Genomic DNA, 113,893 nt, shown 5'->3' on the forward strand with positions numbered 1-113,893 from the left:
GCGTCTGGTGCACGGCCGAGTTGGTCTCGAGGGCCGAGCTCATGAGCTCGGCCTTGTACTGCGGCCCGTCGCCCAGCTGCTCGAGGATCGGCCCGGCGCTGGGGGCCAGCTCGCCGCTGCGGGCCTCGACGACGTGGAACTCCTCCTCGACGCCGATCCGCAGGCGCGGGACCCCGGCGCGGGCGGCCGCGCTCACGCCGCGCCCCCGACCGCCGCCGCGCCGACGGCAGCGGGGCCGTCCCCCGGGCGCAGCGTCCGCACGAAGAAGGACGTGAGCCGCTCGGCGACCGTCCGCACGGCCGGGGCGCCGACGATCGCGTGCGCCTCGCCCGGCAGGAGCACGAGCTCGGCGGGCGTCCCCTGGGCCCGGAGCGCGGCGTGCGCCTGCACGGACTCCTGGAGCGGCACGTTGGTGTCGAGCTCCCCGTGGGTCAGCAGGACCGGGACGCGCACCCGCCCGATGCCCGTCATGGGCGAGAGGCGGCGCAGGAGCGCCGCGTCGCGCACCGGGTCGCCGTACTCCGGCGTCGAGGCCGCGGCCATCCAGGTCTCCGTCCCCGCGTAGAAGGTGGTGAGGTCGCTCATGCCGGACAGCGAGCTCCCGGCGGCGAAGAGGTCCGGCCAGCGCACGAGGGCCGCGAGCGCGAGGTAGCCCCCGTAGGACCAGCCGTGGACCCCGAGGCGCCCCGGCGCGGCCAGTCCGCTGCGCAGCGCGTGGTCGACGGTGGCGGTGACGTCCTCCATCGAGGCCCAGCGCGCCGCGCCGTCGTCGAGCTGCCGGAAGCGGGCGCCGTAGCCGTCGGACCCGCGGACGTTGGGCGCGACGACGGCGACGCCGGCCGCGGCGAGCGCCTGGGCCGACCGCTGCAGCAGCGGCCGCTCCTGCCCCTCGGGCCCGCCGTGGAGGAAGACGACGGTGGGCACGGGCCCGGTGGTGCCCGGCGGGCGGTAGACCCACGCCTCGAGCGGCAGGCCGTCGGCCGCGGAGAAGCGCTCCAGCGCCGGGACGACGAGGGAGCCGGGCAGGTCGGCCGGCGGCGTGCAGCCGAGCAGGCGGGCGCAGGAGGCCGGGCGCGGGCCGCCCGTCGTCGGCGTGGCGCCGGGGGGCCCCGCGGACGGCGCGGCCGCGGCCGGGGCGTGGGGCAGCCGCACCCACCACAGCGAGCGCGGCAGCCGCGGGCCGCCCGCCTCGACGACGGCGCCCCGCCCGTCGGGCGCCACGGACCACGAGAGCACGACCTCGGCGCCCGGCGGCAGGGCGACGTGCTCCCCCGCGACGGGCACCGGGGCCCCCGGCCCGCCGAGCCGGCCGGCCGGCCCGAGGCCCGGGGCGCGCGCGAGGACGTCGCGCCGCACCTCGGTCTCGGTGCGGCCGCGGACGTTCCACCGGCACAGCAGGGCCCCGCCGGGCAGCGGCGCGGCGGCCTCGAGGTCGGCGTCGGGCCGGGCGAGCAGCACCCGGGGCTCCCCGGGGACGCCGTCGACGAGCGGGACCCGGACGAGCGCGACCCGTCCCGCCGTGCCGGGCAGCGCGTCCGTGCGGGCGAGGACGGCGACGCCGCCGCGCCCGTCGTGCTCGACCCGGCCGTCCTCCCCGCGGTCCTCCTCCGGAGGGACGACGGCCGCGAGCAGGCGACGGCCCTCCCCGCCCCGGTCCGCCGGCACCAGCCAGAGGCTGCGGTGCCCGCGCGGGCCCCGGCGGACGACGGCGAGGCCGGTGACGGCGTCGACGGAGGTGACGACCTGGTGGCCGGCGGGGGCGAGCCGGCGGGCGCCCGCGGGCTCCTCCCCGTCCCCCGGTGCGGCGGCGTGCGGCGCGAGCGCGTGGAGCGTGGCGTCCGGGCCCACGCCGTCGGCGACGGCGAGCAGGTGGCCGCCGGCCGGCGTCCACGCGCCGAGCACGGCCGTCTCCGTGGCGCCGCCCCCGGCGACGCGGCGCCGCCCGCTCCCGTCGGGGCGCACCGCGTGCACCTCGGTCCGGACGAGGCCGCCCGGCGCGACGACGTAGAGCAGCGACGCCCCGTCCGGCGCCCACGACGCCGTGACGACCTCCTGGTCCGGCCCGGAGACCTGCCGCGGCTCGCCGCAGGAGACGACGTCCCCGGCGGCGTCGCCGCTGCCGCGCCCCAGGGCCACGACCTCGAGGCGGGGCAGCCCGCTGCGGTCGGTGACGTAGGCGAGCCGGTCCCCGCCCGGAGCCAGGGACGGCGCCCAGCAGGAGCGGACCGAGGCCACGCGGCGCACGGCGGCCAGCAGGGTGTCGTCCAGCCCCGGGACGTGCGCGGGGGGCTCGGGCGAGGCGACGACCACGTCGCCCCCGTCTGCGGGGCTCGTCACGGGCGGGGCCCCCTCCTGGCGGCGCCGGGGCGCGACGGGCCCGCGGCGACGCAGGTCGCGGCGGTGCCGGGCGGCGCCCGGCCGGCGGAGCGTGGCACAGGGCGCGGCGCTGCGGGGGGCCGTCGGCCGAGGTCGGGCACCGCCGTCGCGGGCCCCTGCGCGGGCGTCGTCGCCGGGCGGGCCGGGGCGGGTCGACCTAGCGTCGCCGGGTGACCCCCAGCGGCAGCCCCCCGACCTCCGACCCCTCGTCCGACGCCGTCGACGGCACCGGCTGGGACGACGGCACGGTCGTCGTCGTGGGCGCCGGCATCGCCGGGCTCGCCTGCGCCGCCGCGCTGCGGACGGGGGGCGCCGACGTCGTGGTCCTCGACCGCGGCCGGCAGCCGGGCGGCCGGCTGGGCCTGCGCCGCACGGGCGGCGGCCAGGGCGACGACGGACGGCGGGTCGTCGACGTGGGCGCCGCCTACGCCGTCCCCCGCGACACCGCCTTCGCCGCGCTCGCGGCCTCCTGGGAGGACCGGGGCCTCGCCCACCCGTGGACGGACACCCTCGACGCCCTCGAGCGGGGCGACGACGGCCGGGTCACCCGGACCTCCAAGACCGGGCCCGTGCGCTGGGCGGCCCCCGGCGGGCTGCGGTCGCTCACGGACGACCTGGCCGCGGCCCTGGCCGACGACGGCGTCCCGGTCCGCCGCCACGACGTGCGGACGGTGGACCGGGTCGGCCCCGCGGGCGACGGCGGCGGTCCCGGCCGTCTCGTCGTCGACGGCGTCCCGTGCCGCGCCGTCGTCCTCGCCATGCCGGACCCCCAGGCCGTCCGGCTCTGCGGCCCGGGGGTCGCGGCCGAGGTGGCGCCCCTGCGAGCGCGCTCGTGGAGCCCCGTCGTCACGGTTTGGGCTCGCTGGGACGAGGCGTGGTGGCCGCCGATGGACGCCGCCTTCGTCAACGGCTCCGACACGGTCGAGCTCGTCGCCGACGACGGCCGCCGCCGGGGCGACGGCGCCGCCGTCCTCGTCGCCCACTCGACCGCCGACCTCGCCCGGGCCCACCTCGGCGAGCCGGAGGGGGCGGTGGCCCCCGTCCTCGCCGAGCTCGGCGCGCTGCTCGGCGACCCCGCCGCCGGGGCCCCGCCCGCCCCGGTGGAGCAGGGCGCGCAGCGCTGGACCTTCGCCCGCCCCGACGAGGGCCGCGAGGAGACGTCGTGGCTGTCCGGGGGGCTGGGCGTCTGCGGCGACGCCTGGGGCCCGCGCCCCGGCGTCGAGCAGGCGTGGCTGTCCGGCACGGCCCTGGGCGCCCGCCTCGCCGCCGCGGTCGCGGCCGGGACGGACCGCTCCTAGCCTCCCGGGCAGGCGCCCGCGCCCCCGTCGCCGCAGCACCGGCCGGCCCGCCCGGCCGTCGACCCCACCGTCCCGGACGCAGGAGGACCCCATGGCCGACCTCAAGAAGGGTGACGACGTCACCTGGAGCTCGCACGGCAACGAGGTGCACGGCACCGTCGAGAAGAAGATCACCGAGGACACGAAGGAGGCGGGCCGCACGGTCCGCGCCAGCAAGGACGAGCCGCAGTACCTCGTGGAGAGCGACAAGACCGGCAAGGAGGCCGTCCACAAGGGCGACGCGCTCGACAAGGAGTGACGTCGGCGGCCGACGGCCGCGACGTGACGAGGGCCGGTCCCCGGGCGGGGGCCGGCCCTCGTCGTCGGTCGGGGGCGCCGGCGGGTCAGCGGCCGGCGGTCACCGGGGTCGTGCGCGAGGAGGACGCCCGCTGCTGCGGGAGCTCGCCCGTGGCGGGCGTCCCGGGGCGACGGCGGCGCTCGACCCGGAGCGCGACGGAGAGCACCGCGAGGCCCGTCAGCGAGGCGCCGACGCCCACCCACAGCGGGGCGGTGACCCCGAGCCCGGCCTGCAGCACGAGGGCCCCGAGCACCGCGCCGATGGCGTTGGCGAGGTTGAAGGCACCGTGGGTGGCCGCGCTGACGAGGCTGCCGCCGCGGCCGGCGAGCCGGATGACGCGGTCCTGGAAGGCGGGGCCGGCGCCGAAGGTGACGACCCCGAGCGCGAAGAGGGTGGCGAGCGCCGTCGGCGCCCACGTCGAGGCGAGGACGAGCACCGCGAGCAGGACCGCCGTCGACGTGAGCGAGCCGACCATGACGAGCGTCGAGCGCCGGTCCGCGAGCCGGCCGCCGAGGACCGTCCCGACGACCGTGCCGACGCCGAAGACGACGAGGGCCCACGCCAGCCCGCCACCGGTGAGGCCCGTGCGCTCCTCGAGGAGCGGCGCCACGAAGGAGTGGACGGCGAAGAGGGCGCTGAAGCCGGTCATGACGACCGCGAGGAAGAGCCAGACCGACGGCTGCCGGAAGACGGCCAGCTCGGCCCGCAGGCCGACGCGCGCGGCCGTGGAGCGGGGCACGAGCACGGTGATGCCCAGCGCCGTCAGCGCGCCCAGGCCGGCGACGACGAGGAAGGGCACGCGCCAGCCGACGGCCTGGCCGAGGGCGGTCGCCGCCGGCACGCCGACGACGTTGGCGATCGCGAGGCCGGCCATGAGCGTGCCGACCGCCGACGCCGCCCGGCCCGGCAGGGCGACGGAGCGGGCGACGACGGTGGCGACGCCGAAGTAGGCGCCGTGGACGAGCGCCGTGACGAAGCGGGCCGCGACGAGCGCCGTGGCGTCAGGGGCGACGGCGCACAGCACGTTGCCGACGAGGAAGAGGGCCGTCATCCCGAGGAGGACCGGCCGGGGCGACCAGCGGGTGGCCAGCGCCGTGAGCGTCGGGGCCCCGACGACGACGCCGACCGCGTACGCGGTGATGGCCGAGCTGGCGACGGGCACGCTGACCCCGAGGTCGGCGGCCACGAGCGGCAGCAGGCCCATCATCATGAACTCGGCCGTGCCGATGGCGAACCCGCCGACGGCGAGCGCGGTGACGGTGAGGGCCGCGGCACGGCGGCCGACGCCGAGGTCGGGCGCGGGGGGCGTGGGCGTGCGGACGTGACCGGTCACGGGCTGGTCTCCGGGGGGACGACGGGGTCGGTGCAGGGCAGGTCGACGCCGTCGTCGCACCGGCACGCTCGCCGGTGGCACCAGTCCACCACGCCGGCGGGGCCCGCGTCACGTCCGCCGGGCGGGGCGCGCCGGGCCCCGGGGGGCACGACCCCGGGCCGCGGGCGAGGATCGGCGCGTGGTGCAGTCGGTGGAGGCCCTCCTGGACGCGGCGACCGAGGAGCACGTGCTCGCGCAGTGGCGGGCGCTGGCGGACGCCGACCTCCCGAGCCAGGCGCACCACACCGGCGCGACGAACCGCCCGCACGTCACCCTCGCCGCCGTCGGCACGCTGGACGAGCCGGCCGAGCGCCGTCTGGCCGCCGCGGTCCGGCAGGCCCGGGCCGCCGGCGGCGGGCTGCCCCTGCCGGTGCGCCTCGGCCCGCCCGTCGTCCTCGGCGGCCGTCGTCACGTGCTCGCGCGGCTCGTCGTCGCGACGCCCGGCCTGCTCGCGCTGCACGCCGCCGTCCGGGGGGCCCTCCACGACGGGACGGCCGAGGAGGACGACGAGGGCGACCTCCTCGCCCCGGGCGCGTGGACGCCGCACGTGACGCTGGCCCGCGGGCTCGGCGGCGAGCAGCTCGCGCACGCCCTGGGGGTGCTGCGCGCGGCCGCGCGCGACGCCGAGGACCCGGGCACCGACGTCGTCCCGGGCGTGCCGCGGCCCGGCGCCGCCGTCGCCGTCCGCCGCTTCGACGGGACGGAGAAGGTCACCTGGCTCGTCGACGGCGAGGACCCGCTGGGCCGCACGCCGGCGGCGCGCCCCGGGACGGCGGGACCGGAGGACGAGGGGCCGGGCGCGGCGACGCCGGCCGGCTGAGCCGGGGCGCGGTCAGCCGAGGAGGCGGACCGCGCCCACGAGGACGGGCGTCAGCGGCGCGTCGAGGCGGAGGTCGGCGGTCGCGTCGGCCCGCGTCTCCCCCTGCACGAGGACGACCACGGGCGTGCCCGCCCGCCGGGCGTGGAGCACGAAGCGGTAGCCGGACATGACCGTCAGCGACGACCCGAGCACGAGGAGCGTGCGCGCGGCGTCCACCCGCGCGAAGCAGTCGTCGACGCGGGGGCGCGGCACGGACTCGCCGAAGAAGACGACGTCCGGCTTGAGCGGGCCGCTCCCGCAGCTCTCGCACGGCACGACGACGAAGCGCGTGACGACCTCCTCCGGCAGGTCGACGTCGCCGTCCGGGTTGACCTCGCCCGGGGGCGGCTCGGGCAGGGAGCCCCGCCACCCCTCGTTGGCGAGCCGCAGGCGGTCGTCGAGGCGGCCCCGGTCGCTCGTGGCCCGGCAGGAGAGGCAGACGACGCGGTCGAGGCTGCCGTGCAGCTCGACGACGTCCCGGGAGCCGCCGGCCTGGTGCAGCCCGTCGACGTTCTGCGTGATGGTGCCCGTGACGCGGCCGCGGGCCTCCATCGCGGCGACCGCCCGGTGCCCGTCGTTGGGCCGCGAGCGGGCGACCACGCGCCAGCCGACGTGGCTGCGGGCCCAGTAGCGGCGCCTCGCCGCCTCGCCCTCCGCGCCGGCCGCTGTGAACTCCTGGTACGTCATCGGCGTGTGCCGCCGCAGCGACCCGCGGGGCCCGCGGTAGTCGGGGATGCCCGAGTCGGTCGACAGGCCGGCGCCGGAGAGGACGACGGCGCCCCCGCGTCCCACCACCTCGGCCAGGCGCCGGGCCGCCTCGGCCGGGTCGGTGACGCCCGGGCGCGGCGCCGGGTCCCCGGGACGGCGCACGGGGCGGCCCAGCAGGTGCGCCGTCGTCAGCGGGGTCGCCACGCGGGAACGGTACGTCGCGCCGTCCCGCGGGACCTGCCCGGGCGCCCGGGAGGCCGGGCGCCCGGGTCCCGCTCAGCCGCGGGGGTCGTCGGGGTCGGCGTCGCCCGCGAGCCAGTCGTACCGGGCGGCGACGGCGACGTCCGGGTGGTCGGAGAAGACCGCGTCGACGCCCGCCTCGTAGAAGGCGCGGTGCTCGAGGGCGGAGTCACCGGTGGCGCGGGCGTACTCGGGGCTCGCCGGGTCGCCGCCGCGGAGGTCCGTCGGCAGGAAGGTGTTCTCGCGCCGCAGCGTGTAGACGGCCACCTCGTACCCGAGGCGGTGGGCGCGGGCGACGAGGTCGGTGGGCTCGCCGAGCGAGCCGTCGGCGCGGCGCGGGATCACGTACCCCTTCTCGGGCCCGAGGACGTCGACGAAGCGGCTCAGCCGGCGCAGCTGGGCGGACGAGGTGAGGTCGCCGTACGTCGTCGTCCGCCCCTGCGCGGCGTAGTCCGGCGGCACGGTCCCCGCCGAGCCGAGGTTGAGCGACGTGCGCAGGTCGCCCGCCGCCTTGACCTCGGAGAGCGGGGTGACGTCGAAGGACTGGACGACGACGGGGTCGTCCTCGTCCGTGTACCCGTACCCGGCGAGCTCCTCGACGAGCTGCTCGGGCATCGGCATCCCGATGCTGGCGAAGTAGGTCGGGTGCTTCATCTCCGGGATGATCCCGACGCCGGCCTCCTGCGCCAGCCCGACGACCTCCTCGAGGGTCGGCACGGGCTCGAGGCCGTCGTAGGCGGTGTTCCCCGGCCGGAGGTCGGGCAGCCGCTCCACCGCCCGCAGCGTGCGCAGCTCGGCGAGCGTCATGTCCTCGGTGAACCAGCCGGTCACGGCCACGCCGTCGATCGTCTTCGTCGTCCGGCGGTCGGCGAACTCCGGCCGGTCCGCGACGTCGGTCGTGCCGGAGATCTCGTTCTCGTGGCGGGCCACGAAGACGCCGTCCTTCGTCAGCACCAGGTCGGGCTCGACGTAGTCGGCCCCCATGGTGACCGCCATCGCGTAGGCGGTGAGGGTGTGCTCGGGCGCGTAGCCGCTGGCCCCGCGGTGGGCCAGGACGAGGGGGACGTCGCGGTCGTCGCCCCGGGGGTCGTCGGCGACGGCGGCGGGAGCGGCCGACCGGGCCGCCGGGAGCGGGGCCGACGGCGCGTGGAGGAGGGGGGCGGCGGTGGCGGCGGCGAGGACGACGGCGGCGGCGCCGGTCGTGAGCGGGCGGGGCATGGGTCCTCCGAGGGGACGGCCGTGGTCGGACCGCCGCGGGCCGGACGACCCGGGCAGCCGTCGCATCCTGCGCGTCCCGGGCACCGTGCGCCGGTCCGGCGCGGGACACGTGGGCGACGTCACGTCGACGGGCGGGTGAACCGGCCGCCGGTCGGGGACACGGGCGCCGTCGCCCCGGCCCGTGGACCGGCGTCCCGGGCGGGTCGCGGCGGCACCTACGCTGCGCCCGTGAGCGAGCTCCGCAGCGTGCAGGCCGGGCCCGCGGCCGGCACCGGCGCCGTGCCCGACGGCGGCACGGCCGAGGAGGTCGTGCTCGAGACGCACCCGCGCGGCGCCGCCACGGCCCGCGCCCTCGTGCAGCGCCTCGTGGCCCCGCACGCCCCGCACGGCACGGTCGAGACGGCCGTCCTGCTGACGAGCGAGCTCGCCACCAACGCCGTCCTCCACGCGCAGGGCGAGGTGGTGGTCCGCGTCCAGGTCGGGCCCGACCTGCTCACCGTCACCGTCACCGACACGTCTCCGCGGACGCCGGCCCTGCGCACGCCCCGCCTCGACGCGACGGGCGGCCGCGGGCTCGTCCTCGTGGAGGCCCTCAGCAGCCGCTGGGGCAGCCGGCTCGTCCGGGGCGGGAAGGCCGTCTGGTTCGAGCTGGCGCTGCCGGCGCGCTGACCGCGCCCCGCGCCTGGCGAGGCACGTCCCGCACGACGGAGCCCCCGACCACCGCGGTGGTCGGGGGCTCCGTCGTGGACGGCCGGGCGTCGCCGGGGGGCCGTCAGGCCGTCGTGTACGTGAGGCAGTTGGCCTGAACGTCGTGGCCCGGGCCGACGCGGACCGAGCCCGCGGTGCAGGTGAGGTCCTTGTTGAAGGAGCAGTCGGTGCGCTCGCACGCGCCGACCTGGCCGACGACGCGGTCGAGGCCGCCCTTCGTGGAGATGTCGAAGAAGGTGCCGCACCCGGCCGTGCCCTGCTGGGAGCGGACGGTGATGGCCGGCGCGTGGCAGCCGTCGTGGTTGAAGGCGCAGCCGTCGACCGCGCACTCGGTGACCTGGGGCATCTCGATGAGGGACATGGCTCTCCTTGCCGGGTCGGACCGTCGGGGCGACGGCTGTCGTCAACGAGCGCGACGGTAGACCCGTGTTCCCTTCTGCGCACCGAAGGGAAGCCTTTCCAGAACTCAGGCCGGCCCATTCTCGGGAAAGCGCAGGAAAGGCTGCCCTCACCCTTTCCCGGAGAGGTGAGGCACACCTACGCGCCCGGTGCTGCGCTCCCGGACCGGCCCTCGGTGCCCGACCAGGCGTGCCACAGGGCGGCGTACCGGCCGCCCGCGGCGACGAGGTCGGCGTGCCGCCCCTCCTCGACCACCTGCCCGTCGGCCATGACGACGACGCGGTCGGCCGACAGGGCCTGCGTGAGGCGGTGCGCGACGACGAGCGTGGTCCGCCCCGCCGTCGCGGCGTCGGCCGCCCGCTCGAGCCCGCGGGCGCCCGCGCTGCCGGCCTCGGCGGTCGCCTCGTCGAGCACCGCCACCGCGGGGTCGGCGAGGACGAGCCGGGCGAGCGCGAGGGCCTGGGCCTGGTCGGGCGTCAGGGCGTGGCCGCCCTCCCCCACCGGGGTGGCGACGCCCTCCGGCAGGGCGTCCACCCAGGGCAGCGCGCCCACGACGTCCAGCGCCCGCCGGACGGCCGCGTCGAGCTCCGCGCCGACGAGGTGCGGCGGGGCGGCCAGGGCGACGTCGTCGCCGAGGGGCCCCGAGAAGACGTGCACGTCCTGGCTCACGAGGACGACGGCGTCACGGCGCCGCGCGTCGTCGAGCTCGCGCACGTCGGCGCCCCCGAGGAGGACGCGTCCGCCGGCGGGCTCGAGCTCCCCCGCGACGAGCGAGGCCAGCGTCGTCTTGCCCGCGCCGCTGGCCCCGACGACGGCCACGCGCTCGCCCGGGGCGAGCACGAGGTCCACGCCGCGCAGGACCGGCGGCCCGCCGTCGTAGTGGTGGACGACGCCCTCCACGCGCACGCCCGCGTCCGCCGGCGGGGCGGGGGCCTGCGCCGCGGGCGGCAGGGGCATGAGCGCGACGCCCGCCAGCCGGGCGAGGCTCGCGCCCGCGGCCTGCACCTCCCCGAAGGACGTGAGCAGCATGCCCAGCGGGCCGAAGAGCTGGAGGAAGAGGAGGACGGCCGTCGTCACCTCCCCGACGGTGAGCACGTCGCCGCGCACGAGGGCGAAGCCCGTGACGAGCAGGGCGACGACGCCGACGGCCTCCGCGACGTTGACCGCCGACGAGAACTGGGTGAACTGGCGGAAGACGGCCACGGCGAGGTCCCGGGCGCGGCCGGAGCGCGCCTCGACCTCGGCGACGTGCGCGCGCTCGACCCGGAGCGCCCGGACCGTCCCGGCGCCGCGCAGCGAGCCGAGCAGCGCCTGCGAGCGGGCGCCCTGGGCCGTGCGCTGCCGGGCGTGGAGCGGCCCCGACCGCGGCAGGTACCAGCGCAGCGCCGCCGCGTGCACGGGGAGGCAGACGACGCCGGCCAGCCCCATCCGCCAGTCCACGGCCGTGAGCGCGGCGACCGTGAGGACGACCGTCAGCGCCGAGGCGACGACCTGCGGGACGACCGCGGTCACCGAGCGGGTGACGACGCCGACGTCGTCGCCCACGCGCGCCAGGACGTCGCCCGCGCCGACCCGGTCGACGACGGCCGGGGGCAGCCGCAGCACCCGGTCGACGACGCGCTCGCGCAGCCCCGCGAGCACGCGGGCGCCGAGCCGGCTGACGGCGGCGGCGGACAGGCCGGTGGCCACCCCCGCGCCGAGGGCCCCCAGGACGAGGACGACGAGGACGGGCACGACGTCGCCCGCGCGGCCGACGTCCGCGCCCGCGGGGGCCTGCTCCGCCGCGACCACGTCGACGAGGCGGCCGAGGGCCCACGGCGCCACGAGCGACAGCGCGGAGGCGAGGACGCCGAGCGCGAGGGTGCCGACGGCGCACCCGGGCGCCCGGCCGAGCTCGGTGCGCACCGCCGCCCAGGAGCCGGCGGCCGTGGCGACGGGCAGGAGGGGGCGGTCCGCCTCGTCGTGCGCGGCGCGCGCCGAGCCGCCGCGGGGGGCGTCGGGGCCCTGGGGGCCGGTCGCGTCGCTCACGAGAGCACCGCCTCGCGGTAGGCGGGGTGGCGGGCGAGGTCGGCGTGAGAGCCCACCAGCGCGCTGCGCCCCCCGGCGACGAGGACGACCCGGTCGGCGACGGCGAGCAGCGCGGGGCTCGCCGTGAGGACGAGCGTGCTGCGCGCCGGGCGGTCGCCCCCGTCGTCCGGCCCCGCGGCGGGCCCGTGGCGGAGGTCCCGCAGCCCGCGGGCGACCGCCTGCTCGGTCACGGCGTCGACCGCGGTCGTCGGGTCGTGCAGCACGAGCAGCGGCGGGTCGGCGCGCAGCGCGCGGGCGAGGCCCACCCGCTGCCGCTGCCCGCCGGACAGGCCCGTGCCGCCGTCGTGGAGGGGGCGCCCGAGGCCCCGCGGGTCGAGGCCGACGACCTCGTCGGCCGCGGCCGCGGCGAGCGCGCCCTGCACGGTGGGCCGCCGGGCGCCCGTCCCGTCGACGGCGGTGCCGGCGCTCGCGGCCCCCGCGACGTCGCGGACGAGCGCGTCCTCGAGCGTGCCCTCGAAGAGCGCCGTCGCGTGCGGCTCGACGTGGACGACGGCGCGGACGAGGTCGGCGTCGAGCTCGGACAGCGGCGCCCCGCCGAGGCGGACCGCGTCGCCCACCGCGGGGGGCGGCACCCGCCCGGCGAGGACGTCGAGGAGGGTGGCGGCGCCGGCCGGGTCGGGCGTGACGACGGCGACGAGCTCGCCGGGCGCGACGTCGAGGTCGAGGCCGTCGAGGCCCTGCCCCCGCAGCCCGCGGACGACGAGGTGCGGCGATCCCGACGGCGCCCGGCCGCCCGGCTCGCTCACCGGGGGCTCGGCGAGGTAGTCGGCCACCCGGGCGGCGCTCGCGCGCGCGCCGGCGAGCCGCTGCACCGCGAGGCCGACGAGCCGGACCGGCTGCGAGAGGTGCTGCGCGAGGCCGACGACCACGACGAGCTGGCCCACGGTCATCTGGCCGTCGACGGCGAGGAGCCCGGCCGCCGTCGCCACGCCGGCGAGGAAGAGCCCGCTGACGAGCGTCGTGACCCCCAGCTGGGCGCCGTCCGCGTCCGCCGAGCGCAGCGAGGCCGCGAGCGCGTCGCCGCTGGAGCGGCGGTACCGCTCGGCGGCGGCGCCCTGCGCGCCGAGCCCCCGCACGACGCGGAGCCCGCGGACGAGGTCGGTGGCGAGGCCGGACGTCACGGCGACCGCCTCCTGCTGCGCGGCGGCCCGTCGCGTCACGAGCGGTGCGAGCAGCTGCAGCGCCAGCGACACGAGCGGGGCGAGCACGAGGACGGCCAGCGCGAGCGGGACGTGGATGCCGAGGAGGACGACGGCGACGGCCACGAGCGAGACGACCGCGGACGAGACGAGCAGGGCCACGTCGAGCGCCTCGGCGGTGCGCTGGGTGTCGGAGGAGGCCACCGAGAGCACCGCGCCGTCGGGCCGGCGGCCGCGCGCCCCGTGGGGGTCGAGCGCCCGCCGGGCCACGGCGACGCGGAGGGCGTGGCCCTCGTGCTCCTGCGCCGCGAGCAGCGGCCGGATGCCCGTGCGGTAGCTGAGCATGAGGACGGTGAAGAGGACGGCCACGACGACGACGGCGCGGACGAGCGCCCCGACGTCGCCGGTGAGGACGGCCGTGTCGATCGCCCAGCCGGCGACCACGGGGACGAGGACCTCGCAGAGGGCCCACACGCCGAGCAGGACGCTGCCGACGAGCACGCGGCGGCGCTGACGGCGGACGACGAGCCGGAGCAGCCCGTCCGCCGTCGTGCCGGGCGGCACCTCCGTGGCGCCCGGGGCCGGTCGCGCCGCCCGTGCCCGTCCGGGTCCCCCGGCGGCGGGGCGGCGGGGTCGTCGCTGCGCGCGCAGGAGGGCTCCTCGGGTCGGGGCGGGCGGGGCGGGACCGCCTGGGGGGCGGGGCCGCGAGGGGCGGGGGCGCAGGGTCGACCTCCGGCCCGCCGGACCACCGTAGGCCAGCCTCACCTCGCGGCCGGCCATGGCGGGAGGCGGTCAGGGACGGCGCAGCGGCACGTCCGCGAGCGACGTCAGCGGCGACCAGCGCGCCCGGGGGCCCGCGCCCGCCCCGGCCGGGACGGCGAGGAGGTCGGCGCCCACGAGCGGGCCGAGGTCGAGCCCGGTGAGCGACGCGACGTCGGCCACGGGGACGGCGAAGGTGCGGAACGGCCCGAGCGGCGGCGGGGCGTCGACCCGCTGGGCACGGGCCTCGGCCTCCCGCAGGTCGACGTCCGCCAGCTGGGGCGTCTGGTCGAGGACGTGCGCGACGGCGGCGGGCCGGACGCCGTCGCCCCCGTCGTCGGGCACCGCCCAGGCGACGACCTTCCAGAAGAGCCGCGGCACCTGCACGCCCCGGTAGGTGGGGTCGTCGTCGGCGAGCACCGGGCCGGTGAGGACGACGAGCCGGACGTCGACCGCCCCGGCGTGCTCGAGCACGTGGTCCTCGAGCCCGAGCCACAGCTCGCGCGACTGGTTGAACCCGGACGCCTGCGGCGCCGCGTTGGGGTAGGTGAAGGTGTCGCGCTCGGCCGCCCGCGCCTCCGCGGGCTCGCCCCACACCGGGTCGAGGCGCCGGACGAGGTGCCCGCGGTCGAGGTCGTTGCGCGCGTACAGCTCCTCCCCGGCCTGCTGGTCCGCCGGGACGCGCGGGTCGAGGCGCCACCCCTCCGAGCGCGGCAGGTCGAGCAGCCGGGCCCCGTCGACGGTGCACGCCGCCGCCGCCGCGAGCCGGCGTGCGGGGTCGAGCAGCACGGTGAAGTGCGTGCTCGGCAGCTCGACGAGGGGTCGTGCCGCCGTGCCGGCCGGGCGCGGCAGCGGCACGGGGACGCCGAGGAAGTCGGGGTCGTAGCCGTCGGGCCCCGCGGGGCCGGGGGTGCCGGGGACGTCGGGGGTGTCGGTGGTCACGGGCGGCAGCGAAGCACCGACCGGTGACAGCGGGGCGACGACCGGTCGACGGGCAGCCCGTCCCGTCGTCCGCCCCCCGTCCGTCGGTGGTCGGCCCCACACTCGGCCACGGCCCGTGAGGGTCGACGACGCCGCGTCGTCGGGCGGGCCCGCAGGAGGAGGAGCGGCATGGACATCGAGGCAGCACGCGCGGTCAAGCAGGAGCTGGTGCGCTCGGCGGTGACGGCCCTCGGGGCGGAGCCCGCCGACGGCGGCGGCGCCCTCGTCGTCGGGGTGCGCACCTACGGCGGGGGTCGCTACGGCGTCGCGGTGCGCCACGACGGCGGCGAGGGGGCGGCGGTCGCCGCCCGCGCCCTCGAGATGGCCGGCGAGGACGCCGACGTCCGCGACGTCGGTCGCGTCGTCGCCCTCACGCTGCCCGTCGGGCCGGAGGCGCCCGCGGGGCCCGTGGCCTCGCCGGCCGACCCGGGGCGCTGGGCGGCCGACGTCCTGCAGCAGCGCGAGCGGCCGCTGCGCCCCGGGCTGTCCGTGGCGCAGGCCGCCGTGACCGCCGGGACGATCGGCGGCTTCGTGCTCCTCGAGGGCGACGACCGCGTCCACGTCCTGTCGAACAACCACGTCCTCGGCGACTCCGACCGGGCGGCCGTCGGGTCGGACGTGCTCCAGCCCGGCTCGGCCGACGGCGGCACGGCCCCGGACGACGTCGTGGGCACGCTCGCCGTGGCGGTCCCGCTGGACCCGGCGGGCGGCAACCGCGTGGACGCCGCGCTCGCCCGGCTCGCCGACGGCGTCGAGGTAGACGCCACCTACCCCGTCGGGGCCGTCACCACCGTCGCGGCGGCGGACGACGGCCTCGTCGTCGAGAAGGTCGGCCGGACGACGGGTCTCACGCGCGGCGTCGTGACGGCCATCGAGCTGGACGGCGTCGCGGTGGGCTTCCCCGGCGGCGTCGTCACCTTCGACGACCAGATCGAGGTGACGGGCGACGGCGGCGCCTTCTCCGCGGGCGGCGACAGCGGCTCGCTCGTCTACGACCCCGCGACGGGCGCCGCCGTCGGCCTCCTCTTCGCGGGCAGCGAGCGCGGGGGGCCCGAGGGCACCGGCCTCACCTTCTGCAACCCGGTCGGGGCGGTCCTCGAGACCCTCGGGGCCCGGCTGCTCGGCTGAGCCGCCGGCCGCCCGTCACCACGGGGTGGTGACGGGCGGCCCGGGGGTCCCCGTCGGGTGAGGTCCTCACGACCCGGATGGCAGGGGCGCCCCGCGGGTGCACACTGCGGGGATGACGCTGCCGACCTCCCCCTCGCCCGAGGGACCGTCGCGCGACGCGGCGCGCGCGGCCAAGTCCTCCCTCGCCGCCCGGCTCGCGGGCGACGCCCGCGTCAACGGCGTCGGCGTCGTCCGCTGGCACAGCGCCTACGCGGTCCGCGTCAACGTCGTCACGCAGGCCGACGCCCCCGAGCTGCCCGAGCAGGTCGACGGCGTGCCCGTCCGCGTCGTCGAGATCGGGCACGTCACCGCCTCCTGAGCGCCCGCGCCGTCCCCGTCGGGACGCCGGGCCGACGGCCTGCCACGCTCGGGCGGTGGTCCAGCCCCCGCCCCGTCGCCCGCCCGCCCGACCCGACGGGGCCGCGGCGCACCCGCCGGCCCGCCGCGCCGCCCTGGCCGTGGGGGCGGTCGCGCTCCCCTGGGCCGTCGCGGGCCTCGCCCGCCGGGCGCGCCTCGTCGCCGCCCTCCCGCCCGACCTCCGCCGGGCCTCCCTCCTGGTCCCCCTCGGGCTGCCGCCGACCCCGTTCCTCCCGCTCGCCCGTCGTCTGCCCGTGCCCGACGCCGACGTCCCGCCCGGGGTGACGGTGCTGCGCCGCACGGTGCCCGGCGACGCCGGCGGACCGCCCGTCGACGTCCTCGTCGTCGAGCCCACCGTCCGCCGACCGCCCGCCCCGGCCCTGCTGTGGATCCACGGCGGGGGGCACGTCCTCGGCGAGGCCTACGCCGACCTCGCCTGGTGCGCCCGGCTCGCCGACGAGCTGGGCGTCGTCGTCGTGGCGCCGGACCACCGGCTCGCGCCCGAGCACCCCTACCCCGCCGGGCACGACGACTGCCGTCGCGTGCTGCGGTGGCTGCGCGCGGAGGCCGACGACCTCGGCGTCGACCCGGACCGGCTCGCCGTGGGCGGCGCCAGCGCCGGCGGCGGCGTGGCGGCCTCGCTGGCCGCGACGGCCTCCGACGACGGCGTCCCCCTCCGCCTCCAGCTGCTCGTGTACCCGATGCTCGACGACCGCACCGGCCTCCGGCTCGCCGGCCCGCGGCGGCTCGGGTGGTCGCACCGCTCCAACCGGCGCGGCTGGGCGGCGCTGCTCGGCCGCTCCCCGCACGACCGGCGTCCCGCGCCCGCCCCGCCGCGCGCGGCCCCGGCGCGGCAGGAGGACCTCACGGGCCTCCCGCCCGCCTGGCTCGGGGTCGGGACGCTCGACGTGCTCCACGACGAGACCGTCGAGCACGCCCGCCGGCTGCGCTCCGCCGGCGTCGCGGCGCGGCTCGTCGTCGTCCCCGGCGTCTACCACGGGACCTGGGGGGCCGCGGCGGGCGTGCCCCGCGTCGCGGCGCTGCAGGCGGACGCGGTCGCCCGCCTCGCCGCGGCCCTGGAGCTCGGTCCCGCGGAGGGAGCCCCGGCGCGCTAGAGCGGGGCGGCCGCCGCGGGGACGGGCTCGCCGGCCGCGGCGGCGTCGCGCTCGGCGCGGAGCTGGGTGATGGCGGCCTGGAAGTCCTCGAGCGAGTCGAACGCCTGGTAGACCGAGGCGAAGCGCAGGTAGGCCACCTCGTCGAGCTCCCGCAGCGGCGCGAGGACGGCGACGCCCACGTCGTGCGCCTCCACCTCGGCGGTCCCGGCGGTGCGGATCGCCTCCTCCACCTGCTGCGCGAGGACGGCCAGCTGGTCCTCGGTGACGGGTCGGCCCTGGCAGGCCTTGCGGACGCCGCTCAGCACCTTCTCCCGGCTGAAGGGCTCCGTCGTGCCCGAGCGCTTGACGACGGTGAGGCTCGCCGCCTCCATCGTCGTGAAGCGCCGCTGGCACTGGGGGCACTGCCGCCGGCGCCGGATCGCCGTCCCGTCGTCCGTCGCGCGCGAGTCGACGACGCGGCTGTCCGGGTGGCGGCAGAACGGGCAGTGCACGGCCGACCTCCTCGGTGCCGGCACGGCGCCGACGACCCGTCGACGCTAGGTCGCCGCGCGCCCCCGTCGCAAGCGAGCCCGGCCGGGGACGCCCGCCCGGGCGCCCCGGCCGACGGTCAGGCCAGCAGGTCCTGGATCGGGCCGATGGTGAAGTAGACGGCGAAGACGGCGGCCACCACCCACATGAGCGGGTGGACGTCGCGAACCCGGCCGCGGACCGCCGCGAGCAGGACGTAGGCGAGGAAGCCGGCCCCGATGCCCACGGTGATCGAGTAGGCGAACGGCATGAGGACGACGGCGAGGAAGGCGGGCAGCCCGACGCCGATGTCGTCCCAGTCGATGCCCTTGACCTGGCGCATCATGAGGAAGCCGACGACGACGAGCGCCGGGCTGGCCGCCTCGTAGGGCACGAGGGTCACGAGCGGCGCCGCCACGACGGCGACGAGGAAGGCCGCGCCGGTGACGACGCTGGCGAGGCCCGTGCGGGCGCCGTCGCCGACGCCGGCCGCGGACTCCACGAAGCTCGTGGCGCTGGAGGCGCTGGCGGCACCGCCCGCCACCGCGGCCAGGGAGTCGACGAGGAGGATGCGCTGGCTGCCGACGGGGTTGCCCTCGTCGTCGAGGAGGTCGGCCTCGTGGCCGACGGCGACCATCGTCCCCATCGTGTCGAAGAAGTCGGCGACGACGAGGGAGAAGACGACGAGCACGGCCGTGACCGCGCCGGCGGCGGCGACGCCGCCGACGAGGCTGAACTGCCCGAGCAGCGAGAGGTCCGGCAGGGCGAGCCACTGCTCGGGCACCTGGGGCACGGACAGGCCGAAGCCGGTGGGTCGCAGGACGTCGCCGTCGACGCGCGGACCGACGTCGAACAGCGCCTGGACGACCACGGCCAGGGCGGTGGCGACGAGGATGCCGACGAGGAGCGCCCCGCGGACGGCACGCGCCATGAGCACGACCGTGACGACGAGCCCGACGACGAAGACGACTGTGGGCCAGCCGCGCAGCGAGCCGCCGATGCCCAGCTCGAGCGGCACGGCGGCCCCGGCCGGCGTGCGCACGATGCCCGCGTTGACGAGGCCCACGAGCGTGAGGAACAGGCCGATGCCGACGCTGATGGCGGTCTTGAGCGGTCCTGGCACGGCGCGCAGCACGGCCTTGCGGAAGCCGGTGAGGACGAGCACGAGGATGACGAGGCCCTCGAGGACGACGAGCCCCATGGCCGCGGGCCACGTCATGCCCGGCAGCCCGACGATGCCGTAGGCCACGAAGGCGTTGAGCCCGAGACCGGCAGCCAGGCCGAGCGGGAAGCGGCCGACGACACCCATGGTGATCGTCAGGACGCCCGCGACGAGGGCCGTCACCGCGGCCACCGCGGGCAGGTTCGGCGCGTCGCCGCCGCCGAGGTAGGCGCCGGTCGAGTCGGGCACCGTCCCGATGATGAGCGGGTTGAGGACGACGATGTAGGCCATCGCCACGAAGGTGACGAGCCCGCCGCGCACCTCCCGGGCGGTGGTGGAGCCACGGGCCGTGATGGAGAAGTACCGGTCGAGCGCGCCCACGGGGGCCTCGCCGTCGCGGCGGACGTCGTCCGCGGGCTTCCGGGTGCTGCTCATGCGTCCTCCGCGGGACGGGCCGCGGCCGCGGCGTCGCCGCGGCCGGCGACGGTGCTGGCGCTGGGCGCGGACACCTTGCCAGAGGCACCGGCCGCCCGGGTGCACCCGCCCGCGGTCCGGGACGCGGCGCCTCAGACGGCGGGGACGACGAGCGTCTGCCCGACCTGGAGCGCGGACGTGCTGAGGCCGTTGAGCTGCTCGAGGTGGAGGACGACGTCGCGGACGTCCTCGCCCGGCGCGGCCACGCCCTCGGCCACCGACCAGAGGGTTTCCCCCGGCAGCACGACGTGCTCGGCGGCCGGCGTGGCCGGCACGGCCGCTGCGACGGCGGGTGCGGCCGGGGCCGCGGGCGTCGACGGGCTCCCGGCGGCGAGCACGGCGGTCGGCGCGCCGAGGAGCGCGACGGCCACCGCCGTCGTGACGGCGAGCCGGCCGCGCCGCGTCACGTGCACGGGGCCGACCGCCGGGGCGGCGGCCCGACGACGGGCGGGGGTGCGCCGCGGGGGCGCGGCGACGGGCGGCGGCACGAGGGCCAGGTGCCGGCGCCGCGCCGGGCGGGCGGCGGGGACGAAGGACGGCTGCAGGGCCAGTGCGGACATGAGGACCTCCGGGTGGACCGCGCGGCCTCGCGGCCGGCGGACGTGCGGGTCGAGGGGGTCGCGCCCCGGCGCCTGCCCGGCGTCGAACGCGTATTCGATCGAACGTCTGTGCGATGTGTACCAGCGGGCGGGGCGGGCGTCCAGCGGCGCCCGCACCGACGCCCCGTCCGGACCGGGCGGGGCCGGGCCGACCGGGCCCCCGGTGCACGTCCCGTAGTCGACCAGCGACCACCGACAACGGGTCCCGCCGCAGGTCAGCGGTCCACCGGCGGCGCCGGACACCCCCCGCGGCGCCCCTGACGACACGCCGCGACACGCTCGAACAGGTGTTTGATCTCGACCTCCCGCGTCCCTACGCTCGCGGCACGGCCGGCGTCGGGGACGCCGGCGCACGACGACCGCAGGAGGCTCCGTGGCACGGCGCAGGGACGACGAGGGCACGTCGGCGGGCACGGACGGCACGTCCGAGGGCACCGTGGTGGAGATGCCGGACACGCCGGCGGCGGCCGGCACCGGGCTCACCGAGCGGCAGCGCCGGGTGCTCGAGTGCATCAGCGAGGCGGTCGAGCGGCGCGGCTACCCGCCGAGCATGCGCGAGATCGGCGAGGCCGTCGGGCTCACGAGCCCGTCGAGCGTGGCGCACCAGCTGAGCACGCTGGAGCGCAAGGGCTTCCTGCGCCGCGACCCGCGGCGCCCCCGCGCCATCGAGGTCGTCGTCCCGGACGAGCAGCCCGCGGGCGGCGCGTCGGTGCACCGGCTGCGGCCCGCGCGCCCCGAGGCCCCGGCCGACGTCCCGGCCGACGACACCGGCGCCGGCGACGAGCGCCCCGCCGCCGCCTACGTGCCCGTGGTCGGGCGCATCGCGGCCGGCGGCCCGATCCTCGCCGAGCAGGCCGTCGAGGACGTCTTCCCGCTCCCCCGCCAGCTCGTCGGCGGCGGGCAGCTCTTCCTGCTCAAGGTGGTCGGCGACTCCATGGTCGAGGCGGCCATCTGCGACGGGGACTGGGTCGTCGTCCGGCAGCAGCCCGTCGCCGAGAACGGCGAGGTGGTGGCCGCCATGATCGACGGCGAGGCCACGGTCAAGGTCTTCCAGCGCCGTGACGGCCACGTCCGGCTGCTCCCGCGCAACGCCGCCTACAGCCCCATCGACGGCGACGAGGCCACCGTGCTGGGACGCGTCGTCGCCGTCCTGCGGAGCGTCTGAGCCGTGCCGCGGCGCCGGTGCCCCTCCCTCAGCGGGGCCCGAGCGCCGCGGCCGCCACGCGCAGGTCGGCCACGAGCCCGTCCCGTGCCGCGTCCCGCTGCTCCGGCGGCGTCCGCAGCACGGCCGAGGGGTGCAGCGTCGCCACGAAGCGCTTGGTGCCCCTGGAGGTCTCCCGCTCGATGACGTGGCCGCGCTCCTTGGTCACCCGGAACGACGGGCCGAGGAGCGCCCGGCCGGCGGTCGCGCCGAGGACGACGACGACCTCCGGGTCCACCGCCGCCAGCTCCGCGGCCAGCCAGGGGCGGCACGCCGTGACGTGCGCCGCCTCCGGCGTCGCGTGGATGCGCCGGTTGCCGGGCGCCTGCTGCGTGAAGCGGAAGTGCTTGACGGCGTTCGTCACGTAGACGTCCTCCCGGGCGATGCCCGCCTCCTCGACGGCGGCCTGCAGGAGGCGGCCCGCCGGGCCGACGAAGGGCACGCCGCGGCGGTCCTCCTGGTCCCCCGGCTGCTCGCCGACGAGCGCCAGCCGCCCGCCCGTCGCCCCGGCCGAGAAGACGACCTGCGTCGCCGGCTCCCAGAGCTCGCAGCCGCGGCACCCGGTCGCGGCCTCGCGGAGCGTCGCGACGTCGCGGTGCCCCGGCTCCGGCAGCCACTGCTCCGCGCCCGGCCGCTCCGGCTTCTCCGCTCCACCCGCCATGCCCGGCACGCTAGGTCGCCCCCCGGCGCACCGCGCGTCGTCGCGCGCGAGGACGCCGCCGCACCGCGAACGGGCGCCTGTTCGCGTCCGGGGACGCCGCCTCAGCACGAACAGGCGCCTCTTCGCGCCCCGGGACGCCACCTCACCACGAACAGGCGCCCGTTCGCGTCCGGGGACGCCGCTCCACCACGAGCAGGCGGAAGCGGTCAGCGCAGGGCGCCCAGCACCCGCTCGACGTCGGAGTCGTCGTTCCACAGGTGGAAGGCGAGGCGGACGGCGCCCGCCCGGGCCACGGCCGTGACCCCCGCGGCGGCGAGGCGCTCGAGGGCGTGGCCGTCGGCGTCCGGGACGGCGACGACGGCGCGCCCCGCGGGCGGCAGGTCGAGCCCGGCGAGGACGGCGTCGGCCAGGCGGGCGTCGTGGTCGCGGACCTCGGCGACGTCGAGCCCGTCGTACAGCTCGAGCGCCGGGACGGCCCCCGCCCACGGCAGCCACGCGGGCGAGACGTCGAAGCGCCGCGCGTCCTGCGCGAGCGCCATGCCGGGCCCGTACACCGAGCCCCAGACGTCCTCGCCGGCGTACCAGCCGGCCGCCACCGGCAGCAGACGCTCCTGCCACGACGGCGCGACGGTCGTGAAGCAGACGCCGCGCGGCGCGCCGAGCCACTTGTAGGCGGCGGTCACGGTGAGGTCGTGGAGCCCGGCGTCGACGGGCCACCAGCCCGCGGCCTGCGTGAGGTCGCACAGCGTCGCCGCGCCGACCCTGGCCGCCGCGGCGCGGACCGCGTCGTCGTCGGCCACGGCGCCGTCGGAGGACTGCACGAGGCTGTAGGCGACGAGGTCGCAGCCCTCGGCGACGGCGTCGGCCAGGCCCGCCAGCGGCACCTGCCGCACGACGAGCCCGCGCCGCTCGGCGTGGACGAGGAAGGGGAAGACGACGGAGGTGAAGTCGCCCTCGGGGACGACGACCCGGGCGCCGTCGGGCAGCGAGGCCGCGACGGCGCCCACGGCCACCGACGCCTGCGAGCCCACGGCCACGCGGTCCGCGGGGACGCCGACGAGCCGGGCGAAGAGCTCCCGTGCCCGGCCGACGACGGCGTCGTAGCCCGGCGCCGTGGCCCGGCCGGCCGCCCACTCGTCGAGGGCCGCCACCATCGCCGTGCGGACGGCTCGGCTCGGCAGGCCCAGCGTCGCCGCGTTGCAGTAGCCGGGGACGTGCTCGAAGGCGGCGCGGGCGCGGGCGAGGTCCATGCCCCGATGCTCCCCCACGTCGCGGTCTCCCCCGTCCACGCCGGGAGGGGCGACCGCCGCCGGGCCGCGGGAGGCCTCGCCGCCTACGCCGTCTCGTCCTCCGCCGTACGCGCGGCGGCGTCCAGCCGGCGGAGCGCGGCGAGGACGACGTCCTTGTCGCTCGTCGCCCACAGCGGCGGGAGGCTCGCGCGCAGGAAGCCGCCGTACCGCGCGGTCGCCAGCCGCGGGTCGAGGACGGCGACGACGCCGCGGTCCCCCGTCGACCGGACGAGCCGCCCCGCGCCCTGGGCGAGCCGCAGCGCCGCGTGCTGCGCCGACACGGCGAGGAAGCCGTTGCCGCCGCCGCGGGAGACCGCCTCGGCGCGGGCCGACAGCAGGGGGTCGTCGGGACGGGGGAAGGGGATGCGGTCGATCGTCACGAGCTGGCAGGACGGCCCCGGCACGTCCACCCCCTGCCACAGCGACAGCGTGCCGACGAGGACGCTCGACGGGTCCGCGGCGAACTCGCGCACGAGCGTGGGGGTCACGTCGTCGCCCTGGCAGAGGACGGGGACGTCGAGCCGCTCGCGCAGCACCTCGGCCGCCGCCTCCGCGGCCCGGCGCGACGAGAAGAGCCCCAGCGTGCGGCCGCCCGCGGCCCGCACCAGCTCGGTCACCTCGTCGAGGACCGGTGACCCGGCGCCCTCGCGCCCCGGGGCGGGCAGGTGGCGCGCGAGGTAGAGGATCCCCTGGCGGGGGTAGTCGAAGGGGCTGCCGACGTCGAGCTGCTCCCACGCCGGGCCGCCCGCGGAGGGCGGGGACTGCAGCCCCACCGACTGCGCCGCCCCCGTGAACGAGCCGCCCGTCGTCAACGTCGCGGACGTGAGGACGACCGTCCGCTCGGCGAAGAGGGCCTCGCGCAGGAGCCCCGACACCGACAGCGGCGCGACGTGGAGGACCCGCCGTGCCGCGGACGGCACGGAGGACAGGTCGGACACGGACAGCCACAGCACGTCGCGCTCCGAGCCGCCGGCCATCCGCTCCGCGACCTCGTGGACCTCGCCGACGGCGGCGCGGGCCATCGTGAGGGCCCCCTGCTGCGCGTCGGTCGGCCGCTCCCCCGGCTGCGGCTTGATCTGCCCGGTGAGCTCGCGGGCGGCGTCGCGGACCGACAGCACCGCGAGGTGGACCAGCTCGGGCAGCCCGCGCGGGAAGCGCCCCTCGGCCGCGTCGACGAGCGCGACGCCGAGGTCGTCCGCCGCGGCCTCGAGGCGACCGGTGTCGCTGCCCGCCTGCCGCGCCCGGCTCGCCGCGGCGGACACGGAGGCGGGGCTCAGCTGGGCCGAGACGGCGGAGGTGACGCGGTCGGCCAGCTCGTGCGCCTCGTCGACGACGAGCGCGTCGTGCTCGGGGAGGATCTGGCGGCCCTCGACGGAGTCGACGGCGAGCAGGGCGTGGTTGGTGACGACGACGTCCACCTCGCGCGCCCGCTCGCGCGCGCCCTCGCTGAAGCAGTCCTCCGCCTGCGGGCAGCGGGTGGCGCCGAGGCACTCGCGGGCGCCGACGGACACCTGGCGCCACGCGGCCTCGCTGACGCCGGGGACGAGGTCGTCCCGGTCCCCCGTGGCCGTGGTCCCGGCCCACTCGCGCAGGCGGACGACCTCCTTGCCGAGCCGGGACCCGGCGCCGCCGCCCCCGCCGACGGTCCGGCCGGGCAGCGGCGCGGGCGCGTCGAAGAGGGCGGGCTCCTCCGGGAAGCCGCCCTCGAGCTTGTGCAGGCAGAGGTGGTTGGCGCGCCCCTTGACCACCTGCCACGTGAGCTTGCGGCCGAGGAGCGGCTCCAGGGCGTCGGCGAGCCGGGGGAGGTCCCGGGCGGCCACCTGGTTCTGCAGCGCGAGGGTGGCCGTCGAGACGACGACCGGCCCCTTCCCCGCCACGGCACGGCGCGCGAGCGGTACGAGGTAGGCCAGCGACTTGCCGGTGCCCGTGCCCGCCTGGACGAGGAGGTGCTCGCGGGTCGCGAGGGCGGCGTCGACGGCCCGGGCCATGACGTGCTGGCCGTCGCGCCGGGACCCGCCCAGCGTGGCGACCGCCGCGGACAGCAGCGCGTCGACGTCGGGGGCCTCGGCGCCGCCGGACGCCCCCCTCGGGCCGGCGGTGCTGCGGGGCGTGCTCGTCACCCCCCGAGGGTAGGCGCCCCGTCGGGGCGCCCCGGGCCGCGTCCACAGGCCCCGACGACGGCAACGGCCCCGCACCCGGGGGTGCGGGGCCGCGGCCGGGGCGGACGGCTCAGACGGCCGTGCGCGCGCCCTCGAGCTGGGCCGCGAGGTGCTCGCCGACACGGGCGCGCAGCCGCGTGCCCTCGGCGGTGTGCTCCTCCTCGAGGACCTCCCCGTCCACGTGGACCCGGGAGACGAGGTCGCCCCGCGTGTAGGGGACGACGACGTCGACGTCGACCTGCGGGCGCGGCAGCCGCTCGGCGACGATCTCCCGCAGCTCCTCGAGCCCCTCGCCCGTGCGCGCCGAGACGACGACGGCCCCGGGCAGCCGCGAGCGCAGCCGCGCCACGGTCTCCGGCGTCGCGAGGTCGGCCTTGTTGAGGACGACGAGCTCCGGCACGTCGAGGGCGCCGACGTCGGCGAGGACCTCGCGGACCGCGGCGACCTGGCCCTCGGGGTCGACGTCCGAGGCGTCGACGACGTGGAGCACGAGGTCGGCGCCCTGCACCTCCTCCAGCGTCGAGCGGAACGCCTCGACGAGCTGGGTGGGCAGGTGCCGGACGAAGCCGACCGTGTCCGCGAGGACCATCTCCCGGCCGTCCGGCGTGCGCGAGCGCCGCACCGTCGGGTCGAGCGTGGCGAAGAGCGCGTCCTCGACGAGCACGCCCGCCCCGGTGAGGCGGTTGAGCAGGCTCGACTTGCCGGCGTTCGTGTAGCCGGCGATGGCCACCGACGGCACGCCGCCGGCGGTCCGCCGCGAGCGCTTGGTCTCCCGGGCGGGCGCCATCTCCTTGATCTGGCGGCGCAGCCGCGCCATCCGGGTGCGGATGCGGCGCCGGTCGAGCTCGATCTTCGTCTCGCCGGGGCCTCGGGAGCCGATGCCGGCACCGGCGGCCACGCGGCCACCGGCCTGGCGGGACATCGACTCGCCCCAGCCGCGCAGGCGCGGCAGCAGGTACTCGAGCTGGGCCAGCTCGACCTGCGCCTTGCCCTCCTTGGACTTCGCGTGCTGGGCGAAGATGTCGAGGATCAGGGCGGTCCGGTCGATGACCTTGACGCCGACGATGTCCTCGAGGCCGCGGCGCTGGGACGGCGACAGCTCGCCGTCGCAGACGACCGTGTCGGCGCCCGTGGTGGCCACGACCTCCTTGAGGTCTGCCGCCTTGCCGGAGCCGAGGAAGGTCGCCGGGTCCGGCGTCGGACGGCGCTGGAGGACGCCGTCGAGCACCGCGGAGCCCGCCGTCTCGGCGAGGGCGGCCAGCTCGCGCAGGGAGGCCTCGGCCTCCTCGACGCTCGCCGAGGTCCACAGGCCGGCGAGGACGACGCGCTCCAGGCGCAGCTGCCGGTACTCGACCTCGGTGACGTCGCGCAGCTCGGAGGAGTGGCTCCCGAGGCCGCCGACGCGGCGCAGCGCCTGCCGCTCGGCGAGGTCGAGCTGGTCGCCGTCCCAGTCGAGGTCGGCGGGCCCGGCGTCGCCGTGGCGGGCGAGGATGCGGGTGACGGCGTCGGCACGGTCGGCACGGGGCGCGGCGGGAGCAGCGGTGCTCCCGCGGCCGACGACGTCGTCGGGGGTCGCGGGCGCGGCGACGTCGGTGGTGGTCACGACGGTCTGGGTGGCGGGCGTCATGGTCTCCTGCGGTGTCGGTGCGGGCGGTGCGCGCCGGGCGGGGTGGCCCGGTCGGTGCCCACTGTCCCTGCCAACGGCCGCGGGCGCGAGGATGTTTCCCCGGCCCGGCCCGCCGGGGCGCCGTCCGCCGCGGCCGAGGGAGCACCGGGCGCGCCGCCGGCTCCCGGTAGCGTCCCCGCCGTGGACGAGAGCGCCGGCGAGCACTACTTCAGCGGACGCCTGGCGGACCGGCCCGCGTCGGACGCCGAGCGGGAGCTCGTCGAGGTCCGCCTGCGCGGCCGCGAGGTCGAGGTCGAGACGGCCCCCGGCGTCTTCAGCGGCGGGCGGATCGACCTCGGCACGCGGGTCCTCCTGCGGGAGGCGCCCGTGCCGCCCGCCTCGGGCGACCTCCTCGACCTCGGGTGCGGCTGGGGGGCCCTCGCGCTGGCGATGGCCGCCGACGCCCCCGGCGCGACGGTCTGGGCCGTCGACGTCAGCGCCCGCGCGCGCGACCTCACGCGGCGCAACGCCGAGCGCCTGGGCCTCCCGGGCGTGCGGGCCGTCGCCCCCGAGGAGGTGCCGGACGACGTCGTCCTCGCGGGCCTGTGGTCGAACCCGCCCATCCGGGTCGGCAAGGAGGCGCTCCACGGCCTGCTGCGGACGTGGCTGCCGCGGCTCGCCCCGGGCGCGGACGCGCACCTCGTCGTCCAGCGCAACCTCGGCGCGGACTCGCTGCAGGCGTGGGTGCAGACCTCGCTGGGCGAGGTCGTGCGGGTCGAGCGGGCCGGCAGCGCCAAGGGGTACCGGGTGCTGCGGGCCACGCGGCTCGGCTGAGGCCGGCCGCCCGGGGGTCGGCGCCGGTCAGCGCCGGCCGGAGTCCCGGCGACGGCGCGACATCTCCAGCACGTGCAGGAGGGCCTCCCGGCGGGCCGCGCGGTCGCCGCCCGGGGCGTCCACGTCCTCCCGGGGCGCGGGCACCTCCGCGGTGACGGTGCGCATGAGACGGCGGCGGGCGGCGACGGTGCTCGGGGGTGCGGTGGCCGCGGGCCGGTGCCCGAGCTCGGCCGCCAGCCGTCCCACCTCGACCGCGTGGCGTCGCCGCGTCACGGCCCCCCGGCCGTCGACCTCCTGCGTGCCGTCCCCCATGACCGCCCCCTGCGTGTCCGTGCCCGGCGCCGGGGTCCTCGCCCGGCGTCGCGAGCGCCCAGTGCAGCACCTCGGGGTCACGATCCGTGGCACTGAGTCATCACGATCCGGTCACCGGCGCGTCGTCCCATCCCTCGGACATCGCCGCGGGGCCCGCCCCGGCGACGCCGTGGCCTACGCGAGGACGACGTCCGCGACGACGACGGCCGGCCCGGCCAGCTCGACCCGGCCCCCGGGCAGCGCCGTCACGCGCAGCGCCCCGCCCGGCACGGCGACCCGCCAGACGTCGGGCGAGTCGGCGCCCGCCCACAGCCGGACGGCGAGCGCGGCCGCGCAGGCGCCCGTGCCGCACGAGCGCGTCTCCCCCACCCCACGCTCGCTGACGCGCATGAGCAGGGCGCCGACGCCCGGCGCGGGCGCGTCGAGGGGGACGACGAGCTCGACGTTCGTGCCGCCGGCCGGGGCGGGTGCCACCTCCGGCGCGAGCAGCAGGTCCGCGCCCTCGAGCTCCTCGCGGCTCGTCAGGGCGACGACGACGTGCGGGTTGCCGAGGTCGAACGACAGGCCGGGCCGGGGGACGCCGTCGAGGCCGCGCACGGCCACGGTGGCGTCGAAGCCGTCGGCGACGGCCGCGTCCCCGCCGGGCACCGACCACGGACCCATGTCGACGGCGAACCAGCCCGGGCGTCCGTCGTCGTCGGGCGCGGCGGCGACGCGCTTGACGCCGGACCGGGTGCCCACGGCGAGGGTGCGGCCGTCCGCCAGCTCCTCCGGCGCGACGAGGCCCTCGCGCAGGAGGTGGGCGACGAGGACGCGGACGCCGTTGCCGCACATCTCCGCGGCCGAGCCGTCGGCGTTGCGGTAGTCCATGAACCAGGTCGCCGACGGGTCCTCCGCGAGCGCCGCGGCGCCCTCGGCCAGGGCGTCGCTGCGGACGGCCCGGATGAGCCCGTCGCCGCCCACGCCCGCGCGGCGGTCGCACAGCGCCGCCACGGCGGCGGCGTCGAGGTCGAGGCGGCCGTGCTCGTCCGTGACGAGGACGAAGTCGTTCTCGGTGCCGTGCCCCTTGGCCACCCGCAGGCCCCGCAGGGGCGCCCCGGGCGCCGTCGGGCCGGGCTGCTCCGCCACCGCGCTCGTCATGGCGGGGAGGCTACGCACCCGCGAGCGAGGTCGCGACGACGTCGAGGGCCGCCGCCGCGAGGTCCGGCAGCCCGTCGTCCGCCGACGCGTCGAGCCACGTGATGCGCGGGTCGCGGTGGAACCAGGACTCCTGGCGCCGGACGTAGCGGCGCGTGGCCGCCGTCGTCGCCGCGAGCGCCTCGTCGAGGGTGCAGCGCCCGTCGAGGTGGTCGAGCACCTGCGCGTAGCCGAGGGCGCGGGACGCCGTCCGCCCCTCGCGCAGGCCCGCGCCGGCGAGGCGCCGGACCTCGTCGACGAGGCCCTCGTCGGCCATCCGCCGCACGCGCGCCTCGACCCGCGCGTCGAGGACGGGCCGCGGCACCCGCAGCCCCACCTGCACGACGGGCGCCAGCGCGCCGCGGTCGGTGTAGGTCGGCAGCGTGGCGCTGAAGGGGCGGCCGTCCACCTCGGTCGCCTCGAGCGCGCGGACGACGCGGCGCACGTTGGCGGCGGGGATGCGGCCCGCCGAGGCGGGGTCGACCCGGGCCAGGACGGCGTGGAGCGCAGCCGGCCCCTCGGCCTCGGCGTACGCCTCCCACCGCGCCCGGACGACAGGGTCGGTGCCCGGGAACTCGAGCGCGTCGACGACGGCGCGGACGTACAGCCCGCTGCCGCCCACGAGCACCGGCACCCGGCCCCGGGCGCGGACGGCGGCGACGTCGGCCCGGGCGGCCTCCTGGTAGGCGGCGACGCTCGCGTCCGCGCGCACGTCGAGCACGTCGACCTGGTGGTGCGGCACGCCGCGGCGCTCCGCCACCGGCAGCTTCGCGGTGCCCACGTCCATGCCGCGGTAGAGCTGGGAGGCGTCGGCCCCCACGACCTCGCCGTCGAGCGCGAGCGCGAGCGCGACGCCGAGGTCGGACTTCCCCGACGCCGTCGGGCCCACGACGACGACGAGCGGCGGCCGCCCCCCGCGGCCCGGCGGCACGGGCGGGGAGGGGGGGCTGCTCACGGCGCCGAGGGTCCCACGCCGCGCACCGGGTCCCGCGCGCGTCGGACCGCCGCCGGCGCGGTGGTTGGATCGCCGTGATGAGCGCGCTCGAGGTCGGCCTCCTGCTGCTCGCCGGCGTCGGCGCTGGGCTCGTGGGCTCCGTCGTCGGGCTCGCCTCGCTCGTCTCCTACCCGGCGCTGCTGGCGGCGGGCCTGCCGCCCGTCGTCGCCAACGCCACGAACACCGTGGCGCTCGTCGCGTCCGGGATCGGCTCGGCGGCCAGCAGCCGGCCCGAGCTGGCCGGGCAGCGGGCGCGGCTGGTCCGCCTGACGCCGCTGTTCCTCGTCGGCGGGCTCACGGGCGCCGTGCTCCTCGTGACGACGCCGGCCGAGGCGTTCGAGCGGGTCGTGCCCTTCCTCGTCGGCGGGGCGTCGGTGCTCATGGTCGCCCAGCCGTGGCTCAAGCGGCTGGCGCGCCGGCCGGCGGCCCCCGACGACACGAAGGAGTCCTGGCTCGCGCTCCTGGGGCTCTTCCTCGTGGCCGTCTACGGCGGCTACTTCGGCGCCGCCGCCGGGGTGCTCATCACCGTGCTGCTCGGCTTCGTCCTCGACGCGAGCGTCCAGCGCCTCGTCGCGCTGAAGAACATCCTGCTCATGGTGAGCAACATCGCGGCCGCGGCACTCTTCGTCGTCCTCGGGCTCGCCGACCTGCTCGTGGCCCTGCCGCTCGCGGCCGGGGTGCTCCTCGGGGGCTGGCTCGGCCCGATCGTCGCGCGGCGGCTGCCGCAGACGGTCCTGCGGCTCGTCATCGGCGTGGCCGGCGTGGGCCTCGCCGTCGAGCTGTGGCGGCAGGCGACCGGCTGAGCGCGCGCAGGCCCCTCAACGACGGCGGGTCGGGAGACCCAGCGCGACCGGCACGGGGCCGCGCGCGGCCGCGCCCGCCGGGGCCGGGACGCCGCACGACGCCGCCTCGCGGCGGTCCCACGCGTCGCCCGCCGTCGTCCGGCGGAGCCGGTGGACCCAGCCGCCCTCGGCGACCACCTGCGGGCCCGTGCCCACCGACGGGTCGGCGACGAGGTGGTGCGGCGCGGCGTAGGTGACCCGTGTCGTCACCATGTCGCCCGGCCGCGGCGTCTCGGCGTCCTCGGGCAGCGAGAAGTGGACGAGGCGGTTGTCGGGGGCGCGCCCGGACAGGCGGGCGGTGGCGCCGTCCTTGCGACCCTCCCCCACGGAGACCATGACCTCGACCTCGCGGCCGACGACCCGCTGGTTCTCCTCCCAGCTGATGCGCTCCTGCAGCGCGACGAGCCGCTCGAAGCGCTCCTGGACGACGGCCTTGGGCACCTGGTCGTCCATCGTCGCGGCCGGCGTCCCGGGGCGGGGCGAGTACTGGAACGTGAAGGCCTGCGCGAAGCGCGACGCCTCGACGACCTCGAGCGTCCGCGCGAAGTCCTCCTCGGTCTCGCCGGGGAAGCCCACGATGAGGTCGGTGGAGATGGCCGCCTCGGGCATGGCCGCGCGGACGCGGTCGAGGATGCCGAGGAAGCGGGCGCTGCGGTACGAGCGGCGCATGGCCCGCAGGACGCGGTCCGACCCCGCCTGCAGCGGCATGTGCAGCTGCGGCATGACGTTCGGCGTCTCGGCCATGGCGGCGATGACGTCGTCGGTGAAGGACGCCGGGTGCGGGCTCGTGAACCGGACCCGCTCGAGCCCGTCGATCCCGCCGCAGGCCCGCAGCAGCTTGGCGAAGGCGCCGCGGTCGCCCAGCTCGATGCCGTAGGTGTTGACGTTCTGGCCCAGCAGCGTGACCTCGACGGCGCCGTCGGCCACGAGCGCCCGCACCTCGGCGAGGACGTCGCCCGGCCGGCGGTCCTTCTCGGTCCCGCGCAGCGCCGGGACGATGCAGAAGGTGCACGTGTTGGTGCAGCCGACGCTGATGGAGACCCAGCCGGAGGCCGCCGAGTCGCGCTTCGTCGGCAGCGTGGAGGGGAAGACGTCGAGCGACTCGAGGATCTCCACCTCGGCGCGCCGGTTGTGCCGCGAGCGGTCGAGCAGGGCCGGCAGGGAGCCGATGTTGTGGGTGCCGAAGACGACGTCGACCCACGGCGCCCTGTCGACGATCGTCGAGCGGTCCTTCTGCGCGAGGCAGCCGCCGACGGCGATCTGCATCCCGGGGCGGGAGGCCTTGACCGGCGCGAGCCGGCCGAGGTTGCCGTAGAGCTTGTTGTCCGCGTTCTCGCGGACGGCGCACGTGTTGAAGACGACGACGTCGGCCGTCTCGGGGTCCGCGCCCGCCGCCAGCGGCGCGTAGCCCGCCGCCTCGAGCGAGCCCTGCAGCCGCTCCGAGTCGTGGACGTTCATCTGGCAGCCGAAGGTGCGGACGGCGTAGGTCCGCCCCTCGCCGCCACCCGGCAGCGGGCTGTCGGCGGGAGCGGCCTGGAGGGTGGCCTCGGGGGCGTCGGCGGTCGTCGTCATGGCCGCACCAGGGTACGGCGGCGCGGCGGCGGGCCCGGCGCGCCAGGGCCCGCCGGTGGACGACGGCCCCCGCGGCGACGGGACACCGAGCGGCGCAGCGCTGATCACGATGGCGTCACGACGCCACGACGTGTCCCACGACTCCCCCGTCCGCCCGCCCCGCCCCGTTATGTTGCGCCGCGTGAGCAGCGACGAGGGCGGCGCAGCAGGCCGGCAGCACGGCACGGACGCGGGGCGGGAGCCCCTCGTCGTCATGTCCGGCGTCGACAAGCACTACGGCGCGCTCCACGTGCTGAAGGGCATCGAGCTCACCGTGGGCCGCGGCGAGGTCCTCGTCGTCATCGGCCCGTCCGGCTCCGGCAAGTCGACGCTGTGCCGGACCATCAACCGCCTCGAGGGCGTCGACGGCGGCCGCATCACCATCGACGGCAAGGAGCTCCCCGCCGAGGGCAAGGCCCTCGCCGGGCTCCGCGCCGACGTCGGGATGGTCTTCCAGTCCTTCAACCTCTTCGCGCACAAGACCGTGCTGGAGAACGTCACCCTCGGGCCGACGCAGGTGCGCAAGGTCAAGAAGGCCGACGCGGACCGTCGGGCGATGGAGCTCCTCGAGCGCGTCGGCGTCGGGCACCAGGCGCAGAAGTACCCGGCACAGCTCTCCGGCGGCCAGCAGCAGCGCGTCGCCATCGCCCGTGCCCTCGCCATGGACCCCAAGATCATGCTGTTCGACGAGCCGACGTCGGCCCTGGACCCGGAGATGATCAACGAGGTCCTCGACGTCATGACCGACCTGGCGAGGAGCGGGATGACGATGGTCGTCGTCACCCACGAGATGGGCTTCGCCCGCCGCGCCGCGGACCGGGTCGTCTTCATGGCCGACGGCGAGATCGTCGAGCAGGCCGACCCGGAGACCTTCTTCACGAAGCCGTCCTCCGCCCGGGCGCAGGACTTCCTCTCGAAGCTCCTCACCCACTGACGTCTGCGCCCCACGGCGCAGCAGCACCGCACCGACCGGCCGGGACCCGACCGGGCCGGTGGCCACGAGCACCCCCACCGACGAAGGGCTCACCTGATGAGGCTCCACCGCACCCTCGCCGCCGCCGCGGCCGCCACCCTCATGATCACGCTCAGCGCGTGCGGGCAGGAGGGCTCCCCGACGTCCCCCGCCGCCCCCGGCGAGAGCGGCGGCACGACGGCGGAGGCCCCGGAGTACGAGGTCGCGAGCGACGTCGACCTGGCCGACAGCCTCACCTACGAGCGCATGGTCGCCAACGGCGGCCCGACGATCGGCGTGAAGTTCGACCAGCCGGGCCTCGGCCTGCAGTCCCCCGGCGCCGACGCGCCCGAGGGCTTCGACGTCGAGATCGCCAAGCTGATCGCGGCCGACCTCGGCTTCGCGCCGGAGGACATCACCTTCACGGAGACGGTCTCCGCCAACCGCGAGCCGTTCCTCCAGAACGGCACGGTGGACCTCGTCGTCGCCACCTACACGATCAACGACGAGCGCAAGCAGGTCGTCGACTTCGCCGGGCCCTACTACGTGGCCGGCCAGGACCTCCTCGTCCGCGCGGACGACGACTCGATCAACGGGCCGGACGACCTCTCCGGCAAGACGGTGTGCTCGGTCGACGGCTCCACGCCGGCGCAGCGCATCACCGAGGAGTACCCCGACGCCGAGCTCGTCACCTTCGACGCCTACACGAACTGCGTCGAGCAGCTCACCGGCGGTCAGGTCGACGCCGTGACGACGGACGACGCCATCCTCCGCGGGTACGCCGCGCAGCAGCCCGAGCTCCTGCGCGTCGTGGGCGAGCCCTTCTCGGAGGAGCCCTACGGCATCGGCATGCCCCTCGGCGACACGGCCCTGCGCGACTTCGTCAACGACTCCCTCGAGGAGGCCGAGGACGACGGCCAGTGGCAGGCGGCCTTCGAGTACACCCTCGGCGACAGCGACGGCGTCGAGCCGCCCGAGGTCGACCGCTACTGATCGACGGACGGGTGGGGCGGCCGGCGTGACCGGCCGCCCCACCCGCCTGCCCGGCCCCACCTGACCCAGCCGACACCCCCGACCACGCAGAGGAGGCGCCGTGGACGCGGTCCTCGACAACCTCGGGCTCTTCGCCAGCGGACTGGCCGGCACCGTGACCCTCTTCGTGTGGTCGGCCGTGGCGTCCCTCGTCCTCGGCGTGGTGCTCGCCGTCATGCGGGTCGCACCGAGCCCCGCCGTCCGCGCCTTCGGCACGGCTTACGTGCTGACCGTCCGGAACACGCCCCTGACCGTCGTCTTCGCCCTCATCGTCTTCGGCGGCCCCATCCTCGGCCTGTCCGTCGGCGGCAGCGTGGACCTGCAGTACCGGGTCCTCGCCGTGCTGGCGCTCTCGCTCTACACGGCGTCCTTCGTCTGCGAGGCCCTGCGCGGCGGTATCGCCACCATCCCCGTCGGGCAGGCGGAGGCGGCACGCTCGCTCGGGCTGACCTTCCCGCAGACCCTGCGGCACGTCGTGCTGCCGCAGGCCGGGCGGACCGTCGTCCCGCCGCTGGGCAGCGTCCTCATCGCCATGGCGAAGAACACGAGCATCGCCTCGGCGTTCAACAACACCGAGCTCATCTCGGCGATGAGGACGGGCATCGAGAACCGCGGCGACGCGGTCATCGCGATCCTCGTGGCCACGGCGGTCGCCTACCTGCTCGTCACGCTGACCCTCAGCCTCGTCTTCGCCCTCGTCGAGAAGAAGGTGGCGATCGTCCGATGAGCGCACCCACGAGCGTCCTCTACGACCTGCCGGGGCCGAAGGCCGTCCGCCGCAACCGGGTCATCGGCGTGGTCGGCGTCCTCCTCGTCATCGGGCTCGTCGCCTTCTTCGTCTACCGGATGGGCGAGGCCGGCCAGCTGACGGCCGCCCGCTGGACGCCCTTCCTCTACAGCGACATCCAGAACGCCCTCCTCGACGGCCTCCTCGCCACGCTGCAGGTGGCGGCCATCGCGGGTGCCCTGGCGCTCGCCTTCGGCGTCGTCTTCGCCGCCGGCCAGCTGAGCGACCACCGGGTGCTCCGGTGGCCCAGCGTGGCCGTCGTCCAGCTCTTCCGCGGGCTGCCGCTGCTGCTGCTCATCTTCGCGCTCTTCTTCGCGAGCGGCGGGGCCATCACGGTCTTCTGGTCCCTGGTCCTCGGGCTCGTGCTCTACAACGGGTCCGTCCTCGCCGAGGTCTTCCGTGCCGGCGTCCTCGCCGTCCCGCGCGGCCAGTGGGAGGCGGCGTCGGCGCTCGGCCTGCGCAAGACGGCGACCATGCGCCTCGTCCTCGTGCCGCAGGCCGTCCGGTCGATGCTGCCGGTGATCGTGGCCCAGCTCGTCGTCCTCCTCAAGGACTCCGCGCTCGGCTTCATCGTGGGCTACACCGAGCTCCTCCGGCAGGGCCGCCTCATCGGGACGAACTTCTTCAACGTCATCCCGTCCCTGCTCGTGGTGGCCGTGATCTACATCGTCATCAACTTCCTCCTCGGGCTGCTGGCGACGTACCTCGAGCGGCGCCTCAGCCGCTCCAAGCGGTCGTCGGCCGACACTCACGCCCCCGAGGTCGAGCTCGAGCAGCGCTGACCCGGCGCCTCGGCGAAGGACGGACGGAGGGGCACGACGGCGACGCCGTCGTGCCCCTCCGTCGTCCCGCGCCTGCCGGGCGTCCGGTTCAGCCGTCGCGCTCGGCGTCCAGCGCCTCCCGGACCACGGCGTACGCGACGCCGGGCGGGTAGCCCTTGCGGGCGAGGACGCCGGCCAGCCGGCGCAGGCGCACCTGCTCGTCGAGGCCGCGGGTGGCGCGCATCTTCCGCTCGACGACGCGCTCGGCCCCGGCCCGCTCGTCCTCGTCGCTGACGTCCGCGACGGCGCCGCGGGCGACGTCGTCCTCGACACCCTTCGTCCGCAGCTCGTGGAGCAGCGCGCGACGGGCGAGCCCGCGCGTCTCCTGGCGGGAGCGGACGAGCATGTCCGCGTAGGCGACGTCGTCGACGAGACCGACCTCCGTGAGCCGGTCGAGCACCTGCTCGACGACGGGCTCCTCGACCCCCTTGCGCGCCATCGCCGCGGCCAGCTCCCCGCGGCTACGGGGGGCCATCGCCAGCTGGCGCAGCGCGATGCCCCTCGCGACGGCGACAGGGTCGGCCGGCGGCTCGGCCGCACGGGGACCCTCGTCGCCCGCGGCGCCCTCCCCCGCGCCCGGCGGCCCGGGTGCGTCGCGAGGTCCGGAGGGGGGCGACGACGCGCCCGTCCGGCGGCGGGCGCCGGGCCGGCGACGGCCCGGCCGGCCGCCGCGCCCCTCGCCGCCCTCAGCGCTCACGAGAGCCCTCGCCCGCCGCGGCCGCTCAGAAGGCGACCTCGGCCTCCGCGGGCTCGGCCGGCTTGTCGACCTGCGGGCCGACGCCGAGCTTCTCCTTGATCTTCTTCTCGAGCTCGTCCGCGAGGTCGGGGTTGTCGCGCATGAAGGCGCGCGCGTTCTCCTTGCCCTGGCCGAGCTGGTCGCCGTCGTACGTGTACCAGGCGCCGGACTTGCGGACGAAGCCCTGCTCGACGCCCATGTCGATGAGGCCGCCCTCCCGGGAGATGCCGTGCCCGTAGAGGATGTCGAACTCGGCCTGCTTGAACGGCGGGCTGACCTTGTTCTTGACGACCTTGACCCGGGTGCGGTTGCCGACGGGCTCGGTGCCGTCCTTGAGCGTCTCGATGCGGCGCACGTCGAGGCGGACGGAGGCGTAGAACTTCAGGGCCTTGCCGCCCGTCGTCGTCTCGGGCGAGCCGAACATCACGCCGATCTTCTCGCGCAGCTGGTTGATGAAGATCGCCGTGGTGCCGGAGCTGTTGAGCGCACCGGTGATCTTGCGCAGGGCCTGCGACATGAGGCGGGCCTGGAGGCCGACGTGGCTGTCGCCCATCTCGCCCTCGATCTCGGCGCGGGGCACGAGCGCGGCCACCGAGTCGATGACGATGACGTCGAGCGCGCCGGAGCGGATGAGCATGTCGGCGATCTCGAGGGCCTGCTCACCCGTGTCGGGCTGGCTGACGAGCAGCGCGTCGGTGTCGACGCCGAGCTTCTTGGCGTAGTCCGGGTCGAGCGCGTGCTCGGCGTCGATGAAGGCGGCGATGCCGCCGGCGCGCTGGGCGTTGGCCACGGCGTGCAGCGCCACGGTCGTCTTTCCCGACGACTCCGGGCCGTAGATCTCGACGACGCGGCCGCGGGGCAGGCCGCCGATGCCGAGCGCGACGTCCAGCGAGATGGCGCCGGTGGGGATGACCTCGATGGGTGCTCGGACCTCGTCGCCGAGACGCATCACCGAGCCCTTGCCGAACTGGCGGTCGATCTGGCCGAGGGCCGTCTCGAGGGCCTTGCCGCGGTCTGCCGTCACGGGCATGTCATCACCTCAGGGTCTGGGCCGGCCGCTGGCCGGTGTGGCTTCGGTCCGTCGGGAGGACGCTAGGAGCGCCCACCGACAGCGGGTCCGGGCCTGGCCCGGGCTGGGGACGGACGACGCCGGACGTCGACCTGTGCGCGCCCGACGGTACTCGGACACGCGTTCGAGCGGCGCGCACGACACGCCGGTCCGCGCCGGACGTCGCGCCGTCAGCCCCGGGGCCGGCGGCGCGCCGGGTCCGCGCCCAGCCGGCGCTCCGGCGGCACGTCCATGGCGTCGCACAGGGCCTCCCACACCTCGCGGGGAGGGACGCCGTCGGCGAGCGCCTCGTCCGGCGTCCGGTGCCCGAGCCGCCCGACCACCTGGGTGGCGGTGACCGACCGGGCGTACGTCGGGCCGAGCTCGCCCTCCGCCAGCCGCCAGAACTCGCTGAGCCTCACGCGGGCCAGCGTGCCACCACCGGCGGGGCGGCTGTCGGTGCCCCGGGGCAGGATCACCGCATGGCCCGGGGCAGCACGACGACCGCAGCGCCCGCCCCCGTGCCCGCCCCCGACCCGGCCGCCGTGCTCGGCCGCTTCTCCGAGGCGACCCGCCGGTGGTTCACGGGCGCCTTCGCCGCCCCCACCCCCGCGCAGGCGGGCGCCTGGCACGCCATCAGCAGCGACGAGCACACGCTCGTCGTCGCGCCCACGGGCTCCGGCAAGACGCTGTCGGCCTTCCTGTGGTCGGTGGACCGCCTCGTCACGGACCCGGTGCCCGAGGCCGCGCTGCGCTGCCGCGTCCTCTACGTCTCCCCGCTGAAGGCGCTGGCCAGCGACGTCGAGCGCAACCTCCGGGCCCCGCTCACGGGCATCGGCCACGAGCGGGTCCGGCTCGGGCTGGAGCCGCCGGACGTGCGCGTCGGCATCCGCTCCGGCGACACCTCCCAGGCCGAGCGCCGGCTGCAGGCGCGGACGCCGCCCGACGTGCTCATCACGACGCCGGAGTCGCTCTTCCTCGTCCTCACGTCGCGGGCCCGGGAGTCGCTGGCCGGCGTCACCACCGTCGTCCTCGACGAGGTCCACGCCGTGGCCGGCACCAAGCGCGGGGCCCACCTGGCGCTGTCGCTCGAGCGGCTGGACGCGATGCTCGAGCGCCCCGCCCAGCGCATCGGCCTGTCCGCCACCGTCCGCCCGCCGGAGACGGTCGCCCGCTTCCTCGCCGGCGCGCGCACCCCGCAGGACGGCGGCCGGGCGGTCCGGGTCGTCCAGCCGCCGTCGACGAAGGTCTTCGACCTCTCCGTCGTCGTGCCCGTCGAGGACATGTCCCGCCTCGGCGAGCCCACCGACGACCTCAGCGGCGCGGCCGCGGGCGCCCAGCGCACGACGTCGATCTGGCCCTCGGTCGAGGAGCGCGTCGTCGACCTCGTCGCCCCCACCGAGGACGAGCACCGCTCCACCATCGTCTTCGCCAACTCCCGGCGGCTGGCCGAGCGCCTCACCTCGCGCCTCAACGAGGAGTGGGCCGAGCGGCTCGAGGCGGCCGCCGAGGGCGTCGTCGACCTCGAGGCCGACCCCGGCACGACGGACGGGGCGGGGGCCCGCCGCCCGCCCGCCGAGGTGATGGCGCAGGCCGGCACGTCCGCGGGCGTCCCGGCCGTCCTCGCGCGGGCCCACCACGGGTCGGTGAGCAAGGAGCAGCGCTCGCTCATCGAGGAGGACCTCAAGAGCGGGCGCCTGCCGGCCGTCGTCGCGACGTCGAGCCTCGAGCTCGGCATCGACATGGGGGCCGTCGACCTCGTCGTCCAGGTGGAGTCCCCGCCCAGCGTGGCCAGCGGCCTGCAGCGGGTCGGCCGTGCGGGCCACCAGGTGGGCGCCGTCAGCCGCGGCGTCCTCTTCCCCAAGTTCCGCTCCGACCTCGTGCAGACGGCCGTCGTCACCGAGCGCATGCGCGAGGGGCTCATCGAGGAGCTGACGGTCCCCGCCAACCCGCTCGACGTCCTCGCCCAGCAGGTCGTGGCCATGACGGCGCTCGACGAGTGGTCCGTCGACGACCTCGAGGCGCTCGTCCGCCGGGCCTCGCCCTTCGAGGGCCTCACCCGCCCGGTGCTCGAGGCCGTGCTCGACATGCTGTCCGGCCGCTACCCCAGCGAGGAGTTCGCCGAGCTGCGGCCGCGCGTCGTGTGGGACCGCGTCGCCGGCACCCTCACCGGCCGCCCGGGCGCCCAGCGGCTCGCGGTGACGAGCGGCGGCACCATCCCCGACCGCGGCCTCTACGGCGTCTTCCTCGCCGGCGGCGACGGGCCCGGCCGCCGCGTCGGCGAGCTCGACGAGGAGATGGTCTACGAGTCGCGGGTCGGCGACGTCTTCACGCTGGGCGCCTCGACGTGGCGCATCGAGGAGATCACGCGCGACCAGGTGCTCGTCACCCCCGCGCCGGGCCAGCCGGGCAAGCTGCCGTTCTGGCACGGCGACGCCCCGGGGCGGCCCGCCGAGCTGGGGCGCGCCCTCGGCGCCTTCGTCCGCGAGCTCGCCGCCGCGCCGGGAGGGTGGGACGGCGAGGTCGCCCGCGGCCGGGCCGAGGCCGCCGGCCTCGACACGTGGGCGGTCGACAACCTCCTCGCCTACCTGCGCGAGCAGCAGGAGGCCGTGGGCCACCTGCCCGACGACCGCACCGTCGTCGTCGAGCGCTCCCGGGACGAGCTGGGCGACTGGCGCGTCGTCGTGCACTCCCCCTACGGCAAGCCGGTCCACGCCCCGTGGGCCCTGGCGGTCTCGGCGCGGCTGCGCGAGCGCTTCGGCGTCGACGTCCAGGCCATGCCGTCCGACGACGGCCTCGTCCTGCGGCTGCCCGACGTCGGCCTCGGCGACGACGGCGGCGGCACCGGCGGCGAGGGCGACCTGCCCGACCTCGCCGAGGTGCTCCTGCTCGACCCGGACGACGTCGCCGCCGTCGTCACCGAGGAGCTCGGCGGCTCCGCGCTCTTCGCCGCCCGCTTCCGCGAGTGCGCCGGGCGGTCCCTCCTGCTGCCCAAGCGTCGTCCCGACCGGCGCCAGCCGCTGTGGCAGCAGCGCCAGCGGGCCGCGCAGCTGCTCGAGGTCGCCAGCCGCTACCCGTCCTTCCCCGTCGTCCTCGAGACGGTGCGGGAGTGCCTGCAGGACGTCTTCGACGTGCCGGCGCTGGAGCAGCTGCTCAAGGACCTGCGCTCGCGCGCCGTCCGCGTCGTCGAGGTGACGACGCAGACGCCCTCCCCCTTCGCGCGGAGCCTGCTCTTCGGCTACGTCGCGCAGTTCCTCTACGAGGGCGACTCCCCCCTGGCCGAGCGGCGCGCGGCCGCCCTCCAGCTGGACCCGGGCCTGCTGTCGGAGCTGCTGGGCCGCGGCGACGGCGCCGCGCTGGCGGACCTCCTCGACCCGGCGGCCGTCCTGCGGACGCACGCGGAGCTGCAGCGGCTGGCCCCCGAGCGCGCCGCCCGCGGCGCGGAGGACGTCGCGGACCTCCTGCGCGTCCTCGGGCCCCTCAGCACGCTGGAGGTGGCGCGGCGCACCCGCGCCGACGCGGTGCCCGACGCGGTGCCGCCGGTGCCGCCGGTGCCGCGGCAGGCCGTCCCCCTCGACGACGCGGCCCCGGACGGGGACGCGGAGCGCGTGGAGGACGCGGCGGACCCCGCCGGGGGCGAGGACGACGGCACGCCCGACGGGCCGACGGACGAGGACGCCGCGCTGGCGCGCGTCCCGGCCGTCGAGGGCTGGCTGCGCGGGCTCGAGCGCTCGCGCCGGGTCATCGCCGTGCGCATCGCCGGCGAGGAGCGGTGGGCCGCCGTCGAGGACGCCGGCCGCCTGCGCGACGCGCTCGGCACGCCGCTGCCCGTCGGCGTCCCCGAGGCGTTCACGGCGCCCGTCGAGGACCCCGTCGGCGACCTCGTCTCCCGGTACGCCCGCACCCACGTGCCCTTCGTCGCCGACGACCTCGCCCGCCGGCTGGGCCTCGGCGGCGCCGTCGTCGCCGCGGCCGTGCGGGCGCTGGTGCAGCGGGGCCGGCTCGTGCGGGGCGACCTGCTGCCGGAGGCCCTGCGGGGTCGGCTCGGGGAAGGGCCCGAGGCCGCCCCCGCGGTGCCGGCCGCGGACGCCGACCGGTCCGTCGAGCACGTCTGCGACGCCGAGGTCCTCCGCGTGCTGCGGCGCCGCTCGCTCGCCGCGCTGCGCGCGGAGGTCGAGCCCGTCCCGCCCGAGGACCTGGCCGCCTTCACGCCCCGCTGGCAGGGCGTCGGCGCCCGCCTCCGCGGCGCGGAGGGCCTCGTGCGCGTCGTGGAGCAGCTGAGCGGCGCGGTGCTGCCGGCCAGCGCCGTCGAGACGCTCGTCCTCCCCTCCCGCCTCCAGCGGTACTCCCCCGCGCTCCTCGACGAGCTGACGGCGAGCGGCGAGGTCGTGTGGTGCGGCCACGGGGCGCTGCCCGGCGACGACGGCTGGGTCTCGCTCCACCTCGCCGACTCGGCCCACCTCACGCTGCCGCCGCGCCCCCTCCCCGGCGACGGCGACGGCCCGGAGGGGGACGTCGCCGCCGCGCCGTCCCGCGACGAGCTGCTCACCCTCACCGACGACCACCGGGCCGTGCTCGACGCCCTGTCCGGCGGGGGCGCCTACTTCTTCCGGGCGCTGGCCGACGCCGTCGGCTCCGTCGACGACGAGCGCCTCACCGGCACGCTCTGGGACCTCGTCTGGGACGGACGGCTCACCAACGACACGCTGAGCCCGCTGCGGGCCCGGCTGCGGGGCGGACGGACGCGCCACAAGGCGGCACCCGCCCCGGCCCGCTCGCGCTACGCGAGCAGCCGCTCCGGCTGGGCCGCGGGCCGCTCGCGGCCCGGGCGCCCGTCGGTGCCCGTCCGCGGCGGACCGCCCGTCGCCGCGGGCCGCTGGTCGCTGCTGCCCGAGGCGGAGGCCGACGCGACGGTCCGCGCCCACGCCCTCGCCGAGGTGCTGCTGGACCGCTACGGCGTCGTCACCCGCGGCGCGGTCGCGGCCGAGAAGGTGCCGGGCGGCTTCGCGGCCGTCTACCGCGTCCTCGCGGCCATGGAGGACGCCGGGCGCGTCCGTCGCGGCTACTTCGTCGAGGGTCTCGGGGCGTCGCAGTTCGCCGGCCCCGGCGCGGTGGACCGGCTGCGCGCCGTCGCCAAGCCGCTCGGCGACGGCGGTCCCGGCCGGGCGGGCGGCGGCGGCTACGGCGGCGCCGGCGGGTACGGCGCCCCGGCCGAGCCGGTCGGCGCCCCGGCGGTCGTGCTGTCGGCCTGCGACCCCGCCAACCCCTTCGGCGCCGCGCTGCCATGGCCGGACCGCGGCACCGCGGCCGGCGGCGGGACGACCGACGCGGACGCCGACGCCCCCGCCGACGGCGGCGACGACGGCGGGTCGTCGGACGCCGACGCCGCACCGGGACGGCGCGGGCGCGCCCGTCCCGCCCGGGCCGCCGGCGCGCTCGTCGTCCTGCGCGAGGGACGCCTGCTCGTCCACGTCGAGCGCGGGGGCCGGTCGCTGCGGACGTGGACCGACGACGCCGACGACCTGCGGGCCGCCGCGGAGGCGCTCGTCGCCGCGGTCCGCGAGGGCGGCCTCGGCCAGCTCCTCGTGCAGCGCGCCGACGGCGGGTCGGTCCTCGACGCGGCCGCACCGGTGGCGGCGGCGCTGGAGACGGCCGGCTTCGTGCCGACGCCCCGCGGCCTCCGGCTGCGGACGTGACGGGCCGCCCGGCCCCGGTCGCGGCCCCCCGACGGGACGGGGGTCGCCGTGCCGGAGGGTGACACCGTCCTGCGCACCGCCCGCCGGCTGCACGCCGCCCTCGGCGGCGAGGTGCTCGCGCGCAGCGACCTGCGGTGGCCGTCGCTGGCGACGACGGACCTGTCCGGCCAGCGCGTGACCGAGGTGGTCGCCCTCGGCAAGCACGTCCTGCTGCGGACCGACGCCGGCCTCACCCTGCACAGCCACCTGCGGATGGACGGCTCCTGGCACGTCACGCCCACGGGGCGCCCGTGGGGCGCCCGGTCGTCCGACGGCGTCCGCGCCGTGCTGGAGGGGCCGCGGTGGACCGCCGTCGGGCACCGTCTCGGGATGCTCGACCTTCTGCCGACGGCGGCGGAGGGCGAGCTCGTGGGCCACCTCGGGCCGGACCTCCTGGCCGACGGGTGGGACGAGGGGGGCGCGGCCACGGCGGCGGGCGCCGTCGCCGCCGACCCGGCGCGCGAGGTGGGCGACGCCCTGCTGGACCAGCGGCTCGTGGCGGGCGTGGGCACCTTCTGGATGAGCGAGGCGCTCTTCCTCGTCGGGACGAGCCCCTGGGCGCCGGTCGGCGACGTCGCCGACGTGCCCGGGCTGCTGGCCCGCCTGCGGCGGATGATGCGCGCGGCCGCCGACGCGCGGGAGCCCGTCCAGACGACGACGGGCGACACGCGTCCGGGCCGCAACCGGTACGTGCACGCGCGGTCCGGCCTGCCCTGCCTGCGCTGCGGGACGACGGTGCGGGTCGCGCCGCTCGGGACGGGTCCCACGGCGCGGAGCGCCTTCTCCTGCCCGCACTGCCAGCCGGGCCCGCGGCCGACCGACGACGGGCGGCCGCAGACGCCGCTCGGGCACGACCGGAGGCGGACGGGGCAGACGCCGCGCTACTCCCGGGGCCGATGAGGGACGCCCCGTGGCGACGACGTCGTCACGGGGCGGTGGGGCGTCAGGCGGCGCTGACGAGCCCCTCGGGCCGGCGGCCGTCCTCGACGAGGTCGGCCGGGACGACGTCGGGGACGACGAGGTCCTCGGCGAGGGCCACGCGGTCGCTCACCTGGCGCAGCAGCGCCGACAGCGGGGTGCCGAGCGCCCCGCAGATCGACGACAGCAGCTCCGACGAGGCCTCCTTCTGGCCGCGCTCGACCTCGGAGAGGTAGCCGAGGCTGACCCGGGCCGTGCCCGAGACCTCGCGGAGGGTGCGCCCCTGCTCCTGCCGGAGCCCGCGGAGGGCGTCGCCCAGCTCACGGCGCAGGAGCACCGGTGCGGTGGCGACGGGCCGCGGGGCGGGCGGCAGCGGGGCCGCGGGCGGCGCGACGGGGGCGGGCCGCTGGGCCCGGACGCCGGGGCGGGCGTCCCGGGCGGGCTCGGTGCGGCGGTCGTCGGGACGGACCCGCGACGGACCCGCGGGCGGGGCCTGCACGGGACGACGGCGAGCCGGCAGCTCGGGACGCGTGCTGCGTCCGGCGGGCGCGGCGGGGCCGGTGGTCATCGCCCCACGGTACCCGGGGCGTCGGCGGGAGGGAGCGGGGCCGGTCGGTGTCACGCCCACCTCAACGCGGACGGGTGCGGCCGGTGTTCCACGGGCACCCCCCGCGGGGCACCTGCCGGGGACGCGGGGACGGTGCGCCGCGCTGACCTACGCCGACGGGGCGGGCCGGTCCCGGTCGGCCAGGGCGGCCGCGAGCAGCCGCAGGGCGGCCTCGGCCACACCGGCGCGCACGGCCGCGCGGTCCCCCGGCAGGTGCAGCTCCTCGGCGTGCTCGCCCGCCGCGCCGGTCACGGCCACGAACGCCGTCCCGGCCGCGTGGCCGTCGGCGGGACCGGGCCCGGCGACCCCCGTCGTCGCCACCCCGACGTCGGCGCCGAGCAGGGCACGGACGCCGTCGGCCATGGCGCGGGCCACGTCCACGTCGACGGGGCCCGTGCGGGCGAGCCGGTCCTCCGGGACGCCGAGCACCGAGGCCTTGACGTCGGTGGCGTAGGCGACGACGCCGCCGCGGAGGACGGCCGACGCCCCGGGGACGTCGGCGAGGCGGGCGGCGACGAGGCCGGCGGTCAGCGACTCGGCGACGGCGACGCGGAGCCCGGCGTCGCGGGCGAGCCCGACGCAGCGGCGCGCCGTCCCGCCGTCGTCCACCGTGCCGTCAGCGGGCACGGCCGGCGCCGCCGGGACGACGGGCGCGGTGCTGCCGCACCGCCGACAGCACGTAGTCGACGCCGGTGACGACCGTGACGACGACCGCGACGAGCATGACGACGAGCGCCAGCGGGTCCAGCACGGCGGGCAGGAGGCCCCCGAGGACGCCGTCCGGGCGCGGGACGAGGTAGAGCGCGATCGCGACGCTCTGCAGCACCGTCTTGAGCTTGCCGCCGCGGCTGGCGGGGATGACCCCGTGCCGGATGACGAGGAAGCGCAGCAGCGTGACCCCGAGCTCGCGGACGAGGACCACGACGGTGATCCACCACGGCAGCTCGCCGAGCACCGAGAGCAGGACGAGCGCCGTCCCGATGAGCGCCTTGTCGGCGATGGGGTCGACGAGCTTGCCGAAGTCCGTGACGAGGTCGTGGCGGCGGGCGATCTCGCCGTCCACCTTGTCGGTGGCGATGGCGACGGCGAAGGCGAGCGCGGCCCCGAGGCGCCACCCGCCCTGCTCGCCGTCGTCCATGACGAGGAGCACGGCCATGACCGGGACTAGCAGCACCCGCAGCACCGTGAGGGCGTTCGCGAGGTTCCAGGCGCTCGGCCGCCCGTCCGCGTGGCGACGCGCGACGAGCCAGGAGGTCACGGCGCGGCCCTGCCCGTGCGCGCCGCTCCCCCGACGGGCTCGGCCACGAGGTCGGCGCCCCACGCGTCGACGACGACGGCCTCGACGAGGTCGCCGACCCGCGGCAGCGGCGCGCCCACGGGCAGCCGGAGCTCCGTCGTGCCGTCGACCTCGGGGCCCTGGTGCGCCGCACGGCCGACGACGGCCGCGTCGTCGTCCGCCCCGGGGCCCGGGACCTCCTCGACGAGGACGTGCAGGGTCTCGCCCACGCGCTCGGCGGCACGCTCGTCGACGAGGGCCTCGACGAGCTGCTCGACGCGGGCGCGGCGCTCCTCGACGACCTCGGCGGGCAGGTGGTCCGGCAGGTCCACGGCCGCCGTGCCGTCCTCGTCGGAGTAGCCGAAGACGCCCGTGACGTCCATGCGCGCCGCCCGGAGGAAGTCCTCGAGCTCGGCCAGCTCGGCCTCGGTCTCGCCGGGGAACCCCACGATGACGTTGGAGCGGACGCCCGCCGTCGGCGAGAGCGACCGGACCCGGTCGAGGAGGGCGAGGAAGTCGGTGCTGCCGCCGAAGCGGCGCATCCGGCGCAGCAGGGCCGGCGCCGCGTGCTGGAAGGACAGGTCGAAGTAGTCGGCCACGCCCGGCGTGCCCGCGATGACCTCGAGCAGGCCGGGGCGCACCTCCGCGGGCTGCAGGTAGGTGACCCGGACGCGCTCGACGCCGTCGACGGCCGCCAGGCGCGGCAGCAGCTCCTCGAGCGCCCGCAGGTCGCCGAGGTCCTTGCCGTACGAGGTGGAGTTCTCGCTGACGAGCAGCAGCTCGCGGACGCCCTGGTCGGCCAGCCACCGGGCCTCGTCGAGGACCTCCTGCGGCGGGCGGGACAGGTAGGCGCCGCGGAAGGCGGGGATGGCGCAGAAGGTGCACCGGCGGTCGCAGCCCGAGGCCAGCTTGAGCGGCGTCCACGGACGGCCGGGCTCGAGCAGCCGCCGCAGCACGGGCGGGCCCGACGCCGGGGCGAGCAGCGCGGCGGTCTCGTCGGCGGCCGCCCCGTGGCCGGGCGTCGCGACGTCGGCGGCGGCCGCACGACGGGCGACCGGGGACAGCGGGAGCAGCGTGCGGCGGTCGCGCGGGACGTGGCTCGCGGGCCGCTCCCCCGCCAGGACGGCGTCGAGGTGGCCGGACAGGTCGGCGTAGGAGTCGAAGCCGAGGACGGCGTCGGCCTCGGGCAGCTGCTCGGCCAGCTCGGTGCCGTAGCGCTCGGCCATGCACCCCACGGCGACGACGGCGCGCGTGCGGCCGGTCTCCTTGAGGTCGCTCGCCTCGAGCAGCGCGTCGACGGAGTCCTTCTTCGCCTGCTCGACGAACCCGCACGTGTTGACGACCGCGACGTCGGCCTCGGCGGCGTCGTCGACGAGGTCCCACCCGGCGCTCGACAGGCGCCCGGCGAGCTCGGAGGAGTCGACCTCGTTGCGCACGCACCCGAGCGTCACGAGCGCCACCGACCGGCGGGCCGGGGGCCCGTCCGCGGCCGTCGTCGTCGGGACCTGCGTCGTGGTGCTCACCCTCCCCACTGTAGGCGCGGCGGCGAGCGACCTGGCTCGCCTCGCCTCCTGCCGCCGCGGCGGCCGATGACCTGGTTCTCCGCCGGGTCCGTCGCCGCGGCGGCGAGCGACCCGGCCCCCCACCGGTCCGGCCACCACGGCGTCACCGACGCACCGGCGGCTCCAGCACCTCGGTGTGGACGACGTCGCCCCGCGTGCTGCGGAGCGTCACGGTCATCGTGCCCGTGCGGCCCTCGACGGCGACGTGCCCGAAGTACTGGTTGCGCCCCAGCGGGCTCTCGTTGGCCGACGACGGGCCGGCCGCGAACACCCGCCGCGGGCCGAAGGTGCCGTCCAGCTCCCCGACCGGGAAGGCGCCGGCGTGGATGGGGCCCGAGACGAACTCCCAGAAGGGGTCGAAGTCGGTGAAGGCCGCCCGGGCGGGGTCGTAGTGGTGGGCCGCCGTCCAGTGGACGTCCGCGGTGAGCCACACGAGGCCGGTGACGCGGGCGCGACGCAGGCGGCGCAGGAGGTCGGCCAGCTCGAGCTCGCGGCCCAGCGGCGGCCCGTCGTCGCCGTTGGCCGCGGCCTCGAAGCCGGAGCCGTCGGGGACGACGACCCCGAGCGGCATGTCGGCGAGGACCACCTTCCACGTGGCCCGGCTCCGGCGCGTCTCGCGCACGAGCCAGTCGGCCTGCTCCTGCCCGAGGAAGCGGGTGGCGGGCCCGGCGGCCGGCTGCACGTTGGGGCTGTTGGCGCCGCGGTAGGTGCGCATGTCGAGCTGGAAGAGGTCGAGGTGCGGCCCCCGGGAGAAGGACCCGTACACCTTGCCCTCGGCGTCGCGGCGCCGGCCGTCGAAGGGGTGGTACTCGACGAAGGCCTGCCGCCCCCACCGGGCGAGGACGTCGGCGCGGCGCTCGCGGTCGTAGACGTCGGCGGGCAGGAGCTCGCCGGGGTACCAGTTGTTCGTCACCTCGTGGTCGTCCCACTGGGCGTAGAGCGGTGCACCGGCGGTCAGCGCGCGCACGTGCGCGTCGCCGCGGTTGTAGCGGTGGCGGCCGCGGAACTCGTCGAGGCTCTGCGCGCGGCGCTCGACGCCGTCCTCGACGACGTTGCGCCACGTCGTCCCGTCGGGCAGCAGCACCTCGGGGGCGATGGGCCCGTCGGCGTAGACCGTGTCGCCGCTGTGGACGACGAAGTCGGGCTCCGTCGCGTGCATCGCCGCGAAGCCCGGCATGCCGAGGTCGACGTGCCGCCCCCAGCCCTGGCCGGCCGTGTCGCCGGTCCAGACGAAGGAGACGTCGCGGCGGGCCCGCGGGGCCGTCGTGAGCCGGCCCGACGCCGCCTCGCCCGGTCCGTCCGCCGTCTCGACGAGCAGGCGGTACTCGTAGGTCTCCCCCGACCGGAGCCCGTCGAGCCGCACCGTCCCGGTGAGGTCGGTGCCCGTGCCGACGACCGGCCCGGGCACGCGGCGCCACCCGCCGCCCCGGCCGGGCTCCCGCACCTCCGCGACGAGCCGGCCCGGCGCGTCCGCCCGGCCCCACAGGACGGCGGTGGTCCGGGTGACGTCGCCGGAGGCGACGCCGAGGGACAGCCCGGGGCGTCCCCGGCGCACGAGCGCCGGGGACCCCGGCCGCGCCGCCGACGCGGGGGCCACCGCCAGCCCGCCGAGGGCGAGGCCCGCGCCGAGGACGGCACGACGCCTCGGCCCGGCGGGGGCGCGCCCCGTGGAGCGGGCGGCGTCCCGGGCAGGTCCGGCGTCTCGGCGCGTCATGGACCCAGCAGACGCCCCCGCGACGAGCGGCGGGTGGCCCCGCCGTGGCGGGCGGGTGACACCCGGACGACGACCCGGTGCAGCCCGGGGCCTCAGCCGGCGGTGGCCTCCACGAGCGAGCGCATCGACCGCGTCGGCCGCAGCCAGGCGCCCTCGGGCGGCAGGTTGTCGAGCCGGATCCGCGGCAGCGGGCTCGTGAAGGCGCCCGGCACGTCCTCGATGTCGAGGAAGGTGATGAGGTCCGACTCCTGCGCGTAGCCCGCGACCTCGGAGAACGCGACGACGACGCACTCGACGCCCTGCCGGGCCAGCTGCTCGAGCGGCTCGCGGAAGTTCCGGCCGTCGGCGCTGGCGACGACGACGCGGGCGAGGGTGCCCTCCTCGGCACGCCGGGCGACGTGCTCGAGCATCGCCTCGTCGACGTCGTCGTCCGGCTGCGTCTTGGGGCGCGCGAAGACCGCGAAGCCGAAGGAGCGGACCGCCTCGACCCAGCCGCGCATGTTCGGCGCGGCCGCGGGGACGATGTTGGTGAAGACGCAGCCCTCGACGTCGTGCTCGCCCGCGGTCGTCACGAGCCAGCGCGCGATGGCGTCGAAGCGCGGCCGCGACGACGGCGACGGGCGCTCGCCGATGACGTTGGCCAGCGTCATGTCGATGTTGGGCGCGTCCCACACCAGCAGGTCCAGGGGCGGGCCCGGGAGCTCCGGCCCGTCCTCGGCCGCGGGGGCCCCCACCAGGTCCGTCGTGCTCATGAGCCGATCACCGTCCCGTCAGCTGCCAGGCGTCGTCGCCGTCGTCGTCGTCGTCCCAGCCGCCCGAGCCGGCACCGTCGTGGCCGTCGTCGTAGCTGCGCGGGGGCGGCGGGAGCCCGCCGTCCCAGTCGTCCTCGCCGGGGGCGCCGTAGCGACCGCCCGCCGGTGCGGCGGCCGGCCGGCGCACCGGCTCGACCTCCACCGCCTGCTCGTAGGGCGCGTCGCCGCCCGACGGCGACGGGTCGCCGCGCAGGGCCGCGAGCGTGCCGGGCATGTCGTCCGGGCGCACGAGGACGTCCCGTGCCTTGGAGCCCTCGCTCGGGCCGACGACCCCGCGCGACTCCATGAGGTCCATGAGCCGCCCCGCCTTGGCGAAGCCCACGCGCAGCTTGCGCTGGAGCATCGACGTCGAGCCGAACTGGGTCGTGACGACGAGCTCCACGGCCTGCAGGAGCAGGTCGAGGTCGTCGCCGATCTCCTCGTCCACCTGCCGCTCCGGCGCCGTGACGACGACGTCGTCGCGGTACACGGGGGCCAGCTGCTCCTTGACGTGCGCGACGACCGCGCCGATCTCGGCCTCGGTGACCCACGCCCCCTGGACGCGCATGGTCTTCGAGCTGCCCATGGGCAGGAACAGCGCGTCGCCCTGGCCGATGAGCTTCTCGGCGCCGGGCTGGTCGAGGACGACGCGGGAGTCGGCGAGCGAGCTCGTGGCGAAGGCCAGCCGCGACGGCACGTTGGCCTTGATGATGCCGGTGACGACGTCGACGCTCGGGCGCTGCGTCGCGAGCACGAGGTGGATGCCCGCCGCGCGCGCCAGCTGCGTGATGCGCTGGATCGAGGCCTCGACGTCGCGGGGGGCCACCATCATGAGGTCGGCCAGCTCGTCGACGACGACGAGCAGGTAGGGGTACGGCTGCAGCACCCGCTCGACGCCGGGCTTCGCCTGCACCCGGCCCGCGCGGACGGCCGCGTTGAAGTCGTCGACGTGCTTGAAGCCGTAGGTCGCGAGGTCGTCGTAGCGCGCGTCCATCTCCCGCACGACCCACTCGAGGGCCTCGGCGGCCTTCTTCGGGTTCGTGATGATCGGGGTGATGAGGTGCGGGATCCCCTCGTAGGCCGTCAGCTCGACGCGCTTGGGGTCGACGAGCACGAGGCGGACCTCGTCCGGCGTCGCCCGCATGAGCACCGAGGTGATCATGGCGTTGACGAAGCCCGACTTGCCGGCGCCCGTGGCGCCCGCGACGAGCAGGTGCGGCGTCTTGGCGAGGTTGGCGACGACGTAGCCGCCCTCGACGTCCTTGCCGACGCCCATGACGAGGGGGTGCGTCTGGTGCCGGGCCGCCTGGCTGCGCAGGACGTCGCCGAGGGAGACCGTCTCGCGGTCCGCGTTGGGGATCTCGATGCCGATGGCCGACCGGCCCGGGATGGGCGAGAGGATCCGCACGTCCGCGCTGGCGACGGCGTAGGCGATGTTCTTGCTGAGCGCCGTGACGCGCTCGACCTTGACGCCCGTGCCGAGCTCGACCTCGTAGCGCGTGACCGTCGGGCCGCGGCTGAAGCCGGTGACGGCCGCGTCGATGTCGAAGGACTCGAGCACGCCGGTGAGCGCCTCGACGACGCGGTCGTTGGCGGCGCTGCGGGCCTTGTGCGGCGTCCCCGGCGTGAGCAGGTCCGACGCCGGGAGGCTGTACGTGACGTCCCCGCCGAGGAGCAGCTGCTCGACGCGCTGCGGCAGCTGGGTGACGGGCGGCGCCTCGAGGTCCTCGGCCGGCTCCGCGGGCGCGGCCTGCGCCGGCACCCGGGCGGTGGCCGGGGCGGGGGCGCGGCGTCGGCCGGGGCGCGGGGCGGGCGGCGCGCCGTCGACGGGGTCGGCGGGGTCGTCCTCGTCGGCGCCCGCGTCGCCGCCGGCCGCGCGCGACCAGCCGACGGGCTCGGCCTCGGCCGGCGTCTCCGCGGCCGCGGCCTCGCCCCGGGCCCGGCGGCGCAGCCGCTCGGCGGCGCGGCGGGCGCGGCTGTGGCCGTCCTCGTCCCCCGGGTCCCCCTCGCCCGCGACGCCGGTCGGCTCCTCAGCGGGCACCGCGGCGTCGGCGTCCTTCCGGGAGCGGCCGCGCCGGCGGGCAGGGGCGGGCGCCTCGTCGACGTCCTCGTCGGCCGGACGGCGGGAGCCGCGCGAGCGCGTGGTGCCCGGCTCGGGCAGCTCGTCGGAGGGGCCGTAGCCGGCGTCGGCGCGGTGCTCGCGGCGCAGGAGGCGGTCCCGCAGCGCGGCGAGGCGCTCGGGGACGGCGTGGACGGGGGTCCCCGTGACGACGAGCAGCCCGAAGAGGCCGAGCAGGAGGAGGACGACGACCGCGACGGCGGGCGCCGTCCCGCGGGCGAGGGGCGCCGCGGCCACGAAGCCGAGGACCCCGCCGCCGGAGCGGAGCACGGGGGCGGTCGCGGCGGCGTCCGCCCCGACCGTGCCGAGGTGCACGAGGCCGCAGGCGGAGAGCAGGAGCGCGACGACGCCGACCCAGGAGCGGTCCCTGCCGGCGGGCCGGTCGGGGTGGCGCATGAGCCGCACCGACGCGGCGAGGAGCGCCAGCGGCACGACGAGGGCGACGAGGCCGACCGTGCCGGCGACGACGTCGTGGACGGCGACGCCGATGGTGCCGGTGACGCCCCACCACTCGCGGGCCGCGACGAGGACGCCGAGGCCGAGCAGCGCGAAGGCGAGCCCGTCGCGGCGGTGCGCCGGGTCGAGGTCGCGGGCCCCGGCCCCGACGCGCCGCACCCCGCCGCCGACGACGCGGGCGGCACCGCCCCAGACGGCCCGCAGGCCGCGGAGGAGGACCGAGCCGGCCGGCGGGGGGACGGGACGCGAGCCGCCCCGGCCGCCGCCGCCGGAGCGCGCGGGACCCGGGCGCCGGGCCGTGGTGGAGCCGCGCGTCGCCATGGCGGCACCGTATCGCCGCCCCGGCCCGCCCCGGCCGAGCCGGGGCGGCGCGGCGGGCGTCAGGCGCTGACGACGACCGGGACGATCATCGGCCGGCGGCGGAGGCGGCCCGAGGCGAAGCGGCCGACGACGCGGCGCACGACCTGCTGGAGCTGGTGGGTGTCCGTCGTGCCGTTGGCCGCGGCCTGCTCGAGCGCCGCGACCACCTGGCCGCGCACCTGGGCGAAGACGGCGGAGTCCTCGGCCACGCCGCGGGCGTGGATCTCCGGGCCCGCCACGACGGCGCCGGAGGAGGCGTCGACGGCGACGAAGACGGAGATGAAGCCCTCGTCGCCGAGGATGCGGCGGTCCTTGAGGTCGGCGTCGGTGATGGCGCCGACCGAGGAGCCGTCGACGTACACGTAGCCGCACGGCACCGCGCCCGCGATCCGGGCGACGCCGTCGCGCAGGTCGACAGCGACGCCGTCCTCGGCGATGACGACGCGCTCGCGCGGGATGCCGGTGGCCACCGCGAGGTCGGCGTTCGCGTGCAGGTGGCGGTGCTCGCCGTGCACCGGCATGACGTTCTTCGGGCGCACGATGTTGTAGCAGTAGAGGAGCTCGCCGGCGCTGGCGTGGCCCGAGACGTGGACGCGGGCGTTGCCCGAGTGGACGACCTTGGCGCCGAGCCGCGTGAGCCCGTTGATGACGCGGAAGACCGCGTTCTCGTTGCCGGGGATGAGCGAGGAGGCGAGCACGACGGTGTCGCCGCGGCCGATCCGGACCCGGTGGTCGTTGTTGGCCATGCGGGACAGCGCGGCCATGGGCTCGCCCTGGCTGCCGGTGCACATGAGGACGACCCGGTGCTGCGGCAGGTCGTCGACCTGCTTGGCGTCGACGAGGACGCCGTCCGGCACGGTCAGGTAGCCGAGGTCGGCGGCGATCCCCATGTTGCGGACCATGGAGCGGCCGACGAGCGCCACGCGGCGCCCGGAGCGGGCGGCGGCGTCGAGCACCATCTGCACGCGGTGCACGTGGGAGGCGAAGGACGCGACGATGATCCGGCGGTCGGCGGTCCGGAAGACCCGGTCCAGCGACGGCTCGATCTCCCGCTCGGACATCGTGAAGCCGGGGACCTCGGCGTTCGTGGAGTCCACGCAGAAGAGGTCGACGCCCTCCTCGCCGAGCCGGGCGAAGGCCCGCAGGTCGGTGATGCGGCCGTCGAGCGGCAGCTGGTCCATCTTGAAGTCGCCGGTCAGCAGCACCGAGCCGGCCGCCGTGCGGACCATGACGGCGAGCGCGTCGGGGATGGAGTGGTTGACGGCCACGAACTCGGCGGAGAAGGGGCCGAGGTCCTCGACCTGGCCCTCCCGGACCGTGAGCGAGTACGGCCGGATCCGGTGCTCCTTGAGCTTCGCCTCGACGAGGGCGAGCGTCAGGGTGGAGCCGACGAGGGGGATGTCGGGCCGCAGGCGCAGCAGGTAGGGCACCGCGCCGATGTGGTCCTCGTGGCCGTGGGTGAGGACGACGGCGACGACGTCGTCCAGCCGGTCGGCGATGGAGGAGAAGTCCGGGAGGATGAGGTCGACGCCCGGCTGGTGGTCCTCGGGGAAGAGGACGCCGCAGTCGACGACGAGCAGCTTGCCGGCCGTCTCGAGGACGGTCATGTTGCGCCCGACCTCGCCGAGGCCGCCGAGCGGGGTCACGCGCAGCGTGCCCTCCGCCAGCTCGGGGGGCGGTCCCAGCTCGGGGTGGGGGTGGCTCACAGGAGACCTGCTTCCGTCAGGGCAGCGCGCAGCAGCTCGTGCTCGTCGTCGTCGAGCGCGACGAGGGGCAGCCGCACGGTGCGGTGGGAGGTGGCACCGAGCAGCTGCGCGACGGCCGAGGCCGAGGCGGCGCCCTGGGTGCGGTTCATGATGGCGTCGACGACCGGCAGCAGCCGGGTGTGGACGGCCCTCGCCGTGGGCAGGTCGCCCGCGTCGACGGCGTCGACCATGGTCCGGTAGGCGCCCGCGGCGGCGTGGCCGACGACGCTGACGACGCCGGCCGCGCCGGCGGCGAGGTGGGCCAGGTTGAGCGCGTCCTCGCCGGAGTACCAGGCCAGGTCCGTCGTGGCCATGACCTGCGAGGCGGCGAAGAGGTCGTTGCGGCTGTCCTTCACCGCGACGACCCGGGGGTGCTCGGCGAGCGCCCGCAGCGTGTCCACGCCGACGGGGACGCCGGTGCGCCCGGGGATGTCGTAGACCATGACCGGGAGGTCGGTCGAGCCGGCGACGGCGCGGAAGTGCGCCAGCAGCCCCGCCTGGGGCGGCTTCGAGTAGTAGGGCGTCACGACGAGCAGGCCGTGGGCGCCCGAGTCCTGCGCGGCGCGGGCGGCCTCGACGCTGGCGGCGGTGTCGTTGGACCCGGCGCCGGACAGGACGTGGGCCCGCTCCCCCACCGCCTCGAGCACGGCGCGCAGCAGGACGTCCTTCTCCCGGGGCGTCGTGGTGGGCGACTCGCCCGTCGTCCCGTGGAGGACCAGGCCGTCGCAGCCGGCGTCGACGAGGTGCTCGGCGAGGCGGACACCGCCGTCCACGTCGAGCGAGCCGTCGGCGGTCATCGGCGTCGCCATGGCCACGAGGACCGACCCGAAGGGGCGGGGCACGGTCGGACCCGGCCTCTCCGGCGAGGACGGGGTCGTCGTCTGCGGCACGGGGGCACGCTACCGACCCCGGCGCCGCCTCCCGCGCACCGCCGCACGGCCGCCGCGCGTGCCGCCGGGGCGCGCCGGGCCGGTCGCGCCGCCCCCCGGGCCGTCGACGGGGCGGGCCGGCCCGTCCGGCGCCAGGCCGCCCGGGACGCCGGACGGCGGCAGGGGCGGCGGGCCCTCGGCGCCCTGCTCGCGGTGCCGGGCGATGACGTCCTTGGTGACGGTCGCGTACACGTCGACGTACTCCTGGCCGGACAGCGCCACGAGCGCCCGCATGATGTCGTCGGTCGCCGCCCGCAGGACGAAGCGGTCGTCGGCGCGGCCGGCGTAGCGGGACAGGTCCACGGGCGGCCCCACCCGGACGCCCACGCGGCTGAGGTTCGGCACGACCCGGCCGACCGGCTGGACGACGTCCGTGCCGACCATGGCGACGGGCACGACCGGGACGCCGCTCTCGAGCGCCAGGCGCGCCGCCCCCGTGCGGCCCCGGTGGAGGCGGCCGTCGGGGCTGCGCGTGCCCTCGGGGTAGATGCCGAGCAGCTCGCCGCGCCGCAGGACGGCGAGCCCGGTCCGGAGGGCCGCCAGCCCGGCCGTGCCGCCGGAGCGGTCCACGGGCAGCTGCCCCACGCCGCGGAAGAAGCCGGCCGTGAGCCGGCCGCGGACGCCGCGGCCGGTGAAGTAGTCGTCCTTCGCGAGGAAGGTGACCCGGCGGTCGAGGACGAGCGGCAGGAAGATCGAGTCGCTGAAGGACAGGTGGTTGCTCACGAGGAGCGCGCCGCCGTGGTCCGGGACGTGCTCGGCGCCCTCGACCCACGGCCGGTACGTCGTGAGGAGCAACGGCCCGAGGACGAGCCGCTTGAGCAGCCAGTAGAGCAACCGACGACCCCTCCCGGTCTCCCGCTGCCGCCGGCCCCTGCGCTGGAGCCGGCCCGCGGCCGGTGCGGCGGCGGGCGGGTGTCGAGCGTAGGGCCACCCCGGGGGCGCCCCCTCCCCGGCGCCCGTCCCCGGCGCCCGTCCCCGGCGCCCATCCCCGGCGCCCGTCCGGGGCGGTCGTCCGGGTCCGCCCGTCCGCCTCCCGGGTGGCGGCCTCGCCCGTCCGGGCGCGGCCGCTCCCGACGGGCACGCGGCGGGGGCGTCCGTGCGACGATCGGCCCGTGCCCCAGCGCCACCCCCGGACCGGACGACGCGCGGGCCGTCCCCCCGCGCGCACCCCCCTCGTCGTGCGCGGCGCCGAGGCCTGGTCGGCCGACCCCCCGGCGGGCCCGGGCGACGGGCCCCGCGTCGGCGTCCTCGTCCTCCACGGCTTCACCGGGAGCCCCGCCTCCGTCCTCCCGTGGGCCCACGCCCTCGCGGACGCCGGGCTCGCCGTGGCCGTCCCCCGGCTCCCGGGGCACGGCACCGACGTCCGTGACCTCGACCGCACGACGTGGCGCGACTGGTACTCCCTCGCCCGCGCCGACCTCCAGCAGCTGCGCGACCGGTGCGACGTGACCCTCGTCGCCGGCCTGTCGATGGGAGGCGCCCTCGCCCTCCGGCTCGCCGTCCACGAGCGCGACCTCGTCGACGGCGTCGCGGTGGTCAACCCCGCCGTCCTCCTCGGGGACCCCCGCCTCGTGGCGCTCCCCGTGCTGCGGCTGCTGCGGCGCACGGTGCCGGGCGTCGCCGACGACATCGCCATGCCGGGACGCACCGAGCTGGGCTACGACGCCGTCCCCCTGCGGGCGCTGACGTCCTTCCTCGGCCTCATGGCCGAGGTGCGGCGCGACCTGCCCCTCGTGACGCAGCCGACGCTCGTGGCCTCCTCGCCGCAGGACCACCTCATCCCGCCGGAGAGCTCACGCGTCGTCCGAGCCGGCCTCGGCTCGGCCGACGTCCGCGACGTCCGCCTCGAGCGCAGCTACCACGTGGCGACGCTCGACCACGACTTCCCCCTCGTCGTCGAGGAGACCCTGCGCCTCGTCCACGACGTCGTCGACGGCCGGACCGCGACGACGCCCGTGGCGGGGGTGCCCGCATGACCACCGCCGACGAGCCGCGCCCGGAGGACGAGGACCGTCCCGCCGGAGGCACGGACGACGCCGCCAACGCCGCCGACGCCGCCGACGCCGCCGACGCCGACTCTCGACCTCAGGTCGAGGGTGACGTCGAGGGTCGTGGCGGTCCGTCGCGCCGGTCGGACGTCGACGTCGAGGCGGCCTGGGCCGACATCGTCGCCCGCTGGGGCGACGTCCCCGACGCCGCCGCCGAGGTGCGACGCCCCCCGCGCCCGTCGGGCCGCGACGGCGGCGCGCCCGGGCGGCGGGTCGTGCGCGAGCCGGGCACCCCGGCCCCTGGGGCCGGGCCGGGCACGCCCGGCCTCCCCGGCCCGCAGGACGTCCCGCCCGGTCCGCCGCCCGCCCCGGGCGCACGGGGCGACGGGCCGGCCCAGCCGGTCCGGCCGTCCCCCGGCGCCGACGACGACGTCGTCGGCTGGGAGGACCGTCCGGCCGGCCCCACGCCCGACGAGCGACCGCCGGTCGTGCCCGAGGACGAGGGGCACTACGAGCCCCCGCCGCTGGCCCCGGCGCCCCCGACGGACCGCGTCACCCGTCTCGCCTGGGTCGGTGCCCTCGCGGGGCCGGCGCTGCTGCTCCTGTGCGCGCTCGTGTGGCGGGACGCCCCGACGCTCGTCGTGCTCGCCGCCGTGGCGGCCTTCGTCGCGGGCTTCGCCGTCCTCGTCTCGCGGCTGCCGCGCTCGCGGGACGACGACGACGACGGCGCGGTGGTCTGACCCGCCCGGCCCGGCGCCCGGGGCGTCAGGCGCGGACCGGGTCCCCGACGGCCAGGTCGGCGACCACCGGTCGGTGGTCGCTGGCGCCGTCCACCGCGGGCACCGTCGTCGCGAGGACGCGCGCGCCGCGGACGAGGAGGGCGTCGATCCGCTGCCGCGGACGCGCCGCGGGGTAGGTCGCGCCGTCGCCGTCGCGGCCGGCCACGGCCCAGCAGTCCTCGGCGTCCGGCAGCAGCGTCGACCACGAGGGCCCGCCCGGGCGCTCGTTGAGGTCCACCCCGACGACGCGCGGGACGGCCCCGGGCGCCCGGCCGACGACGTCGTCCGGCAGCGGCTGCAGCCGCCGGACGTGGTCGGCCCGCTCGTCCTCGGAGAGGCCGAGGTGGGCGCTGGAGACGACGACGGGCGCGCCCCCGGGCGGGGCCACGAGCGCCGTCGCGCTCCCGCGGACGGGCATGCGCAGCCCGCGGACGGGCAGCTCCGTCGCCGCGGCCGCGAGGACGTCGAGCCGGGCGGCGACGAGGACGACGGCCCCCGCGGCGGGCCGGCCGGCGGCGCCGACGAGCATCCCGGCGCGGCGCGCGAGGTCGGCGGCGCGGGGCAGCGTGCGGGGCCCGCGGGGGCCCTCCTGCAGGAGGGCGACGTCGCACCCGGCGTCGCGCAGCACCCCGGCGACGGCGTCGGCGCCCGCGCGCAGCCCGTGGACGTTCCAGGTGAGGACACGCAGCGTCGTCCCCGGTGCCCGCCCGGCCGTCATCCCCAGCCCCGCGAGAGGTCCGCCGCGCCGACGAGGCCGGCGTCCGGCCCGAGCCGCGCCAGGACGACCTCCGCCTCGGGCCGGTGCCCGCGGCCCGTGAGGGTGCGCCGCATCTCCTCGCGCGCCGGGCCGAGCAGCAGCTCGCCGGCCTCGCTGACGCCGCCGCCGATGACGAAGGTGCCCGGGTCGAGGGCGGCGGCCAGGTTGGCCAGCCCCGTCCCGAGCCAGCGCCCCGTGTCCTCCATGATCTCCACCGCCGCCGGGTCGCCGGCGCGGGCGGCGGCGGTCACGACCGGGCCGCGGACCGCCTCGGCGTCGCCGCCGGCCCCGGCGAGCAGGGCGTGGCCGAAGGGCGAGCCGCCCCGCGCCAGCTCCCGCCCGTCGCGGCCGAGGGAGTTGCCCGACGCGTACTGCTCCCAGCAGCCGCGGTTGCCGCACTCGCAGCGGTGCCCGCCGGGCACGAGCACCATGTGGCCGAACTCGCCGGCGATGCCGTACCGCCCCCGCTGCAGGCGCCCGTCGCGGACGACGGCGCCGCCGATGCCCGTGCCGAGGGTGATGACGACGAGGTGCGGCTCGCCGCGTCCCGCGCCAAAGCGGTACTCCGCCCAGGCCGCGGCGTTGGCGTCGTTCTCCACGAGCGTGCGACGGCCGACGCGCCGGCCGAGCCGCTCGCGCACGCGCAGCTCCACGGCCTCGCGGAGCGGCTCGTCCCGCCACGCGAGGTGCGGGGAGAAGAGGACCGTCGAGCGGGTGGCGTCGACGAAGCCCGCGGCGCCGATGCCGACCGACACGACGTCGTGGCGGGCCGACAGCTCCTCGACGAGGTCGGCGATGAGGTCCTCGACCGCCTGCGGGCTGCGGGTCGGCGTCTCCCGGCGGGCCCGGGCGACCACGCGGCCCTCGGCGTCGACGACGCCGGCCGCGACCTTCGTGCCGCCGATGTCGATGCCGATGGCGAGCCCGTCCCCGATCCACGCCCGCCGCGCCTGGCGGCGGAGCCGCTCCCCCGCCTGGTGCCGCCGCTGCCGGGCGACCTCGTCGACGCCGCCGGGGAGCAGGGTCGAGCGCTCGCGGGCGGCGCGGCGGCGCTGCGCCGGGGTGCCCTCGCCGTCGCGCGGCCGCCGGCGGGGCCGCGCGGGCGGCAGGCCGTCCCGGCCGGGCCGGTCCGGGAGGTCGTCCTGCGGGCCGGGCGGACGGCTCACGGGCGCGCGGCGAGCGCCGCGACCCCGACCATGCCCGCGTCGTTGCCGAGGACGGCGGCGTCGATCCGGGCGAGGTCACGGTGCATGGCCGCCGTCAGCGCGCCGGCGAAGGCCTCGCGCATCGGCTGCAGGAGGAGGTCGCCGGCCTCGCTGACGCCGCCGCCGACGAGCACGAGCCCCGGGTCGAGGACGGCGGCCAGGCTCGCGGCGCCCTCGCCGAGCCAGCGCCCCAGCGTGGCCACGAGGCGCACCGCCGCGACGTCGCCCTCCTCGGCCGCCTGCGTGACGTGGACGCCCATGACGGCGTCGGGGTCGCCGCCGGAGAGCTCGAGGAGCCGCGCGGCGGCGACGGGCTCGGTGCGCGCGAGCGCCCGCGCCCAGCGGACGAGCGCCGAGCCGGAGCCGTACTGCTCCCAGCAGCCGGTCCGGCCGCAGCCGCACTGGTGGCCGTCGGGGACGACGCGCAGGTGGCCGACCTCGGCGGCCATGCCGCCCGTGCCTCGGACCAGCTCGCCGTCGAGGACGATCCCGCCGCCGAGGCCCGTGCCGACGGTCAGCAGCACCATGTCGCGGCTGCCCTTCCCGCCGCCGTGCGTGAACTCGCCCCAGGCGGCGGCGTTGGCGTCGTTCTCGACGACGACCGGCAGCCCGACCCGCTTCTCGACCTCCTCGCGCAGCGGCTCGTGCCGCCAGGAGAGGTTGGGCGCGAAGACGACGACGGAGCGGGTGGCGTCCACGTACCCCGCGGCCGCGACGCCGACGGCCGTCACGTCGTGCTCGGCCCGCAGCTCGGCGACGGCGTCGGCCACGGCGTCCTCGATGGCCTCCGGGTCGGTCGCCGGGGTGTCGCGCCGGGTGCGGGCCAGGACCGCGCCGTCGTCGTCGACGACCCCGGCCGCGATCTTGGTCCCGCCGATGTCCACGCCGATGGTGCTCATCCGGCTCCCGTCCTCGCCCTCGCCGCCACGCCGGCTGCGGCGGACGGGCTCCGGGCCAGGAGGCTAGCGCCCGCGGGCCCTCCCGCCGCCGCACGGCCACGCCGGGACGGGCGGGGGCGCCGTCGTCGGGGCGACCCACCCCTACGCTGGAGGCACCGGCCCGGGGCGGCGCCGGGGCCGTCGCCGTCGGCCCGACGCCCCGGCGGGTCCGAGGAGACGCCCGTGCGCGAGGCCAGCCGACCCCCGCTCGTGGACGCCGACCCCGCGCACCACCTGGCGCGCCTCGTCGTCGTCAACGCCGACGAGCAGCCCGACGCCGTGTCCTTCCGGCGCCCGGACGGCTCCGGCGGCTGGGCCGACGTCACCGCGGCGCAGTTCCGCCGCGAGGTCGAGGACGTCGCCGCGGGCCTCGTCGCGGCGGGCGTCGCCGTCGGCGACCGGGTCGGCCTCATGTCCCGCACCCGCTACGAGTGGACGCTCGTCGACTTCGCGATCTGGACCGCGGGCGCCGTCACGGTGCCGGTCTACGAGACGAGCTCGCGCGAGCAGGTGGCCTGGGTGCTGCAGGACTCCGGCGCGCGGGTCGTCGTCGCGGAGACGGCGGCGCACGCCGGCCTCGTGTCACGGGCGCGCGCGGAGGGCGACGGCTCGCCGACGTGGACCGTCGACGACGGCGGGCTCGACGCCCTCCGCGCGCTCGGCGCCGACGTGGACCGCGCCGAGCTCGACCGGCGGCGGGCGTCCCTGCGGGGCTCCTCCCCCGCCACGCTCATCTACACGTCGGGCACGACGGGGCGCCCGCGCGGCTGCGTGCTGACCCACGAGGGCTTCCTCCTTCTCGCGGAGAACGCGGTCGCGCTCATGCCGGGGGTCCTGCGCGGCCAGGACGCCTCGACGCTCCTCTTCCTCCCGCTGGCCCACGTCCTGGGGCGCTTCGTCCAGGTCCTCGCCGTGGCCGCGCGCACGCCGATGGGGCACACGCCGGACCCGAAGCAGCTGGCCGACGACCTCGTGTCCTTCCGCCCGACGTACGTCCTGTCGGTCCCCCGCGTCTTCGAGAAGATCTACAACGGCGCCGAGGCGAAGGCGGACGCGGCCGGCCGGGGCGACCTCTTCCGCCGGGCGGCCGGCGTGGCCGAGCGCTGGAGCCGGGCGGAGCAGTCCGGCGGCGCGGGCCTGCTGCTCAAGGCCCAGCACGCGCTCTTCGACCGGCTCGTCTACCGCCGCATCCGCGCGGCCACGGGCGGTCGGCTCGAGTACGCCGTCTCCGGCGGCGCGCCGCTCGGCGAGCGTCTCGGCCACTTCTTCCGCGGCGTGGGCATCACCGTGCTCGAGGGCTACGGCCTCACCGAGTCGACGGCGCCCACGACGGTCTGCACGCCCGACGCGCTGCGCATCGGCACCGTGGGCCGACCGCTGCCGGGCACCTCGGTCCGGGTGGCCGACGACGGCGAGATCCAGCTCCGCGGCGCCCACGTGACCGCGGGCTACTGGCACGACGACGCGGCCACCGCGGCCGCCACCGTCGACGGCTGGTTCCGCACCGGCGACCTCGGGCACCTCGACGACGACGGCTACCTGCGCATCACCGGCCGGTCCAAGGAGATCCTCGTCACCGCGGCCGGCAAGAACGTGGCCCCCGCCGTCCTCGAGGACCGGCTGCGCGCCCACCCGCTCGTGGGGCAGTGCATGGTCGTCGGCGACGGCCGGCCCTTCGTCGGCGCCCTCGTGACGCTCGACCCGGACATGCTGCCGATCTGGCTGTCCAACCACGGCCTGCCCGCCGTCGGCCCGGCGGAGGCGTCGGCGCTGCCCGAGGTCGTGGCCGAGGTGCAGCGCGCCGTCGACGCCGCCAACGAGGCCGTGTCCCGCGCCGAGTCGGTGCGGCGCTTCGTCGTCCTGCCGACCGACCTCACCGAGGAGACGGGGCACCTCACGCCGTCGCTCAAGCTCAAGCGCCAGGCCGTGCTGCGCGACCACGCCGACCGCGTCGAGGAGATCTACGCGGCGGCGCCGCCGCGCTGACCGCCCCGGGGCCCGCCGGCGGGGACCTGGCCGGCCGGCGTCGTCAGGGCCCGAGCCGGAGGGCCGGGTCCGCGGCGACGGGCAGCGGCACCGCCGGGTCGAGCAGCCCCCGGAGGCGCGCCACCTGCCCGTCCCAGGACCACGTCGAGGCCACCCACTCCCGGCCCGCCGCGCCCATGGCCCGCGCACGGGCGCGGTCCCGCAGCAGGGCGGCCACCGCGGCGGCGACGGCGGCCACGTCGCGCCCGTCCACGACGAGCCCGGTGCGCCCCTCGAGGACCGCGTCCGGGGCGCCGCCGGAGCGCCCTCCCACGACGGCGAGCCCGGTCGCGGCCGCCTCGAGGTAGCAGATGCCCAGGGCCTCCGGCTCGAGGCCGAGGAGCCGGGTGCGCGTCGGCATGGCGAAGACGTCGCCGGCGGCGTAGTGCTCCGGCGTGCGGTCCCAGCCGACCCGCCCGGCCATGACGACGGCATCCGCGACGCCGAGGCGGCGGGCCAGCCGCTCGACGCGCCGCCGGGCGGGGCCGTCGCCGACGACGAGGAGCACCGCGTCGGGCACCTGCGCCAGGACGGCGGGCAGGGCCCGGACGAGGACGTCCTGGCCCTTGCGGGCGACGAGGCGCGAGACGCAGACGACGACGGGCCGGTCGCCCAGCCCGTGGGCGCGGCGGACGGCGCCGTCGCCGGCCCCGGGCCGGAAGCGCGTGGCGTCGACCCCCGGCACGAGGCGCTGGAGCCGCTCGCGGGCGGCGGGCGCGAGGGGGCGGGCGATGCGCCCCGCGCACCACGGCCCGAGGGCGGTGACGACGTCGACGCGCCGGCCGATCGCCCGCAGCGCCGTCCGGGCGCCCGGCAGGGAGGACCACCAGACCTCGTGGCCGTGCGTCGTCGCGACGAGGCGGCGCACCCCGGCCCGGCGGAGCGCGGGCGCCATGAGGGCCAGCGGCGCGGCGGCGCCGAACCAGACGCGGTCGCAGCCGTGCTCGCGCGCCGTCGCGACGACGCGGCGCACGACCGCGGGCGTCGGCACGAGCAGGCGGGCCGGGTCGCGGACGACGGGGAAGGGCAGGGCCGCGTCGTGCGCCGCGTCGCCCGGCTGGCGGGCGGTGTGGACGACGACCTCGTCGGCCGGCAGCCGGGTCGCGACGGCGAGGACGAAGGACTCGATGCCGCCCGTGCGCGGCGGGAAGTCGTTGGTGACGACGAGCGTCCGGCCACCACGGGGGGACGGCGCCACGTCAGGCCGTCCCCGCGAGCGCGACGACGTCGTCTCGCCACTGCTGCTCGAGCACGGCCAGGTCCACGCCGAGCACCTGCGGGACGGCCTGCTCGGGCGGGACGGGCGCCGCGCCGGGCACGACCTCGCCGGCCACCTCGGCCGGGGCCCGCCCGGTCGTGGCGCGGACGAGCTCCAGCAGGGCCGGGCGCCCGTACCGCTGCTCCACCGTCCGGGCCGCGAGGTAGGCGGCGCCGTAGGCCGGCGCGACGTCGCCGCGCGTCGCGTCGAAGGCCTCGGGGGCGGGGAGGGACGCCGGCGGCCCGTCGCGGCGGACCGCGTCGAGGAGGTCGGCGGCCACGGCCTCGGGCGGCAGCGCCTCCTCGCCCTCGCCGGGGGCGTAGCCCACGAGGTCGGCGAAGCCCTCGGACAGCCAGAGCGGCGGGTCCGCGGCGGCGCCGGCGCGGACGGCCACGTGCGTCGTCTCGTGCGTGAGGACGACCGTGCGGCCGCGCTCCTCCAGCCGGGCCAGGCCGGAGGGGTTGACGAGCACGCGGTCGACGGCCCCCTCCGCGCCCGCGGCACCGGAGCCGCGCTCGGCGCCGACGGTGAGGGCCGCGAGCTGGTCGAGCCCGGCCGTGCCGTCGCGCCCGAGCACGCGGGCGAGCTGCTGCTCGTCGGCGGGGACGACCAGCACGGTCCGCCGGGGCCACGACGTCCCCCAGACGGCGTCGACCCGGCGGGCCGCGACGTCGCCCAGCGCCCCCTGCTCCTCGAGCACCGCCCGCGGGGCGGTGCCGACGACGACCGTCCGCTCGGTCTGCACGACGTCGACGACGCCGAGGTCCCACAGGTCGGCGCGCGTGGGGCCGTCGTCGTCCGCGGTGAGGAGCCACGCGCCGTCGCGGCGGACGACGGTGAGGGACTGCTCCCGCTGCTGGTCCACGGGGTCGACGCCCGCCACCCGGTAGGACAGGAGCACGTCGGCCACCCAGGCGTCCGGCCCCAGCTCGGCGAGCCGGCCGGCCCCGAGCGGGGCGCCCTCGCCCCGCACCTCGTAGGACCAGCGCTCGAGCGGCACCCGCGCGAGCCCGGTGGCCGTGGCCTCCTGGCGCGCCCGGAAGTCGGGGGCGGCCGGGTCCGCCGTCCCGACGACGCCGGCGACGTCGCCCGCCAGCACCGCGGCGGCACGGCGGTCGAGCAGCTCCTGCAGCGCGGCCTCCCGGGCCTCCGCGGCGGGCACCGCCGACGCGGTCGGCGACGGCGACGGGTCGGGTGCGCCGACGTCGGGCCCGTCCGCCGCCCGGGGCACGAGCAGGGCCGCGGCCACGCCGAGGACGACGACGAGGGCGCCGACGAGGAACAGGGCGGACCGGCCGGGGCGCCGCCGCCGGCCGGCGGGCCGGGCGGCGCCCGCGTCAGCCCGCCCTGGTCGCCCGTCCACGCCGGGCATCGTAGGAGCCGCCGGCCGGCGGCCCGTCCGCCGCGGGCGGGCCGACGGGCACGAGCCGCAGCGGCGGGACCAGGCCCGAGCCCGCCAGCACGGCGATGGCCGCGCGCTCGGCCTCGTCGAGGTCCTCGGCGGGCCGCGGGCCCGCCGGCTCGTCCCGGCGGACCGCCGGCATGCCCAAGAGCACGCTGACGACGCAGTCGGAGCAGGCCGGGCCACGCACCGCGCAGCCGTCGCAGTCGACGATCACAGCAACTCCCCTCGCTCGGCGGCCGGGGGACCCCGACCGACGCGACGGACGCTAGGGAGGGGCACCGACAACGCCCCCGCCGCGCCGCCCCGGGGTCCGCGTCGACGGCCCGGCGCGGGCGGGCCCCGTCGACCGGCCGCCGCGCCCGCCACCCGGTCGGCGGGCGCGGCGGCCGGTCGCTGTCGGGGGGCCCGCCTACGGTCCCCCGCATGCCCGTCGCCCTGCCCCGCACCCCGCCGGCCGCGCCCCCGCCGGCGCCCGGCGCCCCCCGGGCGCCGCGGGTCCCCGTCCAGACGTCGCTCGACGACCTGGGGACGCCCCTGCACGAGGTGACGTTCGTCGTCGTCGACCTCGAGACGACGGGCGGCTCGTCGCGCACGTGCGCCATCACGGAGATCGGCGCGGTGAAGGTGCGGGGCGGCGAGGTGCTCGGCGAGATGTCGACGCTCGTGGACCCGGGCGGCCCCGTCCCGCCGCTCATCACGGTGCTCACGGGCATCACCGACGCCATGCTCACCGCGGCCCCGCGCGTCGAGGAGGTGCTCCCGGCCTTCTGGGAGTTCGTCGGCGACGCCGTCCTCGTCGCGCACAACGCCCCCTTCGACACGGGCTTCCTCCGGGCCGCGGGCGCCCGCGCCGGACGCCGCTGGCCGGGCAACGAGGTCGTCGACACGGTGCCGCTCGCCCGGGCCGTCCTGGCCCGCGACGAGGTCCGCAACCACAAGCTGGCCACGCTCGCCGAGCACCTCGGCGCCACGACGACCCCGACGCACCGCGCCCTCGACGACGCGCGCGCCACGGTGGACGTCCTCCACGGCCTCCTGGGCCGGCTCGGCGGCGTGGGCGTCCGGACGCTCGAGGACCTCCGCGAGCAGCAGCGCGCCGGCACGCGGGTCTCCCCCGCGCGGCGCGCCCGCCGCCACCTCGCCGAGGGCCTGCCCGACGCGCCGGGGGTCTACCTCTTCGTCGACGCGCTCGGCGAGGTCCTCTACGTCGGCACGTCCCGCTGCATCCGGCGCCGGGTCCGCAGCTACTTCACGTCCTCCGAGACCCGCGCGCGCATGGAGCAGATGCTCGCGCGCGCCGCCCGGGTGGTCCCCGTGGTCTGCCCGACGCCGCTCGAGGCCGCCGTCCGCGAGCTGCGCCTCATCGCCGAGCACCGGCCCGCCTACAACCGCCGCTCGACGCGGCCGGAGCGGACCCGCTGGCTCAAGCTCACCGACGAGGCCTTCCCCCGGCTGTCCGTCGTCCGACGGGTGGCCGAGGACGGCGCCACCTACCTCGGTCCCGTCCGCGGCGCGGCGGCGGCCGCGCTGGCGGTCGAGGCCCTGCAGGAGGCGCACGCCCTGCGCCGCTGCGCGGGGCGGCTGCCCGCCCGGCCGTCCCCGTCGGCGTCGGCGTGCGCCCTGGCGGCGCTCGGGCGGTGCGGGGCCCCCTGCACCGGGGCCCAGGACCGCGAGGGCTACTCCGTGGTGGTCGAGGCGGCGCGGGCCTCGATGCTCGACGACCCCCGTGCGGTCGTCGAGGCGGGCCTGCGCCGGGCGGGCGAGGCCGCGGCCGCCGAGCGCTTCGAGGAGGCCGCCGCCCACCGGGACCGGCTGCTGGCCTACCTCGCCGCCGCCGGCGCGCGGCAGCGGCTCGCCCCCCTGGCCGCGGCGCCCGAGCTCGTCGCCGCCCGTCGCCGTCCGCCGGAGGACGGGGGCGGCTGGGAGCTCGTCCTCGTCCGCCACGGACGGCTGGCGGGCACGGCGGTCGCGCCGGCCGGCACCGACCCGATGGTCGTCGTGGCGTCCCTGCGGCAGGCCGGCGAGGTCGTCGGCGCGCCGGCCGGACCGGCGCCGGCCGCCCTCGTCGAGGAGACCGAGCTCGTGGCGCGCTGGCTCGAGCAGGAGGGCGTGCGCCTCGTCGAGCTCGACGGCGTGTGGGCCAGCCCGCTGCACGGGGCCGCCGGCGCCGCGGGGCGCCTCCGGCTCCCCCTCCCCCCGGTGGAGGAGCTCGCGGCCGTGGCCGAGGAGGCGGCGGGCGCCGACGCGGTCGTCGCCTGGCCGGCCGAGGAGGCCCGGGGCGTGCCGGACGAGGAGGACCCAGAGGAGGACGCCGACGCGACCGGCGCACCCGTCCCCCCGGGGCCGGGTGCCGTCGCGCCGGCGGCGCACCCGCCGGCGGCCGCGGCCCGCTCGACGCCGACGGCCCCGCGCGCCACCCTGGGCGCGCCCCTCACCGCCGAGACCGCCGGAGCGCGTCCGTGATCACCGCCATCGTCCTCGTCGACACCGAGGCCGCCCTCATCCCCGAGGCGGCCGCCGCCATCGCCGACCTGCCCGACGTCACGGAGGTCTACTCCGTGACGGGCGACGTCGACCTCGTCGCCGTCGTGCGGGCCCGCCGCCACGAGGACCTGGCCGACGCGGTCGCCGACCGCATCAGCAAGGTGCCCGGCGTCGTGCGCACGCGCACGCACATCGCCTTCCGCACCTACTCGCGGCACGACCTCGAGCAGGCCTTCGACCTGGGTCTCGAGGGCTGAGGCGGGCGCTCGCGCCCGCTCAGGCGGAGGTCGCCGCGACCCACCGCTCGAGGACGTCGCCCGCGGCGCCGGAGTCGACGGACGCCGCCGCCCGCCCCAGCGCGGCGGACAGCCGGCCGGCCAGGTCGCCCCCGCCGCCCTCCGCCGCGACGAGGGCGCCGGCCGCGTTGAGCAGCACGGCGTCGCGCACCGGCCCGGGCCGCCCCGCGAGGAGGTCGCGGACCACCGCGGCGTTCTCGGCCGGGCCGCCGCCGCGCAGGTCCTCGGGGACGGAGCGCGGCAGGCCGAGGTCGACCGCGTCGACGACGAGCTCGCGCACCGCACGGGGCGTCCCGTCGTCGCCGCCCTCCGGGGCGTGCACCCACCACACCGTCGTCGGCGCCGTCGTCGTCAGCTCGTCGAGCCCGTCGCCGCCGCGGACGACGAGGGCGTCGGTGCCGCGGGCGGCCATGACGCCGGCGACGAGCGGGGCCGTCCGCGCGTCCGCGACGCCGACCGCCGCGGCCGCGGGCCGCGCGGGGTTGGTCAGGGGACCGAGCAGGTTGAAGGCCGTCGGCAGCCCGAGCTCGCGGCGCACGGGGGCCGCGTGCCGCATCGAGGGGTGGACGACGGGCGCGAAGCAGAAGGTGATGCCGACCTCGACCGCCACCTCGGCGACCCGGGCGGGGGGCAGGTCCAGCCGGACCCCCAGCGCCTCGAGGACGTCGGCCGTGCCGCAGGCGGACGACGCCGCCCGGTTGCCGTGCTTGACGACCCGCTCGCCGGCGCCGGCGGCCACGAGCGCCGCCATCGTCGACAGGTTGACGGTGCTCGCCATGTCGCCGCCGGTGCCGACGACGTCGAGCGCCCGGCCCGGCACGTCCAGCGGCACGGCGACCTCGAGCATCGCGTCGGCGAGCCCGGTCAGCTCCGCCACGGACTCGCCCTTCGCCCGGAGGGCGACGAGGAAGCCGGTCAGCGGGACCGCCGGGGCCTCGCCCGCGACGACCCGGCCCATGGCCCACGCGGTCTCCGCGGCCGTGAGGTCGTGGCCGGCGAGCAGCCGTGCGGTCAGGTCTCGCCACGAGGGCCCGGCGGTCGCCTGCACGGGACGGAGACTAGCCACCCGGGGCCCCGCCGCGGCCGTCCCGGAGCCGCGCGCCGACGGCGCCGGACGGGCCCACGAGGTCACGGGACGGACACGACGGGCTGTGCCGGACGACACGCGCGCACCCCCCGTGTCGGGCGTCGCCGCGTCGTCCATACTGCTCTCGTGACCTCCGAGACCGCAGTCCCCACGGCCGTCGGCCACAGCACGGTCAACCGGCCCAACATGGTCTCGGTCGGCACCATCGTGTGGCTCTCCAGCGAGCTGATGTTCTTCGCGGGGCTCTTCGCGATGTACTTCACGATCCGCGCCGTCAGCCCGGCCCTGTGGGGCGAGGAGACGCCGCTCCTCGACCTGCCGTTCGCGTCGATCAACACGACGATCCTCGTGCTCAGCTCGGTCACCTGCCAGCTCGGCGTCTTCGCCGCCGAGCGCTTCCAGCCGTACCGCACGGGCAGCCTGCTGAACGTGCGCCGCTGGGGCATGGTCGAGTGGTACGTCCTCACCTTCCTCATGGGCTCGACCTTCATCGGCGGCCAGGTGTGGGAGTACGCGACGCTCGTCAGTGAAGGCCTGACGATCGCCAGCTCGCCCTACGGCTCGGTCTTCTACCTGACCACCGGGTTCCACGGCCTCCACGTCATCGGCGGCCTCATCGCCTTCTGCGTCGTCATCGCCCGCGCCTTCGCCTCGTACCGCTTCGGCCACCACGAGGCGACGAGCGCCATCGTCACGTCGTACTACTGGCACTTCGTCGACGTGGTCTGGGTCGGCCTCTTCGCCGTCATCTACCTGATCCAGTGAGCCCGTCGGGCCCGAAGTACCGGGCGAGCGCCCTGCACCCGCGCCCCGCGCGCACCCGTCACCCCCGCACCACCCCGAGCGTGAGGAACATCAGGACGTGAGACAACTCGCCGCACGCCGCCGGCACCCGCTGGCGACCGCGATGCTGCTGCTCCTGGCGCTCGTCGTCACGGGGGCGGCCTACACCGCCGTCGCCCCCGGCCAGGCCGACGCCGCCCCCACGATCAACGACGCCGAGGGCGACGTCGACCGCGGGCAGGAGCTCTTCCTCGCCAACTGCGCCACCTGCCACGGGCTCCAGGCCCAGGGCGGCACCGGCGGACCCAGCCTCATCGGCGTGGGCGCGGCCTCCGTCGACTTCCAGGTCGCCACCGGCCGCATGCCGCTCGCCCAGCAGGCCCCCCAGGCCCCGCAGAAGCCGCGCGTCTTCGACGACCAGGACACCGCCGACCTGGCGGCCTACGTGGCGTCGCTGGCCCCCGGCCCGGCCATCCCGGCCGACGAGTACCTGACGGTGTCCGAGGACCCCGACGACATCGCCGCCGGCGGCGAGCTCTTCCGCATCAACTGCGCCATGTGCCACAACGTCGTCGGGGCCGGCGGCGCCCTCACGCAGGGCAAGTACGCGCCGTCCCTGGACGGCGTCGAGCCCCGCCACATCTACGAGGCCCTGCAGACCGGCCCGCAGTCGATGCCCGTCTTCAACGACGACAACATCACGCCCGCCGAGAAGCAGCAGATCATCAGCTACCTCGACCACGTGAACACCGAGCCCAGCCCCGGCGGCTGGTCGCTCGGCTCCATCGGCCCCGTCACCGAGGGCCTGTTCGTCTGGGTCGGCGCGATGGTCCTCCTCATCGGCTGCGCGGTCTGGCTGGGGGCGAAGTCCTCGTGAGCGACGTCCAGCTCCCCAACAGCGACAAGTCCGCGGTCGACCAGCCGGACGCCGGCCGCACGCCGGTCCGCTTCCGCAACCCGGGCCTGCCGGCGCACCAGCACCGGCGCGCCGACTCCGACCCGAAGGCGGCCCGCCGCGCCGAGCGGCAGGTGCTCGCGATGCTGGGGCTCTCGGCCCTGGGCACCGTCGTCTCGCTCGTCGGCTACTTCGCCATCCCCCTCGACGGCACCTTCGGCACGCTCCGGCTGTCGAACATCACGCTCGGCCTCGGCCTGGGCTTCGGCATCTTCTTCATCGGCACCGCGGCCGTGCACCTGGCCAAGACGCTGATGCCCGACACCGAGGCCATCGACGAGCGTCACCCGCAGCGCGGCACGGACGAGGAGCGTGCGACGGCGGCCGAGATCATGACGGCCAGCGGTCAGGAGTCCGGCCTCGGCCGGCGCCCGTTCATCCTCGGCGGCCTAGTGGGCGCCGCGGCGCTGGCGCCCCTCCCCGCGGTGGCGCTCCTGCGCGACCTCGGGCCGCTGCCGGGCGACTCGCTCAGCACGACCCTGTGGGCCCCCGGCGTGCGCCTCGCGCTCGACCCCTCGGCGGAGCCGATCCGCGCCGCCGACGTCACGCTCGGGTCGGTCTTCCACGTCATCCCGGAGAACCTGTACGAGAGCTCGCACTTCCTCGACGAGAAGGCCAAGGCGGCCGTCCTCATCATGCGTGTCGACCCGGGCGTGGTGCAGTACCGCGCCGACCGCGAGGGCTGGGACGTCGACGGCATCTACGCCTTCTCGAAGATCTGCACGCACGTCGGGTGCCCCGTGGCGCTCTACGAGCAGCAGACGCACCACCTGCTCTGCCCCTGCCACCAGTCGACGTTCGACCTGACCCAGCACTGCAAGGTCATCTTCGGCCCGGCCAAGCGTGCCCTCCCCCAGCTGCCCATCGAGGTGGACGACGAGGGCTACCTGGTGGCGACGTCAGACTTCCACGAACCGCCCGGAGCCAGCTTTTGGGAGCGCGGATGAGCACCACCGGCACCACCACCCCGGCAAGCCGCACCGCCCGCCTGTCCGCCGGCGCGGCCGACTACCTCGACGAGCGCATCGGCGCGGCACGACTGGTCAAGGGCTTCGCCCGCAAGGTCTTCCCCGACCACTGGTCGTTCATGCTGGGAGAGGTCGCGCTCTACAGCTTCCTCATCCTGCTGATCTCCGGCACGTTCCTCGCGCTGTTCTACGTGCCGAGCATGACCCTCATCACCTACGAGGGCTCGTACGCCCCCCTGTACGGCGTGACGATGTCCGAGGCCTACGCCTCGTCGCTGCACCTGTCCTTCGACATCCGCGGCGGCCTGCTCATGCGGCAGGTGCACCACTGGTCGGCCCTGATCTTCGTCGCCGCCATCGTCGTGCACATGTTCCGCGTCTTCTTCACCGGCGCGTTCCGCAAGCCGCGTGAGTTCAACTGGGTGCTCGGCGTCGTGCTCGCGATCCTCGCCCTGGCCCTCGGCTTCACCGGCTACTCGCTGCCGGACGACCTGCTGTCCGGCAACGGCCTGCGGATCATCCAGGGCGTCATCCTGGCCATCCCGGTGGTCGGCACGTACATCACGTTCTTCCTCTTCGGCGGGGAGTTCCCCGGCGAGACGATTATCCCGCGGCTCTACATCCTCCACGTCTTCGTGCTGCCGGGGATCACGCTCGCGGTCATCGCCCTGCACCTGGCGCTGGTCGTCGCCCACAAGCACACCCAGTACCCCGGCCCCGGGCGGACCAACGACAACGTCGTCGGCTTTCCGCTGATGCCGGTGTACGCGGCCAAGGCCGGTGGCTTCTTCTTCATCGTCCTCGGCGTCATCGTCCTCATCTCGTCGGTGGTCTCCATCAACGCGATCTGGAACTACGGGCCCTACGACCCGTCACCGGTCTCGGCCGGCACCCAACCGGACTGGTACATCGGCTTCGTCGACGGGCTGCTCAGGCTCATGCCGGGCCAGCCGGAGTTCTACCTGGCCGGCTACACGCTCTCGCTCAACGTCTTCCTGCCGTCCCTCGTCGTGCCCGGGATCATGGTGGTCGGCCTCATCGCCTACCCCTTCCTCGAGCAGTGGGTCACGGGCGACAAGCGGGAGCACCACCTGCTCGACCGTCCCCGCAACGCCCCGGTCCGCACGGCCATCGGCGTCACGGCGATCGTCAGCTACTGCGTCATGTGGGCCGCGGCCGGCAACGACCTCATGGCCATCGCCTTCGGGATGTCGATCAACGACCTCACGTGGCTCCTGCGCTTCGCGTTCTTCGTGCTCCCGCCGGTGGCCTTCGTCGTGACGAAGCGCATCTGCATGGCGCTGCAGCGCAAGGACCGCGAGCTGGCGCTCCACGGCCACGAGACCGGCCGGGTCGTCCGCACCGCCGACGGCGAGTACTTCGAGGTCCACGAGCCGCTCAGCGACTCCGACCGCTGGGTGCTCGTCCAGCACGAGGCCTACCGCCCCCTGTCGATCCCGCCGCGTCGCTACGAGGACGGCTCCAAGCCCTCCCCCGTGGAGCGCGTGCGCGCCTCGCTCTCGAACTTCTTCTTCGAGGACCGGGTCGAGCCCGTCACGCCCCGCGAGCTGGCGGCGGCGCAGCACCACGGCGAGCACGAGGCCATCGAGCAGCCGGTCGAGTCCCGCCGAGAGATCACCTCGGGCACGCCCGACTGACCTCCCCGGCCACCCCCGGTGGCCCACGACGACGCCCCCTCCCGCCGCGCGCGGGAGGGGGCGTCGTCGTCCCGGCACGTACCGGCCCGGCGTATCCAGCGAGCGCCGGCGCTGCGGCGACGCCGCCGTCCCCTCCGGAGCGCCCGCACGACGCGGGTGCGTCCGACGGCCCGCCCTTGCCAGGTGGAACCCAGCCCGCTGGCAGGAGGGACCGGCAGGCTGCGCACCGCACCGCACCGCACCGCACCGCACACCGCACGCGACCGAGGCCGACGAGGAGACCGACCATGGGCCGACGTACCACCGCCGTCGTCGCTGGACTGGCGGTCGCGGGCGCCGCCGCCCTCGTCGGGCCCGCGCTCGCGGAGGACGGCGCCGAGGCACTCCTCTCCCCCGCCCGCCAGGGCGCCTCCGACACCCGCGACGCCGCGGTCGCCACCCTCGGCGACGGCACCCTCACGGACGCCGAGGTGGCCGACGCCGTCCGCGCGCTCGACCGCGGGCTCGACGCCGGCGACGGGTCGGGCGACCTCCCTGCAAGGGCGCCGAGCTCCTGGACCGGCCTCGCCGGTGACGCGCTCGCTGCCGCCGCGGTCCCGCTCCGGACGACCGCCGACGAGCTCGCCGCCGACCTGCGCCGTGAGGGCGCCACGCTGGCCTCCGTGGCGCGGGACCGCGGGGTCGACGTCCACGAGGTCGGGGACGCCCTGGAGGCGGCCGCCGTGCAGCGTGTCGACGAGGCGGCGGCGGACGGGCTCGTGACGCCGGAGCGCGCTCGAGAGCTGCGCGCAGCCGTCGTCTCCGACCTCGCCGGCGTCCTCGTCACCCCGCTCGGCTGACGCCGCCGGTCCTCAGCGCGGCGCCGACGCCCGCTCGTCGAGGAAGCGCCGCACGGCCGCCGTCACGGCCGCCCCGTCGCCGCGCAGCGTGTGGTCGCCCTCGACCCCCACCACGGTCGTCCGCGGGCCCGCGACGGCCCTCACGTCCTCCGGCCCCCCGAAGCGGTCGCGACGACCCTGCACGACGAGCACGGGCAGGGACGTCGCCAGCTCCGGTGCCCGGCTCGGGCCCGGCGCCCCGGCCCGCGTCGTCGGGACGAGCGGGAAGGCCAGCGCGACCACGGCGTCCACGTCGAGCGCCGCAGCCGTCCGGCACGCCACCCGCGCCCCTGCGCTCCGTCCTCCGGCGACGAGCGGTCCGCCCCCCGTCGACCCGCGCCGGGACGCCAGGACGGCCACGACCGCCGTCCAGGCGACGTCGAGACGGGCCGGCGCCACGGCTACCCGGCGACCCGCCACCTTCCACGGCTGGTCGAGGAGGACGGCGCTCCAGCCGGCCTCGAGGGCCCCGTCGACGGCGGCCCGCAGGTCGGGCGCCACGACGTCCGCCCCGCCGCCCGCGCCGTGGCCGAGGACGAGCAGCCCGCGCGACGGACCCGCCGGCGCGGACGTCGTCGTGCGGACGGTCCCCTCGGGCGTCTCGTGGAGCTCCGTGAGGGGGACCGGCCCGTCCGTGGCCGTCGCGCCGCCCCCGGCAGCACGACGCCCCGCCCCTGCGCGCAGGGACGGGGCGTCGTGGTCGGACGGCGGCACGGTCAGTGCGCGAAGCGTCCGCGGTAGTGCTCGAAGAGGAGACCCACCAGGGAGACGGCGGCCAGAGCGGCGCCGATGAAGGCCACCCACCAGGCCACGGCCGCGCCGAAGAAGATCATGAACGCCGAGAAGGCGAGCGGGAGCGGCCACCAGGACCAGGGGCTGAAGAAGCCCTGGTCACCCGGGGCGTCCGCGATGTGCGCCTGCGGGTCGTCCTCGGGACGGGGGTCGATCCGTCGCGCGGTGAGCCACAGGTACCCACCGATCATCGCCGCGAGGCCGCCGGTGAGGAAGAGGCCCGTCGTGCCCACGGCCTCGCCGCCCGACCAGAGGGCGTAGATGACGCCCACCGGCACGAAGACGAAGACCCCGCTGAAGAAGAGCTTGGTCTCGATGCTCACTGGTTCTTGCCCTTCGGCTCGCCCTTGAGGTCCGCCTCGCCGAAGACCCGGTCGAGGGTGCCCCGGTCCGGCGTCGTCACGGTGGACGCCGCCACCTCCGGGTGGTGGAGGTCGAACGCCGGCGACTCCGAGCGGATCCGCGGGATCGACGTGAAGTTGTGCCGCGGCGGCGGGCAGCTGGTGGCCCACTCGAGCGACCGGGCGTAGCCCCACGGGTCGTCGACGACGACGCGCGGCGCCGTGCGCCAGGTCTTGTAGACGTTGTAGGCGAACGGGATCATCGACGCCCCCAGGAGGAACGAGAAGATCGTCGAGACCTGGTTCATGCCGGTCCAGCCGTCCGACTGCAGGTAGTCCGCGTAGCGGCGGGGCATGCCCACGACGCCCAGCCAGTGCTGGATGAGGAACGTGCCGTGGAAGCCGACGAACAGCAGCCAGAAGTGGATCTTCCCCAGCTTCTCGTCGAGCATCGTGCCCGTGAACTTCGGCCACCAGAAGTAGAAGCCGGCGAACATCGCGAAGACGACCGTGCCGAACACGACGTAGTGGAAGTGCGCCACGACGAAGTACGTGTCGGAGGTGTGGAACGTCAGCGGGGGGCTGGCGAGGATGATCCCGGTGAGCCCGCCGAAGAGGAAGGTGACGAGGAAGCCGATCGACCACAGCATCGGCGTCTCGAAGGTGATGGACCCCCGCCACAGCGTGCCGATCCAGTTGAAGAACTTCACGCCCGTCGGCACCGCGATGAGCATCGTCATGAAGGCGAAGAAGGGCAGCAGCACCGCGCCGGTCACGTACATGTGGTGGGCCCACACCGTGACGGAGAGGCCGGCGATGGCGATCGTCGCGAAGACGAGGCCCTTGTAGCCGAAGATCGGCTTGCGGCTGAAGACCGGGAAGATCTCCGTGACGATGCCGAAGAAGGGCAGCGCGATGATGTAGACCTCGGGGTGCCCGAAGAACCAGAACAGGTGCTGCCAGAGGATGGCACCGCCGTTCTCGGCCTCGAAGACCTGGGCGCCCAGCCGCCGGTCGGCGCCGAGCGCGAAGAGCGCGGCGGCCAGGGGCGGGAACGCCATGATGACGAGGACGGCCGTCAGCAGGATGTTCCAGGTGAACAGCGGCATCCGGAACATCGTCATGCCGGGGGCGCGCATGCAGACGATCGTCGTGATGAAGTTGACGCCGCCGAGGATGGTGCCGAAGCCCTGCAGCGCCAGTCCGAAGACCCACAGGTCACCACCGACCCCTGGTGAGTACACGGGGTTGGACAGCGGCGCGTAGGCGAACCAGCCGAAGGAGGCCGCGCCGCCCGGCACGAAGAAGCCCATGAAGACCATGGCCCCGCCGAGCAGGAACAGCCAGAACGAGAACATGTTGAGCCGCGGGAACGCGACGTCCGGGGCGCCGATCTGCAGCGGCACGATGACGTTGCCGAAGCCGATGAACAGCGGTGTCGCGAACATCAGCAGCATGATCGTGCCGTGCATCGTGAAGAGCTGGTTGTACTGCTCCTTGTTCTGCACGATCTGGATGCCCGGCTCGAAGAGCTCGGCGCGGATGATCAGCGCCATCACGCCGGCCACGAGGAACCAGAAGAACGAGGTGATCAGGTACATGTACCCGATGACCTTGTGGTCGGTGCTCGTGATCCAGGAGACGACCGCCCGGCCCAGCGTGCGCTGCGACATGCGGCCGACCGACTGGCGGGCGGTGGTGCTCGTGGTCGGCTCGCCGGCTCCGGCGGCCTCGTAGTAGGTCGTCACCGGACGCCCTCCCTCTCGCCGTCGGCGTTGAGCTTGTTGAGGTCCTCGCCGAGGGCGCCCGTCTGGCCGGCGTCACGGAGGAGCTGCATCTGCTCGTCGTAGTCCTCCTGGGACACGACGGCGACGCGGAAGAGCATCTCGGAGTGGTACTGCCCGCAGAGCTCGGCGCACTTGCCCTCGAAGACCCCGATCTCCTGCGGGGTGAGCTCCATGTAGTTGTCCCGCCCCGGGATCATGTCCTTCTTGTAGAGGAAGCCGGGCACCCAGAAGGAGTGGATGACGTCGCGGGCCGTGAGGTGGAAGGTCACGGTCGTGTCCACGGGCAGGTACAGCGTGGGGATCTCGGTGACCGGGTTGCCCTGGTCGTCCAGGTCCACCTGCGTCGACGTCTCGTAGACGTCGTCGGTCGTGTAGTTGAAGTCCCACGCCCACTGCTTGCCGACCACGTTGATCTCGAGCTCGCGCTGGTCCTGCGGCGTGATGGTCTCGATGTCCACCTGGTCGCGGTGGGTGTAGTAGAAGAGGACGCCGACCATCATCAGCGGGACGACGGTGTAGAGCATCTCCAGCGGCACGTTGTAGCGCAGCTGCGCCGGCAGGCCGACGTCGTCCTTCTTGCGGCGGTACGCGACGACGCACCAGATGATGAGGCCCCAGACGAGCACGCCGGTGGCGAGGGCCGCGATCCACGAGCCGTTCCACAGCGAGATGACGGTGCCGGTGTTGTCGGTCGTCGTGGGGGTGCTGGGCATCCAGCCGGTGGAGACCGCCTCGGCGGAGCAACCGGCCGTCAGCAGCGCGACGGCGGCCAGCGCGCCGAGCGCGCGGGGCGCCCTGCGGCGGCGGGGGTGGGGCGGAGCGGTCGGGAGCACCATCGGCCTTCCGGGTCCGTCGTCCGTCCCCCGGGGAGGGCGGCCGAGCAGCGTGGTGATGTCGAGACGGAGGCTACCCCCCGCATTCCCGGCGGCGACCGGTGGGCCGCGTGCGGCGCGTCACCCGACCGGGGACGTCCGGGGAGCGTGCGCGGGCGGCCTGCCGGGCGCGGCCAGGGCGGGCGGCGGGGGCAGGACCACGGCGTCCGCGAGCCGCTCGAGGTACTCCCCGCGCGGGACCTCGACGACGCCCAGCGTGCCCAGGTGGTCGGTGCGCCACTGAACGTCGAGGAGGCGGCCGCGACCGTCGGCGCCGTCGTCGCGCAGCAGGTCGACGAGCGCGGCGACCGCGACCTTCGAGGCGTCGGTGCGCCGGGAGAACATGGACTCCCCGGCGAAGAGCCCGCCCAGCACGACGCCGTAGAGGCCGCCCACGAGCGCCCCGTCGTCGTCGCGGACCTCCACGCTCGTGGCGTGGCCCAGGGCGTGCAGCCGGGCGTACGCGCCCCGGACCTCGCGGGTGATCCACCGTCCGCTGCGCGACGGGTCGGCGCACCCCTCGACGACCTCGTCGAAGGCCGTGCCCACGGTCACGGAGAGCCGGGCGCGCGAGCGTCGCAGCGACCGGCTGACGTGCAGCCCGTCCAGCGGGAGGACGCCGCGCGGGTCGGGCGACCACCAGCCGAGGGGACGGCGGCCGCCGCCGCCGAGGCCCATGGGGAACAGCCCGAGCCCGTAGGCGTCGAGCAGCGTCGCCGGCTGCAGGTCGGCACCGGTCGCGACGAGGTCCTCCCCCGCCGGGACGCGCGCCAGGGCGGCGGCGAGGCCGGCGCCCCACCCCGAGCGGTGGCCGGCGCCGTCGCCGACCGGGCGACCGGTGCCGTCCCCGGGGGCTCGCGCCGCGTCGTCGCCGCTCACGCCACCCACCGCGTCCCCCGTCCCACCGCGCGCCGCCCCGCCCCGGGACGCAGCGCGGGCCGCCGCCCCCCGAGGAGGACGACGGCCCGCGGTGCGCCCGCCGGGGGCGGGGTGCGGCTCAGCTGAAGGAGTCGCCGCAGGCGCACGAGCTGCCCGCGTTGGGGTTGTCGATGGTGAAGCCCTGCTTCTCGATGGTGTCGGCGAAGTCGATCGTCGCGCCGTCGAGGTAGGGGACGCTCATCTTGTCGACGACGACGCCCACGCCGTCGAAGTCGCGCACGGCGTCCCCGTCCAGCGAGCGCTCGTCGAAGTAGAGCTGGTAGATGAGGCCGGAGCAGCCGCCGGGCTGCACGGCCACGCGGAGCCGCAGGTCGTCGCGGCCCTCCTGGTCGAGCAGGGCCCGGACCTTCTCCACGGCGGGCGCGCTGAGCTCGACCCCGTGGGTCCGCTCGGGCGCGGCCGTCGCGGCCTCGGGGGCCGTCGTGCCGGTGTCCTGGGTGGTCTGCGTCATGGGGCGTCTGCCTCCGCGCTGCGGGCGCCGCGGCGCCGTGGTCGTGCGGTCGTCGGCACCAACGGTGCCGGTCGCCGGTCTGTTCCGTGCTGCCGGTCGGTCGTCGGCGGCGGGCCCGCCGCGTCGTCCGGCCGTCCCAGGGTACGGCGCCCCCGGCCCCGGCCGGACGGGTCCGCGCGGTCAGACCTCGCCCGCGAGACGGGCCAGCAGCAGCGTCTCGGCCGTCGCCGCCCGCCCCAGCACCGCGAGCGAGAGCGACTCGTCGACGCCGTGCGCCGCCGTGGCCGGGTCCTCGACGCCGGTGATGAGCACCTCGGCGTCGGGCAGGAGGTCGAGGAGCTCGGCCACCAGGGGGATCGAGCCGCCGAGCCCCTGGTGCGCGACGCGGGCACCGTCCCAGGCGGTCGACAGCGCCCAGTCGGCGGCGTCGCGGGCGGGCCCGGGCCGGTCGCCCTCGAAGGGCCGCCCCGAGGCCAGCCGCTCGACCTCGAGGTGCGCGCCGAAGGGGACGGTGGCCGCCAGGTGCTCGCGCAGCAGCCGCTCGGCCTCGTCGACGTCCTGGCCGGGCGCCAGCCGCACCGACAGCCGGGCGGTGCGCGCCGCCGCCAGCGTGTTGGACGCGAGAGCCAGCGGCACGGCGTCCGACGCCACGACCGTCACGGACGGGCGGCGCCACGTCCGCGACAGCAGGGAGCCGCGCCCCACGAGCTCGACCCCGGGCAGCACCCCGCCGTCGGCGCGCAGCCCGTCCTCGGTGCGCGGCAGGTCCGCCGCCTCCCCCCGGACGAGCCCCTCGACGGCGAGGTCGCCGGCGTCGTCCCAGAGCCGGGCCAGCAGCACGGTGAGCGCCTGCGTGGCGTCCGGCACGAGGCCGCCCCAGATGCCCGAGTGCAGCGGCTGCCGCAGCGTCCGGACGGTGACGTCGAGCTCCAGCAGGCCGCGCAGGCTGACGGTCAGCGAGGGGACGTCCACCGACCAGTTGTCGGAGTCGGCGACGACGACGACGTCCGCGCGCAGCCGCTCCCCGTGGGTCGCGAGGAGGTCGGGCAGGGACGGCGACCCCGACTCCTCCTCGCCCTCGACGAGCACGACGACGCCGACGCCGTCCTGCGGCCCCCACGTCGGCAGCAGCGCCCGCAGGACCGTGACGTGCGTGACGACGCCGGCCTTGTCGTCCGCGGTGCCGCGCCCGTGGAGGCGCCCGTCGCGCTCGACCGGCTCGAAGGGCGGCGTCGTCCACGCCTCGGCCGGGCCCGTCGGCTGCACGTCGTGGTGGGCGTAGAGGAGGACCGTCGGCGCGCCGGCCGGCGCGGGGCGCCGTGCGAGCACCGCGGGCGCGCCGGGGGTGCCGTCGGGGCCCCGCGCCGTGACGACCTCCACGTCCGGCATCCCGGCGTCGCGCAGGAGGCCCGCGACCATCTCGGCGCCGCGGGCCAGCTCCGGACCGGCGTCGGGCGAGGAGGAGATGCCGCGGACGCGGACGAGGTCCTCCAGGTCGGCGCGGCCCGCCGGCAGCAGGTCGGCGACGCGGCGCCGCAGCGCCCCCACCGCCCCGTCGGAGGTGCCGGCCGTCGTGACGTCGCTCATACGGCGACGCTACCGAGGCCCCCCGACCTGGCCCGACGCCGTGGCGGCCCCGCGAGGGCACCCGGCGGGGCGGGGCGCGCCCGGCGCCGCACCTATCCTGGGCGCGTGCCCGCGCCCTGGACCCGCCGCAAGTCGACGACGCCCCCGGTGGAGGAGACCGCCCCGGCCGCCCCCGCCGTCGGCAAGGGCCGCCCCACGCCCCGCCGCGCCGAGGCCGAGGCCGCACGCCGCCGACCGCTCGTCGTCACCGACCGCAAGGCCGCGGCGAGGGCGTCGCGCGAGCGGCTGCGCGAGGAGCGCGGCCGCACCCGCACCGCCATGGAGACGGGCGACGAGCGGTACCTGCCGGCCCGCGACCAGGGCCCCGTCAAGCGCTTCGTGCGCGACGCCGTGGACGTCCGCCGCAACGTCGGCGAGTACCTCCTCTTCGCCGCGCTCGCGCTGGTCCTCGTGACCTTCGTCGTCCCGCCGGAGCAGGCGCTGTACGCCACCTTCGCGCTGTGGTTCGCCGTGCTGGCGGTCGTCGTCGACTGCTTCGTCCTCAACCGGCACCTCAAGCGGCAGCTGACCGCCCGCTTCGGCGAGGTGCCCGTGGGCTCCGTCCGCTACGGCGTCATGCGCGCGCTGCAGATCCGCCGCAGCCGCCTGCCGAAGCCGCAGGTGGCCCGGGGCGCGCAGCCCCGCTGACCCGCAGCACGCCGGTCGACCGGGTCCCGGCGTCCTCGACGTCGCCGACCACCGGGACGGCGTACCGCCCGACCTCGGCCAGCCGGCCCGTCGGCAGGTGCGCCCGCCCCGGGTCGCCCACGAGGACGAGCGCGCCCCCGTCGGCGCACCGCTCCAGGAGCGGCAGCAGCGCCTCGGCGACCGGGCGCTCGTAGAACAGGTCGCCGACGAGGACGACGTCCGCGCCGTCCAGCGGGCCCGGCCCCGCGGCGAGGACGTCGGCCACCCGCACGTCGACGACGACGCCGGCCCGCGCCGCCGTCCACCGGGCCGCCGCCGCCGCCAGCGGGTCGAGGTCCAGGGCCGTCACGGCCGACGCCCCCGCCAGCGCGGCCGCGACCGCGACGACGCCGGAGCCGCAGGCCACGTCGACGACGGCACGGCCGGCCACGAGGTCGGGGCGGTCGAGGACGTGCCGGGCGAGCGCCTGCCCGCCGACCCACGGCGCGCCCCAGAAGGGCGGCGGCTGCGGGCGGCCCGCGGCGGCGTCCGTGCGCTCCCACAGGGCGACCACGTCGTCGACGACCGGCACGACGACCTCCGGCACGAGCGGGACGGCGGCGGCACGGGCGCCCCACCGGGCGAGGTCCAGCGGCGCGTCGGGGTCCACGGGTGCCACCCTCCGCCCGTGAGCTCCGCGACGCACGTGCCCGAGACCTCCCGGATGGAGGACGACGAGCTCGAGGCGGACGACGCCTGGCACACGGTGCGGCGCTGCGGGCGGACCTTCCCGCTCGAGGTCGTGCGGCGCTTCCGGTACGCGGACGGCTTCTCGCACTCGCGCGCGCTGGGCCTGCAGCTGTGCCTCGCGGTGCTGCCCCTGGTCGTCGCGCTCGTCGGCCTCGCCGGGTCGGTGACGGCCGAGCGGCTGGCGGAGGTGCTGCGCGAGACGCTCCTGGCCCTGACGCCCGGGGCGTCCGCCGACGTGGTCCGGGAGACCCTCGACGGGGACGTCGGCGGCGCCGGCGCCCGGCTGGCGCTCGTCGTCGGCCTCGTCACCGCCCTCGTCGCCCTCACGACGGCGATGGCGCAGGTGGAGCGCGGCACCAACCGCGTCTACGGCATCGAGCGCGACCGGCCCTTCGTCGCCCGTTACACCCGCGCGGCGGTGCTCGCCGTCGTCGCGGGCGTCCCGGCCCTCGTCGGCTTCGTGCTGCTCGTGGGCTCCGGCCCGGCGGGCGACGCGGCCGAGGCGGTCTACGGGCTCGACGACGACGTCGTCCAGGCGGTCGCGCTGCCGCTCGGCGCCGTCCTCCTCGTCGGCGCGGTGACCACCCTCTTCCGCCACAGCCCGCGACGGCACCAGCCGGGGCTGTCGTGGCTGGCCCTCGGCGCCCTCCTCGTCCTCCTCCTGTGGGCGGCCCTCACCGCGTGCGTCGTCGGGTACGTCGAGATCTCCAGCGGCTTCACGACCGTCTACGGGCCGCTCGCCGTCGTCGTCGCGCTCCTGCTGTGGGGGCAGCTCACCGCCGTCGCCGTCTTCCTCGGGACGGCGGTCGCCGCCCAGCTGGAGGCCGAGCGCGTCGGCGTCCACCGGGGCGCCCGCGACGACGTCGCCTGACCCGTCGGGGTGCCGGCGGCACGCGCGCGGCCGCCCGTTCGTCCTGCCGGGAGACGTGCACGACGACCGAGGAGCTCTCCTGCCCACCGCACCGCCCGCCCGGCCCCTCCCCACCTCCCTCGCCGCCCTCGCCGCGGCCACCGCCCTCGCCGTGCTGCCCCTCGCCCCGGCGACCGCCACGACGGCGCCCGCCGACGCGGGCGCGACGACCTACTGGGGCTCCTTCCTCGTCGAGGACGGCGCCTGGGCCTTCGCGCCGGTCGGGCCGAGCGGGCGCCCCGCCGTCGACGGCACGGTCGAGGGGCTCCGCCTGGCCACGGTCGCCGACGACGCGGAGCCCCGGCCGCCCCGCGACCTGCCGTCCTTCGACGCCCTCTGCGGGGACGTCGCCCCGGCGGCGGACCAGGTCCGGGTCGGCGTCGTCGTCGACGCCGGCCGGCCCGCCGACCTCGTGGCCCTGCCCGGGGCGGGCACCCCGCCGGACGCGCCGCGCGGGGCGTGCGCGCAGGTGCCGGAGGGCTCCGTGGTCACCGCGGCCCTCGAGGACGTCGCCGACCTCCGGGTCGAGGGCGGCGTCCTCTGCGCCGTCGACGGGCTACCGCGCGAGGTCTGCCAGCCGGCGGTGGACCTGCCCGACGCCGCCGCCGCCCCGGACGAGCCGGTGGCCGTCGTGCTCGGCCGGGCGCCCGCCGTGGCCGACGCGGGACCGGCGGACGAGCCGTCGCCGCTCGCCGGGCCGCTCGGGCTGGCCGGGGCGCTGGCGGCGGCGCTCGCCCTGTCGGCGGGGGTGGCCGTCGCCGCCCGCTCGCTCCTGCGCCGGCGGGCCGCGGCCCGCCGCTGAGGCAGGCCCCGGGCGGTCAGGCCTTCGTGCGGTCGGGGACGAACGGCGGCCGCACGACACGGCAGCGCAGGGCACGGCCGCGGACGTCGACGGCGACGACGTCGTCGGCCGCCGCCCGGGCGTCGAGCAGCGCGAGCGCCACGCCGACGCCGAGCGTCGGGGAGAAGGTGCCCGACGTCGTCGTGCCCAGCTCCTGCCCGTCAACGTCGAGGACCTGCAGGCCGGCGCGCAGGACGCCGCGGCCCTCGGCCAGCAGCCCCCACGCGCGGCGCGACGGGCCGGCCTCCTTCTCGGCGACGAGGACGTCGCGGCCCCAGAACTCGGGCTTGCGCCAGCCCACGGCCCAGCCGACGCGCGCCTGCACCGGGGTGATGTCGGCGGTCAGCTCGTGGCCGTGGAGGGCGTAGCCCATCTCGGTGCGGAGGGTGTCCCTGGCTCCGAGCCCGGCGGGCAGCCCGCCGCGGGCGCGGACCTGCTCGACGGCGGCGTCCCAGAGCTCGCCCGCGTCGTCCCAGCGGGGCAGCAGCTCGTAGCCGCGCTCCCCCGTGTAGCCGGTGCGGCAGACGACGACGGGCCGGCCGCGCCACGACGCGTCCACCCAGCCCATGTAGTCGGCGCCGACGGGCAGGCCGAGCGCGTGGAGCACGCCGTCGGCCTCGGGGCCCTGGACGGCGAGGACGGCGTGCTCGCGGTGCTCGTCGACCACCTCGACGCCGGCCGGCGCGGCCGCGCGCAGGCGCGCGGCCACCTCGCCGGCGTTGGCGGCGTTGGGGACGGTGAAGACCTCGTCGTCGCCGCGCAGGTAGGCGATGAGGTCGTCGACGACGCCCCCGCGCTCGTCGCAGCACAGGGAGTACTGGGCGCGGCCCGGCGCGATGCGCCCGAGGTCGTTGGTCAGGCAGCGGTCGACGAACGCCGCCGCCCCGGCGCCGCGGACGCGCACCTTGCCGAGGTGGCTCACGTCGAAGACGCCGACGGCCTCGCGGACCGCGCGGTGCTCCGCGACGACGCCGCCGCCCGCGTGCTCCAGGGGCATCGACCAGCCGCCGAAGTCGGCCATCTTGGCGCCGGCGGCCACGTGCCGGTCGTGGAGCGGGCCGCGCAGGGGGCCCGGCGCCGGGGCGTCGGCCGCCTCCTCGCGGACGACGTCCACCTGGTCGGCGGCGCGCTCCGCGGCGCGGTCGGCGGCCTCGGGCGCGGGCCTGGTCCCCTCGGGCGTCGTCACGGGGGCGACCCTAGCGACGGCCCCACCGCCGGGCGCCGCGCCGTGGGTGCCGGGCGGGCGCGGACGTCGGCGCACGCCGGGTGCGCCGTCGGAGGGCGTGGGTAGCCTCGCCGGATGACCACCGTGAGCCTGCAGAACAAGGACGCGGCGTCCGTCTCCGCGGACGCCGTCGCCCTCGCCGTCGCCTCGACCGAGGACGGCCCCCGCCTCCTCGCCGACCTGCCGCGGGCCCTGCGCTGGCTGCCCGGCTCTCTCGCGTCGCTCGGCGTCACGGGCGCGGCCGACGAGGTCGTCAAGGTCGCCTCCGCCGGCGGCGCCTCCGCCGGGGTCCTCGTGCTGACGGGCGTCGGCAAGATCACCGGCGACGTCCCCGACCACGAGCGCCTGCGCCGCGCGGCCGGTGCCGCGGCCCGCGCCGCCGCCGGCCTCGGGACCCTCGCGCTGGCCCTGCCGTCGGCGGGCGTCGAGGACGGCGTCGCCGCCGTCGAGGGCGCCCTCCTCGGCGCCTACGCCTACTCCACCTACAAGGAGAAGAGCGCGAAGGCGCAGAAGGCGCCGGTGGGCGAGGTCGTCCTCCTCACCTCCGCGACCCGCGACAAGAAGCTCAAGGCCGGCGTGGAGCGCGCGGGCGTCCTCGCCGACGCCGTGGCCGCCACGCGCGACCTCGTCAACGCGCCGCCCTCGGACCTCTACCCCGAGGCCTTCGCCGGCATCGCCTCGCGCGCCGCCAAGGAGCACGGGCTCAAGATCACCGTCCTCGACGACCAGCAGCTCCGCGACGGCGGCTACGGCGGCCTCACCGGCGTCGGCCAGGGCTCGGTGCGCGGCCCCCGCCTCGTCAGCGTGCGGTACTCCCCGCGCGGCGCCACCGCCGACGTCGCCCTCGTCGGCAAGGGCATCACCTTCGACTCCGGCGGCCTCTCCCTCAAGCCCGCCGCGTCGATGGAGACGATGAAGTGCGACATGGCCGGCGCCGCGGCGGTGCTGCAGACGGTCGTCGCCGCCGCCCGCCTCAAGCTGCCCGTGGCCGTCACCGGCTGGCTCTGCCTGGCCGAGAACATGCCGTCGGGCACGGCCATGCGGCCGTCGGACGTCATCTCGATCTACGGCGGCCGCACGGTCGAGGTGCTCAACACCGACGCCGAGGGCCGGCTCGTCATGGCCGACGGCCTCGTGGCCGCCTCCGAGACCAAGCCCGACCTGCTCCTCGACGTCGCCACCCTCACGGGCGCGCAGATGGTCGCGCTCGGCGCCCGCGTGTCGGCCGTCATGGCCGACGACGAGGCCGTCGGCCGCCGCGTCGTCGCCGCGGCGGACCGCTCGGGCGAGCAGTTCTGGCCCATGCCGCTGCCCGAGGAGCTGCGCGCCGGCCTCGACAGCCAGGTGGCCGACATCAGCAACATGGGCGAGCGCTTCGGCGGCATGCTCGTCGCCGGCCTCTTCCTGCGGGAGTTCGTCGGCCGCACCGGCGGGGAGGGCAGTCCCCGCATCCCGTGGGCGCACCTCGACATCGCCGGCCCGGCCTTCAACGAGCGCGGCCCCTGGGGCTACACGGGCAAGGGCGGCACGGGTGTCGCCGTCCGCACGCTCGTCCAGCTCCTCGAGGACACGGGCGCCGGTCGCTGACCGACCCACCGCCGACGACGGCCGCCGCCCCGCCCGGGACGGCGGCCGTCGTCGTGCCAGGCTCGTGCGGGGGCACGCCGACCGGGGAACGCCCGGACCGGCCGCGCACCGACCGGGGAACGCCCGGACCGGCCGCGCACCGACCGGGGAACGCCCGGACCGGCCGGGAGGCCCTGCACCGGTCAGCCCGTTCCCCGGTCGCCCGTCGACCGGGCAGGACGCTCCCCGGTCGAGGTGCAGGCCGCCCTCCCGGCTGCCCCGTCAGGCGGGGCCGAGGGCGGCGCGGACCAGCGCCACCGCGCGCTCGGGGTCGAGCCCGAGCCGGCGGACCCGCTCGGCGTAGGCGCCGGCGGCCGCGACGGCCTCGGCCTCGGCGTCGCCGCGCGGGGCGACGACGGTCCCGGCCCGGCCGCGCGTCTCGACGACGCCGTCCGCCTCGAGCTCCTTGTAGGCGCGGGCCACGGTGCCCGCCGCCACGCCGAGGTCGGCGGCGAGACGCCGCACCGGCGGCAGCCGCTCCCCCGGTGCGAGGTCGCCGGCGTCGACGGCGGCGACGACCTGGGACCGCAGCTGCTCGTACGGCGGGACGGGTGAGCCGGCGTCGACGGACAGGAGGTTCACGGCGTCGGCCCCGCCGCCATGCCGGTCCCCGGACGGATGCCGTGGACGTCCTCGCCGACGAGCAGCGCCTCGGTGTCCGGCCAGAGCCGCTCGCGCGAGCGCCGCTCGGCGGGGCGGACGAGCGCGGAGACGAGGACGGCCACGGCCAGGCCCATGACCAGCAGCGGGAGCCAGGTCACCGGCGCGCTGCCGCCGAGCCCCCAGGCGGTGGCCGCGGTGGGCCAGGTCTGGAGGCAGGTCACGAGCGCCAGCAGGAGCGGCAAGGACACGAGGTCCCGGAGGAGCTGCCCGCGCAGCACGTCGTCCCACGCCAGCTCGAGCGCGCTGCCGGCCGGCTGCTGCTGCGCCAGCACCCGGCGGCAGACGAGCTCCAGGGCGACGAGGGCGACGACCAGCACGGCTGCGGCGGCGGCCGGGGCGACGACGACCGACCAGGCCACCCGTCCCACGGAGGCGGCGACGGCGAGGCCGGCGGCCGCCGCCGCGGACAGGCCGACGACCAGGCGCACGGCCCCGGTCTCCGGGTGAGGGACGTAGTCGGCGAGGTGCGGCGACCTGACCCGCGCCACCCGTGGGGCCCCCAGCACCGGCTGCTGCAGCGCCTGGTGGCCCGCGACGAGGGCGGAGGCCGTGGCACGCCCGGCGAGGAGCAGGGCCACCGCGAGGAGCAGGGGCAGCCAGTCGGCTCCGTCCGGCACGGCCACGGGCGAGCCGTCCGGGACGCCGGTCGCGCGGGCGACGAGCACGACGGCCAGGACGAGGACGGCGACGACGAGGCCGCCGCAGGCCGCGGCGAGGTCCCTCCGCAGCATCCGCTCGACGACGCGCTCCTGCAGGGCAGCCCCTCTGGCGCCGCTCGACGCCGGCATGGGGAGCCCGGCCCTCAGGGCCAGGGGCTCGACGACCCGCTCCCCGGACGGCGGCCGACGGACGGCCACCAGCCGCCGGACGACCTGGAGCAGGGACAGACCGGTGAGGACGGACCAGACGACGACCACGGCGGGACCCCTCGGAGACCGACGACGGCTGGGACGTCGATCAACGTATCGACCCATGTATCGCCGGTCAAGGACAACGGCCGGTACGAAGTGCTCAGGGACGCCGGCGTGCGGCCTTCTCGGCCGCCCGCTTCTTGGCGTTCCAGTCCCGCATCCGCTGCGGGTAGCCGGTGAAGTTGACGTCGTAGAAGGGCATCGCGAGGTCCTGCGCGAAGCGGCGGGCCGTGGCGGCGTCGGGGACGCGGCGCCGCGTCCACTCGCCGTCCGTCGCGATGAGCAGGAGCGTGAGGCCGGTGTCGTGCGTGGCCGGCTCGAGGTAGGCCTCCACGCCGACGCGGGTCCGCGCGAAGTCGGTGAGGTGCGCGGAGGACTCGCCCTTCTGGGCGCGGCTGGGCTCGGCCGTCGCGCCGCCCTCGGCACCGGCGGTCGCCCGCCCGAGCACCCGGGACCACCAGCCCATGCCGACCTCCGTACCGCCGTCGTCGCGCCGGGGTGGCCCCCGGTCGCCCGCCACGGTAGCCGCGCGCAGCTCGCCGGGACCCCCGTGCGGCCTGGGAGCCACCTGTGGAGCAGCGCTGCCGCCCCGCCGCGGCGGGCCCGGCGGCGTCCCGTTCCCCGCCCCGGACGGGGTAGTGCCAGGATGGGCCCGCCTCCGGCCCGGGCGCGCAGACCGCGGCGACCGGCGGGGGCAGGTCCGTCCAGCGAGCCCGAGGAGCCACGCGTGCCCGAGTCCACCGCCGACTTCGACGTCGTCGTCCTGGGGGGTGGCAGCGGGGGGTACTCCGCCGCCTTCCGCGCCGCCGAGCTGGGCCTGTCGGTCTGCCTCGTCGAGAAGGCCGAGCTGGGGGGCACCTGCCTGCACCGCGGCTGCATCCCCACCAAGGCGCTCCTGCACACGGCCGAGGTGGCCGACGCCGCCCGCCACGCGGAGAGCTTCGGCGTGCAGGCGTCCTACCAGGGCATCGACATCGCCACGGTCAACAAGTACAAGGACGGCATCATCAGCCGCCTGTACAAGGGCCTGCAGGGCCTCGCCAAGGCCCACAAGATCACGCTGGTCGCCGGCACCGGCCGTCTCGTGTCCCCGGGCACCGTCGAGGTCGACGGGCAGCGCTACACCGGCAAGGACGTCGTCCTCGCCACCGGCTCCTACTCTAAGAGCCTGCCCGGCCTGGAGATCGGCGGCCGCGTCATCACGAGCGAGCAGGCCATCAAGCTGGACGTCGTGCCCGAGCGCGTCGTCGTCCTCGGCGGCGGCGTCATCGGCTGCGAGTTCGCCAGCGTCTGGAAGTCCTTCGGCGTCGACGTGACCATCGTCGAGGCGCTCCCCCGCCTGGTCGCCGTCGAGGACGAGGCCGCCAGCAAGGCGCTCGAGCGGGCCTTCAAGAAGCGCAAGATCAACTTCTCCACCGGCGTCCGCTTCAAGGGCGTCACCCAGGACGACAGCGGCGTCCACGTCGAGCTGGAGGACGGCAAGACCTTCGACGCCGACCTCATGCTCGTCGCCGTGGGCCGCGGCCCCTCGACGCAGGGGCTCGGCTACGAGGAGGCCGGCGTCACGGTCGACCGTGGCTTCGTCATCACCGACGAGCGGCTCCGCACGGGCGTCGAGACCGGCAACGGCGGGCACGTCTACGCCGTCGGCGACATCGTCCCGGGCCTCCAGCTCGCCCACCGCGGCTTCGCGCACGGCGTCTTCGTCGCCGAGGAGATCGCCGGCCAGCAGCCGGCCCCCGTCGTCGACGCGCTCATCCCCCGGGTCACGTACTCCAACCCCGAGATCGCCTCCGTCGGCCTCACCGAGCGCCAGGCGCGCGAGCTGCACGGCGACGACGCCGTGGAGGTCCTCGAGTACAACCTCGGCGGCAACGGCAAGAGCCAGATCATCGGCACGCAGGGCTTCGTCAAGCTCGTGCGGCAGAAGGACGGGCCGGTCGTCGGCTTCGTGGCCGTCGGCGAGCGCATGAGCGAGCAGATCGGCGAGGCGCAGCTCATCGTCAGCTGGGAGGCCTTCCCCGAGGAGGTCGCCGCCCTCGTGCACGCGCACCCCACCCAGAACGAGGCGCTCGGCGAGGCCCACATGGCCCTCGCCGGCAAGCCCCTGCACAGCCACGCCTGACCGACCGCCCGAGGCACCGTCCCGCCGTCACGACGTCCGCCCCAGCCGCAGCGCGAGCGGTGGGCACCAGAACAGGAGACCCCATGTCCCAGTCCGTGCAGATGCCCGCCCTCGGCGAGAGCGTCACGGAGGGCACCGTCACCCGCTGGCTCAAGCAGGTGGGCGAGTCCGTCGAGGTCGACGAGCCGCTGCTCGAGGTGTCCACCGACAAGGTCGACACCGAGGTGCCCTCGCCCTTCGCGGGGACGCTGCAGAAGATCCTCGTCGAGGAGGACGAGACGGTCGAGGTCGGCGCCGACCTCGCCGTCATCGGCGACGGCGAGGCCTCCGGCGACGACTCCTCCGACGGCGGCCAGGAGCAGGCGTCCACGCCCGAGCAGCCGTCCGAGCCCGAGCCGGCCCCCGCCGCGCAGGAGCCCGCGCCGCAGGCGTCGGGCGACCAGGGCGGCGACCAGGGCGGCGAGGGCACGCCCGTCGTCATGCCGGCGCTCGGCGAGAGCGTCACCGAGGGCACCGTCACCCGCTGGCTGAAGTCCGAGGGCGAGACCGTCGAGCTCGACGAGCCGCTGCTCGAGGTGTCCACCGACAAGGTCGACACCGAGATCCCTTCTCCCGTGGCGGGCCTCATCACGAAGATCCTCGTCGGCGAGGACGAGACGGTCGCCGTCGGCACCGACCTCGCGATCGTCGGCGGCTCCGCCGACGGCGGCAGCGGCCAGGGCGGGCAGGCCGAGGAGGCCGCCGCCCCCGCCCCGGGCGGCACGGACGACGTCCAGGACCTCGGGGACGAGGCGCAGGCCCGCGAGGCCGCGAAGGACGAGGCGGAGCAGAAGGCCGAGCAGGGCACCGACACGCCCTCCGAGGACCGGCAGACCTCGTCCGCGCCCGAGCCCGACGACCGCCAGGCCCCCCCGGCCGGCCAGTCGGAGCCGGAGCAGGCGAAGGAGCAGGACTACTCGAGCGCCCCGCAGGTGGCCACGGGCACCGCGCAGCCGGAGGCGACGCCCGCCCCCGGTGCCGCCGGCAGCACCGCGCAGCCCCCCACGGGCGGCGCCGGCTACGTCACCCCGCTCGTGCGCCGGCTGGCGCAGCAGCACGGCGTCGACCTCTCGACGCTGACCGGCACAGGGGTCGGCGGGCGCCTGCGCAAGCAGGACGTCCTCGCCGCCGCCGAGAAGGCGCAGCAGGCCCCCGAGCCCGCCGCCGCGCCCGCCGCCCCGGCGCCCGCGCCCGCCGCGGCCCCGGCGTCGTCCGGCCCGTCGGTGGTCCAGAAGACCCGCGAGACGGCGGCGTCCGTCGCCTCCAAGCGCGGCACGACCGAGAAGATGTCGCGCCTGCGCAAGGTCATCGCGCAGCGCATGGTCGAGTCGCTCCAGGTCTCGGCGCAGCTCACGAGCGTCGTCGAGGTGGACCTCACCCGCGTGGCCCGGCTCCGGGCGCGCGCCAAGTCCTCCTTCGAGCAGCGCGAGGGCGGCAAGCTCTCGTTCATGCCGTTCTTCGCGCTGGCGGTGACGGAGGCGCTCAAGGCGTACCCGCAGGTCAACGCGAGCGTCGAGGGCGACTCGGTCGTCTACCACGCGCAGGAGAACATCGGCATCGCCGTCGACACCGAGCGCGGGCTGCTCGTCCCCGTCATCAAGGACGCGGGCGACCTCAACCTCGCGGGGCTCAACAAGCGCATCGCCGACCTGGCGGAGCGCACCCGCACCAACAAGGTGACGCCCGACGACCTGGCCGGCGGCACGTTCACCATCACGAACACCGGCAGCCGCGGCGCCCTGTTCGACACGCCGATCATCAACCAGCCGCAGGTGGCCATCCTCGGCACCGGGGCCATCGTCAAGCGTCCCGTCGTCGTCTCCGACGGCGAGGGCGGCGAGACGATCGCGATCCGCTCGATGATGTACCTGGCCCTGTCGTACGACCACCGCATCGTCGACGGCGCGGACGCGGCCCGCTTCCTGTCGACGCTCAAGGCGCGGCTGGAGGAGGGCGACTTCGCCTCCGAGCTCGGCCTCTGACGCACGGCTCCTCCCGAGGGCCCCGACGCCACCACGGCGTCGGGGCCCTCGGGCGTCCGGGCCCGGCCGGCGACGCCACCGCTGGCCGAGGCCCGCCGCCTGGGGTCCCATGGGCCCATGACCGCCGCACCCGCCGCCACCCCGGGGCCCGGCCTCCCCGCCGCGCCCGCCGACGTCCGTGCGGGGGGCCTGCGGTGAGGGTCGTCGTCGCCGGCGCGTCCGGCCTCATCGGCACGGCGCTCCGCGAGCGGCTGGCCGGGCTGGGGCACGACGTCGTCCGGCTCGTGCGGCGCGAGGTCGAGGGACCGGGCGAGGTCCGGTGGGACCCCTCGCGCGGCCGGCTCGACGAGGCCGACCTCGAGGGCGTCGACGCGGCGGTGTGCCTCTCGGGGGCCGGGGTCGGGGACAAGCGCTGGACCCCCGCCTACCAGCGGGAGATCCTCTCGTCCCGCACGGAGACGACGCGGACGCTCGCCGAGGCCCTCGCCCGCACGCGGCCGCGCCCGGCCGTCCTCGTCCAGGGCTCGGCCGTCGGCGTCTACGGCCACCGCGGCGAGGAGGTCCTCACGGAGACCTCGCCGCCCGGGTCGTCCTTCCTCGCCGACGTCGTCGTCGACTGGGAGGCCGCCGCACGGCCGGCCCAGGACGCCGGCATCCGGACCGCCTTCGCCCGGACCGGCCTCGTCATGGCTCCCGGGGCGGGTGCCTTCGGGCGGCTGCTCCCCCTCGTCAGGCTCGGCGTCGGCGGCCCGCTGGGCGACGGCCGCCAGTGGTGGCCGTGGATCACGCTCGTCGACGAGGTGGACGCCATCGTCCACCTGCTGACGACCGAGGTGGAGGGCCCGGTCAACCTCGCCTCGCCCCAGCCGGTCCGCAACGTCGAGCTGACACGGGCGCTGGGGAAGGCCGCCGGGCGCCCCACCGTCGTCCCGGCGCCGCGGCTCGCCCTCCGTCTGGCGCTGGGCGGCTTCGCCGACGAGATCCTCGCCAGCCAGCGGGTGGTCCCGGAGGTGCTGGCCGCCTCCGGCTTCACCTTCACGCACCCGGACGTCGTGTCCGCCTCGCGGTGGCTGCTGGAGCAGTCCTCGTCCTGACGTCGCGGCGGCGCCCGCCGGACGGAGGGGCCGTCACGACGGCGCCGGCGCTGCCGTGACCTCGGCGACGCGCCACGAGGCGCCCCACCGCTCGAGGAGGAGACGGGCCGCCACGTCCGCCGCCGCCGGCACCTCCGCGAGCACGGTGCCGTCCTCGGCCACGAGCCGGTGGGCCGACGTCGTGGTCCGGACGTCGACCGGGACGCGGCCGTCGTCGTCGGCCTCCGCCGCCGACGCGACGAGCACCGTCACGTCGAGACCGTCCAGCCGGGCCCCTCGGCGCTCGAGGTCCTCGACGAGCGCCGTGTCCCGCTCCTCCGCGGGCGACCCCGGGACGACGACGTCCGCCAGCAGCGCGCGGTCCGCCACGGCGAGCGCCCGGGCCCGGAGGTCGGCGAGCGCGGCGACGGCCGTCGCGGGCGGGACCGCCGCCGCGGCCGGCGACGGCGTCGCCCCAGCCGGTGGTGCGGCGGACGGCGGGACGGTGGTCGCCGAGGGGGCCGCGGTCGGCGCCGCCGCGGGCACGGCCTCCGGCGGCGGCACCGGTCCCGGGGCGACGAGGACCGGGACGAGCAGCGCCAGCAGGAGGGCGAGCACGACGACGACGCCCGCCGCGAGGAGGGACCGGCGTCCGCCCACGCCGCGCAGGACCCGACGCCGCCGGCGCGCGCCGACCTCAGGCGGCGGCACCGCCCGGGCGGCCTGCCGCACGCGGTGGGTCACCACCTCGTCCGCCGGCGCGTCGGGGTCGACCCGCACGAGACGCACCGGCTCCGGCGCCGCGGCGTCGAACGCCCGGCTCGCGAGCTCCCGTGGCGCGGGACGCCGTCCCTCGTCCTCCTCGAGGCAGTCCTCGACCAGGTCGACGAGGGCCCGCGGCAGGTCCGGCCGCAGGACGACGAGCGGTGCGCGCTCCGTCGGCGGGCCGGGCACCCGGCCGGTGAGGGCGTGCCAGGCGCAGGCGCCCAGCGCGTGCACGTCGCCCGCCGGGGTCGCCGGGCCGCCCCCGGCGCGGCGGGCGTCGGCGTAGCCCGCGGTCACCTCGACGTCGTCGTCGCCCGGCCGCCCGGCGGTCCGGGCGCCGCAGCCCTCGAGCGCCGCCGTCCCGAGGTCGGCGAGCAGCGGGCGGCCGTCCTCGGCGAGCAGGACGTTGCCGGGGCTCACGTCCCCGTGCACGAGGCCGCCGTCGTGGAGGTCCGCCAGGAGACCGGCCAGCGGCACGAGGAGGGTCGTCACCTCCGCCGGCCCGAGCGGGCCGCGCGCGGCCACGAGCGCCCCGAGGCTGCCGCCCGCCGCGTGGTCGAGGACGAGGACCGGGCGGGGCCGGGGCTCGTCCGTCGCCGTGAGGTGGCGGAGGCGGACGAGGTGGGGGTGGTCGAGCGCGGTGAGCAGCGCGGCCTCCCCCTCGAGGCGCCGTCGCGCCGCGGCGTCGCCGGCCACGGACGTCCGGAGCACCTTGAGGACCGCGGGCGACCCGTCGGCGCCGGCGACCGGGTCGACCGGGTCGGCCCGCCAGACCTCCCCGGTCCCGCCGCGCCCCAGCGGGCGCAGCAGCCGCCAGCCCGGCACGACGGGCGCGCCGGGCGGCGCCGCCGCGGTCCCCCCGTCGGACGCCGCCGGTGCCCGTCCGGCCGCCGCCGCAGGCGGGGACGACGTCGGCCCGAGCGGCCAGGCGGCGGGGACCGCCGTCGGCCCGACGGCCCCCAGCTCGCGCCACCAGGCGTCGTCCCCCGCGACCGCGCGCCGTCGTCGCCCGTCCCTGCCCGCTGCGTGCCGTCCGCCCACGGGCGCATCCCACCGCCTCCGGGGCCGGTCCCGCAGACGTCGTCCACAGGCCCGCGGACGTCGGGACGTGCGCACCGGGACGGCCCTCCGTCACCGCGCCGGCGGTGCGCGGAGCAGGATGAGCGGGTGCCTGCCGACGCGCCCACCGTCCTCGCGACCTCCGGCGGTCTCCGCGAGGGGGACCGCACCCGCTACGCGTGGGGGCCGCTCGTCCACCACGCGGTCGGGCTGTCCGGCGTGACGGGGCGGGCGCCGCGGCTCGTCCACGTCGGCACCGCGGGCGGTGACCAGCGGGCCTTCGCCGCGGAGCTGACCGACGCGTCCCGCGTCGCGGGCTTCTCCCTGCAGCACCTGTCGCTGCTGCCCATGCCCTCGCACGAGGACGTCCGGGGGCTGCTGCTGGGGGCCGACGTCGTCTGGGTCGGAGGCGGCAGCGTGGCCGGGCTGCTGGCCCTGTGGCGCCTGCACGACCTCGGCCCGGCCCTCGAGGAGGCCTGGCGGGCGGGCGTCGTCCTCGCCGGCGTCAGCGCGGGGTCGCTGTGCTGGCACGTCGGCGGGCCGACGGACTCCTTCGGGCCGGACCTCCGCCTCGTCACCGACGGCCTGGCGCTGCTGCCGTACGGCAACGGCGTCCACTACGACTCCGAGGCGCAGCGCCGCCCGCTCGTGCAGCGCTCCGTCGCCGCCGGGGACCTGCCGCTGACGTACTGCACGGACGACGGCGTGGGCCTGCACTACCGGGGCACGGACCTCGTCGAGGTCGTCTCCGAGCGCCGCGGCGCCGCCGGGTGGCGGGTCGGGCGGGAGGAGAACGGCGCCGTGCCGCGGGCGGTCGAGGAGCGCCTCGAGCCGCGGCTGCTGCCGGGCGCCTGAGCGCACCCGCGCCGGGCGGCCCGGGCGACGCGGGCCGAGGTCAGGCGAGGTCGGGCACGACGACCGCCTCCACCGTCCCGTCGCGCGCGCTGCGGCGGGCGGCGTCGAGCACCGCGAGCACGGCGACGGCGTCCGCCGGGTCCACCGGCCACGGGCCCCGGCCGCGCACCGCGAGCGCCGCGGCGCGGTAGAGGTCGGCGTGGGACCCGGGCGCCGTCGGCACCGGCGTCCGCTCCTCGCCGCGGACGACCCACCCCGTCGCGCCGGGGGCGTCGTCGAGCACGCCGGCGAAGCCGGTGACCTCCTCCTCGAAGGGGACGACGACGTACGCCCCGCGCGTGCCGAGCACCCGCGTGCGCGGCCCCGGCGCGCCCGCCGCGCTGACCGCCGACAGGTGGCTGCGGGCGCCGGACGCGTGGCGCAGGGCGAGGAAGGTCGTGTCCTCCGCCGGGGTCGTCACCGCCGAGACCTCCGCGTAGACCGCCTCGACGGGGCCGAGGAGCTGCGTCGCGCCGTCGACGAGGTGGCTGTGGAGGTCGAGCAGGAGCCCGCCGCCCTCGGACGCGGGGGCGTTCTCGCGCCACCGGTCCTTCGGCACCGGCCGCCAGCGCTCCCACCGGCGCTCGAGGCGGAGGACCTCGCCGACCTCCCCGGTGCCGAGGAGGGCGGCGAGGGTCCGCTGCTCGTCGTCCCAGCGGCGGTTCTGGAAGACGGTCAGCGGGACGCCGGCCGCGCGGGCGGCCCGCACGCAGCGGGCCGCGCCGGCCGCGTCGACGGCCAGCGGCTTGTCGACGAGCACGGGGGCGCCGGCGGCCACGCAGGCGAGCACCTGCTCCTCGTGCACGCCCGTCGGCGAGGCGAGCACGACGAGCTCCACGCCCGCCTCCTCCCGGCCCGCGAGGACGGCGTCGAGGTCGGGCACCACGCGCGCCCGCGGGAGGTCCTCGGCCACGGCGGCCGCACGCTCGGCGGACGACGTCGCCACCACCGCGACCTCGACCCCCGCCTCGCGCAGCAGCGGCAGGTGGATGGTGCGGCCGGAGCTGCCGTAGCCGACGAGGGCGACCCGGACCGGGTCCTGCGGCGAGCGGACGGGCCCGGGGGCGGACGCGGCGCGGGGACGGGGCGCGGTCGGCATGGCCGCATCCTCCCGCCCCGGCCCGAGCCCGGCACGGGCCCCCGCCCGGCCGGGCGTACCGTCGTGGCATGCGCTTCGAGCACGTCGGGTTCGGCCAGGACGCGGTGGAGTACCGGCGGGGGTGGGCGCTGCAGCGGGAGCGGCACGCCGACGTCGTCGCCGGCGGCGAGGACCACGTCCTCCTCCTCGAGCACGAGGCGGTCTACACCGCCGGCAAGCGCACGCTCGACCGCGAGCGCCCCGTCGACGGCACGCCCGTCGTCGACGTCGACCGCGGCGGCAAGATCACCTGGCACGGGCCCGGCCAGCTCGTCGGCTACCCGCTCGTCCGGCTCCCCGACCCCGTGGACGTCGTCGCCTACGTGCGCCGGCTCGAGCAGGTGCTCATGGACGCGTGCGCGGAGCTCGGGCTGGCGACGGCGCGGGTCGAGGGCCGCAGCGGCGTCTGGGTGCTGGCCGACCCGCCCTCGGCCGACGGGCTGCCCGGCCGGCGCGACCGCAAGGTCGGCGCCATCGGCATCCGCGTCGCGCAGGGCGTGACGATGCACGGCTTCGCGCTCAACTGCGACAACACCCTCGACGGCTTCGGCGGCATCGTGCCGTGCGGCATCCCCGACGCCGACGTGACGACGCTGTCGGCCGAGCTCGGCCGCCACGTCACCGTCGCCGAGGCGCTTCCCGTCGTCGAGCGGCACCTGCGCGCCACGCTGCCGGCGGCCGCGCCGGCCACCACCGCCGCCGTCTGACCCGGACGCCGCCCGGCGCCGCCGGGGGGCCATCCTGGGGCCCGTGCCCGACGACGCCCCCGCCGCCCCGCCCGCCGACGCCGTGCTCCTCCCGAGCACGACGACGCGGCTCACCTCCCTGCTGGCCCGCGAGCAGGTCGAGCGGCGCCTGCCCTCGGTCGTCGCCGGCCTCGTCCGCGACGGGCGGCTCGTGTGGTGGGGCGCCCGGGGCGACGCCGCGGGCCCCGGCGCGCCGGCCGCTCCCCCGGCGCCGACGACGCGCTACCGCATCGGCTCCATCACGAAGTCGCTCGTCGCCACCGCCGTCCTGCGGGCGCACGACGACGACCTCGTCGACCTCGAGGACCCGGTCGGCCGGCACCTGCCCGAGCTGGGGACGGCGCGCGAGGACGTCGGCGCCCTCACCGTCGGGCAGCTGCTCGGCCAGGCCTCCGGCCTGCAGGCGGAGAACGACGGGGCGGGCCCCTGGTGGGAGCGCACGCCGGGCGGCGACTGGGCGGCCCTGGCGCCCGCGCTGACGGCCGACGCCCGCCGGCACCGCCCCGGCGTCCGGTTCCACTACTCCAACACCGGGTACGCCGTCCTCGGCGAGCTCCTCGCGCGGCTGCGCGGGCGCCCGTGGGCCGACGTCCTGCGGACGGACGTGCTCGAGCCGCTCGGGATGGACCGCGCCGGGCTGCGGCGCGACGACGACTCCGCCGCCGGGCTCGCCGTGCACCCGTGGGCCGACGTCGTCCTGCCGGAGCCCGAGCACGACGCCGGGGCCATGGCGCCGGCCGGCCAGGTGTGGGCCACCGTCCCGGACCTCGCCCGCTTCGCCGCCCTGCTCGCGGGGACGGCGGGGGTCGAGGTCGTCCGGCCGTCGACGCTCGCCCTCATGACGCAGCCCCAGGTGGTCGACGACCCGCGCACGGGGCCGTGGGCGGGCGGCTACGGGCTCGGGCTCCAGCTGTGGAACGCCGGCGGGCGACGGCTCGTCGGCCACAGCGGCTCGATGCCCGGCTTCGTCGCGATGCTGCAGGTGGACGCCGCGACGGGCGACGGCGTCGTCGCGATGACCAACTCGACGACGGGCTTCGGCGACCTCGCCACGCGGCTCCTCGACGTCCTCGGCGAGGCCGAGCCCCGGCTGCCCGCCGCGTGGGCGCCGCGGCCGGTCGCCGACGACGTGCTCGAGCTCGTCGGCCCCTGGTACTGGGGCCCCTCGCCGCTCGTCGTCCGCGCCGAGGCGGACGGCCTCCTGCTCGAGGGGCTCGGGCGCCCGGCCCGCGCCTCCCGCTTCCGTCGCTCCCCCGCCGACGACGGCACGTGGGTCGGGCTCGACGCCTACTACGCCGGCGAGCGGCTGCGCGTGCGGCGCGGAGCCGACGGGGCGCCGTCGCACCTCGACCTCGCGACCTTCCGCCTCACCCGCACCCCGTACGACCCGGCCGGGGACGTCCCCGGCGGCGTCGACGACGGCGGCTGGCGCGCCTGACCGCCCGGGCCGCCCCGCCCCGGGTCGGCCCGGGACGGGCGCGGCGCGCGCGTACGCTGGTGCGGTGACGGTCGCACCCGAGGGACGCAAGATGCTGCGCGTCGAGGCGCGCAACGCCGAGACCCCCATCGAGAAGAAGCCCTCGTGGATCCGCACGAAGGCGAAGATGGGCCCGGAGTACTCCGAGCTGAAGAGCCTCGTGAAGCGCGAGGGGCTCCACACGGTGTGCGAGGAGGCGGGCTGCCCCAACATCTTCGAGTGCTGGGAGGACCGCGAGGCCACCTTCCTCATCGGCGGCGAGCAGTGCTCGCGCCGCTGCGACTTCTGCCAGATCGACACCGGGCGCCCCTCGCCGCTGGACCGCGACGAGCCCCGCCGCGTCGCCGAGAGCGTCCAGGCCATGGGCCTGCGCTACGCCACGGTCACCGGGGTCGCCCGTGACGACCTGCCCGACCAGGGCGCCTGGCTCTACGCCGAGACCATCCGCGCCATCCGGACCCTCAACCCGGGCACCGGCGTCGAGATCCTCGTCCCCGACTTCAACGCGGTGCCCGAGCTCGTCGGGCAGGTGCTCGACGCCGGCCCGCAGGTCTTCGCGCACAACGTCGAGACGGTGCCGCGCATCTTCAAGCGCATCCGCCCCGCCTTCCGGTACGAGCGCTCCCTCGACGTCATCACCCAGGGCCGCGACGCCGGGCACGTGACGAAGTCCAACCTCATCCTCGGCATGGGCGAGACGATCGAGGAGGTGCTGGAGGCGCTGCGCGACCTGCACGGCGCCGGCTGCGACCTCGTCACCATCACCCAGTACCTGCGCCCGAGCCCCCGCCACCACCCCGTCGAGCGGTGGGTCCGGCCGGAGGAGTTCGTCGAGCTGCGCGACGCCGCCGAGGAGATGGGCTTCGCCGGCGTCATGAGCGGGCCGCTCGTGCGCTCGTCGTACCGTGCCGGCCGGCTCTGGGCCGGGGCGATGAAGCGCCGCGGCGCCGTCATCCCCGCGGAGCTGGCCCACCTCGACGTCGAGCAGCCCGCGCGCCAGGAGGCCTCGAGCCTGCTGTCCCGCTCGTGACGCGGAGCACCCGGGCGGGCGGCCGGAGCCGCCCGGGTGCCGCCGTATCCTGAGCGGCATGGCACGCCGCGCAACCCCTCCGCCCCCGCCCGCCGCCCCTGCCGGGACCACGGGCAAGGGGCCGCTCGCCGCCATCCGGCGTCGTCGTGCGCGGCCGAAGTTCGGCCCGGACGGCCGCCCCACCGGCCGCATCGCCCAGATGCGCCAGGTCTACTCGATGACCCGGCGGGAGGACCCGTCGGTCCGCTGGTGGATGCTAGGCGTCGTCGTCGCGGTCTTCGCCGTGGCGGTGCCGGTCGGCTTCCTCGTCGGCCACCCGATCTACCTCACCGTCATCGCGCTCCCGCTGGCCGTCCTCGGCGCGATGGTCGTCCTCGCCCGCAAGGCCGAGGCCGCCGCCTACAAGCAGATCGAGGGGCGCCCCGGCGCCGCCGGCGCGGCGCTGCGCTCCATCCGCCGCGGCTGGGACATCACCGAGGAGCCGGTCGCCGTCGACCCGCGCACCCAGGACTCCGTCTTCCGCGGCGTCGGCCGGGCCGGTGTCGTCCTCGTCGGCGACGGCCCGCCCCACCGCGTCGGCAAGCTGCTCGAGGCCGAGCGCCGCAAGGTGACCCGCGTCCTGCCGAGCGTCCCCGTCCACGTCCTGCAGGCCGGGACGGGCGAGGACCAGGTGCCGCTGGCCAAGCTGCCGCGCAAGGTCCAGCGCCTCAAGCCGGTCATGACGAAGAACGAGCTCTCCGAGGTGAACCGCCGCCTCAAGGCCATCGGCGGCATGCGCCTGCCGGTGCCCAAGGGCATCGACCCGATGCGCGCCCGCCCGGACCGCAAGGCCGTCCGCGGGCGCTGACGCCGGCCGGTCGACGAGGGGGTACCGCGACGCGGTGCCCCCTCTCGCCGTCCCACCCCGCGACGTGCGGCCATGACGCGCGCGCAGCAGCACCACCACCCCCGACGTGTGACCTCGTCGGGCGCGGGTCAGCGGCGGAGCAGCACCGTGCCGACGAGCCGGTCGTGCAGGCCCCGGGAGTCGGTGTCCCAGATGACCGCGGGGACGACGAGGCACAGCAGGACGGCGCGACCGAGCGCGCGAAGCGGGCCCGCCCACCCGAGGTCGGCGCGGACCACGCGCATCCCCAGCAGCAGGTGACCAGGGCTCCCGCCGAGCGTCGCGACGCCGACGGCGTGCAGGACGCCGAAGACGAGCAGGACCACCCACGGGTCGCCGCCCAGCAGCGCCTCGGTGACGAGCAGCGCCAGCAGCCAGTCGACGACGACGCCGGCCACCCGCCGTCCGACCCTGGCCAGCGAGCGGGTCCCCGCCTTCGGGAGACCGAGGCCGGACCCCGGCCAGTCGGCGCCGTCGGCGGGGGGCAGGGGCGGGCTGGACGGCACGCCGCCACGGTATCCGGCAGGCTCGTGGGCCTCCTCGGCATGTCGGTCCCGGCGCGGACGCAACACGCCGGAAACATGGCGGTCACGGAGGAGCAACGACGCGTCCCTAGCGTCCGCCCCAGGTCAGCCCCTCGCCCGACCCCTGCGGGGACCGACGGCACGTCCGTCGCCCCGCGGTCCCGAGCCCACAGGAGAGTGGATGTTCACCAACGCCGACGAGGTCATCGCGTACATCAAGGACAACGACGTCAAGTTCGTCGACGTCCGGTTCTGCGACCTCCCCGGGGTGATGCAGCACTTCACCGTCCCCGCCAAGAGCGTGGACGAGGACTTCTTCACCACGGGCCAGATGTTCGACGGCTCCTCGATCCGTGGCTTCCAGGCCATCCACGAGTCGGACATGAAGCTCGTCCCCGACGTCGAGACGGCGTTCGTCGACCCCTTCCGCACGGAGAAGACGCTCGTCGTCAACTTCGGCATCGTCGACCCCTTCACGGACGAGGCCTACTCGCGCGACCCGCGCCAGATCGCCCGCCGCGCCGAGCAGTACCTCGCGTCGACCGGCATCGCCGACACCGCCTTCTTCGCGCCCGAGGCCGAGTTCTACGTCTTCGACGACGTGCGGTTCGAGACCAACCAGCACGAGAGCTACTACCACATCGACTCCATCGAGGGCGCCTGGAACACCGGTCGCAAGGAGGAGGGCGGCAACCTCGGGCACAAGACGCCCTACAAGGGCGGCTACTTCCCCGTCCCGCCGGTCGACCACTTCGCCGACCTGCGCGACCAGATGGTCCTGGCCCTGGACGCCCTCGGCCTCGAGGTCGAGCGCGCCCACCACGAGGTCGGCACCGCCGGCCAGGCCGAGATCAACTACAAGTTCGACACGCTGTTCAAGTCGGCCGACAAGGTCATGCTGTTCAAGTACGTCATCAAGAACGTGGCGCACCAGCACGGCAAGACGGCCACCTTCATGCCGAAGCCCCTCTTCGGCGACAACGGCTCGGGCATGCACGTGCACCAGTCGCTGTGGAAGGACGGCTCGCCGCTGTTCTACGACGAGCGCGGCTACGGCGGCCTCTCGGACATGGCCCGCTGGTACATCGGCGGCCTCCTCAAGCACGCGCCGTCGCTGCTGGCCTTCACCAACCCGACGGTGAACAGCTTCCACCGCCTGGTCCCGGGCTACGAGGCGCCGGTCAACCTCGTGTACTCGGCCCGGAACCGCTCGGCGTGCGTCCGCATCCCGATCACGGGCAGCAACCCCAAGGCCAAGCGCATCGAGTTCCGCGTGCCGGACCCGTCGAGCAACCCGTACCTCGCCTTCGCGGCGATGCTCATGGCGGGCCTCGACGGCATCCAGAACCGCATCGAGCCCCCGGCCCCGGTCGACAAGGACCTCTACGAGCTCCCGCCCGAGGAGCACGCGGCCATCGACCAGGTCCCCGGCTCGCTGAGCGAGGTCCTCGACGCCCTCGAGGCCGACCACGAGTACCTCACCCGCGGCGGGGTCTTCACCGAGGACCTCATCGAGACCTGGATCGACTACAAGCGGACCAACGAGATCGACCCGATCCGCTTCCGTCCGCACCCCCACGAGTTCGAGATGTACTTCGATATCTGAGTCCTCGTCCCGTCACCGCAGCCCCCGCCGGTCCGCCGGCGGGGGCTGCGGTGCGTCCGGGCACGACCGCAGGCCCTCCGGCGGGGTGGTCCCTAAGGTGCCCGCCATGGCGGCGAAGCGGACCCTCGAGCAGCAGATCGCCGTCTTCGGCGAGAGCGGGAGCGGCAAGACCGTGCTGCTGTCGTCCTTCTACGGCGCCCTGCAGGAGCCGGCCTTCCTCGACCGCAGCGTCTACCGCGTCTCGGCCGACGACGTCGGCCAGGGCATCCGGCTCCACAGCAACTACCTCGGCATGCGCGACGACGGCCGGCGCCCCGCGCTGACCGCCTTCGCCTCCACCGCGTACCGCTTCTCCGCAACCTTCCGCGGCACGTCGCCGAAGAAGGCCGCCGTCGACGCGCTGCGGCTCGTGTGGCACGACTACCCCGGCGAGTGGTTCGCCGAGAGCCCCAGCAGCCCGACGGAGCAGCGGCGGAGGGCCGACACCTTCCGGTCCATGCTCGGGGCCGACGTCGCCCTCCTCCTCGTGGACGCCCAGCGGCTGATCGACGAGGCGGGTCAGGAGGAGAAGTACCTGAGGCTCCTGCTGACGAACATCCGGAACGGCATGCTCTCGCTCCGGGACGAGCTCCTCCCGGACGGCAAGCCGCTGCAGGACTTCCCGCGCATCTGGGTCCTCGCGCTGTCCAAGTCCGACCTCCTCCCGGACATGGACGTCTACGCCTTCCGCGACCTCGTCGTCGGGAAGGCCGGCAGCGACCTCGACGCCCTGCGCCGGGCCGTCGAGGAGCTCGTCGAGAGCACCGAGGCACTCTCCCTGGGCCAGGACTTCGTGCTGCTCTCGTCGGCTCGCTTCGACGCCGGGACCATCCGGGTCTCCGACCGCGTGGGCGTCGACCTCGTCCACCCGATGGCCGCCGTCCTCCCCCTGGAGACCCACGTGCGGTGGGCCTCCCTCAAGACGTTGCCCTCCAAGGTCGCCGACGCCCTCCTCGGGAGCGTCGACGGCATGGCCGGTGTCCTCGCCGGGCACAAGCTCCCGCTGCCCGGGCCCCTCGGCCTGCTCGTCGGGCTCCTCGGCCCCGACGTGGCCAAGGCGGCCGCCGAGCTCGCGGGCGGGAAGCTCAAGGACGCGCATGCGACCGCCCTGCGGAGGAAGGAGTACGCGGCCGCGACGCTGGCGGCCTTCAAGATGGCCCTCGAGCGGGCGGAGAAGGACAAGGTCCTGCTGCGGAGCCCCCGGTGACCTACCTGTGGGCCACGCGCGGGCGGAGCTGGGGCTTCCGGCTGCTCCGCACCGGCGGCCTCGACGACCCGTTGCCCACCTACGAGGCCGCCTTCGCCGCGGCGGCGGACGACGTCGAGGTGTGGCAGGTGACGGCTGCGGGCGGTGCGCTCCGCTTCCCCGACCCCCTGGGCCGCCGCGACCGCTCGGGTCGCGTGATCCCGCACGACTTCGTCCTGCTCGGGGGTGACGCCGCGGGGATCACCTCCGTCGAGGAGGGCCGTCGACGGCTCTGGCCCCAGGTCGAACGGGTCTTCGCCGCGGCCTACGACAGCCCGGCGCCCCCCACGCCCCGCCCGTGACCGGGGTCGCCACCGGCTAGCCCCGGTGCAGCCTCCGCACCACGCTCTCGCCGCCCACGCGGCGCACCTCCTCGACGTCACCGCACACCACGAGCAGGTCCCGTGCTCGCGACAACCCGACGTAGAGCATCTCCCGTGCCCTGGCGTCGTCCCGGAAGCCGTTGAGCGCCAGGACCACCGCCGGCCTCTCGAGTCCTTTGAAGCCGAGCACGTGGCCGTAGAAGACGTCGGCGTCCTCGGAGTCGTCCCAGAAGGAGGCCCAGTACGCGTCCTGGCCCTGTGCCTGGAGCTCCACCTGGACGTTGTGCCGGTGGTGCGTCGTCAGCAGCGCCACCGCCGACGCCGGCCACCCCTCCTCCTCGACCAGCCGCACCACCTCGTCGTCCGCCGCGGACACGGCGTCCTCCGTGGCGCACACGACGAGACGGGCGGGGACGCCGTCGCCGCCTCGCGACGTCATCCGCGTCCTCGTGAGGGTGTCGAAGGTCCCGGCGATCTGACGGGTGTTGCGGAGGTTCTCGCCGAGCGGGAACGACGGGAGGTCGACCGCAGGGCGTCCTTGCCGTGCGAAGACGCGTTGCCCCTCGTCGGTGAAGACGTAGAGGTGCCCGTGGTCCGGCGACCGGAGAGCCGCCAGGACCGCCGGCCACCAGCTGTCGGCGAAGTCCTGCGCCTCGTCGACGATGACCGCGTCGAAACGCTCGGCGAGAGGCAGCGCCTCGGCGACCTCGACCATGCGGGCGGGGAGGTGCACCTCCCAGTAGCGGCTGTCGTCGTCGGTCCCCGACGGCACCCCCCACCCGAGACCCATGCCGTGGAAGGTGCCGACGTACGCCGGCCGGTGGCGACGGGGGAAGCCCACGACGGACCGCCGCAGGTGCTCGGCCAGCCCCCGCGAGTAGCAGATGAGGGCGACGCGGTGGCCGTCCCGTGTCATCCGCCGGGCCTTCTCCAGCGCGAGCCACGTCTTGCCGCTGCCTGCTCCGCCCCGGATCTCGACCCTGGGGTGGTCAACCAGGAGGTCGAGCATCCGTCCCTGGTCCTTGGTGAGCAGGTCGCAGAAGCTCTCCCGCTCGCGGAGGGACGCCACGAGGTCCCGCTGAGGCACCGACGGTCCCTCGAGGACGTCGACCATGAGCTCGACGTCCTCGGCGGTCGGCACGACGCCGTCGGTCCGTGCGCGGTCGAGCGCGTCGCGCACACGCTCCGCGACCCACGGGAGGTCGGTGCGGTCCAGCACCATCCACCGTGGGGCATCGGTCGTGTCGTGGTCGGGCGGCAACGTTGTGGCCGGCAGCGCGACCAGGTGGACGGAGCGGAGGTCCTCGGCAAGCGGCCACCGTGGGTGCCGGCGCAGCGCCTCGCGGAGGAGGTACTTGCACGTCCGTGCCTGGTCGACGGGGTGCACGACCTTGACCCCGTCGCCGCTCGACTGACGCCACCGGCCGTCACGCCGGAACACGCTGCCGCCCTTGACCTCCATGACCGCGACGCCCACGCCCGGCCACGCGACGATGACGTCCGCCTCGCGGTCCTGCTCGCGGTCGCTGAAGCGTTGCCCGCAGACGATCACCGCGTCGTCGGGAAGCCCGTCCCTGAGGCGGTGCACGACGTCACGCTCGCTCGCGTGGGCGAAGTCCGGCTCCGCCGGCACCAGCCGCGCGGTCACGCGCGTCCCTCGGTCGTCGTCGCTGCTGCCATGGCTCCCCCGAGGCCGTCGGACGTGGTGCGCGACATCCTGCCCCGGCAGGCGGGTCGGCTGCGTCCGTCCGTGGCCGCCGGTCGGCCGCCGGTCAGGAGGCGCCGTCCGCGCGCTGCGGAGGGCACGTGCCCCCGGGCGTCGTCAGCAGCTCGTAGTGCCAGACCTCGTTGGCGTACACCTGGCACAGGCCGTGGCGGGCGCCGTGCTGCGAAATCCAGTACGCGGCGTCGGTGGGGCCGACGTCGACCGCGTCGCCGCCGACGTGCGCGGAGGTGCCCGGCGTCGCGACCCAGCGCAGCGCCTCCTCCTCGCTGCCGTACGTGCGGACGGCGTCGTCGAGCAGGTGCTCCTGGTACCCGACGCTGCGCCACCCGCTCGTGAGGAGCACCTCCACGCCGTCCTGCGCGGCGTCCGCCGTAGCCGCCCGCACCGCGGCGAGCAGCGCCGGGTCCAGGCCGGCGACGGCGGGGTGGTCGGTGTCCGCCGCCGTCACCCGTTCCCCGCCCACCCGTCCGTCCGCCCGGCCCGGCTCGCCGCGCAGCCCGGGCGGCACCGCGCCGGCCACGGCGTCGCGGACGCCGGTCCCCTCGCCCCCGGGCAGCGACGTCGCGGCGGCGACCGCCCCGGCGCCGAGCAGTGCCACGAGCACCCCGGCGACGACCGCGCGACGGCGGCCCCACGGCGGACGGCGCCCCTCCGGCGGGACGTCGGCGACGGGCACGGGACGGTCGGCACGGGGTCGGGCGTGGCTGCTCACGACGGCAGGTCACCGCACCGGGTGTTGCGCGGGCGTCTGCCCGGCAGCAGACACGGGCGCAACACCGGGCTGCCTACCGTGGGCCCGTGCGGGTGCTGGTGGTCGAGGACGAGCCCTACCTGGCGGAGGCGGTGCGCGACGGGCTCCGCCTGGCGGCCGTCCCGGCGGACGTCGCCCCCGACGGCGCGCGCGCCCTGGAGATGCTGCGGGAGAACCGGTACGACGTCGTCGTGCTCGACCGCGACCTGCCGGTCGTCCCGGGCGACGAGGTCGCCCGCGTCGTCGCCGCGACGCCGGACGGGCCCCGGGTGCTCATGCTCACCGCGGCGGACCGCCTGGACGACAAGGCCTCCGGCTTCGCCCTCGGGGCGGACGACTACCTCGTCAAGCCCTTCGCGATGCGCGAGCTCGTCCTCCGGGTGCGGGCGGTGGCCCGGCGCGCCGGCCCCGGGCGGCCGCCGGTCCTCGAGGCGGAGGGCGTCCGCCTCGACCCCTTCCGCCGCGAGGTCCACCGCGAGGGCCACCACGTCCCGCTGACCCGCAAGCAGTTCGCCGTCCTCGAGGTCCTCATGGCCGCGGACGGCGGCGTCGTCAGCGCCGAGGACCTCCTCGAGCAGGCCTGGGACGCGCACGCCGACCCCTTCACCGGGGCCGTCCGCGTGACCATGTCGACGTTGCGCTCGCGGCTGGGCGCCCCCGCCGTCATCCACACCGTCACGGGCGTCGGCTACCGCTTCGGCGGCCCCGCCGCGCCGGCACCGTGACGACCTGCGCGGCGGCGCGGCCGGTCCGACGTCGAGCACCCGGGCTCCGCGCCCGACTGGCGCTCAGCTACGCGGGCGTCGCCCTCGTCGCCGGCCTGGTCCTCGCCGGCGTCCTCCTCGTCGTCCTGCGGTACGTCCCGGACGAGCACCTCGCCGTGCTCGACGGCGGCGGCTTCGCGCCCAGCCGGGGCGACCTCGTCACCGCGGCGCTCCCCCTCGTCGGGGCGGGCCTCGCCGGGCTCGTCGTCCTCGGGCTCGCGTGCGGCTGGGTCGTCGCCGGCCGGGTCCTGCGACCGCTCGAGGCGGTGGCGCTCGCGGCACGGCGGGCCGCCGACGGGTCCCTCTCCCACCGGGTGCGCCTGCCCGGGCCCGACGACGAGCTGCGGCGCCTCGCCGACGACGTCGACCAGATGCTCGAGCGGCTCGAGACGGCCTTCGAGGAGCAACGCCGCTTCACCGCCAACGCCTCCCACGAGCTCCGGACGCCGACCGCCGCGGTGCGGGCCGTCGTCGAGGTGGCGCGGGCCGACCCGGCGGGCCGTGACGTCGACGAGGTGCTGGCCAGGGTCGCCGAGCTCACCGACCGCTCGGCGGCGACGCTGGAGGCCCTGCTGCAGCTGGCCCGCGCCGAGCGGGGCGTGGTGGGCCGCGAGCCGTGCGACCTCGTCGAGGTCCTCGAGGACGCGCTCGTCGAGGCCGGCGGCGACCTCGAGGTGCTCGTCGACGTCCCGCCCGGGCCCGTCCGCGTCCTCGGTGACCGCGCCCTGCTGGACCGGCTCGCGGGCAACCTCGTCCGCAACGCCCGGGTCCACAACCTGCCGACCGGCGGGACGGTGTGGGCGGCCGTCGAGACCGGGCCAGCGGGGGTCGTCCTCCGTGTCGCCAGCACCGGGGCGCCGCTCGACCCGGTCACGGTCGACGGGCTCGCGCGGCCCTTCGTCCGTGGTGCGGGCCGCGTCGCGGGGGACGGCGGCAGCGGGCTCGGCCTCGCCGTCGTCGCGTCGGTGGCGCGGGCCCACGGCGCCCGCCTGGCGCTCGCGGCCAGGCCCGGCGGCGGGCTCGACGTGCGCGTCACGTTCCCCTCCACCGGCTGAGGCCCCGCCCGGGGCGGCGTGCGGCACCATGCCGCCGTGACGACCCGGGAGGCACGCAGGCCGCTCGTCGTCCTCGCCGCCGCCACCGCGCTGGCCATGGGCGTGTGGTTCTCGACGTCGGCCGTCGTCCCCCAGCTCGTCGCCGCCTGGGACCTGCGCCCCACCGGCGCCGCGCTGCTCACGGTCGCCGTCCAGCTCGGCTTCGTCGCCGGGGCGCTCCTGTCGGCCGGCACGGGCCTCGCCGACGCGGTGCCGGCCCGCCGGCTCGTCGCCGTCGGCGCCCTCGGCGCCGGGGCGGCCAACGCCGCGCTGCTCCTCGCCGACGGCCTCGGCGTCGCCCTCGCCGCGCGGGCGGTCACCGGGGCCCTCCTCGCCCTCGTCTACCCCTCCGCCCTCAAGGAGGTCGCCACGTGGTCGCGGCGGCGGCGCGGGAGGGCGATGGGCGCCATGGTCGGCGCCCTCACCCTCGGCACCGCGCTGCCGCACGTCGTGGCCGGGGTGGCCGCGCTCGGCGGCGGGACGACGCCGTCCCCCGCCGTCCCGTGGCAGGGGGTCGTCGTCGGCACGAGCGTCCTGGCCCTCGTCGGGGGGCTGCTCGCCCTCACGCTGCGGCGCTCCGGCCCCCACGCCCGACCCCCCGCGGCCTTCGACCGCCGGGCGGCGCTGGCCGCGCTGCGACGCCGTCCGGTGGTCCTCGCCGTCGCCGCCTACGCCGGTCACATGTGGGAGCTGTACGCGATGTGGGCATGGGTCGGGGCCCTCGTCGGGACGCTCGGCGTCGTCGGCGCGGGCGGCACCCCGTGGCTCACGGCCGCCGCCGTCGCGGCCGGTGCGCCGGGGTGCCTCCTCGTCGGCGCCCTCGGCGACCGCGTCGGGCGGCCCCGCGCCGTCCTCGTCTGCGTCGCCGGCTCCGTCACGGCCGCGGTCGCCCTCGCCGTCCTGCGGGGCGGGCCGGGGTGGCTCCTCGTCGCCCTCCTGCTGGCGTGGGGCTTCTGGGTCGTGGCCGACTCCGCGCAGCTGTCGGCGCTCGTCACCGAGCGGGCCGACCCCGACCTCGTCGGCGGCGCCGTCGCCGTCCAGATGGCCGTCGGCTACCTCACGACCGCCGTCACGGTGTGGCTCGTCCCCGTCGTCGTCGCGGCCGCCTCGTGGTCGGCCGCCCTCGTCGTGCTCGCGGCCGGCTCGGTCCTGGGCGGCGCCGCCCTCGTCGTCCTCCTGCGGGACGAGCGGCGGGCCGCCGTCGCCGCCTGAGCCTCAGGCCGCCGCGAGCCAGAGCAGCGGGACGACGACGAGGAGCCCGACGACGAGCGCCCCCAGCGCGAGGACGCCGAGCAGGCACCAGCCCAGCACCTCGCCCGCGCGCGCCACCTCGGCGCCGGGCAGCCCCTCCGAGAGGCAGCGGCGCCGGGCGGAGCGGCCGAGGACGACGCCGAGGACGGGCCCGACGACGGGCAGCACCAGCGGCAGCACGACCGCGAGCAGCGCCTCGGCCGGCGTCCCCGCCGGCGCGCGCGAGACCACGAGCGCCGCGACGGGCGCGCGCAGCAGCGGGGTGGGCATGCCCCAGGGTGCGCCGAGCGCCCGGGTCGTCGTGCCCCGCAGCGGGTCCGCGGGCGGCGGCTCACCCGTCCGGCCCAGCCCGGGCGGCGGCGCCCGTCCCCGCGCGGGTCGCCGGACGGGCCCCGCGCGGCGACGATGCGGTGTGACCCCCGACGACCGGTCGAGCAGCGGCCGCCCCTCCCCCACGACCGCCCGGCTCGAGAGCGGGCGGGCGGACCTCTCCCGAGCCGGCGCCGGGCGCAGCGAGGCCCTCTTCTGGCGGAACCGGGGCGGCGGGGCGAGCGCCGTCACCGAGCGGGACGACGCGGGGTACGCGGACCTGCGCAGCTACGCGGCCATCGGCGACGGGCGCACCGTGGCCCTCGTGGCCCGGGACGGCTGCGTCGACTGGATGCCGCTGCCGGACATGGACTCCCCGCCCGCCTTCGCGGCGCTCCTCGACGCCGAGGGCGGTGGGCGCGTGAGCCTCGCCCCCGTCGAGGACTTCACCGTCGAGCGCGCGTACGTCGAGCACACCAACGTCCTCACGACGACGTTCCGCACGGCCTCCGGCGTCGTCCGCGTCACCGACGCCCTCAACACGGGCATGGCCGGCCGGCTGCCCTGGGCCGAGCTGGCGCGCCGGGTCGAGGGCCTCGAGGGCTCGGTGCGCCTGCGCGCCGAGGTGCGTCCCGGCACCTGCCTGGGCACGGCCTCCCCGTGGGTGCAGCGGACGGCGCACGGCGCGGTCCTGCGCGTCGACGGGCTCACCCTGGCGGTCGTCACGGGCGGCGAGGACGGCCGCGAGGACGACGAGCGGCACATCGCCGTCGACTACGTCACCTCGCCCGGGTCGCGCCACGTCCTCGGCGTCGTCGCCACCGAGCGCGAGCCGCTGTACCTGCCGCGCGCCGACGACGTCGACGCGGGCCTCGACCGCACCGTCGAGAACTGGACGCGCTGGACGCACGACTTCTACTGGGACGGGCCGTGGGACGAGGCGGTGCGCCGCAGCGCCCTCGCGCTCAAGCTGCTCCTGTACTCGCCGACGGGCGCCGTCGTCGCTGCCCCGACCACGTCGCTGCCGGAGGACCCGGGCGGGGGCAAGAACTGGGACTACCGCTACGCGTGGGTCCGCGACATGG

At 77.3% G+C, this 113,893-nt stretch carries 103 protein-coding genes (2 of these 103 cut by a window edge); 45 read left to right on the forward strand and 58 right to left on the reverse strand.

The window, feature by feature from the left end; all coding sequences use genetic code 11:
- Positions 1–196 carry the start of a carboxylate-amine ligase gene (locus EDC03_RS17735; RefSeq protein ID WP_199719839.1) on the reverse strand. The gene continues 935 nt to the left of window position 1, outside the view, so only the first 196 of its 1,131 coding nucleotides appear in the window; the start codon lies at positions 194–196; its stop codon lies beyond the left edge, outside the window.
- Positions 193–2,337 carry a S9 family peptidase gene (locus EDC03_RS01270; RefSeq protein WP_148057977.1) on the reverse strand — a complete coding sequence of 715 codons (2,145 nt, stop codon included), beginning with the start codon at positions 2,335–2,337 and terminating at the stop codon, positions 193–195. Before EDC03_RS01270 ends, EDC03_RS17735 begins: the two co-directional genes overlap by 4 nt.
- Positions 2,338–2,546: 209 nt before the next feature.
- Between EDC03_RS01270 and EDC03_RS18330 the strand changes: the two genes are divergently transcribed.
- Positions 2,547–3,674, forward strand: a complete 1,128-nt coding sequence (locus tag EDC03_RS18330; protein ID WP_123378384.1) for an NAD(P)/FAD-dependent oxidoreductase — start codon at positions 2,547–2,549, stop codon at positions 3,672–3,674.
- A gap of 91 nt (positions 3,675–3,765) precedes the next feature.
- Positions 3,766–3,972 (forward strand): hypervirulence associated TUDOR domain-containing protein, encoded by a 207-nt coding sequence (locus EDC03_RS01280; RefSeq protein ID WP_123378385.1) that lies wholly within the window; start codon positions 3,766–3,768, stop codon positions 3,970–3,972.
- Positions 3,973–4,057: 85 nt separating this feature from the next.
- Here EDC03_RS01280 and EDC03_RS01285 read toward each other — a convergent pair whose 3' ends face one another.
- A complete protein-coding gene (locus tag EDC03_RS01285) occupies positions 4,058–5,344 on the reverse strand; it encodes an MFS transporter (RefSeq protein WP_123378386.1) in 1,287 nt (428 codons plus the stop codon).
- Between the two features lie 178 nt (positions 5,345–5,522).
- Here EDC03_RS01285 and EDC03_RS01290 point away from each other — a divergent pair, with 178 nt between their 5' ends.
- Entirely contained in the window at positions 5,523–6,203 is a 681-nt protein-coding gene (locus EDC03_RS01290) for a 2'-5' RNA ligase family protein (protein ID WP_123378387.1), read from the forward strand.
- Positions 6,204–6,215: 12 nt separating this feature from the next.
- Here EDC03_RS01290 and EDC03_RS01295 read toward each other — a convergent pair whose 3' ends face one another.
- Positions 6,216–7,112, reverse strand: a complete 897-nt coding sequence (locus EDC03_RS01295; RefSeq protein WP_123378745.1) for an NAD-dependent protein deacetylase — start codon at positions 7,110–7,112, stop codon at positions 6,216–6,218.
- Between the two features lie 114 nt (positions 7,113–7,226).
- The gene (locus tag EDC03_RS01300) at positions 7,227–8,408 is read right to left on the reverse strand and encodes a glycerophosphodiester phosphodiesterase family protein (protein ID WP_123378388.1); all 1,182 of its coding nucleotides are present in this window, start codon (positions 8,406–8,408) and stop codon (positions 7,227–7,229) included.
- 228 nt (positions 8,409–8,636) lie between these two features.
- Between EDC03_RS01300 and EDC03_RS17425 the strand changes: the two genes are divergently transcribed.
- On the forward strand, positions 8,637–9,077 hold the full coding sequence (locus tag EDC03_RS17425; RefSeq protein ID WP_158674159.1) for an ATP-binding protein: 441 nt from the start codon (positions 8,637–8,639) through the stop codon (positions 9,075–9,077).
- A 103-nt stretch (positions 9,078–9,180) separates the two neighbouring features.
- Here the strand turns inward: EDC03_RS17425 and EDC03_RS01310 are convergent, their stop codons facing one another.
- The 4 genes from EDC03_RS01310 to EDC03_RS01325 all read right to left on the reverse strand — a co-directional run bounded on the left by EDC03_RS01310 (position 9,181) and on the right by EDC03_RS01325 (position 14,443).
- Complete coding sequence (locus EDC03_RS01310; RefSeq protein ID WP_123378390.1) at positions 9,181–9,477, reverse strand: DUF1540 domain-containing protein; 297 nt, start codon at positions 9,475–9,477, stop codon at positions 9,181–9,183.
- 176 nt (positions 9,478–9,653) lie between these two features.
- Positions 9,654–11,543 carry an ABC transporter ATP-binding protein gene (locus tag EDC03_RS01315; RefSeq protein WP_123378391.1) on the reverse strand — a complete coding sequence of 630 codons (1,890 nt, stop codon included), beginning with the start codon at positions 11,541–11,543 and terminating at the stop codon, positions 9,654–9,656.
- Positions 11,540–13,306 carry an ABC transporter transmembrane domain-containing protein gene (locus EDC03_RS01320; protein ID WP_199719840.1) on the reverse strand — a complete coding sequence of 589 codons (1,767 nt, stop codon included), beginning with the start codon at positions 13,304–13,306 and terminating at the stop codon, positions 11,540–11,542. Before EDC03_RS01320 ends, EDC03_RS01315 begins: the two co-directional genes overlap by 4 nt.
- Before the next feature lie 228 nt (positions 13,307–13,534).
- On the reverse strand, positions 13,535–14,443 hold the full coding sequence (locus EDC03_RS01325) for a DNA/RNA non-specific endonuclease (RefSeq protein ID WP_123378393.1): 909 nt from the start codon (positions 14,441–14,443) through the stop codon (positions 13,535–13,537).
- Positions 14,444–14,611: 168 nt separating this feature from the next.
- On the opposite strand from EDC03_RS01325, the gene EDC03_RS01330 reads away from it, so the two are divergent.
- The 3 genes from EDC03_RS01330 (at position 14,612) to EDC03_RS01340 (ending at position 17,121) form a co-directional block, all read left to right on the forward strand.
- A complete protein-coding gene (locus EDC03_RS01330; RefSeq protein WP_123378394.1) occupies positions 14,612–15,610 on the forward strand; it encodes a chymotrypsin family serine protease in 999 nt (332 codons plus the stop codon).
- 112 nt (positions 15,611–15,722) lie between these two features.
- Positions 15,723–15,968, forward strand: a complete 246-nt coding sequence (locus EDC03_RS01335) for a hypothetical protein (protein ID WP_123378395.1) — start codon at positions 15,723–15,725, stop codon at positions 15,966–15,968.
- Positions 15,969–16,023: 55 nt separating this feature from the next.
- Positions 16,024–17,121, forward strand: coding sequence for an alpha/beta hydrolase fold domain-containing protein (locus EDC03_RS01340; protein ID WP_199719841.1), 1,098 nt, complete (start codon positions 16,024–16,026; stop codon positions 17,119–17,121).
- Here the strand turns inward: EDC03_RS01340 and nrdR are convergent.
- The 3 genes from nrdR to EDC03_RS01355 form a co-directional block, all read right to left on the reverse strand.
- Positions 17,118–17,612 carry a transcriptional regulator NrdR gene (nrdR, locus tag EDC03_RS01345; RefSeq protein WP_123378396.1) on the reverse strand — a complete coding sequence of 165 codons (495 nt, stop codon included), beginning with the start codon at positions 17,610–17,612 and terminating at the stop codon, positions 17,118–17,120. The genes EDC03_RS01340 and nrdR overlap by 4 nt on opposite strands.
- A gap of 116 nt (positions 17,613–17,728) precedes the next feature.
- Entirely contained in the window at positions 17,729–19,225 is a 1,497-nt protein-coding gene (locus EDC03_RS01350) for an NCS2 family permease (RefSeq protein WP_123378397.1), read from the reverse strand.
- 131 nt (positions 19,226–19,356) lie between these two features.
- Positions 19,357–19,824: a LysM peptidoglycan-binding domain-containing protein gene (locus EDC03_RS01355; protein ID WP_123378398.1), complete on the reverse strand. Its 468-nt coding sequence runs from the start codon at positions 19,822–19,824 to the stop codon at positions 19,357–19,359.
- A 484-nt stretch (positions 19,825–20,308) separates the two neighbouring features.
- Here EDC03_RS01355 and lexA point away from each other — a divergent pair, with 484 nt between their 5' ends.
- The gene (lexA, locus tag EDC03_RS01360; RefSeq protein WP_123378747.1) at positions 20,309–21,028 is read left to right on the forward strand and encodes a transcriptional repressor LexA; all 720 of its coding nucleotides are present in this window, start codon (positions 20,309–20,311) and stop codon (positions 21,026–21,028) included.
- A gap of 28 nt (positions 21,029–21,056) precedes the next feature.
- Here lexA and EDC03_RS01365 read toward each other — a convergent pair whose 3' ends face one another.
- The 4 genes from EDC03_RS01365 to hflX all read right to left on the reverse strand — a co-directional run bounded on the left by EDC03_RS01365 (position 21,057) and on the right by hflX (position 26,800).
- Entirely contained in the window at positions 21,057–21,725 is a 669-nt protein-coding gene (locus tag EDC03_RS01365; RefSeq protein ID WP_123378748.1) for a UdgX family uracil-DNA binding protein, read from the reverse strand.
- 206 nt (positions 21,726–21,931) lie between these two features.
- Positions 21,932–22,975, reverse strand: a complete 1,044-nt coding sequence (locus EDC03_RS01370; protein ID WP_123378399.1) for an aminotransferase class V-fold PLP-dependent enzyme — start codon at positions 22,973–22,975, stop codon at positions 21,932–21,934.
- An 83-nt stretch (positions 22,976–23,058) separates the two neighbouring features.
- On the reverse strand, positions 23,059–25,134 hold the full coding sequence (locus tag EDC03_RS01375; RefSeq protein WP_277872053.1) for an ATP-dependent DNA helicase: 2,076 nt from the start codon (positions 25,132–25,134) through the stop codon (positions 23,059–23,061).
- A gap of 109 nt (positions 25,135–25,243) precedes the next feature.
- Positions 25,244–26,800 carry a GTPase HflX gene (hflX, locus tag EDC03_RS01380; protein WP_123378400.1) on the reverse strand — a complete coding sequence of 519 codons (1,557 nt, stop codon included), beginning with the start codon at positions 26,798–26,800 and terminating at the stop codon, positions 25,244–25,246.
- Positions 26,801–26,980: 180 nt separating this feature from the next.
- Here hflX and EDC03_RS01385 point away from each other — a divergent pair, with 180 nt between their 5' ends.
- Positions 26,981–27,613 (forward strand): class I SAM-dependent methyltransferase, encoded by a 633-nt coding sequence (locus EDC03_RS01385; protein WP_123378401.1) that lies wholly within the window; start codon positions 26,981–26,983, stop codon positions 27,611–27,613.
- Between the two features lie 27 nt (positions 27,614–27,640).
- Here EDC03_RS01385 and EDC03_RS01390 read toward each other — a convergent pair whose 3' ends face one another.
- From EDC03_RS01390 to miaA, 3 genes are all read right to left on the reverse strand, one after another.
- Entirely contained in the window at positions 27,641–27,925 is a 285-nt protein-coding gene (locus EDC03_RS01390) for a hypothetical protein (protein WP_123378402.1), read from the reverse strand.
- A gap of 174 nt (positions 27,926–28,099) precedes the next feature.
- Positions 28,100–29,065, reverse strand: coding sequence for a diaminopimelate epimerase (gene dapF / locus EDC03_RS01395; protein ID WP_123378750.1), 966 nt, complete (start codon positions 29,063–29,065; stop codon positions 28,100–28,102).
- Positions 29,066–29,075: 10 nt separating this feature from the next.
- Complete coding sequence (gene miaA / locus EDC03_RS01400) at positions 29,076–30,056, reverse strand: tRNA (adenosine(37)-N6)-dimethylallyltransferase MiaA (protein ID WP_241966961.1); 981 nt, start codon at positions 30,054–30,056, stop codon at positions 29,076–29,078.
- A gap of 77 nt (positions 30,057–30,133) precedes the next feature.
- On the opposite strand from miaA, the gene EDC03_RS01405 reads away from it, so the two are divergent.
- Positions 30,134–30,898: a sulfite exporter TauE/SafE family protein gene (locus tag EDC03_RS01405; protein ID WP_123378751.1), complete on the forward strand. Its 765-nt coding sequence runs from the start codon at positions 30,134–30,136 to the stop codon at positions 30,896–30,898.
- A gap of 15 nt (positions 30,899–30,913) precedes the next feature.
- Here EDC03_RS01405 and miaB read toward each other — a convergent pair whose 3' ends face one another.
- A complete protein-coding gene (gene miaB / locus EDC03_RS01410) occupies positions 30,914–32,509 on the reverse strand; it encodes a tRNA (N6-isopentenyl adenosine(37)-C2)-methylthiotransferase MiaB (RefSeq protein ID WP_123378404.1) in 1,596 nt (531 codons plus the stop codon).
- 253 nt (positions 32,510–32,762) lie between these two features.
- Between miaB and EDC03_RS01415 the strand changes: the two genes are divergently transcribed.
- From EDC03_RS01415 to EDC03_RS01430, 4 genes are all read left to right on the forward strand, one after another.
- The gene (locus tag EDC03_RS01415) at positions 32,763–33,482 is read left to right on the forward strand and encodes an amino acid ABC transporter ATP-binding protein (protein ID WP_199719893.1); all 720 of its coding nucleotides are present in this window, start codon (positions 32,763–32,765) and stop codon (positions 33,480–33,482) included.
- Positions 33,483–33,578: 96 nt separating this feature from the next.
- Positions 33,579–34,493 (forward strand): glutamate ABC transporter substrate-binding protein, encoded by a 915-nt coding sequence (locus EDC03_RS01420; protein ID WP_123378405.1) that lies wholly within the window; start codon positions 33,579–33,581, stop codon positions 34,491–34,493.
- Between the two features lie 100 nt (positions 34,494–34,593).
- Positions 34,594–35,259 (forward strand): amino acid ABC transporter permease, encoded by a 666-nt coding sequence (locus EDC03_RS01425; protein ID WP_123378406.1) that lies wholly within the window; start codon positions 34,594–34,596, stop codon positions 35,257–35,259.
- On the forward strand, positions 35,256–36,101 hold the full coding sequence (locus EDC03_RS01430) for an amino acid ABC transporter permease (protein WP_123378407.1): 846 nt from the start codon (positions 35,256–35,258) through the stop codon (positions 36,099–36,101). Before EDC03_RS01425 ends, EDC03_RS01430 begins: the two co-directional genes overlap by 4 nt.
- Before the next feature lie 88 nt (positions 36,102–36,189).
- On the opposite strand, the gene EDC03_RS01435 is transcribed toward EDC03_RS01430, so the two are convergent.
- From EDC03_RS01435 to EDC03_RS01445, 3 genes are all read right to left on the reverse strand, one after another.
- Positions 36,190–36,615, reverse strand: a complete 426-nt coding sequence (locus EDC03_RS01435; RefSeq protein ID WP_148057979.1) for a regulatory protein RecX — start codon at positions 36,613–36,615, stop codon at positions 36,190–36,192.
- A gap of 247 nt (positions 36,616–36,862) precedes the next feature.
- A complete protein-coding gene (gene recA, locus EDC03_RS01440) occupies positions 36,863–37,906 on the reverse strand; it encodes a recombinase RecA (protein WP_123378409.1) in 1,044 nt (347 codons plus the stop codon).
- 209 nt (positions 37,907–38,115) lie between these two features.
- Entirely contained in the window at positions 38,116–38,346 is a 231-nt protein-coding gene (locus EDC03_RS01445; protein WP_123378753.1) for a DUF3046 domain-containing protein, read from the reverse strand.
- Between the two features lie 60 nt (positions 38,347–38,406).
- On the opposite strand from EDC03_RS01445, the gene EDC03_RS01450 reads away from it, so the two are divergent.
- Both EDC03_RS01450 and EDC03_RS01455 read left to right on the forward strand, forming a co-directional pair.
- The gene (locus EDC03_RS01450; protein WP_123378410.1) at positions 38,407–43,620 is read left to right on the forward strand and encodes an Lhr family helicase; all 5,214 of its coding nucleotides are present in this window, start codon (positions 38,407–38,409) and stop codon (positions 43,618–43,620) included.
- Positions 43,621–43,668: 48 nt separating this feature from the next.
- Positions 43,669–44,559 (forward strand): DNA-formamidopyrimidine glycosylase family protein, encoded by an 891-nt coding sequence (locus EDC03_RS01455; RefSeq protein WP_123378411.1) that lies wholly within the window; start codon positions 43,669–43,671, stop codon positions 44,557–44,559.
- 43 nt (positions 44,560–44,602) lie between these two features.
- Here EDC03_RS01455 and EDC03_RS18480 read toward each other — a convergent pair whose 3' ends face one another.
- The 10 genes from EDC03_RS18480 to EDC03_RS01505 form a co-directional block, all read right to left on the reverse strand.
- The gene (locus EDC03_RS18480; RefSeq protein ID WP_422393782.1) at positions 44,603–44,950 is read right to left on the reverse strand and encodes a helix-turn-helix domain-containing protein; all 348 of its coding nucleotides are present in this window, start codon (positions 44,948–44,950) and stop codon (positions 44,603–44,605) included.
- A 342-nt stretch (positions 44,951–45,292) separates the two neighbouring features.
- Positions 45,293–45,811, reverse strand: a complete 519-nt coding sequence (locus EDC03_RS01465) for a CinA family protein (RefSeq protein ID WP_241966962.1) — start codon at positions 45,809–45,811, stop codon at positions 45,293–45,295.
- On the reverse strand, positions 45,801–46,442 hold the full coding sequence (pgsA, locus tag EDC03_RS01470; RefSeq protein ID WP_123378413.1) for a CDP-diacylglycerol--glycerol-3-phosphate 3-phosphatidyltransferase: 642 nt from the start codon (positions 46,440–46,442) through the stop codon (positions 45,801–45,803). Before pgsA ends, EDC03_RS01465 begins: the two co-directional genes overlap by 11 nt.
- Complete coding sequence (gene rimO / locus EDC03_RS01475; RefSeq protein WP_123378414.1) at positions 46,439–47,983, reverse strand: 30S ribosomal protein S12 methylthiotransferase RimO; 1,545 nt, start codon at positions 47,981–47,983, stop codon at positions 46,439–46,441. The genes pgsA and rimO overlap by 4 nt, the downstream gene beginning before the upstream one ends.
- A gap of 142 nt (positions 47,984–48,125) precedes the next feature.
- Positions 48,126–49,736 (reverse strand): alkaline phosphatase D family protein, encoded by a 1,611-nt coding sequence (locus tag EDC03_RS01480; RefSeq protein ID WP_123378415.1) that lies wholly within the window; start codon positions 49,734–49,736, stop codon positions 48,126–48,128.
- Positions 49,737–49,828: 92 nt separating this feature from the next.
- Positions 49,829–50,488: an NYN domain-containing protein gene (locus EDC03_RS01485; RefSeq protein WP_123378416.1), complete on the reverse strand. Its 660-nt coding sequence runs from the start codon at positions 50,486–50,488 to the stop codon at positions 49,829–49,831.
- Between the two features lie 7 nt (positions 50,489–50,495).
- Positions 50,496–53,423: an FtsK/SpoIIIE family DNA translocase gene (locus EDC03_RS01490; protein ID WP_123378417.1), complete on the reverse strand. Its 2,928-nt coding sequence runs from the start codon at positions 53,421–53,423 to the stop codon at positions 50,496–50,498.
- Between the two features lie 59 nt (positions 53,424–53,482).
- Complete coding sequence (locus EDC03_RS01495) at positions 53,483–55,168, reverse strand: ribonuclease J (RefSeq protein ID WP_123378418.1); 1,686 nt, start codon at positions 55,166–55,168, stop codon at positions 53,483–53,485.
- On the reverse strand, positions 55,165–56,016 hold the full coding sequence (gene dapA, locus EDC03_RS01500) for a 4-hydroxy-tetrahydrodipicolinate synthase (RefSeq protein WP_123378755.1): 852 nt from the start codon (positions 56,014–56,016) through the stop codon (positions 55,165–55,167). The genes EDC03_RS01495 and dapA overlap by 4 nt, the downstream gene beginning before the upstream one ends.
- A gap of 90 nt (positions 56,017–56,106) precedes the next feature.
- A complete protein-coding gene (locus EDC03_RS01505; protein ID WP_123378419.1) occupies positions 56,107–56,970 on the reverse strand; it encodes a lysophospholipid acyltransferase family protein in 864 nt (287 codons plus the stop codon).
- A gap of 278 nt (positions 56,971–57,248) precedes the next feature.
- Here EDC03_RS01505 and EDC03_RS01510 point away from each other — a divergent pair, with 278 nt between their 5' ends.
- Both EDC03_RS01510 and EDC03_RS01515 read left to right on the forward strand, forming a co-directional pair.
- Complete coding sequence (locus EDC03_RS01510) at positions 57,249–58,112, forward strand: alpha/beta hydrolase (RefSeq protein WP_158674160.1); 864 nt, start codon at positions 57,249–57,251, stop codon at positions 58,110–58,112.
- A complete protein-coding gene (locus EDC03_RS01515) occupies positions 58,109–58,864 on the forward strand; it encodes a hypothetical protein (protein ID WP_123378421.1) in 756 nt (251 codons plus the stop codon). Before EDC03_RS01510 ends, EDC03_RS01515 begins: the two co-directional genes overlap by 4 nt.
- Positions 58,865–58,889: 25 nt before the next feature.
- Here EDC03_RS01515 and EDC03_RS01520 read toward each other — a convergent pair whose 3' ends face one another.
- From EDC03_RS01520 to EDC03_RS01530, 3 genes are read right to left on the reverse strand one after another with little or no spacing between them, the layout of a single operon-like run.
- Positions 58,890–59,621 carry an endonuclease/exonuclease/phosphatase family protein gene (locus EDC03_RS01520; protein ID WP_123378422.1) on the reverse strand — a complete coding sequence of 244 codons (732 nt, stop codon included), beginning with the start codon at positions 59,619–59,621 and terminating at the stop codon, positions 58,890–58,892.
- Positions 59,618–60,826 carry an ROK family glucokinase gene (locus EDC03_RS01525; protein ID WP_338418790.1) on the reverse strand — a complete coding sequence of 403 codons (1,209 nt, stop codon included), beginning with the start codon at positions 60,824–60,826 and terminating at the stop codon, positions 59,618–59,620. The genes EDC03_RS01520 and EDC03_RS01525 overlap by 4 nt, the downstream gene beginning before the upstream one ends.
- The gene (locus EDC03_RS01530; protein WP_123378423.1) at positions 60,823–61,764 is read right to left on the reverse strand and encodes an ROK family glucokinase; all 942 of its coding nucleotides are present in this window, start codon (positions 61,762–61,764) and stop codon (positions 60,823–60,825) included. The genes EDC03_RS01525 and EDC03_RS01530 overlap by 4 nt, the downstream gene beginning before the upstream one ends.
- 222 nt (positions 61,765–61,986) lie before the next feature.
- On the opposite strand from EDC03_RS01530, the gene EDC03_RS01535 reads away from it, so the two are divergent.
- Positions 61,987–63,789, forward strand: a complete 1,803-nt coding sequence (locus tag EDC03_RS01535; RefSeq protein WP_123378424.1) for an AMP-dependent synthetase/ligase — start codon at positions 61,987–61,989, stop codon at positions 63,787–63,789.
- Positions 63,790–63,832: 43 nt separating this feature from the next.
- Here EDC03_RS01535 and EDC03_RS01540 read toward each other — a convergent pair whose 3' ends face one another.
- The 3 genes from EDC03_RS01540 to EDC03_RS01550 are packed head-to-tail and all read right to left on the reverse strand — an operon-like array spanning position 63,833 to position 66,705.
- The gene (locus EDC03_RS01540) at positions 63,833–65,026 is read right to left on the reverse strand and encodes a glycosyltransferase family 4 protein (protein ID WP_123378425.1); all 1,194 of its coding nucleotides are present in this window, start codon (positions 65,024–65,026) and stop codon (positions 63,833–63,835) included.
- A gap of 1 nt (position 65,027) precedes the next feature.
- Positions 65,028–66,449 carry a hypothetical protein gene (locus EDC03_RS01545; protein ID WP_148057980.1) on the reverse strand — a complete coding sequence of 474 codons (1,422 nt, stop codon included), beginning with the start codon at positions 66,447–66,449 and terminating at the stop codon, positions 65,028–65,030.
- Complete coding sequence (locus EDC03_RS01550) at positions 66,424–66,705, reverse strand: hypothetical protein (protein WP_123378427.1); 282 nt, start codon at positions 66,703–66,705, stop codon at positions 66,424–66,426. The genes EDC03_RS01545 and EDC03_RS01550 overlap by 26 nt, the downstream gene beginning before the upstream one ends.
- A gap of 209 nt (positions 66,706–66,914) precedes the next feature.
- Between EDC03_RS01550 and EDC03_RS01555 the strand changes: the two genes are divergently transcribed.
- Positions 66,915–68,954, forward strand: coding sequence for a DEDD exonuclease domain-containing protein (locus tag EDC03_RS01555; RefSeq protein ID WP_123378428.1), 2,040 nt, complete (start codon positions 66,915–66,917; stop codon positions 68,952–68,954).
- Positions 68,951–69,232: an Lrp/AsnC ligand binding domain-containing protein gene (locus tag EDC03_RS01560; protein WP_123378429.1), complete on the forward strand. Its 282-nt coding sequence runs from the start codon at positions 68,951–68,953 to the stop codon at positions 69,230–69,232. The genes EDC03_RS01555 and EDC03_RS01560 overlap by 4 nt, the downstream gene beginning before the upstream one ends.
- Positions 69,233–69,251: 19 nt before the next feature.
- Here the strand turns inward: EDC03_RS01560 and trpD are convergent, their stop codons facing one another.
- On the reverse strand, positions 69,252–70,319 hold the full coding sequence (gene trpD, locus EDC03_RS01565) for an anthranilate phosphoribosyltransferase (protein WP_241966963.1): 1,068 nt from the start codon (positions 70,317–70,319) through the stop codon (positions 69,252–69,254).
- 165 nt (positions 70,320–70,484) lie between these two features.
- Between trpD and ctaE the strand changes: the two genes are divergently transcribed.
- From ctaE to EDC03_RS01590, 5 genes are all read left to right on the forward strand, one after another.
- The gene (gene ctaE / locus EDC03_RS01570) at positions 70,485–71,123 is read left to right on the forward strand and encodes an aa3-type cytochrome oxidase subunit III (RefSeq protein ID WP_123378431.1); all 639 of its coding nucleotides are present in this window, start codon (positions 70,485–70,487) and stop codon (positions 71,121–71,123) included.
- Between the two features lie 97 nt (positions 71,124–71,220).
- On the forward strand, positions 71,221–72,018 hold the full coding sequence (qcrC, locus tag EDC03_RS01575) for a cytochrome bc1 complex diheme cytochrome c subunit (RefSeq protein WP_123378432.1): 798 nt from the start codon (positions 71,221–71,223) through the stop codon (positions 72,016–72,018).
- Positions 72,015–73,043, forward strand: coding sequence for a cytochrome bc1 complex Rieske iron-sulfur subunit (gene qcrA / locus EDC03_RS01580; protein WP_123378433.1), 1,029 nt, complete (start codon positions 72,015–72,017; stop codon positions 73,041–73,043). Before qcrC ends, qcrA begins: the two co-directional genes overlap by 4 nt.
- On the forward strand, positions 73,040–74,722 hold the full coding sequence (gene qcrB / locus EDC03_RS01585; protein ID WP_123378434.1) for a cytochrome bc1 complex cytochrome b subunit: 1,683 nt from the start codon (positions 73,040–73,042) through the stop codon (positions 74,720–74,722). Before qcrA ends, qcrB begins: the two co-directional genes overlap by 4 nt.
- A gap of 287 nt (positions 74,723–75,009) precedes the next feature.
- A complete protein-coding gene (locus EDC03_RS01590; protein ID WP_123378435.1) occupies positions 75,010–75,561 on the forward strand; it encodes a hypothetical protein in 552 nt (183 codons plus the stop codon).
- 12 nt (positions 75,562–75,573) lie between these two features.
- Here EDC03_RS01590 and EDC03_RS01595 read toward each other — a convergent pair whose 3' ends face one another.
- The 7 genes from EDC03_RS01595 to EDC03_RS01625 form a co-directional block, all read right to left on the reverse strand.
- Positions 75,574–76,314 carry an alpha/beta hydrolase family protein gene (locus tag EDC03_RS01595; protein ID WP_199719842.1) on the reverse strand — a complete coding sequence of 247 codons (741 nt, stop codon included), beginning with the start codon at positions 76,312–76,314 and terminating at the stop codon, positions 75,574–75,576.
- Positions 76,315–76,316: 2 nt separating this feature from the next.
- Positions 76,317–76,715 carry a cytochrome c oxidase subunit 4 gene (locus EDC03_RS01600; protein ID WP_123378436.1) on the reverse strand — a complete coding sequence of 133 codons (399 nt, stop codon included), beginning with the start codon at positions 76,713–76,715 and terminating at the stop codon, positions 76,317–76,319.
- Complete coding sequence (gene ctaD, locus EDC03_RS01605; protein WP_123378757.1) at positions 76,712–78,406, reverse strand: aa3-type cytochrome oxidase subunit I; 1,695 nt, start codon at positions 78,404–78,406, stop codon at positions 76,712–76,714. Before ctaD ends, EDC03_RS01600 begins: the two co-directional genes overlap by 4 nt.
- 71 nt (positions 78,407–78,477) lie before the next feature.
- Positions 78,478–79,356 (reverse strand): aa3-type cytochrome oxidase subunit II, encoded by an 879-nt coding sequence (gene ctaC, locus EDC03_RS01610; protein WP_199719843.1) that lies wholly within the window; start codon positions 79,354–79,356, stop codon positions 78,478–78,480.
- A 117-nt stretch (positions 79,357–79,473) separates the two neighbouring features.
- Positions 79,474–80,271, reverse strand: a complete 798-nt coding sequence (gene aat, locus EDC03_RS01615) for a leucyl/phenylalanyl-tRNA--protein transferase (RefSeq protein WP_241966965.1) — start codon at positions 80,269–80,271, stop codon at positions 79,474–79,476.
- Between the two features lie 118 nt (positions 80,272–80,389).
- Positions 80,390–80,782, reverse strand: coding sequence for a HesB/IscA family protein (locus tag EDC03_RS01620; RefSeq protein WP_123378438.1), 393 nt, complete (start codon positions 80,780–80,782; stop codon positions 80,390–80,392).
- Between the two features lie 180 nt (positions 80,783–80,962).
- A complete protein-coding gene (locus EDC03_RS01625) occupies positions 80,963–82,369 on the reverse strand; it encodes a M20/M25/M40 family metallo-hydrolase (protein WP_123378439.1) in 1,407 nt (468 codons plus the stop codon).
- 105 nt (positions 82,370–82,474) lie between these two features.
- On the opposite strand from EDC03_RS01625, the gene EDC03_RS01630 reads away from it, so the two are divergent.
- A complete protein-coding gene (locus tag EDC03_RS01630) occupies positions 82,475–83,056 on the forward strand; it encodes a DUF3043 domain-containing protein (RefSeq protein WP_123378440.1) in 582 nt (193 codons plus the stop codon).
- Here EDC03_RS01630 and EDC03_RS01635 read toward each other — a convergent pair.
- Positions 82,983–83,705, reverse strand: coding sequence for a class I SAM-dependent methyltransferase (locus EDC03_RS01635; RefSeq protein WP_241966966.1), 723 nt, complete (start codon positions 83,703–83,705; stop codon positions 82,983–82,985). The genes EDC03_RS01630 and EDC03_RS01635 overlap by 74 nt on opposite strands.
- Before the next feature lie 18 nt (positions 83,706–83,723).
- Here EDC03_RS01635 and EDC03_RS01640 point away from each other — a divergent pair, with 18 nt between their 5' ends.
- A complete protein-coding gene (locus EDC03_RS01640) occupies positions 83,724–84,656 on the forward strand; it encodes a YihY/virulence factor BrkB family protein (protein WP_123378441.1) in 933 nt (310 codons plus the stop codon).
- A 55-nt stretch (positions 84,657–84,711) separates the two neighbouring features.
- Positions 84,712–85,497, forward strand: a complete 786-nt coding sequence (locus EDC03_RS01645; RefSeq protein ID WP_123378442.1) for an SCO2322 family protein — start codon at positions 84,712–84,714, stop codon at positions 85,495–85,497.
- Positions 85,498–85,513: 16 nt separating this feature from the next.
- On the opposite strand, the gene gcvT is transcribed toward EDC03_RS01645, so the two are convergent.
- Positions 85,514–86,602 (reverse strand): glycine cleavage system aminomethyltransferase GcvT, encoded by a 1,089-nt coding sequence (gene gcvT / locus EDC03_RS01650; RefSeq protein ID WP_422393783.1) that lies wholly within the window; start codon positions 86,600–86,602, stop codon positions 85,514–85,516.
- A gap of 234 nt (positions 86,603–86,836) precedes the next feature.
- Between gcvT and EDC03_RS01655 the strand changes: the two genes are divergently transcribed.
- A complete protein-coding gene (locus EDC03_RS01655; RefSeq protein WP_123378444.1) occupies positions 86,837–88,348 on the forward strand; it encodes a leucyl aminopeptidase in 1,512 nt (503 codons plus the stop codon).
- Positions 88,349–88,609: 261 nt separating this feature from the next.
- Here EDC03_RS01655 and EDC03_RS18340 read toward each other — a convergent pair whose 3' ends face one another.
- From EDC03_RS18340 to EDC03_RS01670, 3 genes are all read right to left on the reverse strand, one after another.
- The gene (locus EDC03_RS18340) at positions 88,610–88,969 is read right to left on the reverse strand and encodes a GntR family transcriptional regulator (protein WP_123378445.1); all 360 of its coding nucleotides are present in this window, start codon (positions 88,967–88,969) and stop codon (positions 88,610–88,612) included.
- Positions 88,966–89,967, reverse strand: coding sequence for a hypothetical protein (locus EDC03_RS01665; RefSeq protein ID WP_123378446.1), 1,002 nt, complete (start codon positions 89,965–89,967; stop codon positions 88,966–88,968). Before EDC03_RS01665 ends, EDC03_RS18340 begins: the two co-directional genes overlap by 4 nt.
- Positions 89,968–90,061: 94 nt before the next feature.
- Positions 90,062–90,427, reverse strand: a complete 366-nt coding sequence (locus tag EDC03_RS01670) for an oxidoreductase (protein WP_199719844.1) — start codon at positions 90,425–90,427, stop codon at positions 90,062–90,064.
- Positions 90,428–90,688: 261 nt separating this feature from the next.
- Between EDC03_RS01670 and lpdA the strand changes: the two genes are divergently transcribed.
- The 3 genes from lpdA (at position 90,689) to EDC03_RS01685 (ending at position 95,201) form a co-directional block, all read left to right on the forward strand.
- Entirely contained in the window at positions 90,689–92,086 is a 1,398-nt protein-coding gene (gene lpdA / locus EDC03_RS01675; RefSeq protein WP_241966968.1) for a dihydrolipoyl dehydrogenase, read from the forward strand.
- An 83-nt stretch (positions 92,087–92,169) separates the two neighbouring features.
- Complete coding sequence (gene sucB / locus EDC03_RS01680; protein WP_123378448.1) at positions 92,170–94,107, forward strand: 2-oxoglutarate dehydrogenase, E2 component, dihydrolipoamide succinyltransferase; 1,938 nt, start codon at positions 92,170–92,172, stop codon at positions 94,105–94,107.
- Between the two features lie 194 nt (positions 94,108–94,301).
- Positions 94,302–95,201: a TIGR01777 family oxidoreductase gene (locus tag EDC03_RS01685; RefSeq protein WP_123378449.1), complete on the forward strand. Its 900-nt coding sequence runs from the start codon at positions 94,302–94,304 to the stop codon at positions 95,199–95,201.
- Between the two features lie 33 nt (positions 95,202–95,234).
- Here EDC03_RS01685 and EDC03_RS01690 read toward each other — a convergent pair whose 3' ends face one another.
- Positions 95,235–96,986 (reverse strand): serine/threonine-protein kinase, encoded by a 1,752-nt coding sequence (locus EDC03_RS01690; protein WP_158674161.1) that lies wholly within the window; start codon positions 96,984–96,986, stop codon positions 95,235–95,237.
- Between the two features lie 126 nt (positions 96,987–97,112).
- Between EDC03_RS01690 and EDC03_RS01695 the strand changes: the two genes are divergently transcribed.
- Positions 97,113–97,859, forward strand: coding sequence for a Type 1 glutamine amidotransferase-like domain-containing protein (locus EDC03_RS01695; RefSeq protein ID WP_123378451.1), 747 nt, complete (start codon positions 97,113–97,115; stop codon positions 97,857–97,859).
- Positions 97,860–97,899: 40 nt separating this feature from the next.
- Here EDC03_RS01695 and EDC03_RS01700 read toward each other — a convergent pair whose 3' ends face one another.
- A complete protein-coding gene (locus EDC03_RS01700; RefSeq protein ID WP_123378452.1) occupies positions 97,900–98,997 on the reverse strand; it encodes a Gfo/Idh/MocA family protein in 1,098 nt (365 codons plus the stop codon).
- Between the two features lie 68 nt (positions 98,998–99,065).
- Here EDC03_RS01700 and lipB point away from each other — a divergent pair, with 68 nt between their 5' ends.
- The 4 genes from lipB to EDC03_RS01720 all read left to right on the forward strand — a co-directional run bounded on the left by lipB (position 99,066) and on the right by EDC03_RS01720 (position 103,136).
- Complete coding sequence (gene lipB / locus EDC03_RS01705; protein ID WP_123378453.1) at positions 99,066–99,743, forward strand: lipoyl(octanoyl) transferase LipB; 678 nt, start codon at positions 99,066–99,068, stop codon at positions 99,741–99,743.
- 43 nt (positions 99,744–99,786) lie between these two features.
- Positions 99,787–101,220 (forward strand): serine hydrolase domain-containing protein, encoded by a 1,434-nt coding sequence (locus EDC03_RS01710; protein WP_241966969.1) that lies wholly within the window; start codon positions 99,787–99,789, stop codon positions 101,218–101,220.
- Between the two features lie 64 nt (positions 101,221–101,284).
- Positions 101,285–102,289, forward strand: a complete 1,005-nt coding sequence (gene lipA / locus EDC03_RS01715; protein WP_199719845.1) for a lipoyl synthase — start codon at positions 101,285–101,287, stop codon at positions 102,287–102,289.
- Between the two features lie 58 nt (positions 102,290–102,347).
- Positions 102,348–103,136: a DUF4191 domain-containing protein gene (locus EDC03_RS01720; RefSeq protein ID WP_123378454.1), complete on the forward strand. Its 789-nt coding sequence runs from the start codon at positions 102,348–102,350 to the stop codon at positions 103,134–103,136.
- Between the two features lie 128 nt (positions 103,137–103,264).
- Here the strand turns inward: EDC03_RS01720 and EDC03_RS01725 are convergent, their stop codons facing one another.
- Positions 103,265–103,681: an RDD family protein gene (locus tag EDC03_RS01725; RefSeq protein ID WP_123378455.1), complete on the reverse strand. Its 417-nt coding sequence runs from the start codon at positions 103,679–103,681 to the stop codon at positions 103,265–103,267.
- Positions 103,682–103,880: 199 nt separating this feature from the next.
- On the opposite strand from EDC03_RS01725, the gene glnA reads away from it, so the two are divergent.
- The 3 genes from glnA to EDC03_RS01740 all read left to right on the forward strand — a co-directional run bounded on the left by glnA (position 103,881) and on the right by EDC03_RS01740 (position 106,892).
- Positions 103,881–105,305: a type I glutamate--ammonia ligase gene (gene glnA, locus EDC03_RS01730; RefSeq protein ID WP_123378456.1), complete on the forward strand. Its 1,425-nt coding sequence runs from the start codon at positions 103,881–103,883 to the stop codon at positions 105,303–105,305.
- Positions 105,306–105,411: 106 nt separating this feature from the next.
- Positions 105,412–106,551, forward strand: a complete 1,140-nt coding sequence (locus EDC03_RS01735; protein WP_123378763.1) for a TRAFAC clade GTPase domain-containing protein — start codon at positions 105,412–105,414, stop codon at positions 106,549–106,551.
- Positions 106,548–106,892: a hypothetical protein gene (locus tag EDC03_RS01740; RefSeq protein ID WP_123378457.1), complete on the forward strand. Its 345-nt coding sequence runs from the start codon at positions 106,548–106,550 to the stop codon at positions 106,890–106,892. The genes EDC03_RS01735 and EDC03_RS01740 overlap by 4 nt, the downstream gene beginning before the upstream one ends.
- Positions 106,893–106,908: 16 nt before the next feature.
- On the opposite strand, the gene EDC03_RS01745 is transcribed toward EDC03_RS01740, so the two are convergent.
- Both EDC03_RS01745 and EDC03_RS01750 read right to left on the reverse strand, forming a co-directional pair.
- Positions 106,909–108,561 carry an NERD domain-containing protein gene (locus tag EDC03_RS01745; RefSeq protein ID WP_123378458.1) on the reverse strand — a complete coding sequence of 551 codons (1,653 nt, stop codon included), beginning with the start codon at positions 108,559–108,561 and terminating at the stop codon, positions 106,909–106,911.
- Between the two features lie 124 nt (positions 108,562–108,685).
- On the reverse strand, positions 108,686–109,351 hold the full coding sequence (locus EDC03_RS01750; RefSeq protein ID WP_206749989.1) for a M15 family metallopeptidase: 666 nt from the start codon (positions 109,349–109,351) through the stop codon (positions 108,686–108,688).
- Between the two features lie 86 nt (positions 109,352–109,437).
- Here EDC03_RS01750 and EDC03_RS01755 point away from each other — a divergent pair, with 86 nt between their 5' ends.
- The 3 genes from EDC03_RS01755 to EDC03_RS01765 are packed head-to-tail and all read left to right on the forward strand — an operon-like array spanning position 109,438 to position 112,460.
- Positions 109,438–110,115 carry a response regulator transcription factor gene (locus EDC03_RS01755; RefSeq protein ID WP_123378459.1) on the forward strand — a complete coding sequence of 226 codons (678 nt, stop codon included), beginning with the start codon at positions 109,438–109,440 and terminating at the stop codon, positions 110,113–110,115.
- The gene (locus tag EDC03_RS01760) at positions 110,112–111,209 is read left to right on the forward strand and encodes a sensor histidine kinase (protein ID WP_123378460.1); all 1,098 of its coding nucleotides are present in this window, start codon (positions 110,112–110,114) and stop codon (positions 111,207–111,209) included. Before EDC03_RS01755 ends, EDC03_RS01760 begins: the two co-directional genes overlap by 4 nt.
- Before the next feature lie 36 nt (positions 111,210–111,245).
- Complete coding sequence (locus tag EDC03_RS01765) at positions 111,246–112,460, forward strand: MFS transporter (protein ID WP_199719846.1); 1,215 nt, start codon at positions 111,246–111,248, stop codon at positions 112,458–112,460.
- 3 nt (positions 112,461–112,463) lie between these two features.
- Here the strand turns inward: EDC03_RS01765 and EDC03_RS01770 are convergent, their stop codons facing one another.
- Positions 112,464–112,769, reverse strand: coding sequence for a hypothetical protein (locus tag EDC03_RS01770; RefSeq protein ID WP_123378461.1), 306 nt, complete (start codon positions 112,767–112,769; stop codon positions 112,464–112,466).
- Between the two features lie 319 nt (positions 112,770–113,088).
- On the opposite strand from EDC03_RS01770, the gene EDC03_RS01775 reads away from it, so the two are divergent.
- A protein-coding gene (locus tag EDC03_RS01775; RefSeq protein ID WP_422393784.1) for a glycoside hydrolase family 15 protein crosses the window boundary here: on the forward strand, positions 113,089–113,893 show its beginning. Its footprint extends 956 nt past the window's final position; the window shows 805 of its 1,761 coding nt (coding positions 1–805); the start codon lies at positions 113,089–113,091; its stop codon lies beyond the right edge, outside the window.

The organism is Pseudokineococcus lusitanus, from assembly GCF_003751265.1.
In the GTDB taxonomy this organism is placed as follows: Bacteria; Actinomycetota; Actinomycetes; order Actinomycetales; family Quadrisphaeraceae; genus Pseudokineococcus; species Pseudokineococcus lusitanus.

What these genes read in the sequence shown, in the direction of transcription:
- EDC03_RS01280 (WP_123378385.1), top strand. Translation starts at nt 3,766, where the DNA reads ATGGCCGACCTCAAGAAGGGTGACGACGTCACCTGGAGCTCGCACGGC.
- EDC03_RS01300 (WP_123378388.1), bottom strand. Translation starts at nt 8,408, where the DNA reads ATGCCCCGCCCGCTCACGACCGGCGCCGCCGCCGTCGTCCTCGCCGCC.
- EDC03_RS01310 (WP_123378390.1), bottom strand. Translation starts at nt 9,477, where the DNA reads ATGTCCCTCATCGAGATGCCCCAGGTCACCGAGTGCGCGGTCGACGGC.
- EDC03_RS01330 (WP_123378394.1), top strand. Translation starts at nt 14,612, where the DNA reads ATGGACATCGAGGCAGCACGCGCGGTCAAGCAGGAGCTGGTGCGCTCG.
- EDC03_RS01335 (WP_123378395.1), top strand. Translation starts at nt 15,723, where the DNA reads ATGACGCTGCCGACCTCCCCCTCGCCCGAGGGACCGTCGCGCGACGCG.
- EDC03_RS01350 (WP_123378397.1), bottom strand. Translation starts at nt 19,225, where the DNA reads ATGAGCAGCACCCGGAAGCCCGCGGACGACGTCCGCCGCGACGGCGAG.
- EDC03_RS01355 (WP_123378398.1), bottom strand. Translation starts at nt 19,824, where the DNA reads ATGTCCGCACTGGCCCTGCAGCCGTCCTTCGTCCCCGCCGCCCGCCCG.
- lexA (WP_123378747.1), top strand. Translation starts at nt 20,309, where the DNA reads ATGCCGGACACGCCGGCGGCGGCCGGCACCGGGCTCACCGAGCGGCAG.
- EDC03_RS01365 (WP_123378748.1), bottom strand. Translation starts at nt 21,725, where the DNA reads ATGGCGGGTGGAGCGGAGAAGCCGGAGCGGCCGGGCGCGGAGCAGTGG.
- EDC03_RS01370 (WP_123378399.1), bottom strand. Translation starts at nt 22,975, where the DNA reads ATGGACCTCGCCCGCGCCCGCGCCGCCTTCGAGCACGTCCCCGGCTAC.
- hflX (WP_123378400.1), bottom strand. Translation starts at nt 26,800, where the DNA reads ATGACGCCCGCCACCCAGACCGTCGTGACCACCACCGACGTCGCCGCG.
- EDC03_RS01390 (WP_123378402.1), bottom strand. Translation starts at nt 27,925, where the DNA reads ATGGGGGACGGCACGCAGGAGGTCGACGGCCGGGGGGCCGTGACGCGG.
- dapF (WP_123378750.1), bottom strand. Translation starts at nt 29,065, where the DNA reads ATGACGAGCGCGGTGGCGGAGCAGCCCGGCCCGACGGCGCCCGGGGCG.
- EDC03_RS01405 (WP_123378751.1), top strand. Translation starts at nt 30,134, where the DNA reads ATGAGCGCGCTCGAGGTCGGCCTCCTGCTGCTCGCCGGCGTCGGCGCT.
- miaB (WP_123378404.1), bottom strand. Translation starts at nt 32,509, where the DNA reads ATGACGACGACCGCCGACGCCCCCGAGGCCACCCTCCAGGCCGCTCCC.
- EDC03_RS01415 (WP_199719893.1), top strand. Translation starts at nt 32,763, where the DNA reads ATGTCCGGCGTCGACAAGCACTACGGCGCGCTCCACGTGCTGAAGGGC.
- EDC03_RS01420 (WP_123378405.1), top strand. Translation starts at nt 33,579, where the DNA reads ATGAGGCTCCACCGCACCCTCGCCGCCGCCGCGGCCGCCACCCTCATG.
- EDC03_RS01430 (WP_123378407.1), top strand. Translation starts at nt 35,256, where the DNA reads ATGAGCGCACCCACGAGCGTCCTCTACGACCTGCCGGGGCCGAAGGCC.
- EDC03_RS01435 (WP_148057979.1), bottom strand. Translation starts at nt 36,615, where the DNA reads ATGGCCCCCCGTAGCCGCGGGGAGCTGGCCGCGGCGATGGCGCGCAAG.
- recA (WP_123378409.1), bottom strand. Translation starts at nt 37,906, where the DNA reads ATGCCCGTGACGGCAGACCGCGGCAAGGCCCTCGAGACGGCCCTCGGC.
- EDC03_RS01450 (WP_123378410.1), top strand. Translation starts at nt 38,407, where the DNA reads ATGGCCCGGGGCAGCACGACGACCGCAGCGCCCGCCCCCGTGCCCGCC.
- EDC03_RS01480 (WP_123378415.1), bottom strand. Translation starts at nt 49,736, where the DNA reads ATGACGCGCCGAGACGCCGGACCTGCCCGGGACGCCGCCCGCTCCACG.
- EDC03_RS01485 (WP_123378416.1), bottom strand. Translation starts at nt 50,488, where the DNA reads ATGAGCACGACGGACCTGGTGGGGGCCCCCGCGGCCGAGGACGGGCCG.
- EDC03_RS01490 (WP_123378417.1), bottom strand. Translation starts at nt 53,423, where the DNA reads ATGGCGACGCGCGGCTCCACCACGGCCCGGCGCCCGGGTCCCGCGCGC.
- dapA (WP_123378755.1), bottom strand. Translation starts at nt 56,016, where the DNA reads ATGGCGACGCCGATGACCGCCGACGGCTCGCTCGACGTGGACGGCGGT.
- EDC03_RS01515 (WP_123378421.1), top strand. Translation starts at nt 58,109, where the DNA reads ATGACCACCGCCGACGAGCCGCGCCCGGAGGACGAGGACCGTCCCGCC.
- EDC03_RS01520 (WP_123378422.1), bottom strand. Translation starts at nt 59,621, where the DNA reads ATGACGGCCGGGCGGGCACCGGGGACGACGCTGCGTGTCCTCACCTGG.
- EDC03_RS01530 (WP_123378423.1), bottom strand. Translation starts at nt 61,764, where the DNA reads ATGAGCACCATCGGCGTGGACATCGGCGGGACCAAGATCGCGGCCGGG.
- EDC03_RS01555 (WP_123378428.1), top strand. Translation starts at nt 66,915, where the DNA reads ATGCCCGTCGCCCTGCCCCGCACCCCGCCGGCCGCGCCCCCGCCGGCG.
- qcrB (WP_123378434.1), top strand. Translation starts at nt 73,040, where the DNA reads ATGAGCACCACCGGCACCACCACCCCGGCAAGCCGCACCGCCCGCCTG.
- EDC03_RS01590 (WP_123378435.1), top strand. Translation starts at nt 75,010, where the DNA reads ATGGGCCGACGTACCACCGCCGTCGTCGCTGGACTGGCGGTCGCGGGC.
- ctaD (WP_123378757.1), bottom strand. Translation starts at nt 78,406, where the DNA reads ATGTCGCAGCGCACGCTGGGCCGGGCGGTCGTCTCCTGGATCACGAGC.
- ctaC (WP_199719843.1), bottom strand. Translation starts at nt 79,356, where the DNA reads ATGGTGCTCCCGACCGCTCCGCCCCACCCCCGCCGCCGCAGGGCGCCC.
- EDC03_RS01620 (WP_123378438.1), bottom strand. Translation starts at nt 80,782, where the DNA reads ATGACGCAGACCACCCAGGACACCGGCACGACGGCCCCCGAGGCCGCG.
- EDC03_RS01625 (WP_123378439.1), bottom strand. Translation starts at nt 82,369, where the DNA reads ATGAGCGACGTCACGACGGCCGGCACCTCCGACGGGGCGGTGGGGGCG.
- EDC03_RS01655 (WP_123378444.1), top strand. Translation starts at nt 86,837, where the DNA reads ATGACCACCGTGAGCCTGCAGAACAAGGACGCGGCGTCCGTCTCCGCG.
- EDC03_RS01670 (WP_199719844.1), bottom strand. Translation starts at nt 90,427, where the DNA reads ATGGGCTGGTGGTCCCGGGTGCTCGGGCGGGCGACCGCCGGTGCCGAG.
- sucB (WP_123378448.1), top strand. Translation starts at nt 92,170, where the DNA reads ATGTCCCAGTCCGTGCAGATGCCCGCCCTCGGCGAGAGCGTCACGGAG.
- EDC03_RS01700 (WP_123378452.1), bottom strand. Translation starts at nt 98,997, where the DNA reads ATGCCGACCGCGCCCCGTCCCCGCGCCGCGTCCGCCCCCGGGCCCGTC.
- lipB (WP_123378453.1), top strand. Translation starts at nt 99,066, where the DNA reads ATGCGCTTCGAGCACGTCGGGTTCGGCCAGGACGCGGTGGAGTACCGG.
- EDC03_RS01720 (WP_123378454.1), top strand. Translation starts at nt 102,348, where the DNA reads ATGGCACGCCGCGCAACCCCTCCGCCCCCGCCCGCCGCCCCTGCCGGG.
- glnA (WP_123378456.1), top strand. Translation starts at nt 103,881, where the DNA reads ATGTTCACCAACGCCGACGAGGTCATCGCGTACATCAAGGACAACGAC.
- EDC03_RS01735 (WP_123378763.1), top strand. Translation starts at nt 105,412, where the DNA reads ATGGCGGCGAAGCGGACCCTCGAGCAGCAGATCGCCGTCTTCGGCGAG.
- EDC03_RS01770 (WP_123378461.1), bottom strand. Translation starts at nt 112,769, where the DNA reads ATGCCCACCCCGCTGCTGCGCGCGCCCGTCGCGGCGCTCGTGGTCTCG.